The organism is Bacillus sp. AFS017336 (assembly GCF_002555445.1).
Classification (GTDB): domain Bacteria; phylum Bacillota; class Bacilli; order Bacillales; family Bacillaceae_G; genus Gottfriedia.
Genome location: NZ_NUCO01000021.1, coordinates 163,841 through 279,183, shown reverse-complemented (window position 1 = coordinate 279,183; position 115,343 = coordinate 163,841). Strand labels below are relative to the sequence as shown.

Annotated in this window: 122 protein-coding genes and 1 other annotated feature (1 of these 123 cut by a window edge); of the genes, 27 read left to right on the top strand and 95 right to left on the bottom strand. The window is 32.5% G+C overall.

Annotated features, from left to right (window positions below; all coding sequences use genetic code 11):
- The 5 genes from CN601_RS13185 to CN601_RS13165 form a co-directional block, all read right to left on the bottom strand.
- Positions 1 to 102: the beginning of a solute carrier family 23 protein gene (locus tag CN601_RS13185; RefSeq protein ID WP_142317350.1), read on the bottom strand. 1,203 nt of this gene lie to the left of the window's left edge; only the first 102 of its 1,305 coding nucleotides appear in the window; it begins with the start codon at positions 100 to 102; its stop codon lies beyond the left edge, outside the window.
- Positions 103 to 236: 134 nt separating this feature from the next.
- Positions 237 to 779 (bottom strand): bifunctional pyr operon transcriptional regulator/uracil phosphoribosyltransferase PyrR, encoded by a 543-nt coding sequence (gene pyrR, locus CN601_RS13180; RefSeq protein ID WP_098117599.1) that lies wholly within the window; start codon positions 777 to 779, stop codon positions 237 to 239.
- A 187-nt stretch (positions 780 to 966) separates the two neighbouring features.
- Positions 967 to 1,875, bottom strand: coding sequence for an RluA family pseudouridine synthase (locus CN601_RS13175; protein WP_098171284.1), 909 nt, complete (start codon positions 1,873 to 1,875; stop codon positions 967 to 969).
- A complete protein-coding gene (gene lspA / locus CN601_RS13170) occupies positions 1,872 to 2,330 on the bottom strand; it encodes a signal peptidase II (protein ID WP_098117603.1) in 459 nt (152 codons plus the stop codon). Before lspA ends, CN601_RS13175 begins: the two co-directional genes overlap by 4 nt.
- A gap of 71 nt (positions 2,331 to 2,401) precedes the next feature.
- Positions 2,402 to 2,725: a TraR/DksA family transcriptional regulator gene (locus CN601_RS13165; RefSeq protein ID WP_098117605.1), complete on the bottom strand. Its 324-nt coding sequence runs from the start codon at positions 2,723 to 2,725 to the stop codon at positions 2,402 to 2,404.
- Positions 2,726 to 3,012: 287 nt separating this feature from the next.
- On the opposite strand from CN601_RS13165, the gene CN601_RS13160 reads away from it, so the two are divergent.
- Positions 3,013 to 3,969 (top strand): phosphatidylinositol-specific phospholipase C/glycerophosphodiester phosphodiesterase family protein, encoded by a 957-nt coding sequence (locus CN601_RS13160; RefSeq protein ID WP_098171283.1) that lies wholly within the window; start codon positions 3,013 to 3,015, stop codon positions 3,967 to 3,969.
- 161 nt (positions 3,970 to 4,130) lie between these two features.
- Here CN601_RS13160 and CN601_RS13155 read toward each other — a convergent pair whose 3' ends face one another.
- From CN601_RS13155 to spoIIGA, 14 genes are all read right to left on the bottom strand, one after another.
- The gene (locus CN601_RS13155; protein WP_179865548.1) at positions 4,131 to 4,817 is read right to left on the bottom strand and encodes a CAP domain-containing protein; all 687 of its coding nucleotides are present in this window, start codon (positions 4,815 to 4,817) and stop codon (positions 4,131 to 4,133) included.
- A 164-nt stretch (positions 4,818 to 4,981) separates the two neighbouring features.
- Positions 4,982 to 5,662, bottom strand: a complete 681-nt coding sequence (locus tag CN601_RS13150) for a CAP domain-containing protein (protein WP_098171281.1) — start codon at positions 5,660 to 5,662, stop codon at positions 4,982 to 4,984.
- A 100-nt stretch (positions 5,663 to 5,762) separates the two neighbouring features.
- A complete protein-coding gene (locus CN601_RS13145) occupies positions 5,763 to 6,134 on the bottom strand; it encodes a hypothetical protein (protein ID WP_098117614.1) in 372 nt (123 codons plus the stop codon).
- Positions 6,135 to 6,302: 168 nt separating this feature from the next.
- Positions 6,303 to 9,059 carry an isoleucine--tRNA ligase gene (gene ileS, locus CN601_RS13140; RefSeq protein WP_098117616.1) on the bottom strand — a complete coding sequence of 919 codons (2,757 nt, stop codon included), beginning with the start codon at positions 9,057 to 9,059 and terminating at the stop codon, positions 6,303 to 6,305.
- 264 nt (positions 9,060 to 9,323) lie between these two features.
- Positions 9,324 to 9,547: a binding site (T-box leader), on the bottom strand.
- Positions 9,548 to 9,602: 55 nt separating this feature from the next.
- A complete protein-coding gene (locus tag CN601_RS13135) occupies positions 9,603 to 10,091 on the bottom strand; it encodes a DivIVA domain-containing protein (RefSeq protein ID WP_098117618.1) in 489 nt (162 codons plus the stop codon).
- A gap of 86 nt (positions 10,092 to 10,177) precedes the next feature.
- Positions 10,178 to 10,951, bottom strand: coding sequence for a YlmH family RNA-binding protein (locus tag CN601_RS13130; RefSeq protein WP_098171280.1), 774 nt, complete (start codon positions 10,949 to 10,951; stop codon positions 10,178 to 10,180).
- Between the two features lie 68 nt (positions 10,952 to 11,019).
- A complete protein-coding gene (locus CN601_RS13125; RefSeq protein WP_098117622.1) occupies positions 11,020 to 11,280 on the bottom strand; it encodes a YggT family protein in 261 nt (86 codons plus the stop codon).
- A 4-nt stretch (positions 11,281 to 11,284) separates the two neighbouring features.
- Positions 11,285 to 11,788, bottom strand: a complete 504-nt coding sequence (locus CN601_RS13120) for a cell division protein SepF (RefSeq protein WP_098171279.1) — start codon at positions 11,786 to 11,788, stop codon at positions 11,285 to 11,287.
- Between the two features lie 4 nt (positions 11,789 to 11,792).
- The gene (locus tag CN601_RS13115; protein ID WP_098171278.1) at positions 11,793 to 12,467 is read right to left on the bottom strand and encodes a YggS family pyridoxal phosphate-dependent enzyme; all 675 of its coding nucleotides are present in this window, start codon (positions 12,465 to 12,467) and stop codon (positions 11,793 to 11,795) included.
- 4 nt (positions 12,468 to 12,471) lie between these two features.
- On the bottom strand, positions 12,472 to 13,296 hold the full coding sequence (gene pgeF, locus CN601_RS13110; protein WP_098171277.1) for a peptidoglycan editing factor PgeF: 825 nt from the start codon (positions 13,294 to 13,296) through the stop codon (positions 12,472 to 12,474).
- Between the two features lie 119 nt (positions 13,297 to 13,415).
- On the bottom strand, positions 13,416 to 13,697 hold the full coding sequence (locus CN601_RS13105) for a YlmC/YmxH family sporulation protein (RefSeq protein ID WP_098117626.1): 282 nt from the start codon (positions 13,695 to 13,697) through the stop codon (positions 13,416 to 13,418).
- A 370-nt stretch (positions 13,698 to 14,067) separates the two neighbouring features.
- The gene (sigG, locus tag CN601_RS13100) at positions 14,068 to 14,847 is read right to left on the bottom strand and encodes an RNA polymerase sporulation sigma factor SigG (RefSeq protein ID WP_056471070.1); all 780 of its coding nucleotides are present in this window, start codon (positions 14,845 to 14,847) and stop codon (positions 14,068 to 14,070) included.
- 185 nt (positions 14,848 to 15,032) lie between these two features.
- Positions 15,033 to 15,752 carry an RNA polymerase sporulation sigma factor SigE gene (sigE, locus tag CN601_RS13095; RefSeq protein ID WP_056471072.1) on the bottom strand — a complete coding sequence of 240 codons (720 nt, stop codon included), beginning with the start codon at positions 15,750 to 15,752 and terminating at the stop codon, positions 15,033 to 15,035.
- A gap of 10 nt (positions 15,753 to 15,762) precedes the next feature.
- Entirely contained in the window at positions 15,763 to 16,668 is a 906-nt protein-coding gene (gene spoIIGA, locus CN601_RS13090) for a sigma-E processing peptidase SpoIIGA (RefSeq protein ID WP_257131712.1), read from the bottom strand.
- A 247-nt stretch (positions 16,669 to 16,915) separates the two neighbouring features.
- Between spoIIGA and CN601_RS13085 the strand changes: the two genes are divergently transcribed.
- Positions 16,916 to 17,557: a class I SAM-dependent methyltransferase gene (locus tag CN601_RS13085; RefSeq protein ID WP_098171347.1), complete on the top strand. Its 642-nt coding sequence runs from the start codon at positions 16,916 to 16,918 to the stop codon at positions 17,555 to 17,557.
- Between the two features lie 50 nt (positions 17,558 to 17,607).
- Here CN601_RS13085 and ftsZ read toward each other — a convergent pair whose 3' ends face one another.
- The 17 genes from ftsZ to CN601_RS13000 form a co-directional block, all read right to left on the bottom strand.
- Positions 17,608 to 18,747, bottom strand: coding sequence for a cell division protein FtsZ (gene ftsZ / locus CN601_RS13080; protein ID WP_098117628.1), 1,140 nt, complete (start codon positions 18,745 to 18,747; stop codon positions 17,608 to 17,610).
- 35 nt (positions 18,748 to 18,782) lie between these two features.
- Positions 18,783 to 20,063: a cell division protein FtsA gene (ftsA, locus tag CN601_RS13075; RefSeq protein ID WP_098117630.1), complete on the bottom strand. Its 1,281-nt coding sequence runs from the start codon at positions 20,061 to 20,063 to the stop codon at positions 18,783 to 18,785.
- 223 nt (positions 20,064 to 20,286) lie between these two features.
- Entirely contained in the window at positions 20,287 to 21,054 is a 768-nt protein-coding gene (locus CN601_RS13070; RefSeq protein ID WP_098117632.1) for a cell division protein FtsQ/DivIB, read from the bottom strand.
- A gap of 170 nt (positions 21,055 to 21,224) precedes the next feature.
- Positions 21,225 to 22,133 (bottom strand): UDP-N-acetylmuramate dehydrogenase, encoded by a 909-nt coding sequence (murB, locus tag CN601_RS13065; protein WP_098171276.1) that lies wholly within the window; start codon positions 22,131 to 22,133, stop codon positions 21,225 to 21,227.
- Between the two features lie 76 nt (positions 22,134 to 22,209).
- The gene (gene murG, locus CN601_RS13060) at positions 22,210 to 23,301 is read right to left on the bottom strand and encodes an undecaprenyldiphospho-muramoylpentapeptide beta-N-acetylglucosaminyltransferase (protein ID WP_098117634.1); all 1,092 of its coding nucleotides are present in this window, start codon (positions 23,299 to 23,301) and stop codon (positions 22,210 to 22,212) included.
- Between the two features lie 559 nt (positions 23,302 to 23,860).
- On the bottom strand, positions 23,861 to 24,934 hold the full coding sequence (spoVE, locus tag CN601_RS13055) for a stage V sporulation protein E (protein WP_098117775.1): 1,074 nt from the start codon (positions 24,932 to 24,934) through the stop codon (positions 23,861 to 23,863).
- A 65-nt stretch (positions 24,935 to 24,999) separates the two neighbouring features.
- Entirely contained in the window at positions 25,000 to 26,352 is a 1,353-nt protein-coding gene (gene murD / locus CN601_RS13050) for a UDP-N-acetylmuramoyl-L-alanine--D-glutamate ligase (protein WP_098117635.1), read from the bottom strand.
- Positions 26,353 to 27,327 (bottom strand): phospho-N-acetylmuramoyl-pentapeptide-transferase, encoded by a 975-nt coding sequence (gene mraY / locus CN601_RS13045; RefSeq protein WP_098117637.1) that lies wholly within the window; start codon positions 27,325 to 27,327, stop codon positions 26,353 to 26,355.
- A gap of 100 nt (positions 27,328 to 27,427) precedes the next feature.
- The gene (locus CN601_RS13040; RefSeq protein ID WP_098117639.1) at positions 27,428 to 28,894 is read right to left on the bottom strand and encodes a UDP-N-acetylmuramoyl-L-alanyl-D-glutamate--2,6-diaminopimelate ligase; all 1,467 of its coding nucleotides are present in this window, start codon (positions 28,892 to 28,894) and stop codon (positions 27,428 to 27,430) included.
- Positions 28,895 to 28,919: 25 nt separating this feature from the next.
- Entirely contained in the window at positions 28,920 to 30,872 is a 1,953-nt protein-coding gene (locus CN601_RS13035) for a stage V sporulation protein D (protein ID WP_098117640.1), read from the bottom strand.
- Between the two features lie 133 nt (positions 30,873 to 31,005).
- Positions 31,006 to 33,198: a penicillin-binding protein gene (locus tag CN601_RS13030; RefSeq protein WP_098171275.1), complete on the bottom strand. Its 2,193-nt coding sequence runs from the start codon at positions 33,196 to 33,198 to the stop codon at positions 31,006 to 31,008.
- Positions 33,199 to 33,209: 11 nt separating this feature from the next.
- Entirely contained in the window at positions 33,210 to 33,575 is a 366-nt protein-coding gene (gene ftsL / locus CN601_RS13025) for a cell division protein FtsL (protein WP_098117643.1), read from the bottom strand.
- A 12-nt stretch (positions 33,576 to 33,587) separates the two neighbouring features.
- On the bottom strand, positions 33,588 to 34,520 hold the full coding sequence (gene rsmH, locus CN601_RS13020) for a 16S rRNA (cytosine(1402)-N(4))-methyltransferase RsmH (protein WP_098117644.1): 933 nt from the start codon (positions 34,518 to 34,520) through the stop codon (positions 33,588 to 33,590).
- A 31-nt stretch (positions 34,521 to 34,551) separates the two neighbouring features.
- On the bottom strand, positions 34,552 to 34,983 hold the full coding sequence (gene mraZ / locus CN601_RS13015; RefSeq protein ID WP_098171274.1) for a division/cell wall cluster transcriptional repressor MraZ: 432 nt from the start codon (positions 34,981 to 34,983) through the stop codon (positions 34,552 to 34,554).
- Positions 34,984 to 35,202: 219 nt separating this feature from the next.
- Positions 35,203 to 36,831, bottom strand: a complete 1,629-nt coding sequence (gene bshC / locus CN601_RS13010) for a bacillithiol biosynthesis cysteine-adding enzyme BshC (protein ID WP_098171273.1) — start codon at positions 36,829 to 36,831, stop codon at positions 35,203 to 35,205.
- 27 nt (positions 36,832 to 36,858) lie between these two features.
- The gene (locus CN601_RS13005) at positions 36,859 to 37,251 is read right to left on the bottom strand and encodes a DUF3397 family protein (protein WP_098117649.1); all 393 of its coding nucleotides are present in this window, start codon (positions 37,249 to 37,251) and stop codon (positions 36,859 to 36,861) included.
- 6 nt (positions 37,252 to 37,257) lie between these two features.
- A complete protein-coding gene (locus tag CN601_RS13000) occupies positions 37,258 to 38,145 on the bottom strand; it encodes a 2-dehydropantoate 2-reductase (RefSeq protein ID WP_179865547.1) in 888 nt (295 codons plus the stop codon).
- A gap of 147 nt (positions 38,146 to 38,292) precedes the next feature.
- Between CN601_RS13000 and CN601_RS12995 the strand changes: the two genes are divergently transcribed.
- Entirely contained in the window at positions 38,293 to 38,706 is a 414-nt protein-coding gene (locus CN601_RS12995) for a GNAT family N-acetyltransferase (RefSeq protein WP_257131706.1), read from the top strand.
- Positions 38,707 to 38,780: 74 nt separating this feature from the next.
- Here CN601_RS12995 and CN601_RS12990 read toward each other — a convergent pair whose 3' ends face one another.
- The 4 genes from CN601_RS12990 to CN601_RS12975 all read right to left on the bottom strand — a co-directional run bounded on the left by CN601_RS12990 (position 38,781) and on the right by CN601_RS12975 (position 41,115).
- Positions 38,781 to 39,368 (bottom strand): RsfA family transcriptional regulator, encoded by a 588-nt coding sequence (locus CN601_RS12990; RefSeq protein WP_098117652.1) that lies wholly within the window; start codon positions 39,366 to 39,368, stop codon positions 38,781 to 38,783.
- Positions 39,369 to 39,444: 76 nt separating this feature from the next.
- The gene (locus CN601_RS12985; RefSeq protein WP_098117653.1) at positions 39,445 to 40,212 is read right to left on the bottom strand and encodes an enoyl-CoA hydratase/isomerase family protein; all 768 of its coding nucleotides are present in this window, start codon (positions 40,210 to 40,212) and stop codon (positions 39,445 to 39,447) included.
- A gap of 158 nt (positions 40,213 to 40,370) precedes the next feature.
- On the bottom strand, positions 40,371 to 40,544 hold the full coding sequence (gene rpmF, locus CN601_RS12980; RefSeq protein WP_025672195.1) for a 50S ribosomal protein L32: 174 nt from the start codon (positions 40,542 to 40,544) through the stop codon (positions 40,371 to 40,373).
- A gap of 55 nt (positions 40,545 to 40,599) precedes the next feature.
- A complete protein-coding gene (locus tag CN601_RS12975) occupies positions 40,600 to 41,115 on the bottom strand; it encodes a YceD family protein (protein ID WP_098117655.1) in 516 nt (171 codons plus the stop codon).
- A gap of 638 nt (positions 41,116 to 41,753) precedes the next feature.
- On the opposite strand from CN601_RS12975, the gene CN601_RS12970 reads away from it, so the two are divergent.
- Positions 41,754 to 43,022, top strand: a complete 1,269-nt coding sequence (locus CN601_RS12970) for a nucleotidyltransferase (protein WP_257131705.1) — start codon at positions 41,754 to 41,756, stop codon at positions 43,020 to 43,022.
- A gap of 40 nt (positions 43,023 to 43,062) precedes the next feature.
- Here CN601_RS12970 and CN601_RS12965 read toward each other — a convergent pair whose 3' ends face one another.
- Both CN601_RS12965 and CN601_RS12960 read right to left on the bottom strand, forming a co-directional pair.
- A complete protein-coding gene (locus CN601_RS12965; protein WP_098171270.1) occupies positions 43,063 to 44,088 on the bottom strand; it encodes a SepM family pheromone-processing serine protease in 1,026 nt (341 codons plus the stop codon).
- Entirely contained in the window at positions 44,063 to 44,869 is an 807-nt protein-coding gene (locus CN601_RS12960) for a patatin-like phospholipase family protein (protein WP_098171269.1), read from the bottom strand. Before CN601_RS12960 ends, CN601_RS12965 begins: the two co-directional genes overlap by 26 nt.
- A gap of 177 nt (positions 44,870 to 45,046) precedes the next feature.
- Here CN601_RS12960 and ylbJ point away from each other — a divergent pair, with 177 nt between their 5' ends.
- Positions 45,047 to 46,273 carry a sporulation integral membrane protein YlbJ gene (gene ylbJ, locus CN601_RS12955; protein ID WP_257131704.1) on the top strand — a complete coding sequence of 409 codons (1,227 nt, stop codon included), beginning with the start codon at positions 45,047 to 45,049 and terminating at the stop codon, positions 46,271 to 46,273.
- Positions 46,274 to 46,324: 51 nt separating this feature from the next.
- Here ylbJ and coaD read toward each other — a convergent pair whose 3' ends face one another.
- Positions 46,325 to 46,816 (bottom strand): pantetheine-phosphate adenylyltransferase, encoded by a 492-nt coding sequence (coaD, locus tag CN601_RS12950; protein WP_098117662.1) that lies wholly within the window; start codon positions 46,814 to 46,816, stop codon positions 46,325 to 46,327.
- Between the two features lie 16 nt (positions 46,817 to 46,832).
- The gene (rsmD, locus tag CN601_RS12945; protein ID WP_098171268.1) at positions 46,833 to 47,390 is read right to left on the bottom strand and encodes a 16S rRNA (guanine(966)-N(2))-methyltransferase RsmD; all 558 of its coding nucleotides are present in this window, start codon (positions 47,388 to 47,390) and stop codon (positions 46,833 to 46,835) included.
- Between the two features lie 367 nt (positions 47,391 to 47,757).
- Between rsmD and CN601_RS12940 the strand changes: the two genes are divergently transcribed.
- Complete coding sequence (locus CN601_RS12940) at positions 47,758 to 48,147, top strand: DUF7147 family protein (protein ID WP_098117665.1); 390 nt, start codon at positions 47,758 to 47,760, stop codon at positions 48,145 to 48,147.
- A 140-nt stretch (positions 48,148 to 48,287) separates the two neighbouring features.
- Here CN601_RS12940 and CN601_RS12935 read toward each other — a convergent pair whose 3' ends face one another.
- From CN601_RS12935 to CN601_RS12910, 6 genes are all read right to left on the bottom strand, one after another.
- Positions 48,288 to 48,560, bottom strand: coding sequence for a YlbG family protein (locus CN601_RS12935; protein WP_098117667.1), 273 nt, complete (start codon positions 48,558 to 48,560; stop codon positions 48,288 to 48,290).
- 460 nt (positions 48,561 to 49,020) lie between these two features.
- Positions 49,021 to 49,476 carry a YlbF/YmcA family competence regulator gene (locus CN601_RS12930; protein WP_098117668.1) on the bottom strand — a complete coding sequence of 152 codons (456 nt, stop codon included), beginning with the start codon at positions 49,474 to 49,476 and terminating at the stop codon, positions 49,021 to 49,023.
- Positions 49,477 to 49,537: 61 nt separating this feature from the next.
- Complete coding sequence (locus CN601_RS12925; RefSeq protein ID WP_098117670.1) at positions 49,538 to 50,110, bottom strand: histidine phosphatase family protein; 573 nt, start codon at positions 50,108 to 50,110, stop codon at positions 49,538 to 49,540.
- A 64-nt stretch (positions 50,111 to 50,174) separates the two neighbouring features.
- A complete protein-coding gene (locus CN601_RS12920) occupies positions 50,175 to 50,465 on the bottom strand; it encodes a YlbE-like family protein (RefSeq protein WP_098117671.1) in 291 nt (96 codons plus the stop codon).
- Between the two features lie 11 nt (positions 50,466 to 50,476).
- The gene (ylbD, locus tag CN601_RS12915) at positions 50,477 to 50,890 is read right to left on the bottom strand and encodes a YlbD family protein (RefSeq protein ID WP_179865546.1); all 414 of its coding nucleotides are present in this window, start codon (positions 50,888 to 50,890) and stop codon (positions 50,477 to 50,479) included.
- 116 nt (positions 50,891 to 51,006) lie between these two features.
- Positions 51,007 to 52,050 carry a CAP domain-containing protein gene (locus CN601_RS12910; RefSeq protein WP_098171267.1) on the bottom strand — a complete coding sequence of 348 codons (1,044 nt, stop codon included), beginning with the start codon at positions 52,048 to 52,050 and terminating at the stop codon, positions 51,007 to 51,009.
- A gap of 176 nt (positions 52,051 to 52,226) precedes the next feature.
- Here CN601_RS12910 and CN601_RS12905 point away from each other — a divergent pair, with 176 nt between their 5' ends.
- The gene (locus CN601_RS12905) at positions 52,227 to 52,598 is read left to right on the top strand and encodes a YugN family protein (RefSeq protein WP_098117676.1); all 372 of its coding nucleotides are present in this window, start codon (positions 52,227 to 52,229) and stop codon (positions 52,596 to 52,598) included.
- Between the two features lie 58 nt (positions 52,599 to 52,656).
- On the opposite strand, the gene CN601_RS12900 is transcribed toward CN601_RS12905, so the two are convergent.
- The 8 genes from CN601_RS12900 to cyoE all read right to left on the bottom strand — a co-directional run bounded on the left by CN601_RS12900 (position 52,657) and on the right by cyoE (position 60,856).
- Positions 52,657 to 53,121, bottom strand: coding sequence for a DUF420 domain-containing protein (locus CN601_RS12900; RefSeq protein ID WP_098171266.1), 465 nt, complete (start codon positions 53,119 to 53,121; stop codon positions 52,657 to 52,659).
- Positions 53,122 to 53,132: 11 nt separating this feature from the next.
- Positions 53,133 to 54,032 carry a cytochrome c oxidase assembly factor CtaG gene (gene ctaG, locus CN601_RS12895; protein ID WP_098117679.1) on the bottom strand — a complete coding sequence of 300 codons (900 nt, stop codon included), beginning with the start codon at positions 54,030 to 54,032 and terminating at the stop codon, positions 53,133 to 53,135.
- Positions 54,033 to 54,791: 759 nt separating this feature from the next.
- Entirely contained in the window at positions 54,792 to 55,685 is an 894-nt protein-coding gene (locus CN601_RS12890; protein ID WP_098171265.1) for a LysR family transcriptional regulator, read from the bottom strand.
- Between the two features lie 264 nt (positions 55,686 to 55,949).
- The gene (gene ctaF / locus CN601_RS12885; RefSeq protein WP_098117684.1) at positions 55,950 to 56,285 is read right to left on the bottom strand and encodes a cytochrome c oxidase subunit IVB; all 336 of its coding nucleotides are present in this window, start codon (positions 56,283 to 56,285) and stop codon (positions 55,950 to 55,952) included.
- Between the two features lie 4 nt (positions 56,286 to 56,289).
- Positions 56,290 to 56,910, bottom strand: coding sequence for a cytochrome c oxidase subunit III (gene ctaE / locus CN601_RS12880; protein WP_098117685.1), 621 nt, complete (start codon positions 56,908 to 56,910; stop codon positions 56,290 to 56,292).
- Entirely contained in the window at positions 56,910 to 58,766 is a 1,857-nt protein-coding gene (ctaD, locus tag CN601_RS12875) for a cytochrome c oxidase subunit I (RefSeq protein ID WP_098117687.1), read from the bottom strand. Before ctaD ends, ctaE begins: the two co-directional genes overlap by 1 nt.
- 32 nt (positions 58,767 to 58,798) lie before the next feature.
- Complete coding sequence (gene coxB, locus CN601_RS12870; protein WP_098117688.1) at positions 58,799 to 59,839, bottom strand: cytochrome c oxidase subunit II; 1,041 nt, start codon at positions 59,837 to 59,839, stop codon at positions 58,799 to 58,801.
- A 96-nt stretch (positions 59,840 to 59,935) separates the two neighbouring features.
- Positions 59,936 to 60,856 (bottom strand): heme o synthase, encoded by a 921-nt coding sequence (gene cyoE / locus CN601_RS12865; RefSeq protein WP_098117690.1) that lies wholly within the window; start codon positions 60,854 to 60,856, stop codon positions 59,936 to 59,938.
- Between the two features lie 398 nt (positions 60,857 to 61,254).
- Between cyoE and CN601_RS12860 the strand changes: the two genes are divergently transcribed.
- The gene (locus tag CN601_RS12860; RefSeq protein WP_098171264.1) at positions 61,255 to 62,190 is read left to right on the top strand and encodes a COX15/CtaA family protein; all 936 of its coding nucleotides are present in this window, start codon (positions 61,255 to 61,257) and stop codon (positions 62,188 to 62,190) included.
- Positions 62,191 to 62,314: 124 nt separating this feature from the next.
- Here CN601_RS12860 and pyc read toward each other — a convergent pair whose 3' ends face one another.
- The 4 genes from pyc to CN601_RS12840 all read right to left on the bottom strand — a co-directional run bounded on the left by pyc (position 62,315) and on the right by CN601_RS12840 (position 68,364).
- Positions 62,315 to 65,764 carry a pyruvate carboxylase gene (gene pyc / locus CN601_RS12855; protein ID WP_098171263.1) on the bottom strand — a complete coding sequence of 1,150 codons (3,450 nt, stop codon included), beginning with the start codon at positions 65,762 to 65,764 and terminating at the stop codon, positions 62,315 to 62,317.
- A gap of 80 nt (positions 65,765 to 65,844) precedes the next feature.
- Positions 65,845 to 66,987, bottom strand: a complete 1,143-nt coding sequence (locus CN601_RS12850) for an FtsW/RodA/SpoVE family cell cycle protein (RefSeq protein WP_098117693.1) — start codon at positions 66,985 to 66,987, stop codon at positions 65,845 to 65,847.
- 175 nt (positions 66,988 to 67,162) lie between these two features.
- Complete coding sequence (locus CN601_RS12845) at positions 67,163 to 67,453, bottom strand: Fpa/YlaN family protein (RefSeq protein WP_098117694.1); 291 nt, start codon at positions 67,451 to 67,453, stop codon at positions 67,163 to 67,165.
- A gap of 512 nt (positions 67,454 to 67,965) precedes the next feature.
- Positions 67,966 to 68,364 (bottom strand): hypothetical protein, encoded by a 399-nt coding sequence (locus CN601_RS12840; protein ID WP_142317347.1) that lies wholly within the window; start codon positions 68,362 to 68,364, stop codon positions 67,966 to 67,968.
- 349 nt (positions 68,365 to 68,713) lie between these two features.
- Here CN601_RS12840 and CN601_RS12835 point away from each other — a divergent pair, with 349 nt between their 5' ends.
- Complete coding sequence (locus CN601_RS12835; RefSeq protein WP_098117697.1) at positions 68,714 to 69,202, top strand: hypothetical protein; 489 nt, start codon at positions 68,714 to 68,716, stop codon at positions 69,200 to 69,202.
- Positions 69,203 to 69,262: 60 nt separating this feature from the next.
- Here the strand turns inward: CN601_RS12835 and CN601_RS12830 are convergent, their stop codons facing one another.
- Both CN601_RS12830 and CN601_RS12825 read right to left on the bottom strand, forming a co-directional pair.
- Entirely contained in the window at positions 69,263 to 70,591 is a 1,329-nt protein-coding gene (locus CN601_RS12830) for a PhoH family protein (RefSeq protein WP_098117699.1), read from the bottom strand.
- Positions 70,592 to 70,734: 143 nt separating this feature from the next.
- A complete protein-coding gene (locus tag CN601_RS12825) occupies positions 70,735 to 71,196 on the bottom strand; it encodes a PNPOx family protein (RefSeq protein ID WP_098117700.1) in 462 nt (153 codons plus the stop codon).
- 153 nt (positions 71,197 to 71,349) lie between these two features.
- Between CN601_RS12825 and CN601_RS12820 the strand changes: the two genes are divergently transcribed.
- Positions 71,350 to 71,550: a YlaI family protein gene (locus tag CN601_RS12820; protein ID WP_098117702.1), complete on the top strand. Its 201-nt coding sequence runs from the start codon at positions 71,350 to 71,352 to the stop codon at positions 71,548 to 71,550.
- 663 nt (positions 71,551 to 72,213) lie between these two features.
- Here CN601_RS12820 and CN601_RS12815 read toward each other — a convergent pair.
- The 3 genes from CN601_RS12815 to typA form a co-directional block, all read right to left on the bottom strand.
- Positions 72,214 to 72,486, bottom strand: a complete 273-nt coding sequence (locus CN601_RS12815) for a hypothetical protein (RefSeq protein ID WP_098171261.1) — start codon at positions 72,484 to 72,486, stop codon at positions 72,214 to 72,216.
- Positions 72,487 to 72,515: 29 nt separating this feature from the next.
- On the bottom strand, positions 72,516 to 72,833 hold the full coding sequence (locus CN601_RS12810; RefSeq protein ID WP_216854188.1) for a YlaH-like family protein: 318 nt from the start codon (positions 72,831 to 72,833) through the stop codon (positions 72,516 to 72,518).
- Positions 72,834 to 72,917: 84 nt separating this feature from the next.
- A complete protein-coding gene (gene typA, locus CN601_RS12805; RefSeq protein ID WP_179865545.1) occupies positions 72,918 to 74,762 on the bottom strand; it encodes a translational GTPase TypA in 1,845 nt (614 codons plus the stop codon).
- Between the two features lie 201 nt (positions 74,763 to 74,963).
- Here typA and CN601_RS12800 point away from each other — a divergent pair, with 201 nt between their 5' ends.
- On the top strand, positions 74,964 to 75,149 hold the full coding sequence (locus tag CN601_RS12800; RefSeq protein ID WP_098117706.1) for a DUF5325 family protein: 186 nt from the start codon (positions 74,964 to 74,966) through the stop codon (positions 75,147 to 75,149).
- Positions 75,150 to 75,168: 19 nt separating this feature from the next.
- Here CN601_RS12800 and CN601_RS12795 read toward each other — a convergent pair whose 3' ends face one another.
- Both CN601_RS12795 and CN601_RS12790 read right to left on the bottom strand, forming a co-directional pair.
- The gene (locus tag CN601_RS12795) at positions 75,169 to 75,969 is read right to left on the bottom strand and encodes an inositol monophosphatase family protein (RefSeq protein WP_098117708.1); all 801 of its coding nucleotides are present in this window, start codon (positions 75,967 to 75,969) and stop codon (positions 75,169 to 75,171) included.
- 214 nt (positions 75,970 to 76,183) lie between these two features.
- Positions 76,184 to 76,372, bottom strand: coding sequence for a hypothetical protein (locus tag CN601_RS12790; RefSeq protein WP_098117709.1), 189 nt, complete (start codon positions 76,370 to 76,372; stop codon positions 76,184 to 76,186).
- A 195-nt stretch (positions 76,373 to 76,567) separates the two neighbouring features.
- Between CN601_RS12790 and CN601_RS12785 the strand changes: the two genes are divergently transcribed.
- Positions 76,568 to 77,197: a YktB family protein gene (locus tag CN601_RS12785; RefSeq protein ID WP_098171260.1), complete on the top strand. Its 630-nt coding sequence runs from the start codon at positions 76,568 to 76,570 to the stop codon at positions 77,195 to 77,197.
- 187 nt (positions 77,198 to 77,384) lie between these two features.
- Here CN601_RS12785 and CN601_RS12780 read toward each other — a convergent pair whose 3' ends face one another.
- A complete protein-coding gene (locus CN601_RS12780; protein WP_098171259.1) occupies positions 77,385 to 77,663 on the bottom strand; it encodes a UPF0223 family protein in 279 nt (92 codons plus the stop codon).
- Positions 77,664 to 77,939: 276 nt separating this feature from the next.
- Between CN601_RS12780 and CN601_RS12775 the strand changes: the two genes are divergently transcribed.
- Both CN601_RS12775 and CN601_RS12770 read left to right on the top strand, forming a co-directional pair.
- Positions 77,940 to 79,391 carry an aminotransferase class I/II-fold pyridoxal phosphate-dependent enzyme gene (locus CN601_RS12775; RefSeq protein ID WP_098171258.1) on the top strand — a complete coding sequence of 484 codons (1,452 nt, stop codon included), beginning with the start codon at positions 77,940 to 77,942 and terminating at the stop codon, positions 79,389 to 79,391.
- A gap of 185 nt (positions 79,392 to 79,576) precedes the next feature.
- Entirely contained in the window at positions 79,577 to 80,401 is an 825-nt protein-coding gene (locus CN601_RS12770) for a protein-glutamine gamma-glutamyltransferase (RefSeq protein WP_257131711.1), read from the top strand.
- 440 nt (positions 80,402 to 80,841) lie between these two features.
- On the opposite strand, the gene CN601_RS12765 is transcribed toward CN601_RS12770, so the two are convergent.
- Together CN601_RS12765 and CN601_RS12760 are read right to left on the bottom strand one after the other, a co-directional pair.
- Positions 80,842 to 80,961, bottom strand: coding sequence for a GapA-binding peptide SR1P (locus tag CN601_RS12765; RefSeq protein ID WP_098117715.1), 120 nt, complete (start codon positions 80,959 to 80,961; stop codon positions 80,842 to 80,844).
- A gap of 166 nt (positions 80,962 to 81,127) precedes the next feature.
- Positions 81,128 to 81,421, bottom strand: coding sequence for a DUF3055 domain-containing protein (locus CN601_RS12760; protein ID WP_098117716.1), 294 nt, complete (start codon positions 81,419 to 81,421; stop codon positions 81,128 to 81,130).
- 160 nt (positions 81,422 to 81,581) lie between these two features.
- Between CN601_RS12760 and CN601_RS12755 the strand changes: the two genes are divergently transcribed.
- Complete coding sequence (locus CN601_RS12755; RefSeq protein ID WP_098117718.1) at positions 81,582 to 81,977, top strand: DUF1885 family protein; 396 nt, start codon at positions 81,582 to 81,584, stop codon at positions 81,975 to 81,977.
- A 1-nt stretch (position 81,978) separates the two neighbouring features.
- Here the strand turns inward: CN601_RS12755 and CN601_RS12750 are convergent, their stop codons facing one another.
- The 6 genes from CN601_RS12750 to CN601_RS12720 all read right to left on the bottom strand — a co-directional run bounded on the left by CN601_RS12750 (position 81,979) and on the right by CN601_RS12720 (position 89,210).
- Positions 81,979 to 82,218: a hypothetical protein gene (locus CN601_RS12750; RefSeq protein ID WP_257131703.1), complete on the bottom strand. Its 240-nt coding sequence runs from the start codon at positions 82,216 to 82,218 to the stop codon at positions 81,979 to 81,981.
- Between the two features lie 922 nt (positions 82,219 to 83,140).
- Positions 83,141 to 84,553 (bottom strand): dihydrolipoyl dehydrogenase, encoded by a 1,413-nt coding sequence (gene lpdA, locus CN601_RS12740; protein WP_098171255.1) that lies wholly within the window; start codon positions 84,551 to 84,553, stop codon positions 83,141 to 83,143.
- A 5-nt stretch (positions 84,554 to 84,558) separates the two neighbouring features.
- Complete coding sequence (locus CN601_RS12735) at positions 84,559 to 85,911, bottom strand: dihydrolipoamide acetyltransferase family protein (protein WP_098117779.1); 1,353 nt, start codon at positions 85,909 to 85,911, stop codon at positions 84,559 to 84,561.
- A gap of 126 nt (positions 85,912 to 86,037) precedes the next feature.
- Positions 86,038 to 87,015: an alpha-ketoacid dehydrogenase subunit beta gene (locus CN601_RS12730; protein WP_098117721.1), complete on the bottom strand. Its 978-nt coding sequence runs from the start codon at positions 87,013 to 87,015 to the stop codon at positions 86,038 to 86,040.
- A gap of 3 nt (positions 87,016 to 87,018) precedes the next feature.
- The gene (gene pdhA, locus CN601_RS12725) at positions 87,019 to 88,098 is read right to left on the bottom strand and encodes a pyruvate dehydrogenase (acetyl-transferring) E1 component subunit alpha (protein WP_257131710.1); all 1,080 of its coding nucleotides are present in this window, start codon (positions 88,096 to 88,098) and stop codon (positions 87,019 to 87,021) included.
- Positions 88,099 to 88,562: 464 nt separating this feature from the next.
- Positions 88,563 to 89,210, bottom strand: a complete 648-nt coding sequence (locus CN601_RS12720; protein ID WP_179865543.1) for a YkyA family protein — start codon at positions 89,208 to 89,210, stop codon at positions 88,563 to 88,565.
- Positions 89,211 to 89,373: 163 nt separating this feature from the next.
- Here CN601_RS12720 and CN601_RS12715 point away from each other — a divergent pair, with 163 nt between their 5' ends.
- On the top strand, positions 89,374 to 89,508 hold the full coding sequence (locus CN601_RS12715) for a YjcZ family sporulation protein (RefSeq protein ID WP_098117723.1): 135 nt from the start codon (positions 89,374 to 89,376) through the stop codon (positions 89,506 to 89,508).
- A gap of 190 nt (positions 89,509 to 89,698) precedes the next feature.
- Entirely contained in the window at positions 89,699 to 90,259 is a 561-nt protein-coding gene (gene def, locus CN601_RS12710; protein ID WP_098117725.1) for a peptide deformylase, read from the top strand.
- A gap of 147 nt (positions 90,260 to 90,406) precedes the next feature.
- Here the strand turns inward: def and CN601_RS12705 are convergent, their stop codons facing one another.
- The gene (locus tag CN601_RS12705) at positions 90,407 to 91,180 is read right to left on the bottom strand and encodes a Cof-type HAD-IIB family hydrolase (protein WP_098171254.1); all 774 of its coding nucleotides are present in this window, start codon (positions 91,178 to 91,180) and stop codon (positions 90,407 to 90,409) included.
- 19 nt (positions 91,181 to 91,199) lie between these two features.
- Entirely contained in the window at positions 91,200 to 92,108 is a 909-nt protein-coding gene (locus tag CN601_RS12700) for a DMT family transporter (protein ID WP_098117728.1), read from the bottom strand.
- Between the two features lie 351 nt (positions 92,109 to 92,459).
- On the opposite strand from CN601_RS12700, the gene CN601_RS12695 reads away from it, so the two are divergent.
- Together CN601_RS12695 and rnjA are read left to right on the top strand one after the other, a co-directional pair.
- Positions 92,460 to 92,672: a DNA-dependent RNA polymerase subunit epsilon gene (locus CN601_RS12695; RefSeq protein ID WP_098117729.1), complete on the top strand. Its 213-nt coding sequence runs from the start codon at positions 92,460 to 92,462 to the stop codon at positions 92,670 to 92,672.
- Between the two features lie 4 nt (positions 92,673 to 92,676).
- On the top strand, positions 92,677 to 94,344 hold the full coding sequence (gene rnjA / locus CN601_RS12690; RefSeq protein ID WP_098117731.1) for a ribonuclease J1: 1,668 nt from the start codon (positions 92,677 to 92,679) through the stop codon (positions 94,342 to 94,344).
- 185 nt (positions 94,345 to 94,529) lie between these two features.
- On the opposite strand, the gene CN601_RS27225 is transcribed toward rnjA, so the two are convergent.
- The 11 genes from CN601_RS27225 to CN601_RS12635 all read right to left on the bottom strand — a co-directional run bounded on the left by CN601_RS27225 (position 94,530) and on the right by CN601_RS12635 (position 102,733).
- Positions 94,530 to 95,012: a hypothetical protein gene (locus tag CN601_RS27225; RefSeq protein WP_218923241.1), complete on the bottom strand. Its 483-nt coding sequence runs from the start codon at positions 95,010 to 95,012 to the stop codon at positions 94,530 to 94,532.
- Between the two features lie 358 nt (positions 95,013 to 95,370).
- Positions 95,371 to 96,405, bottom strand: coding sequence for a cytochrome d ubiquinol oxidase subunit II (locus CN601_RS12680; protein ID WP_098117732.1), 1,035 nt, complete (start codon positions 96,403 to 96,405; stop codon positions 95,371 to 95,373).
- A 145-nt stretch (positions 96,406 to 96,550) separates the two neighbouring features.
- Positions 96,551 to 97,006, bottom strand: coding sequence for a TlpA family protein disulfide reductase (locus CN601_RS12675; protein WP_098171253.1), 456 nt, complete (start codon positions 97,004 to 97,006; stop codon positions 96,551 to 96,553).
- Positions 97,007 to 97,148: 142 nt separating this feature from the next.
- Positions 97,149 to 97,691, bottom strand: a complete 543-nt coding sequence (locus CN601_RS12670) for a peroxiredoxin (RefSeq protein WP_098117735.1) — start codon at positions 97,689 to 97,691, stop codon at positions 97,149 to 97,151.
- 116 nt (positions 97,692 to 97,807) lie between these two features.
- Positions 97,808 to 98,917 (bottom strand): N-acetyldiaminopimelate deacetylase, encoded by a 1,110-nt coding sequence (locus CN601_RS12665; protein WP_098171252.1) that lies wholly within the window; start codon positions 98,915 to 98,917, stop codon positions 97,808 to 97,810.
- A 53-nt stretch (positions 98,918 to 98,970) separates the two neighbouring features.
- On the bottom strand, positions 98,971 to 99,687 hold the full coding sequence (gene dapD / locus CN601_RS12660) for a 2,3,4,5-tetrahydropyridine-2,6-dicarboxylate N-acetyltransferase (RefSeq protein ID WP_098171251.1): 717 nt from the start codon (positions 99,685 to 99,687) through the stop codon (positions 98,971 to 98,973).
- Between the two features lie 75 nt (positions 99,688 to 99,762).
- Entirely contained in the window at positions 99,763 to 100,638 is an 876-nt protein-coding gene (locus tag CN601_RS12655; RefSeq protein ID WP_098117739.1) for a transcriptional regulator CcpC, read from the bottom strand.
- A gap of 196 nt (positions 100,639 to 100,834) precedes the next feature.
- Positions 100,835 to 101,281: a cyclic-di-AMP-binding protein CbpB gene (cbpB, locus tag CN601_RS12650; RefSeq protein ID WP_098117740.1), complete on the bottom strand. Its 447-nt coding sequence runs from the start codon at positions 101,279 to 101,281 to the stop codon at positions 100,835 to 100,837.
- 299 nt (positions 101,282 to 101,580) lie between these two features.
- Entirely contained in the window at positions 101,581 to 101,772 is a 192-nt protein-coding gene (abbA, locus tag CN601_RS12645) for an antirepressor AbbA (RefSeq protein WP_098117742.1), read from the bottom strand.
- Between the two features lie 54 nt (positions 101,773 to 101,826).
- On the bottom strand, positions 101,827 to 102,300 hold the full coding sequence (locus CN601_RS12640; protein WP_369700034.1) for a ribonuclease H-like YkuK family protein: 474 nt from the start codon (positions 102,298 to 102,300) through the stop codon (positions 101,827 to 101,829).
- A gap of 187 nt (positions 102,301 to 102,487) precedes the next feature.
- The gene (locus tag CN601_RS12635; protein WP_098117744.1) at positions 102,488 to 102,733 is read right to left on the bottom strand and encodes a YkuJ family protein; all 246 of its coding nucleotides are present in this window, start codon (positions 102,731 to 102,733) and stop codon (positions 102,488 to 102,490) included.
- 255 nt (positions 102,734 to 102,988) lie between these two features.
- On the opposite strand from CN601_RS12635, the gene CN601_RS12630 reads away from it, so the two are divergent.
- Together CN601_RS12630 and CN601_RS12625 are read left to right on the top strand one after the other, a co-directional pair.
- Positions 102,989 to 103,222: a glutaredoxin family protein gene (locus tag CN601_RS12630; protein WP_098117746.1), complete on the top strand. Its 234-nt coding sequence runs from the start codon at positions 102,989 to 102,991 to the stop codon at positions 103,220 to 103,222.
- A gap of 482 nt (positions 103,223 to 103,704) precedes the next feature.
- Positions 103,705 to 104,436, top strand: a complete 732-nt coding sequence (locus tag CN601_RS12625) for a class I SAM-dependent methyltransferase (protein ID WP_098171250.1) — start codon at positions 103,705 to 103,707, stop codon at positions 104,434 to 104,436.
- A 188-nt stretch (positions 104,437 to 104,624) separates the two neighbouring features.
- On the opposite strand, the gene CN601_RS12620 is transcribed toward CN601_RS12625, so the two are convergent.
- Together CN601_RS12620 and fadH are read right to left on the bottom strand one after the other, a co-directional pair.
- Positions 104,625 to 105,839: an EAL-associated domain-containing protein gene (locus CN601_RS12620; protein WP_179865542.1), complete on the bottom strand. Its 1,215-nt coding sequence runs from the start codon at positions 105,837 to 105,839 to the stop codon at positions 104,625 to 104,627.
- Between the two features lie 13 nt (positions 105,840 to 105,852).
- Positions 105,853 to 106,617 carry a 2,4-dienoyl-CoA reductase gene (fadH, locus tag CN601_RS12615; protein WP_142317343.1) on the bottom strand — a complete coding sequence of 255 codons (765 nt, stop codon included), beginning with the start codon at positions 106,615 to 106,617 and terminating at the stop codon, positions 105,853 to 105,855.
- A gap of 120 nt (positions 106,618 to 106,737) precedes the next feature.
- Between fadH and CN601_RS12610 the strand changes: the two genes are divergently transcribed.
- The 5 genes from CN601_RS12610 to CN601_RS12590 all read left to right on the top strand — a co-directional run bounded on the left by CN601_RS12610 (position 106,738) and on the right by CN601_RS12590 (position 110,791).
- Positions 106,738 to 107,571, top strand: coding sequence for a metallophosphoesterase (locus tag CN601_RS12610; protein ID WP_179865541.1), 834 nt, complete (start codon positions 106,738 to 106,740; stop codon positions 107,569 to 107,571).
- Between the two features lie 132 nt (positions 107,572 to 107,703).
- Entirely contained in the window at positions 107,704 to 108,135 is a 432-nt protein-coding gene (locus CN601_RS28005) for a hypothetical protein (protein ID WP_373604975.1), read from the top strand.
- A gap of 145 nt (positions 108,136 to 108,280) precedes the next feature.
- Positions 108,281 to 108,820, top strand: a complete 540-nt coding sequence (locus CN601_RS12600) for a YkyB family protein (RefSeq protein WP_098117752.1) — start codon at positions 108,281 to 108,283, stop codon at positions 108,818 to 108,820.
- Between the two features lie 178 nt (positions 108,821 to 108,998).
- Positions 108,999 to 109,265, top strand: a complete 267-nt coding sequence (locus CN601_RS12595; RefSeq protein WP_098117754.1) for a phage holin — start codon at positions 108,999 to 109,001, stop codon at positions 109,263 to 109,265.
- A 281-nt stretch (positions 109,266 to 109,546) separates the two neighbouring features.
- Entirely contained in the window at positions 109,547 to 110,791 is a 1,245-nt protein-coding gene (locus CN601_RS12590; RefSeq protein ID WP_098117755.1) for a DUF3967 domain-containing protein, read from the top strand.
- 180 nt (positions 110,792 to 110,971) lie between these two features.
- Here CN601_RS12590 and CN601_RS12585 read toward each other — a convergent pair whose 3' ends face one another.
- Positions 110,972 to 112,288 (bottom strand): ATP-binding protein, encoded by a 1,317-nt coding sequence (locus CN601_RS12585; RefSeq protein WP_098117756.1) that lies wholly within the window; start codon positions 112,286 to 112,288, stop codon positions 110,972 to 110,974.
- Positions 112,289 to 113,055: 767 nt separating this feature from the next.
- A complete protein-coding gene (corA, locus tag CN601_RS12575; RefSeq protein WP_098117759.1) occupies positions 113,056 to 114,000 on the bottom strand; it encodes a magnesium/cobalt transporter CorA in 945 nt (314 codons plus the stop codon).
- Between the two features lie 144 nt (positions 114,001 to 114,144).
- Here corA and CN601_RS12570 point away from each other — a divergent pair, with 144 nt between their 5' ends.
- Entirely contained in the window at positions 114,145 to 115,305 is a 1,161-nt protein-coding gene (locus tag CN601_RS12570; protein WP_098171247.1) for an aminotransferase A, read from the top strand.
- Positions 115,306 to 115,343 lie beyond the last annotated feature (38 nt).

The window sequence follows — 115,343 nt, the reverse complement described above, 5'->3', positions numbered from 1 at the left end:
CACTGTAGAACCAAACATTGCGAATAAATGTTGTAAACTCAGGAAAAACCATTGACCTAAATTCGGTTTTTCATTTATCTCAAGTACAGGTTTTTGTTTTATCATGTTGATTCCTCCATTTTTCCCAATAAAAAAACTCTTTGTGATTATACACAAAGAGTCCAATACGTTGCTTAGAAGGCAGCAACTAACTAGACCCTTTGTTAGCCTCTCTGGACCAAATTTAAAAGGGACTTTTATTTTTCAAATATACTTACTTTATCGTGGTCATCTGTTTCCTTTAAAGCTACGACTACTTTTTCATTACTCGATGTTGGAATATTTTTACCAACATAGTCAGCTCTTACTGGAAGTTCACGGTGTCCTCGATCTACTAATACTGCTAATTGAATTTGTGCCGGTCTACCTAAGTCCATAACAGCGTCCATTGCGGCACGAACTGTTCTACCAGTGTAAAGCACATCATCAACTAAAATTACTTTTTTGTTTGTTAGGTCAACAGGAACATTTGAACCCCTCACTAATGGTTCTTTGTTTTCTGTCTTTGTTGATAAATCGTCTCGATAAAGTGTAATATCTAAATCACCCATGATTACATCTTTACCTTCAATTTGTTTAATTCGATCTGCAATTCGTTTTGCTAAATAAACACCTCTTGTTTTAATTCCTACTAAAACAATGTTTTCAATGCCTTTGTTATTCTCTAGCATTTCATGTGCAATTCTTGTTAGACCACGTCTAATTGCAAGTTCGTCTAAGATGATTGCTTTTTCAGTCATTTACCTTACCTCCTACTTTTAATTTGTAGAAGCAAAAAACCCTCTTGCCCGATGGACAAGAGGGTAGCGTAAAAGGATACAATTATCCCTTTTCATTTTTTCCGCTTCCTTCTCAACCTCACGGGGTTGTGTTAAAGGTTCATTCAACTGTCCTCATTATGACCTATGCCGCAATGATTGTCAACAGTTATCTACGTAAATGTTCAATAATATTTTCTAGTACTTTTGGAATAGGTGATGAGAACTCTAAATACTCATTTGTTCTAGGATGTTTAAATCCTAACACAGCTGCATGTAGAGCTTGACCATCAATATCTAATGTTTTACGTGGACCATATTTAGGATCACCAGCTAATGGGAATCCAATGTATTTCATATGAACACGAATTTGATGCGTACGACCTGTTTCAAGCTGACATTCTACTAATGTAAACTCTTCAAAGTGCTCTAAAACTCTAAAATGAGTAACTGCTTCTTTACTATTTTCATCAGTAACTGTCATACTTTGACGATCACTCTTATCTCGTCCAATTGGTGCATCAATTGTGCCTTCCTCATGAGGAATAACGCCATGTACAATTGCAATATATTTACGTACAGTCGTTTTTTCACGTAATTGCTCTGCAAGCTTTTCGTGAGCTACATCATTTTTGGCAACCATTAATAATCCTGAAGTATCTTTATCAATTCGATGAACAATACCAGGTCTTAATATACCGTTAATACCAGACAAATCTTTACAATGATACATTAGCGCATTAACTAAAGTACCCGTTTCATGACCTAATGCAGGATGCACAACCATACCACGCGGTTTATTTACAACGATTACATCAGAATCTTCGTAATAAATTTCCAGTGGGATATCTTCAGCTATCACTTCTAATGGCTTCGGATCAGGTACTGAAACTGATATTTCATCGCCTTGTTTTACTTTATAATTACGTTTAATTTTATCACCGTTCACTAATACAAAATCTTCTTTTAACCATATTTGAACTTGCGATCTTGACCACTCATCATTTTGGGCCGCAATAAATGTATCGATTCTTTCTAAATGTTGATCCTCTTGAACTGTAAAAGCAAAAACTGTCATTTCTTAACTCCTCTTTTATCTTCCAATAAAGTAATAATAAATAATAATATAACTCCTACACAAAGAGCTGAATCTGCGATATTAAATACTGGGAAATCATAATTGAAAATATAAACATGAATAAAATCAACTACTTCTTTTCTAAAGAAACGATCAATGAAATTACCGATTGCTCCTCCTAATACCAATCCTAACGATAGACCTAGGAAACGATGTCCCTTTGCGTGCTTTTGAATAAAATAAATCACCGCTACTACAAAGACTAATGTGATTAAATAAAAGAATCCCATTTTACCTTGGAGCATTCCCCATGCCGCCCCACGATTGCGATGTGAAGTTATGTAAAAGAAATTTTTAATAATTTCAATATTTTCTCCATAATACATCTTCTTTAAAACCGCAAGTTTTGTTAGCTGATCAATTAAAATGACAATGAATGCAATAATATATGCCATATTTATCCCCTACCTTATTAGATATCTCATAAAATTTTAGCATAGGGGAAACTTTTATACAATGAATAGTATTAGTAATGATTTCTCACAAAACTAAAATCCTCCATGGTTCGACCTGTTGGAAGGATTTTTAACTTATCAATTGGAATAGATTGCCCAGTTACTTCACAATAACCATACAATCCATTATCAATTTTTTGTAAAGCAATCTCAATATCATATAAGTCATTTTGCATATCTTCAACTAGCATAAGATGCTTATTTGTCTCTTCATAAATAGAATGGTGATACTCAATCACCGAAGAGCTTATTGGTTCAGAAAATAAACGATGCAGCAATTCATTTTTAATTACTTCGAGCTCTTGTTTAATATAGAAAATTTCATTGCTCCTCATCTTCTTCACTCCCAATTATTAATGTAACAATACTTTTCCCTCAAATCGAAATCGATAATAGGTGAAACTTTTTCCTGTAAAGGAAATCGAAAAAGATATTTCCATTAATAAATGAAATGTTAGTAAGATTTTCTTTTTAATTAAAAGCTCAATCATAAGGGAGTATTGTTTCTTACTTCTTTAGAAACTTAATTAGAATGAAGGATGAATTTGACAAAGAATATTTTTCGATCTATGAACAAAGATAAAACTAATTGTGTTGATATTAATGTTTAGGAGAATTTAAATTGAAAGGTAAACGTAGACTATTCATTTTATTTACTTTCATATTTGTTATTTTCTGCATTAGCGAGGTATACCCATACCACAAAAGAGCTTATTCATATACGATAAAACAAAAAACTGAAACTGTTGAACAAAATAAAAATAAACATACAAATCCATATGATTGGGTAGAAGGTAACAAATTCATCGCTCATGGGTTAGGTGGTTTAGAAGGAACAAAACGAGTTACAAATAGTAAAGAAGCTTTAGAAAACAGTTACAAAAATGGTTATCGAATTGTAGAAGTAGATTTTGTTATTACAACAGACGGTCAATTAGTAGCAAGGCACGATTGGAAAGAATATATGTTTGCATTTTTAGGTCAACATGTCTCAACTAATAAACTTGGTAAACCATTGAATTTGAATGAATTTAAATCCCTAATGATTCATAAAAAATATCATCCACTTACGCTTGAAGAAATAGTAAGATTAATGAAAATCTACCCCGATCTTTATCTTGTAACTGATACAAAAAGTAATTCAAAAGATGAAGTCATAAAGGTTTTTTCTAATATCGTAAGTACAGTTAATCAAATCGAGCCTTCTGTTTTAGAACGTATCATTCCTCAATTATATACAATTGAAATGTATGACTTTATTAATAATATTTATCCATTTAAAAGTTATATTTTGACGCTTTATCAAGGTAATATTACAAATGATGAAGCAATTGAATTCGTTAAAGACAAAGGAATAAAGGTTGTCACAATGCCTGAGAATTTGGTAAATAAAGTATTTATTAGTCGTTTAAGACAAAATAATGTTAATGTTTATGTAAATACAATAAATGATAAATTTATTTATCATCACTATCAAATAATGGGAGTTCATGGGGTCTATTCTGATTATCTAATTCCGAATGAATACAGGACTGATTTTCTTTTTCCTCACGAATTCGAAACTAAAATAAATCCATAAGGCTAATAGATAGTCGAGAAGATAGAATATGAAACATCTAACAGATGGTTACTATTTTATTTGGTTAACTTTAACAAATCCCTACTATAAAAAGAAAACCCACACAGGAATTAAATCCTAGTGTGGGTTTTCTTTTCTAACTAACCCTTCCTACCAACAAATCAGTCTGTAAATTGTTGTGTCCAATAAGTTCCTACTTTACCTACTCCAAGTTGTTTAAAGTTAGCACTCATAATATTCGCTCTATGTCCTGGTGAGTTCATCCAATCAGTCATAACTTCTTTTGCTGTCGTTTGACCTTGTGCAATGTTTTCACCTTTATAGCCACCTTTAAAGTCTAAAGTGGAATGATACATACTGTGTGCATTACTCATCGTTTGAGACCAGTTTTGTGCTGTCCCGTTTAAATAGCTCGATAGTGTTAGTGGCTTTAATCCGCCTTTACCACGCTCGATATTTACTAAATCTAAAATTTGTTGTTCGATCGAGGCATTCGTACTTGGTGGTATGTTTGGTTTAGATGATGTTGTTGAGTTAAGAGGTGTAGTTGTTGTTGATTTTACTGGTGAAACATATTTTACATATTTTTTAAGGATGTATCTTGTTTTACCTTTGTAATTAACTTTTACATAAGTGCTATTGTAGCCTGAATAGTTTATTTTTTGATTTTTAGCAAGGTATCCAACTGTTTTTGAACTATTTGATGGTCTTTCTTTTACTGACAATTTTGTAGCTGTAACTGCTCCTGAAGTTGCACCTGCATTTGTCGCTCCTATTCCAATAACCATTGGTAATGCTACTGCGATTCCTAAAACTGTTTGAGTTACCTTTTTGAATGTATTTTTCAAATTGTTTTCCCCCAATTCGTTTTTTTGTGTGCGCTTACAAAACCAATAATACATCAATACATACATACACACAATAAATATTTTAAAAAGGAAGATTTTACTATCAATCTTCCTTTTTCTTTTCTAATTTCACAAAATTACTTGAATTTCACTTTTGTTATTCATCAGTCCGTAAATTGTTGTGTCCAATATGTTCCTATCTTACCTACTCCAAGTTGTTTAAAGTTAGCGCTCATAATATTCGCTCTATGTCCTGGTGAGTTCATCCAATCAGTCATAACTTCTTTTGCTGTCGTTTGCCCTTGTGCAATATTTTCCCCTTTATAGCCACCTTTAAAGTCTAAAGTGGAATGATACATACTGTGTGCATTACTCATCGTTTGTGACCAGTTTTGTGCTGTCCCGTTTAAATAGCTCGATAGTGTTAGTGGCTTTAATCCGCCTTTACCACGCTCGATATTTACTAAATCTAAAATTTGTTGTTCGATCGAGGCATTTGTACTTGGCGGTGTGCTCGGTTTAGATGACGTTGTTGAGTTAGGAGGTGTAGTTGATTTTACTGGTGGAACATATTTTACGTATTTTTTAAGAATATATCTTGTTTTCCCTTTATAATTAACTTTTACATAATTGCTATTGTAGCCTGAGTAGTTAATTTTTTGATTTTTAGCAAAGTATCCAACTGTTTTTGAACTATTCGATGGTCTTTCTTTTACTGACAATTTTGTAGCTGTAACTGCTCCTGAAGTTGCACCTGCATTTGTCGCTCCTATTCCAATAACCATTGGTAATGCTACCGCGATTCCTAAAACTGTTTGAGTTACCTTTTTGAATGTATTTTTCAAATTGTTTCCCCCAATTCGTTTTTTGTGTGCCGCTTACAAAACTAATAATACAACAACACATACATACATACAATGCAAAAAATAAAAAAGGAAGATTTTACTATCGATCATCCTTTTCTTCATCTAATTCTTTTTTAAATTCTTCTTTCAATATTTCTTTTACATCATCTCTTTTGACGATTTCTTTTATAAATTCTCTTATTCCTTGTTTATTAAATTCCTCAAGCATTTGATTTCGAATACCATCAATATCAACGGTCTTGTCAATTTCTTTTTTAAGGATCCCTTTAATATCCGGTTCCTTTATACCTAAAAGGAAATATGAACGTTTAATACTTTGTTGAATACTTGATCGACTTTTATGCTCTAGGTCTGCTATTTCTTGATAGCTATATCCTTTTTCTCTTAATTCAATTCTTTTTTTCATTAAATCAGTTAATTTATCCCAATTCGGATTATTTTTATAATTCATAATATATCCCTCATTTGATTTTTTCAACTAACTATACATACAATACACTAATACACCCACATTTACAAATTTGTAAAACATTATTTATGGTTGAGGTAATCGACAAATAGATAAAAAGAGCCGAAAAAATTCGACTCTTTCATTAAGTGCCTCAGGCAACTCTTCTTTTTACATATCTTTTACAACACTTGCACAACGTAAGCATAATGTAGGATGAGCTTCATCTTTTCCTACTTCTTCAGTTACAACCCAACAACGTTCACATGTTTCACCACTAGCAGGTGTTACTACAATACTTAATGTATCGAATTTTTGTGCTGATTCAGGTGCTTGTTCGTTTTGATCTGCAACTTCTACATGAGAAACGATTAATAATTGTTTGAAGTCTTCATGAATTGAATTTAATAGCTCAGCTACTTCTGCATTTGGATAAATTGTTACTGCAGCAGTTAACGATTTACCGATTACTTTTTCGTTACGAGCTACTTCTAGTGCTTTTAATACATCATCACGTAAATCCATGAATTTTTCCCACTTAGCTTCTAAGCTTTGAGTGTCTCCAAAATCTTTAACATTTGGCATTTCAGTTAAGAAAATACTATCAACTGTTGTACCTGCCATATGAGACCAAACTTCTTCTGCCGTATGAGGTAAAATTGGTGCCACTAAACGAGTTAGTGCTTGTAATGACTCATGTAACACTGTTTGAATTGCTAAACGATCTTTATTTGATTTTGGCTCAATATATAAAACATCTTTCGATAGATCAAAATAGAATGAACTTAAATCTGTCGTACAGAAGTTTTGAATTGTATGATAAACGTTAGCGAATTCGTATTTCTCATATGATTCACGAACAGTTTTAACTACATTGTTTAATTTAACTAACATATATTGATCTAATTCACGTAGTTCTTCATATTTTAAAGCATCTTGGTCTGCGTTAAATCCATCTAAGTTTCCTAATAAGAAACGGAAAGTATTACGGATTTTACGGTATACTTCAGCTACTTGCTTCATTAATGCATCTGAAACTCGTACATCTGATTGATAGTCTACAGAAGCTACCCATAGACGTAAAATATCTGAACCATATTGATTCATAATTTTTGATGGTAAAACGATGTTACCGATTGATTTACTCATTTTACGACCTTCACCGTCTAAAACGAAACCATGGCTTACTACAGCTTTGTAAGGTGCTTGACCTGTTACAGCAACACTAGTACTTAAAGATGAGTTAAACCAACCACGGTATTGGTCAGATCCCTCTAAGTAAATATCTGCTGGGAAAGATAATTCTTCACGAGTATTTAGGACAGCTTGATGTGACGAACCACTATCGAACCATACATCCATGATATCTTTTTCTTTAGTAAATTTACCATTCGGTGAACCAGGATGTGTAAAGCCTTCTGGCAATAATTCTTTCGCTTCTTTTTCAAACCAAATATTTGAGCCATTCTCTTTAAATATGTTCGAAACGTGTTCAATTGTTTCTTCAGTAATAATTGCTTCTCCATCTTCAGCATAAAATACTGGAATTGGTACTCCCCATACACGTTGACGTGAAATACACCAATCTCCACGATCACGAACCATGTTGAATAGACGAGTTTCCCCCCAATTTGGGAACCATTTAGTATCTTGAACAGCTTGCATTAATTGATCACGAATTGCTTCAATAGATGCGAACCATTGTGCTGTTGCACGGAAGATTATTGGTTTTTTCGTTCTCCAGTCATGAGGATACGAATGTGTAATAAATTGTAATTTTAATAAAGCACCTTTTTCTTCTAATGCATTTGTAATTTCTTTATTTGCTGCATCATAGAATAAACCTTCAAAGCCAGGAGCTTCTTTAGTTAGAACACCTTTTTCATCTACTGGACAAAGTACATCTAGACCATATTGCTGTCCAACACGGAAGTCATCTTCACCATGACCAGGAGCTGTATGAACACAACCCGTTCCAGCGTCAGTTGTTACATGATCCCCTAAAATTACGACTGAATTACGATCATATAAAGGATGTTTACATACGATGCCTTCTAGCTCAGAACCTTTGAATGACTTTTCAACTACCGCATCTTCCCATCCTAATTCTGTTGCTACAGATTCTCTTAATTCACTAGCAACGACAAATTTATCACCGTTTACAGCAACTACATCATAGCTTAATTCAGGGTGTAAACATACAGCTAAGTTAGCTGGAATTGTCCAAGGTGTTGTTGTCCAAATAATGAACTTCTCTCCACCATTTAAAACATCTTTACCATTTTCAACAGCAAATGCAACATAGATTGATGCAGAGCGTTTATCTTGGTATTCGATTTCTGCTTCTGCTAATGCTGACTCACTAGAAGGAGACCAATATACCGGTTTTAGACCTTTGTAGATTAATCCCTTAGTAGCCATTTTACCAAATACTTTAATTTGTTCAGCTTCATATTCTTTTTCAAGAGTAATATATGGGCGGTCCCAATCTCCTAAAATCCCTAAACGTTTGAATTGCTCTTTTTGGCGTTCTACTTGCTCGTAAGCATATTCCTCACAAAGTTTACGGAATTCTGCTACTGACATTTCTTTACGATTTACTTTTTTATTTGCTAAAGCTTGTTCAATTGGTAAACCATGAGTATCCCAACCTGGAACATAAGGAGAACGATATCCATTCATATTATAAAAACGAACAATGAAATCCTTTAGAACTTTATTAAGTGCATGTCCCATATGAAGATCACCATTTGCATAAGGCGGTCCGTCATGTAAAATAAATGAAGGCTTTCCTTCGTTATGCTTTTGTACAGTTGCATAAAGATCTTTCTTGTTCCATTCGTCTTGAATTTGAGGCTCACGTTGAGGTAAATTTCCTCTCATTGGAAATTCAGTTTTTGGCATAAGTAACGTATCTTTGTATTCCATTTGCTTTCCTCCATTATTAACTATTTCAAAGTTGTATCTAAAAGCTAGTTTATTAATATATTTCCTAATAGGTTTTACTAGCTTGTTTAGCATTTTAAATTCCACATTAACGCATTGTATCCATCTTACCCGCCTTTTATTAGTGGAATCATCTATTTATGAAAGCTTCAAATGTATTAATTTAAAGCTTTCGTTTCAATTTGATGGATTTTAAATATGTAAAATAAATCGTTGATGAATACAAAAAAACCTTTCGCATCCCAAAAAAGGGACGAGAAAGGTTTCCCGTGGTACCACCCTAATTGACAATAAAAAATTATTCTTTATTGTCCTCTTAGCATCCGTAACGTGAATGACACGTCTTTTCTTACTTAAGTTCAGAAAAGCACTCTAGGGTGATTTTCCTCCTAAATTCTAGATCAAGCTTACACTGTCCTTGACTCGCTAACTAGTTTTATAGAAGTACTCTTCCCTATCACCGATTTACAATTAATATCTAATAAATTATATGTAAAACTTTAGAAATCGTCAAGGCTTATGAGACTAGTTTGCAATTTCTTCTGTTTCTTTTTCATCTAAAATATGATCCCAATCTTCATGACCTAACATTTCTAATTGAGTTTCAATTGCCATTCTTAAACGTGTTCGGAAAACTTTCGATTGTTTTTTAAGTTCTTCAAACTCCATTGTGACTTTTCTAGATTTAATTAAAGCTTCATTGATAATACGATCGGCATTCTTTTCTGCTTCTTTAATAATCAATTTAGCTTCTTTCTGAGCACTACCTTTAACATCTTCAGCAGCTTCTTGGGCAATCAAAATCGACTTATTTAAAGTTTCTTCTATCGTAGAAAAATGCTTTAATCTTTCTTTCATATCAAGAATTTGTTCATCTAACTGTTTCTTCTCACGAATAACTAATTCATAATCTTTAATAACTTGATCTAAAAACTCATTCACTTCGTCTTCGTCATAACCACGAAAACTTTTGCCAAATTCTTTATTATGAATATCAAGTGGTGTTAAAGGCAATTAAGCCACCTCCATGTAAGTTCTTTATTAATAGGTTATAATAAATTTTCGACAGTTTCTACGTTTTTCCTTCTACAATTTCTGAGCTATTTTTTAACTCCGTAGTTTATCCGCCATTTTTCCTTTTTTGACAAGCCGTCAATTGATTGTAACATGCCTCTTCCAAAGCCTTTAACTGAAAACAAATCTCCTTCTTCACATATGAATGATGTAGAATCAATGATTCGCTGATTTACTTTTACATGCCCAGCTTTTATAAGCATTTGAGCTTTTTGCCTTGATATATTATAAAACTCACTTAATAAAACATCTAATCGTAATGACGATACAGTTCCATTACTAGTTTGCCAATTATCATCTGATTCAATCAGCTCTTTAAATGAAATTCCCATTAATTTAATCGGCGACTTTCCTACAGAATTAAAGTTATTTTCTACAAAACTTGCAATTTCTTCCGCAACTATTAATTGGATTTTATCATTTTTTATTAAAATATCACCAAATTTCCCTCTAGTTATCCCTAATGACATTAATGTACCTAGTACTTGTCGATGGGATAATGTATGAAATTTAGTTGCATAATTTAACTCAAATGCTTCTAAAGAATAATCTTCTTCTTCTGGCGTGTAGTAGCTTGGGTAAATAATTGCACGTTTTCGTTCACTATCTAAACGTCCACCAAAAAATGCGACATGACAATCTGCTTGGTTTCCAATAACTGATTGCAAAATCGCTTGTTCCCTTAAATCGAGAAAATCGGTTAACTTTATTGAATAGCGTTCGATTACTTGTTCTTTCCAACTTAGCACTTGGTCTACGAAAACATGTTCTTCTTTGCGATAGTGATCATAAATACTCATAAATGTGATCCTCTTTTTCATTAAACTGTCATTATTAATAAAAAAAGAGAACCTGTTAGATTCTCTTTTTAGAAGAATGCTTGAATTTGTCTTATTCCGTCAATGGCAAAATTAAGCGCTATAAATGCCACAATTGGAGAAAAATCAAACATTCCAATTGTAGGTATTATTCGACGGAATGGCTCTAAATAAGGTTCTGCTAACATTCCGATAAATCTTCCAAAACCAGTTTGTCTAATTTGAGGAAACCATGAAAGTAGAATATGAATTATGATAATAATTCTATATAGCCCAATTAACTGTATTACTATATTTAATACAAAGTCCATTTAATTACCACCTTTTAATGGAATTGTCTTCCTCAAATAACATATCTGTAATTGTTCCAGAGATATCAATATTATCAGGTGTACAAATAAATGTATTCGTTCCTATTTTTTTAATATCTCCGCTGATCGCATAAACTGTACCACTTAAGAAATCAACAAAGCGTTTAGCTTGATCGATTTGCATTTGTTGTAAATTTATTACAACAGCTTTTTTAGCTCTCAAATGATCTGCAACATCTTGTGCTTCTGCATACTCACGAGGTTGCGCTAATACAACTTTTGACGTCAATGAAGCTCCTCCTGGTAAACTTACTAATTTTTGCTTTGATGCATTTCGATCATGATTAAAGTCCTCACGCGCATGTTTAGACGTTTGTTGTTGGTTTTGCTGCTGTTGTTGGTTTTGCTGCTGCTGTTGTTGTTGCTGTTCTTCGTATTCATAATCATAATCATCTTCATATTCTTCTTCCATTGCAAAAAAGTTTCTTACTTTTCCAATAATACTCATCTCTTTATCTTCCCTTTCCTACTAAATCAGTACCAATTCTTATGAATGTAGCACCTTCTTCGATTGCTATTTCAAAATCATTAGACATACCCATTGATAATTCAGAACATGGAATATTAGTAATATGTAAATTTTGTACTTTTTCCTGTAATTGTTTTAATCCTTTGAAACTACTTCTTATGATACCTTCATCCTCCGTGAATGGTGCCATTGTCATTAGCCCTACAATTTGGATTTTATCAAATTCAGAGAGTTGCCTAGCAAAATCAATCACATCACCTGGCGCAATACCATGCTTTGATTCTTCTCCTGATACATTTACCTGTAAAAAGCATTTTAATGGTACAGTTGCTCTTTTTTGAATCTCTTCTGCTAAAGATAAACGATCTAAGGAATGTAAGTAATCGATAGTATGTATGATATCTTTTACTTTTCTTGTTTGAAGAGAACCTATAAAGTGCCAAACAACGTCACTTTGAATTTGATCCTGTTTATCTTGCAGACCTTCAAAACGGTTTTCTCCTAATTGATGAATCCCTGCAGCGATTGCTTCCTTAGCTACATCTGCACTCACTTGTTTCGTCACTGCAATTAGCGTGACTTCATCGTTTCGATTAGCTCTAGCCTTAGCTGCATTTATTTGTTCGCTAATGCGTTCATAATTTTGTTTGACTGTCATGATGTTATTTCCTCCAACCAATATAGCTCATCATTCTTCCAGTTTTCCCACCATCTCTACGATGTGAAAAAAAAGTGTCCGGGTTACAGCTTGTACAATAATTTGTCATACTAATATTCTCTTCACTAATGCCCGATTTGATGAGTAATTGTTTGTTTGCTTCTTTTAAATTCAATTTATATTTCCCGTTATGTAAAGTGGTTAAAATATTCCCTGGTATATTTTGTTCAAAAGCATCATTAACTTTATTCATTACAAAATCATCCACTTCATAACAACAATCACCTATTGATGGACCTATTGCAACATGGATATTTTTTAGTTGTATGTTTTCTTCAGTGATCCATTTTTCAATTAAACGACCGCCAATATTTTGCACTGTGCCTTTCCATCCTGCATGTGCTAAACCAATAAATTTACTTGTTGGATCTAGAAAATATAATGGTACACAATCTGCATAGCAAGAAGTCAATAGTATATCTTCTTCGTTAGTATAAAAACCATCAGTCGTTGGTATGCCGCTTTCGTAATCAGTAACGCCTTTACCACAATCGTTTTTTGTTACTTTTACAACGTTGTTCCCATGGACTTGTTCCGAACAAACCCATTTCGTCGTTGAAAGTTTAAGTTTTTGCGCAAGGATTTCTCTATTTTCAACTACTACATCCTTTACGTCATTTACATGTAACCCAAGATTAAAAGAAGAGAAACAACCTTGGCTAACTCCATCATTTTTTGTTGTAAACCCTGCAACTAAATGTTTATATGAGTCTTCCCAAGGTTGAATCTTAAAAGTACCTTCAGTTGATTGAATAAAACTCTCTCTCATATTATTAAGACCTCACAAAACTATTTTAGTAAATATATATGTAAACCACTTAATGGTTTCCTATATTTTACCATAGATTTCACAATTTTGATTGTTTTTGAGAAAACACGCTTATTTTTTTATGTGAATTTTACCGGACTTTCTAGATTTTCTTCTAAATCTACAGTTGAACGGTATTTTACTAGAATGACATCTTCGCCAATCTTTACAATATCTTTCCAATAAATGATCATTTCTTCTTCTTTACTAAAAAAATTCAAACCTTTTCCCGGCTTTGTTAAAACAATCGAAGTAATTTTTCCATTCACCTGATCGATATCTAAATCAACAATATTACCTAGTTTCTTTCCATCAGCAACATTCACTACATCCTTAACTTGAAAATCTGAAATTCTGGCCATTTTACTTCACCATCCTTTTTATAAATATATGAGGTAAAGGCCAAACATCATGATAAATTTAAAATAAAAATGTGTTAGACAATGTTGTTTTTAGGCTCATTCATTGTCTAACACATTAATATCTTAAAATCAGTCTTCCAGCTTAACTAATTATTTAGTTATTGGATTATTGAGATTTTATTATTAATTGGAATAGTATTTCATTAAGTATTCTTGCTAATTTTTTCTAAGAAAAAGATGTATTTACGATGTCTAGCTACGGCTCCTAGCCCCTCGAGGTCATAAGTCAAAGCCCGATGAAAGTAAAAGGCAACTTTCCTCGGTCTTTGACTTATGCTTGTCGGGGCTGAACAGTCGCCTCCGCTTTTCGTTATCCTTGAATATTTTTATTCATTTGTTTTATCGCTGATTTTTCGAGTCTTGAAACTTGTGCTTGTGAGATTCCTATTTCTTCTGCGACTTCCATTTGTGTTTTTCCTTGGAAAAATCTTTTACTAATAATCATTTTTTCGCGATCGTTTAATCGCTTCATTCCTTCACGTAGTGCTAGTTCTTCAACCCATTGCTCGTCCTTATTTTTATCATCACTTAGCTGATCCATTACAAAAATAGGATCTCCGCCATCATTATATATAGGTTCAAATAACGAAACTGGATCTTGAATTGCATCTAGTGCGAATACGATTTCTTCATGTGTTACGCCTAATACTTCTGCAATTTGAACAGGAGTTGGTTCTTTTGAATTCTCTGCTAATAAACGTTCTCTTACTTGTAATGCTTTATAAGCAATGTCTCTTAATGACCTAGACACTCTTATTGGGTTATTATCCCTTAAATATCTTCTAATTTCACCAATAATCATCGGTACAGCATACGTCGAAAATTTTACATTTTGGCTTAAATCAAAATTATCAATAGACTTCATAAGGCCAATACAACCTACTTGAAATAAGTCATCCACAAATTCTCCGCGATTATTAAAACGCTGAATTACACTGAGTACCAGTCGTAAGTTTCCATTTACGATCGTTTCTCTTGCGCTTCTGTCACCGCTTTGCATTGCATGAAATAACTTACGCATCTCATCATTCTTTAAAACTGGAAGCTTTGATGTATCTACACCGCAAATTTCTACTTTGTTTCGTGTCATGATGTTCCCTCCTACTTGGAGTTGCTGTACTATAGGTAAGTATCTCCTTCGGTGGAAAATTTATGCACGAAAAAAAATATACAAAAATAATAAATTTTTGTTTAAAATGATTATTATTAATCGTCACGATCATCGCTAAAAAACCGATTAGAATGAGTATAGACTCATTCTAATCGGTTTTTACTTTAAACCATTTTATTAAACTCTTTTCGAAGTCTTTTAATGATTCGTTTTTCTAATCTGGAAATATAAGACTGCGATATCCCAAGCATATCAGCTACATCTTTTTGTGTTTTTTCTTCGGTTCCATCCAGTCCAAATCGTAATTCCATTATTTGTTTTTCGCGATCATTTAATTGATCTAATGCCTTTGTTAATAATGACTTATCAACATTCGCTTCTAAATCCTTCGTAATTATATCGTCTTCAGTCCCTAATACGTCTGAAAGTAATAATTCATTTCCATCCCAATCGATGTTTAATGGTTCATCAAACGATACTTCAGAACGATTTTTATTGTTTCGGCGTAAATGCATCAATATTTCGTTTTCGATACATCTTGAAGCATATGTTGCTAATTTAATTTTCTTTTCTGGATTAAAAGTATTTACGGCTTTTATAAGTCCAATTGTACCAATACTAATGAGGTCTTCGATATTAATGCCAGTATTTTCAAATTTTCTTGCGATATAAACAACTAATCTTAAATTTCTTTCAATTAATAGTGATCTTGCGCCTAAATCTCCATTTGGAAGTTTCTGCAATAGTTTTTCTTCTTCTTCTCTTGTCAATGGAGGTGGTAATGCTTCGCTTCCTCCAATATAGTAAACTTCATCTGCTTTCAAACCAAGTTTCACTAAGAGCTTATAAAGACCCAATTTAAGTTTTAAGAAAAATCGATTCATTTTCTACCTCCTATGCAATTTCATTAATTGTTCCTTGCATCATTTTTGGATGAAGGATACATTCATATAAATTGTCTGATGACAAAGTAACATGACTCAATCCAACTAAAACCGATCTTGTTGAATACCATTTCCCATTAATTTTCAATTTTACAACTGTAGGTTTAATAGCGATGAGGAATTGATTACTTTGACCGATACTTTTGTAAGGTATATAGGTTCCTTGAAAGAAACTTAAAACGTCTAGTGCTTCAGTATTATGTAATGAACTTGCAGAATCTCTTACTAATTTCACTAACTCTGTTGGTAGGCCATAATCATTTGTTGAACAATCTAAAATGATGACTGGTTTCCTTGATAGTGGTTCATGAAGTGAATTCCCACTATCCATTAATCCTCTTATTTTAATCGAAGTATTGCGCCATACAATTTCCATTTCATACATTTCATTCAATTTCCATTTTGTAAACGAAATTTGATTAATTGATTTCCTTGCGTAAAGTATTACGATTGGTAACATACCAATTACAAAATACCAACTTACTGGATCACCGTAAAAAGATGTTTTCGTTAAATTGGAAGAATTAGTTGCAAATAAATAATGCAGGCCTAGCAATACACCACCTAATACGAATGTAGAAAAATAGAAGATACTCAATAACTGTAAAAATGTAATAATTCGTTGACGCCCGAATGCAGAAAATACGATGAAAAATGATAATAATATTTTCATAAAGGGTGAACCTACTACATATGCATATTGAGTAAACGTCATTAAAACAACGATGGACCCGAGTAATGCCCCTAACAGTGAACGAAAAATAGATACATTTCTTTTTAGAATTAAGCCTGTCAACTGAATAATCAAGAAGTCCATTAACAAGTTTAATAACCAAACAAGATCACCATATATCACCAATTTTGTTCGCCATCCTCTATAGAATATTCATTATATGTAAGTATAGGATGAGCACGGTAAGAAGTCTGTCAAAAAAAGGAATATTCATTGAAGAGTTTTTCGACAATAAAACTACGAAATCTTGATTAGAACGGCAAGGTGAAATATGATATTCTTTGCCTACTTATCCCCTATACACGTTCTTTCTCATAAGCCTGCCTGATAAAGGAGTGAGGATTTGGTTAAATGGATATTTAATTCTCCAATGTTCGAGTTTAATCAAACTAATCCCGCAATTAGAGAACACTCAGCTTGGAAAGGCCATGCTAAATTTGCTTACGATCTAGTCCAATTTGTAAATCCTAAAAAAATTGTAGAATTAGGGACTCATTACGGTTTTTCTTTTTTCTGTTTTTGTCAAAGTGTGAAAAACAATAATATATCAAGTGAATGTTTTGCGATTGATACTTGGCAAGGTGATTTGCATAGTGGTTTATATAATGATGAAGTCTATAATACAGTGTATGAAGTCGTTCAAAATTATTATCAAAAAGAAGCTAAAATGCTACGTTCTTCTTTTGATACTGCAATAAAAAATTTTGAAGACGAAACAATTGATATTCTCCATATCGATGGATTTCATACTTATGAGGCTGTATCACATGATTACACAACTTGGCTTCCAAAGTTAGCGAAGGAAGGAATTGTACTAATACATGATACAGAAGTTAGATTACAAGATTTTGGTGTTTATAAATTTTGGGAAGAGATAAGACAACAGCATCCCTCTTTTGAGTTTACACACTCTCATGGTCTCGGTGTATTATTCCCTAAAGGGTGTAGCGAGAAGTTTAAAAGTGTCTTTAGTGATGTAAATACTTTACAGTTACACTATTCGAAAGAATAAAAAAAACCAAGATAAGAGATTGATCTTATCTTGGTTTTTTATTGCTTTTATTAGCGTCTTTTACGGTTACGTAAGAACGCTGGAATATCTAAGTCATCAAGACTAGTTATATTTTTAGTCGTTTCAACAACTGGAACTTCTTCGCGAATTGGTTCACGTTTAATAGTAGGTTGAGAAGTTTGAGTTGGTGTTGAAATTGTTGGTCTTGCCATTGGTTTTGGAGTAGGCGTTGTAATTACACCTTCAAAGCCAGTCGCAATTACCGTAACGATAATTTCATCTTTTAAGCTTTCATTGATTACAGAACCGAAAATCATATTTACTTCTGCATCACATGCAGTTGATACGATATCTGCAGCTTCTTGTACTTCATATAAACTTAAGTTCGAACCACCAGTAATATTCATCAATACACCTTGTGCTCCATTAATCGAAGTTTCAAGTAATGGACTTGAAATAGCTTTTTTAGCTGCTTCAGCTGCACGGTTTTCACCACCAGCAACACCGATTCCCATTAATGCAGAACCTTTATTTGACATAATTGTCTTAACATCTGCAAAGTCAAGATTGATTAATCCCGGAACAGCGATTAAGTCAGAAATACCTTGAACCCCTTGACGAAGTACATTATCCGCTTCGCGGAATGCTTCTAGCATTGGCGTGTTGCGGTCAACGATTTCTAATAATCGGTCATTAGGAATAACGATTAACGTATCAACGCTTTCTTTCATTGCAGCGATTCCTGTAGCTGCTTGAGTTGAACGCTTTCTACCTTCAAATGTAAATGGACGAGTAACTACACCTACAGTTAATGCACCTAATTCTTTTGCTACTTGTGCAATTACTGGAGCTGCACCTGTTCCTGTACCACCGCCCATTCCAGCAGTGACGAATACCATGTCTGCTCCTTTAAGAGCTTCTTGTAATTGTTCTCTACTTTCTTCTGCGGCTTTCTTACCAACCTCTGGATTAGCACCAGCACCTAAACCACGAGTAAGCTTGCCACCAATTTGCATTTTAACTTCAGCTTTTGATAGATTAAGAGCTTGCGCATCAGTATTAACTGCAATAAAGTCTACACCTTGTACTCCATGTTCAATCATTCGGTTTACAGCGTTATTTCCGCCTCCACCTACACCAATTACTTTTATTTTTGCTAAAGCATCTACATTTGTATCAAAATCTAACATGATTGATCCCCCTACTTTTCAAATTCATCACAAATTTAATCCCATAAATATTTAAAAATGCTTTTAACTTTACTCATGACGCGCTCTTCATCCTGCTGTTTTGGTTTTGTATTTGAATTTGAAACAGCCACAGGTTTTCGTTCATTTGATTCAAATGCAATATTAGAGCTAAGTTTTTTGCCACGCATTTTTGATTTATAAAAAGCATACTTAATTAATCCAACACCAGTAATGTATTGTGGTTCTCTAACACCGATATAGTCTGGTGTAGCTACCCTTACATTATTTTTAAATACTTTTTGAGCTAGATCGATTACACCTGTCATTGTAACAGTTCCTCCAGTTAGTACAAAACCACCTGGTAAATTGTTACCTCTCATTCTTACAAGTTCATTTTGAACCATTATGAAGATTTCTTCTAATCTAGCTTCAATTATGTCAGAAATTTCTTGCTGACTGAATTGTTGATGCTGCTCACTGCCCATGATTGGTACACTAAGTACTTCTTCGGATAATGCAGTATCATAAAAAGCATGTCCGAATTTAACTTTAATTTTTTCAGCATCTTCTGTGGATGTCTTAAGACCGATTGATATATCTTTTGTAATATGTTCTCCTCCAACTGGTAAAACCGAAGTCGCTATCAAAACGCCTTCTCTAAAAAGAGAAATTGAAGTTGAACCTCCACCAATATCAACTAGTGCCACACCTAAATTTTTCTCATCCTGCTTTAATGCGATCGTACTTGCAGCCATAGGTTGTAGACATATATCAGTTACTTCTAACCCCGCTCTTTCGACACAACGAAGTATATTATGTACAAGTGTTCTCGAACCGGTAATTAATGTACCCTCCATCTCAAGTCGTACACCAATCATTCCTCTTGGGTCTTTTACCTCAGAAAGGCCATCTACAATGTATTCATGTGGAACAACATCGATAATTTCTCTTTCAGGTGGTATTGAGATTACTTGAGCCTGATCCATTACCCTTAAAACATCTTCATTGTCAATTTCTTTATTTTCCTTCGAAACTGCGACTACGCCGTTAGTACTAATTAACTGCACTTGATTAGCACTAACCCCTACAATTACTTTGTCAATATGAATGCCAACCATTCTTTCTGCTTGATCAATTGCTTTTTTGATTGATTTGACTGTTTCATCTATATCAACTATTGATCCACGTTTTAATCCAGAAGATTTAACATTCCCCACTCCAATAATATTAAGAGTGTCGTTAACTAGTTCTCCTATGATTACTTTTATTGTTGAAGTTCCAACGTCAAGACTCACATAGATCTCATTGCTGTTCATGATGGCACCTCCTTTTTCTCTCTATCTATTATAATCGAACATCAATTCATTCTTTAATATCATATATGACATCTATTCAACATTTACAGGGTTTTTCCTCTTTTTTAATTTTGATTTTTCATAATCTTTTTAATTTTTTTCATCATTCTTTATTAACTACTAGTCTACACTAACATAAAAAGATAAAAAAGACTTGAACGTACATTTTACTAATTATAAAAGGCTAATTTGAGCCATTTTCACTATCTGCACTATAAGGTGAAAAGTACGCTCCAACTTCTAAGTGTATTACCCCTTTTTGATCTTTAGGTATTGACTTTAAAATTAGTGGGTAGTTTGACATCTTATTAGAGAATTTTCTTATGGTAGTTTTGACTTCATACCCTTCATTCGTAAAGAGTGTAATTAATAATGGGTCATCACTACTTGGCGTATAATCTATTTCAGAAATTGAATGAAATATGCTCGATGGCATTTTTTTCAATTCTGCAGCCATTTCCTGTAGTTCATCACCTTGTTTCCAACCAATTAATTCGGGAACGATCGTATTTCCTAGTGAATTTTTTGCTTCAATAAGTACGCCACTTTCTAATAACAAATGTTTTTTCCCGTTGAATATAGCCTGTCCTACAGGTTGAAATTCTTTTACGTCGATTTCAACTTTGTTTGGGAATCGCTTATGCACGACAACTGTTCGAATTGTATTTTGGCTTTCAAGTCTTTCTTCAACCAGCCTAGATCTAATTGTCAAAAAGTTATCATTAATGCTTAAATCGGCTAATTTTTCAATTTCTTTATCAGAATAGAGATGATTACCATTAATGACTAAATTAATTTTTGAACCAATTGATGTTTGGAAATACAATACACATAAAAGCAAAGAAAAAAACAAAAGAATTGTCACAAGTAATCGCATATTAACTTTTTTACGTTTTTTATTACGCAAAACAGGCACACGGTCTTCTAAACTAATAATCTTATTTTCCTGCATAATTATGCCTCCATTATCAATGTTCAACTAAAAATTCCTTTTTCATTACGTTTGCTTAAGAAGTAATTCAAGAATAATAAAAAATAGAACAGCAAATGAATGCCATTCTATCTTGGGCATCATATGCTATTGTAAATTATAGCATATAATTTGGTTAGTTTAGAAGAAACTTACAATTTTTTCCCAACTATTTCTACTTCTGTTTCAAGTTGGACATTAAATTTTTCTAATATAGTTTTCTTGATGAATGCTATTAAGTCAAGAACGTCTTTTGAAGTAGCATTTCCAGCATTAACGATAAAGTTGCCATGCATTTCTGAAACTTTAGCTCCACCAATTTGATAACCTTTTAACTCTGCACGTTCAATTAAATTTCCAGCATACTGAGGTAGTGGGTTACGGAAAATACTACCAGCACATGGATAATTCCAAGGTTGTGTTTCTCTGCGATAATCTTTATTTTTTTGCATTAATGCAGTTGAAGCTTCCTTCGAACCTTCTTGTAGTTGAAGTTCTGCTTCGATAACGAAACCTTTACGTTTATGTTGTAAAACTGAAGTTCGGTAAGAAAAATCTAGTTCTTCATTCGTTAACCATTCAAATTTTCCATCAGGAAATAAAATATGAGCTCTAGCTGTAATTTTCGAGAAATCCGATTGGTGTGCGCCAGCATTCATATAGACTCCGCCACCAACGCTACCTGGAATACCACTTGCAAATTCTAATCCAGATAAACCTTTTCTACTTAATTGAGTAGCTAAACGAATAACGGAATACCCAGCACCAACAATTACTTTTGTTCCAGCTACTTCGATATGGTCTAAGCAATCACTTACTTTAATAACGACACCTTCAATACCTTGATCTGAGACAAGTAAATTTGATCCTCTTCCGATCACAGTCACATTAATTCCATGTTCATTTGCAAGGTTGATAATCTCTTTAATTTCATTCACAGTTTTTGGAATGACCAAATACTCCGCTGGTCCTCCAATTTTCATCGTCGTATGATTTGCTAAAGGCTCATTTATTAGAAGACTCGAGTCATTTAATACTTCCTTTAATTTTGATTCAAACATTCGATTTATTTCCCCCTTTAGCTTATAGTTTCCTCTGATACATTTTTATTTTATTTCGAACTTGTTCGTGCAAGTTCTACTTACTTATTTCCTCTAATACGTTAACAAGTTTTTTTGCAGCATCCGGTACACCAATTTGTAAAGATGCATTTTTCATCTCTTCAAGTTTAATAGGATTTAGTAATACTTTTTCAATTTCATTTACTAAATATTCACTATTAAAGTTTTTTTCCAATATAACAATTGCCGCACCGTTTTTCTCAAGTGACCTAGCATTTACTTCTTGATGATTATTCGTTACATACGGACTTGGTATTAATATACTCGGTTTTCCTAATGCGGTTAACTCTGCTAAAGTAGTAGCTCCTGCTCTTGAGACAACTAAGTCTACTTCTCTCAAAACTTCCGGCATATTATGTAAAAATGGTTTAACGACCACATTACTTGGATTTCCGACTTTATTTACTTCCTCAATAACAGAATCATAGTGTACTTCTCCAGTAACATAAATCATTTGATAATCTTTTTCACCTAATTGATTTACACTTTTTAGGAATGCTTGATGAATCGGTCTTGCTCCTCTAGAACCACCAACAATTAGAACTGTACGTTTACCTGATTCTAATCCTAACGATTCCAGTACTGTAGGGTTCGAGTTTCCAAGTACTTCAGAAGCTCTTGGGTTACCTGTGAATACTACTTTTTCTTTATCAAAGTATTCAGCAACCTCTTCAAAACAGATCGCAACTTTGGTTACATAACGATTTAAGAACTTATTTGTTAACCCCGGTATACTATTTTGTTCATGGATTACTGTTGGAATACCGAGTTTTGCTGCAGCATAAACAACAGGTCCACAAACGTATCCTCCCGTACCAACAACCACATCCGGTTTAAATTCACGAATTATTTTTTTACTATCTGATACACCTTTTAAGAATCGATAGATTGTTTTAAAGTTCTCTAGTGATAAACTTCTTTTGAATCCTGTAATTACAATAGATTTAAAAGGTATGTTTGCTTTAGAGACAATTCCTTTTTCTAATCCATTTTCTGTACCAACATATAAACATTCTACATTGGAATCTTGTTTTTTTAACTCTTTAATTAGCGCAAGTGCTGGATAAATATGACCACCAGTACCCCCACCACTAACTAAAATTTTCATAAAGATCCTCCTAAATTACAAAACATAAAATTACTTAAAACAGTTTAAGTAGTTATTATACCAATATTATCACTATCATTCTAATTGTTTTTTCTTTAAAAATAAAGAAACTCACGATTCAATGGCAGAAATCAAATGTTATAGTGATGAATTAATAAAGGATCCGCAAGAAAATGAGGATTAGTTGAGGTTTTTTTTACTTTTGATTGAATATCGTTTACTTTATTCCAAATTTTACTGCGTATTGAATGGATTATTGTTTGGTTTGAATATAGAATCACCTTAAAAAGGACTATAGCAACCTATTTTAGTATTATATCAACGAGGATTTGTGATATATCAACGAGAATTTGTGATTTATCAACGAGAATTTGTGATTTATCAACGGAGTTCACAGCTTTATCAATATAGTTCACTTAGTGTTCGGGTTTCTCAATAGTCTGTTAATCACTTACACTTGGAGTTCCTTTGCAATTCGCTCTGCCAAATAAAAAGAAGTTGTCTCATAAGTGCTTTGACTTATGGGACAACCCCTTTTTCCAATTTTTAGTCGGTCTTATTAAGAGCGAGCATGTCTACTAATATTCAATAATACTCCAACTGCTAATAACATTAAGGTTAATGACGAACCACCATAGCTTAAAAATGGTAATGTAATCCCTGTAACAGGCATTAAACCAATTACAACACCTATGTTAATCATTACCTGTATCGCAATCATTGAGACAATTCCTACCGCTAAAAAAGTACCGAATAAATCAGGTGCACTTAAGGCAATTCTAATCCCTCTCCAAAGTAATAAAGAGAATAATAAAATGACAAATGATCCACCAATAAATCCTAACTCTTCTGATAGAATTGCGAAAATAAAGTCAGTTTGTGGCTCTGGTAAGTACATAAATTTCTGTCTACTTTGTCCTAATCCTAAACCGAATAATCCACCTGGCCCAATTGCATAAAGCGATTGGATAATTTGAAATCCCGTACCTAATGGATCTGACCATGGATCTAAAAATGAAGTAATCCTTTTAATTCGATAAGGAGCAGAGGCAATCAAGGCAACAAAACCTGCAACCCCGACAATACCTAAACTCATAAAATGAGATATTCTTGCTCCGGCTACAAATATTATAATTACACATGTTCCTACCATTACAGTGCCTGTTCCTAAATCTGGTTGTAGCATAATTAAACCAAATGCAAGGAATACTAGTCCTAATGTCGGTACTAGTCCTTTTTTAAAGGAAGTAATATTCTTCTGATTATCAGCTAAATATTTTGATAGAAATACCATCATACCAAGCTTCATAAACTCAGAAGGCTGAATAGAGAATGCACCAATACCGATCCAACTTCGTGCACCACCTCGTACTAAACCAATTCCTGGAACTAGTACAAGTACCAACAAGATAAAACAAGCGATTAATATTTTTTTTGCATGTGTTCTGAAAAGCCAGTAGTCAATATTTGAAACTACAAACATCCCCATTACTCCAACCCCAGCAAATAGTAATTGCCGCTTAGCAAAAAAGAACGAATCATGAAACTTATAAGATGCCCATATTGCACTAGCACTGTAAACCATAATCATACCTACTGTTAATAATGATAGCGTAACTAGAACAAGAATCATGTCAGGACTATTTTTTTTCTTTGTTGGCACTTTAAATACACCTCAACTTTTGAATTAAACAAGCCTTACATTAATTTATGCACTGCTTGTATAAATTTATTACCACGTTCTTCAAAAGTCTTAAATTGATCCCAGCTTGCACAAGCAGGTGACAGTAAAATAATATCTCCAACTTCTGAATGAGCGAATGCTTCATTTACAGCATCTTCAACATTATCAACCGATTTTACTACTTTCATTCCTGCTTTTTCTGCGGATTCAATTAATTTCTTAGCTGTTTGACCATAAGTGACCATTTTTTTTACATTTTTAAAATAAGGAATTAAATCATCAAAGCTATTTCCACGATCTAATCCACCAGCAATTAATATGACTGGTTTTTCAAAAGAAGAAATTGCTTTTTGTGTTGCTAAAATATTTGTAGCTTTTGAATCATTATAAAATTTTCGCTTATCTATTTCAGTTACATACTGAAGTCGGTGTTCCACACCAGTAAAAGTTGTTAAAACCTTTTCAATCGCTTCATTTTCAACATCTAGAAGCTTTGAAATTGCGACTGCAGCTAATATATTTTCTAAATTGTGTTTACCAGGTAAGACAATTTTTCCAAGTTCAATAACTTTTTTCTCTTTAAAATAAATAAAGCCATTTTGAACATATGCGCCATCTTGGACGATTTTTGTTGAAGAGAATGGAATTATTTTCGCTCTAATTTGAGAAGCCATACCCATTACATGTTCATCATCAAAATTAACGACTGCAAAATCGTTCTCAGTTTGATTTTTAAATATGTTAGCTTTTGCTTTAATATACTCATCTTTTGTACCATGATAGTCCAAATGAGCTTCAAATATATTTGTAATTAATGATATTTTCGGACGGAAAACTTCGATCCCCATTAACTGAAATGAGGAAAGCTCGGTAACAATGATATTATCTTCATTTGCTTTTTCTGCAACTTCACACGCAACTGTCCCTATATTTCCTGCTACTAATGGTTTCTTATTTCCTTCTTGTAGCATATTTAATGCCAAAGTTGTAGTTGTTGTCTTCCCATTAGATCCTGTAATTCCAATGAATGGTGCTTCACTTATTAAATAAGCAAGCTCTATTTCTGTATAAACCGGAATATTACGCTTTAATGCTTCAATTAATAATGGATTTGTATAAGGAATTCCTGGATTTTTAACGATACAAACTGGTTGATCATCTAGTAATGATGCAGGATGTTCTCCGCAAACTACGTTAAATCCTTCACTTTTTAATTTTTGAGCAATTTCATTTTGTTCAAATGGAGTACGGTCATTTACTGTGACCGTTGCTCCTAACTTTTTTAATAAATGACTTGCAGCATAGCCGCTTTTGGCCATACCTAAAACTAATACTTTTTTATCTTGAAAATTCTTCACGTTTTTCAATTACATCCACACCTCGATATAGATTCCTAATAATGCAAAAAGCAATCCAACAAACCAAAATGTTACAACTACACGCCACTCAGTCCATCCAGATAATTCATAATGATGGTGCAAAGGACTCATTTTAAATACTCTTTTACCAGTTGCTTTAAAAGATGCAACTTGGATCATTACTGAAAGTGTTTCAATAACAAAAATACCTCCAATAACAACAAGTAAAATTTCTAAATGAGTAACGATCGCGATTGCAGCTAATGCTCCACCTAATGCTAATGAACCTGTATCACCCATAAAAACCTTCGCTGGGTGTGCATTAAATACTAAGAAACCTAATACAGCTCCTACAACTGCAATTGAAAATATTGCAACATCAAGCTGGTGTTGGTTGTAAGCAAGAACTGCATATGCACCAAACGCGATTGCAGCTGTACCTGATACAAGGCCATCTAATCCATCTGTTAAATTTACTGCGTTTGAAGTACCAACCAACATAAAGATGATTAATAAAACATAAATAAAGCCTAAATCAAATGAATAATTCGTCCCTGGGATCGAAATAGATGTAGAGACTCCCATTGCACGGATTGCGAAAAATACAATGATAGAGACAATTACTTGGCAAATGAATTTTTGTTTAGAAGTTAATCCTAGATTTCTTTTTTTAACAACTTTGATATAGTCATCTAAAAATCCAATTACTCCAAAACAGATTGTGACAAATAATAATACATATGTACGTGTTGATAAAACATCAAAATACATAGAAATTAAAAGTGCAGATAAACTTAAAGCAATTAATATGATAATCCCACCCATTGTTGGGGTTCCGGATTTCTTTTTATGAGATTGTGGACCTTCGTCACGGATACTCTGTCCAAATTTAAGTTTTCTTAAGTACGGTATAAAAATAGGCGATAAAATGACTGCAATGATAAATGCTGTAATCATAGCAACTAAAATTGACGGTTCTAGCATTATGCGCCCTCCTTTCTAAAGCTGTGTTTGTTTACTTAATAGTTTAATTCTTTTATACGGAATTATGAAAGCAATTTTTCACATTACAAAGAAGAGGATACTATCCTCTTCTTTGTAAAATTGCTTCTTTAGCTTCTTCAACATCATCAAAATGTGAAACATTCGTTCCAATTATTTGATATGTCTCATGACCTTTACCTGCAATAACTATAATATCATGTTTTTGCGCATTTTGAATCGCAAATGTTATAGCTTTTTTACGATCTTCTATTACCGTTATATTATTATGCTCTAATCCACGTTTCATGTCTTCTAAAATTAAATTTGGATCTTCAGTTCTTGGATTATCTGATGTAAAGATTGCTTTTGTTGAAAGATCTGCTGCAATTTTACCCATTAGAGGGCGCTTTGTTCGATCACGATCTCCACCGCAACCTACAACAGTATAAATATCATTTTTTGCAAATTGTTTTACGGTATTTAATACATTTTCTAAACTATCAGGTGTATGAGCGTAATCTACAATAACTGTAAAATCTTGGCCTGCGTTAACTGCTTGAAAACGTCCAGGTACACCATCAATTGTTGAGACTGCGTCTAAAATCGTGCCCATTTCTATATTTAATGCGATACCAGCACCAATTGCTGCTAACACATTATATACATTAAAAGTACCAATTAACTTCATTTCAACAACATATTGTTTATTTAAAAAGTGTAGAGTGAATCTAGTTCCAGCATTCGTTAATTCAATTTCATCTGCAAATAGATCCGCTTCCTCACTTAAGCCATAAGTTATTAGATTTGCTTGCGTAAACTTCATATATTCATCCGAAGCAGGATCATCATTATTTAGAATTGCAAATTTAGTTTTTTGTGCTACAAAGCTATTACCTAATTGAGAGAATAATAAGCCTTTAGCCTTTTTATATTCTTCCATCGTTCCATGATAATCTAAGTGATCTTGTGATAGATTTGTAAAAACAGCGATATCATATTCACAACCATGGACACGACCTAAATGCAATGCATGTGATGAAACTTCCATTACTGCAGTATCAACATCAGCCTCTACCATTTTGGCAAACATAGATTGTAGAGTTAAACTATCAGGAGTTGTGTTTTTTGTTTCAAAAACTTCTTCTCCAATTTTCATGCCAATTGTGCCGATCACACCCGTTTTTTTCTTATTGTTTTTTACAATTTCTTCGATAATATATGAAGTCGTTGTTTTACCATTCGTACCAGTAATACCAACTAAATTTAATTTATTTGTTGGATTTCCATAAAATGCATTCCCAATTACAGCCATTGAGCGATTAGTGTCTTTTACATATGCAACCGGGACACTTGATTCGATTGTTTTTTGTGCAAGTATTGCTACTGCTCCCTTTTCAATCGCTTGATTAACATATTGATGTCCATCAACTGTATATCCTTCAATACAGATGAATAAATAACCCGGCTTAACATTTCTTGAATCCATTTCAACTCCAGTGATCTCCGGATTTTCCGATGGAAGATTCACTAAAGGATTTAATCTTGATAGTAAAGTGTGAAGTTTCATAGTAATTCCTTTCGTATTAACTAAATCAATTCTTATCTTTAGATTTAGATTTAGTTTCTTCTTTCGTTCCTAAATAAATTCTAATTTTAGAGCCTTCTTTCAGTTTTACACCTGCTTTTGGTGCTTGGTCAATGACATAATTTCCAGTGCCACTATATTCAAGTGTAAAAGTATCTAGCAAAGGTTGCAAATCTTTTTTCTCTAATCCTTTTAAATTTGGTACTTCATATGTTGGTGTATCGCCGTATACGAATTTCTTTTCAATTTGATTTTTTCTAGGTGGAACACCTAGTACTTGCATACTATCACGAATGATATTCCCTACTATAGGAGCCGCTACAACTCCACCAAATTGAACTGTACCTTTTGGATTATCAACTGCGATATAAACGACAATTTGTGGATCGTCTGCTGGTGCAAAACCTACGAATGACACAATAAAGCTACTATCGTCATATCGTCCATTTTTTACTTTTTGTGCTGTTCCTGTTTTACCACCTACACGGTATCCTTCAACAAAAGCACCTTTACCAGTACCTTGTGCGACAACACTTTCTAGTGCCAATCTAACCTTTTTAGACGTATCAGGAGTAATCACTCGCCTTTTTGCTACTGGTGTTTTCCGGCTCACGACTTCATTTGTAACGGGATCTACAAATTCTTTCGCGATATATGGTTGATATAAAATACCTCCATTTATTGCCGCTGAAACTGCCGCAACTTGCTGAATTGGTGTAACTGATACACCTTGACCGAAAGCAGTAGTAGCTGCTTCTACTGGACCAACCCTATCCATACTAAATAAAATCCCTGAAGCTTCACCTTGTAAATCAATTCCTGTTTTTTGGCCGAAACCAAAATTACGGATATATTTAAATAATCGATCTTCTCCTAGTCGATTACCTAATTCCACAAAGCCTGGGTTACATGAGTTTTGTACAACTTCTAAGAAAGTTTGTGAGCCATGTCCACCTCTTTTATGACAACGCAAACGTGCTCCAGCAACCTCAGCAGCCCCATCATCATAAAAATGATCTTTATTCAAATCAACTAAACCTTCATTTAATGCAGCTGCAAGTGTAATAATCTTAAATGTTGATCCTGGCTCATAGTTTGACCAGACCGGTAAATTTCGATTATATACTTCGGGAGAAACTGTTTTAAAATCTGTAGGATTAAAGCTTGGACGACTACTCATTGCAAGAATTTCACCAGTATTAGGATTCATTGCAATTCCAATCATTGAATCTGGATTATATTGAGCTGTTGCATTGTTCATTTCACGTTCAAGAATTGTTTGAATACGTGAATCTACTGTTAATTTTAGATTTAAACCGTTAATTGGTGGAGTATAGTCATCTGCAATATTTGGCATTCTTTGACCTTTAGCATCAGAATAAAATTGAACACTACCTTCTTCACCACTTAATTGCTTGTCATAATAAAGCTCTAAACCGTTTAGTCCTTGATTATCAATTCCAGCAAACCCTAAAACGTGAGAAAGATAATCTCCAAATGGATAATATCTTTTAGAATCCTCTGCTATGTAGACGCCTGCTATGTTTAGGTCTCGAATTTGTTTAGCTTTCTCATTTGTAATTTTAATGCCTTCAGTACGAATGTGTTCCATTCTCGATCTTTTCGTTAAAATTTTATAAAGTTTTACTTCGGAGATTTTTAAGATTGGGGCTAGTTTTTCAGTTGCTTCCTTTGGATCTTTAATTTGCCTAGGGACGACTAACACAGACGGAGCACTTTTATTCGTAGCAAGAGCAACGCCATTACGATCTAATATTTCTCCACGCTTTGGTTCGAATGGGATATCTCGACTCCACGAATTTTTTGCTCGTTCAGTTAAAAGATCCCCCATACCAAATTGTACATAACCAAGCCTAGTAGCAATAATAGAAAAGATTAATAAACCACCAATAAATACAAAAAATAATCGTTTTCGAACTGTTACATTAGATACTCGCATCGAAACGAACACTCCTCTACATTATGTTCGTTTCAATATATGCTTGTACCAATTACAATAGACCTTCTAGCTTGTTATTGTCCTAGAATGGCCTATTGTGTTTTTTATTTAATTAATTGTCATTTCAGCATTTTTACTCTTGTACATCAACTTTTACATCTTCTTCATTACTCGATGATTCATTTGGTTTACTTAATTCAATACTTAAAAAGTCATTTTTACGTAGCTCCGAATCTTGCTTAATACTTTGACTCGTTACAAATCCAGACCCATTTGAAGTAATTTTCAGTTTAAATAATTTACCTAAACGATCAACATCAGTTTTTGACCATCCTATGATTGAAGGCATCGTATTCGTACCGTCAGTCTTAAGATAAATATTCGTACCTCTTACAACTTGTGTTTTCGACTTAATAGATTGACCAGTAACTTCCAGTCCATTACCTAATAACACAGGTTTTAATCCAGTAGAAGTCGCCAATGATTTCGCTTCATCCAAAGTTAAACCTTTCATATTAGGGATTTCTACACTTTCTTTATCTACTAATTTATCAACATTCGCATTTTCAATTGGTTCAACCTTCATATATTCAAGTGCGCCCTTAGTAACTGTTCTAAATATTTCAGATACTCCATCAGAACCTAACTCAGTTGCTTCTAATTTTGGACGAAGCATCGCTACATAAACGACTAATTTCGGATCGTCCGCTGGCGCCATACCGATAAATGAAAATAGGTTTTCACCACGACCTTTTAAATACTTACCATGATCATCTACAACTTGGGCAGTTCCCGTTTTACCTGCTACTGTGTAACCATCAATTGCATAGTTATGACCAGTACCATGTGGCGCAGTTATAACTGTTTCTAATAGCGCTCTTTCTCTTTTAGCCGTTTCTTCAGTAATTGGATGACCAACAACTTGAGATTTATAATCTGCTACTACTTTTTTCGTATCAGGGTTAACAATCTTATCGACTATATATGGCTTCATCATTTTCCCATTATTGGCAATCGCACTAGCAGCTTGAATAATTTGAACTGCTGTAACTGTAGATCCTTGACCAAATGCCGTCGTCGTTTTTTCAAGAGGATAATTATAAACTAGTTTCCCACTTGATTCACCTGGCAAATTAATATCCGTTTTTTTAGTAAAACCAAAGTTTTTATAATATTGTAAGTAACGATCGGCACCTATTTTTTCATTTAAAAGGATTGAAATACCTACGTTTGAAGACCTTTGAATCCCCTCATCAAATGTAATAGAACCCCACCCATTTCGATTTACGTCATGGACAGTTCCTCCTCCTGGTACTTTATATCGTCCAGATTGGAAGTATTCCCCTCCATTATAAACTCCTTCATTCATTGCAGCACCTAATGTGAATATTTTCATAGTTGAGCCTGCTTCAAATGCATAGGAAATCGGATCATTTGTATAGTTTGTAATGTCGTGAATATTAGGATTGAAGCTAGGACGATTACTCATCGCAACTATTTTTCCTGTTTTCGGGTCAGAAACGATTGCCATAATCTTTTCTGGATCATATTTTTTTTCTACGCTAGTCATTGCATCTTCTAGTAAACTTTGAATCTTTGTATCTATTGTTAAATAAATATTATCCCCATTATGTGGAGGAGTAACCTTTTCATTAACATAAGGCAAGATATTACCTTTTCGATCTCGTAAAAAGCTTCTTTTACCATCTGTTTCAGTTAACTCTGTATTCAATGATTTTTCTAATCCCATTTCTCCGATTAGATCGCCATTGTCATTACTATTTGTGTAACCTAAAGTATGAGATGCAAAGATCCCATTTGGGTAATAACGTTGTTGTGATGGAGTAAAAACAATACCAGGTAGATTTAATTTCTCAATTTGTTCTTTTTTACTTTGAGAAATGTTTCTTCCACCTGGTCCTAATTCAACTTGATATTTTGGTTTACCTAATTTTGCTAGAAGTTCAGATTCATCAATATCTAAAATTGATGATAATTCTCTTGCTGTTTTTTCTTTATCCACAACATGCCTTTTTACTCTTGAATTTTTTGAAGCACTTGGATCTAGAACTGCAGACACAGTGTAGGATGTCACTTCTTCTGCAAGAGGAACTCCATTTGAATCATAAATAGTTCCTCTTTTTGCAGGGATTTTTTGAGATGTATTATAATTCTCATCTGCATATACTTTTAAATTTTTACCCTCAACTGTATCTGATAATTGTATATAACCAAGTCTAGCTACAAGTAATGTAAAAAGGATTAAAGTACCAATAAAAAACCAACGAATACCATAGTTAGTGTACTTATTCTTTTTCTTACTCATATCACAATCTCCTACTTACTAGTATCTGTAAACTTTACATTGTTACTATCAATATTTAAGCCTAATTCTTTAGCTTTTTGCCAAATTCGGTCATATGTGCTTAATTCATCAATTTTCATTTTCAGCTCTGAGTTATGCTGTTTTTCCTTTGCAACTTCATTTTTTACATTTTGAATTTTTAAATTGGTATCGTAAATGGTTGCTTGAGTTCCAATAATTTTTGTACCCATAATGAAGCATACAATTAGAAATGAAAAGTAAAGTAGTTTTTCAAAAGGTGTAATTTTCGATACTTTCTTTTGTTTTTTCTTGTTAGAAGGTCCTTGTTGTAAATCAGTAACTTGTTTTTGTTGTAGCTTTTTTGCCAAATTACTCATTCTTTCCCCTCCTTATAATTTTTCTGCAACCCTTAACTTTGCAGATCTAGCTCGTTTATTAAAATCGAGTTCTTCTTCAGTTGGTAAAAGAGGCTTTCGTGTAACTAGTTTAAACTTCGGCTTAAACTCATCCGGAATAATTGGTAATCCAGGTGGTAAAGGCGGAAGTGAACTAGCTTCTTTAAAAATTGTTTTACAAATTCGATCCTCTAATGAATGGAATGTGATTACACTAATTCTTCCTTTTGGTTTTATAAGTGTAATTGCATCTTTTAGCGCTTCTTCAAAAACACCAAGCTCATCATTTACGGCAATACGTATTGCTTGAAAAATTCTTTTTGCAGGATGACCACCAGTTCTTCTAGCTGGTGCCGGAATAGCATCTTTAATGATATCAACTAACTCAAAAGTTGTTTCAATCGGTTTCTTTGCTCTTAACTCTTCAATTCTTCTAGCAACTTGTTTTGAGAATTTTTCCTCTCCATAGCGAAAAAAGATTTTCACTAACTGCTCGTAAGTCCACTCATTAACAACTTCATATGCAGATAGTGATTGCTCTTGATTCATACGCATATCAAGTGGAGCATCTTGATGAAAACTAAAACCACGTTCTGCTACATCTAATTGAGGTGAAGAAACACCTAAGTCAAATAAGATTCCATCAACTTCATTAATGCCTAATTGGTGAAGCTCTTCTTTAATATGTTTAAAATTACTTTTTACGATTGTTAATTGATTTTCATATTGTTTTAGTCTCTCTTTAGCGTGTTTAATTGCCGTTTCGTCTTGATCAAAAGCGATTAATCTACCTTTTGACGAAAGTTGGGATAGTAAATATTCACTATGACCTCCACCGCCAAGTGTACAATCTACATAAATTCCATCTTCGTTTATTTCCAAAGAATCAACAGTTTCCTTTAATAAAACCGTAATATGCTCAAACATGATGACTCACTACTTTCAATTTGTTAATTTTTTACAAGTCAAATCCGATTAAGTTTTCTGCCAACTCACCAAATGACTCTTCTGATTCTTTCATATATGTATCCCAAGTTGATAAATCCCAAATCTCAATCCGATTCGTAACTCCAACTACTACACATTCTTTTTCTAATTTTGCATAGCTTCGTAAATTAGGTGTTATATTAATTCTCCCCATCTTATCCATCTCACATTCCATTGCCCCTGAGAAGAAAAAACGGGTGAATGCTCTTGCATCTTTCTTGGTTAGTGGTAGTGTGCGCAGTTTATCTTCAATTACACTCCATTCGTCCAATGAATAGCCAAATAAGCATTGATCTAAACCCCTTGTAACAATGAAGGTTTCACCAAGCTTGTCTCGAAATTTAGAGGGTATAATCAGACGTCCTTTTACATCGATATTATGTTGATATTCACCGATAAACATCCTACTCCCCCACTTTCTAACACAAACTTACCACATTCCCCCACTTCTTACCACCTTTTCTAAAAAATTCTTTATAAAAACAAAAAATCCTGCTATCCATCTAGCAGGATTTCACTTTTTGTTATAAAAACTTCAGTCTTTTTCGATGCGTTGTTGTTTTTATATAAGCTATTTTAGAGTAAGTAGAATAGCGAATGGACCATCGACATATTTCCGTCCTTAAATTTTTACGATTTGATGTTCATAATCCCATGATACCTCTAAACTACAAAGCTCATGAACGAAATCAAAACCATATTTATTTAGATAGTAGAAAATATTAAGTACTCGCTCCTGAGGTTTTCCGTTTGGAGAAATTGAACAAATAATTCGATTCCATTTTTCAAGCTGCTCTTCATGTTGTTTTTCTATTGATTCATCTATTTTTCGTTCTAATAATAAAATTTGCTCTTCTATTTTTACATAGTTCTTTTTAGAGAAATCCTTTAAGTTAGGTGTAACTTCAGTCGTTACATCTTGAAGTGGTTTGTGCAGTACCTCTAATGACTTTTTAACTTGACTAAATACTGCTTTATAGTCTAGTTTCACTTGACCTTTTATCCACTCCGACTTCATATCCTCGATCGAAGTTTGCAAAACGTCTTTTATGTTTAATGTAAAATCTTCCATTGCGGATACTATATTTCTTTCAAAAATCGTAAACATATGTCTTAAAAACACAGGAGGCATTTGCAAGTTAAATACGTTAAATATATCCTTTAATTCTGCCCAATAAGCAATTTCACCGGGTCCACCTACAAACGCTAAAGTAGGGAATAAATATTCCTGCATCACTGGTCGAGTAACAACATTATTACTTAAAAGCTCTGGTTGTTCTTGAGCAATTTTAATCAACTCAGCTTTGGAAAATTGGTAATTCTTATTTTTCGTTTGGAAAACCTCTTCACTTTCAGACAACTCTAGTAGTTGTCTACCTTCATTACTGTGGTAAAAAAGATGAATACTCTGTTCAGAAATTTGAAGAGCTTCTTTATAACCAGCTTTATTAAGTTTACTCTTTGTATCTTTAAAAACACTTCGTACGATATCTTGCTTTTGAATCATTTTTTCAAATAAAGAGGATTCTAGCTTCCTAACATTAGGGTCATCTGCATCAATTAAGACAAGACCATCGTATTTGAACAGTTTAAAAATAATTTTCGCAAAAAAATCTACATATGTAGTAGATTTATCAATGATCAAATGAAGTTCCTCTAGTAATTCCTTTGAATAATTTGTTTCTTCAAAAGTCTTAACTATTTTTTCAACCCATTTTCTCATTTCCAATTTATCGATTTCAGTTCTAGAAGCAGCATGAGCGTATGTTGTTTTTTGATAAAATGTTTGTTTTTTAACGATATTGTTCTCAATTGTGTGAACATGATTTATTTCATCGATATCGTGATCTTCTCCAGCAATCCAAAATACTGGGATAACAGTAATGTTATGCTCTCTTTCATACTTCTTAGCCAGCTGAATAATCGAAATAATTTTATGTATCGAATACAACGGTCCAGTTAATAAACCAGCTTGCTGGCCTCCGATCACAACAAATGTTTCTTTATTTAGTAATTTTTTTACATTTTCGATTGATTCATTACTTGCTTCATGTTTGTTGTGGAACTCCTCAAGCGCTTTTACTAATCCTGTGCGATTATAAGAACGTTCCATCACATTTTTTATTCTATATTCCATTTCTTCCTTCACTAATGGATTTTGACCAAAGAAAGAAGAAATTGTTTCTTTTCCATTTACAAAATCATTCAGCAAGTTATTTTGCCCGGCTAAATGGACTTTACTAATTTGCATTACGAACTTCCTCTCTCGCTCTTCAAGTTAAGCATTGTACTCAGATATTTTCAATGCTAAACCAGCCATCATAGTTATAAAATGAAGAATAATAAACATAATGCAAGACATTCTCCAAAAACCTTTAACTAGCTTAGAAAATTGTATATCCCTTTTAGCTTTCCATTGAAGAATAATACTAATAAATAAGATAACCAATAATAAATTAATTAATATCCAACCAGTTGCAGTCGGAAAAAACATACTTAATATAAAGTAAAATGAACTAATATATAGAATTGTAGATAAATCTAACGTAAAAAGCAAAAGTTTACGCTTGTTATTTTTAAAAAATATCTTCAAAAACATATAAATAAAGATTGTAGAAAAAAATGGAAATTCAATTAACAGTGAAATGAAGAAAATGAAAAATTTTTCCAAAAAGAATTACCCCTTTTTCTTTTCAAGTCCTTTTATACTATTGTACACAAGTTCAATTGTAGGTACATTTATTTTTTTCTGAATTGCCATTTTTTTAACAAACCCTAGCATACTCTCGATCTCCGTTTGTCTACCATGAAATAAATCTCGATTCATTGATGAATAGTTTTGTGCAGTTTTTTCACAGATCTCTACTACCTTTTCCCATTCTTTTTGGAGACTTAATTCTAAAACAGTTGCAACCTCGTTAAATAATAATTTACAAATTGGTAAAAAATACTCATTGTTGATTAATTCACCATTTCTAACATTAAAGATTGACGTTAAAGGGTTAATAACGCAATTAATTAAGCATTTTTGTTTAAGTATATACTCCCAATCATCTTGACTTTTGATTGGAAAATCATTTGTATGTAAACTTGATATTGCCCTTAATGCTTCTAGATTACCTTTTAAACGACCAAGTCGAATAATCCCTTTACCAGTATGCGTTATTTCATTTCCAGAAGTTTTTAATGCACCATGTTCAACAATACCTATGAAACAATTTGATATTTCTAAATTGTTAACAATATCAATATGTGACATGCCATTCTGTAAAAACAATATATTTTCACCTTCATATTGGGTTAACGTGTTTACTATTTGATCTAAGTGATATTGTTTTACACAAACGATTAATAGATCAAACACACTGATTTTAGACATTATTTTTTTGGCGTTTATACACATTTGCTTCTTTTTTTCATCTACTGATAATATAATACCTAATTCATTAATTAGATTAGCCTGCTCTTGTGTTCTTGTAAACAATGTAACATTGTGTTTATTTTCATGTAAGTATGATGCGGTTAATAGTCCGACAGCACCACCACCAATTATTCCAATTTCCATTATATTCTCCATTCATAAATTCTTTTTCCTTCATGATTCTTTTGATTATAAATTTACACTGAATCTATCTTTTTTTAAATTTAATTGTACGATATAATTATATTTAAAATATTTAAAATTTACATTCTTTTTAAGGGGGAGCTTTTTTTGAACATCAAGATCGAACGTTTACAAATAAATTTTAAAACACTTGAACAATTTCAGCAATTTTCTGGTTATGGTCTACAAGAACTATCAATGTTAGAAGACCTTGAATCAAATTTAATTGACAACGAATTCCAATCTCCTTTTTATGGAATTTATTTAGGTAAAGCACTAATTGCCAGAATGAGCTTATATACACATAATGAAAATAATGAAGAAATTATTGAGATCAATAAAATGGAAGTTCTTCCATATTATCAAAAGAACGGTTACGGAAAAGCATTAGTAGAATTCGCTAAATCCTTTAATAAAACGATCAAAACGATTCCAAGAGCAAATTCAAATGAGTTTTGGAAAAAGCTAAACTTCATAGAATCTGATTCTCAATTTGTTATTTGGAAGCCTGAAACCAACTAAATACAAAAGATATTACAATTAATACTTACTTAATGAAAAAACTCAACATCCCCGATTTGGAGATGTTGAGTTTTTTATTTTACTTTTGTGTCATTTTTAGAACTCACACTTACTAATTTTCTTTTTTGATCTAAGAAATCAAATAAATGTTCATATTCATTTTGAAGTTCACTTAATTTTTCAGTTAATTGTTGTTTTTCGATTTTCAACTGCTCATTTTCTTGTTTATATTTCAATAGTTTTTTCTCTAAAGATTGAAGATCTTTTATTTTACTACCTGCATCAACTTTTAATCTTAAATACTCAAGGAATTTATAAACTGATTCAAACGTTATTTCTGATTGAACTCTTTCTGTTGTTGGTTCTACTACTTCTACATCATTAGTCTGATTAGTTATTTCTTCTACTACGAGTTCTGTTTCAGATTCAGATACAGGTTGTTTTTTACTACTATTTTTTGCATTTTCAATCTCTTCTTTATAAAACTTTCTAACAAAAGAATTCCATCGATAACCACAAGCAGCAGCTGTCCTTGATAAACTCTTTGCAACAATCTTAAATGCCATTAATTGAGTTGACCCTTCATTTATCGATTTTAAAACTACTTCAGCTAAGTAGTTATCCTCATCTTTTGTCCATGCATCCTGGCGATTTGCAACCATTTGCAATCCCCTCCAATTTCTTATGCATTAAGCAGATTTTACTAATTCATATGCACAAAAAAATGAAGGTAGAAGATTACTTTTCCAATTTTTTTGTAAATTGTTCAATATTTTTTATATGTTCATCTGAAAACCATAGTGGCATTGCGGAAATAACTTCTTCTTCCATTCGCTTCTTAAGATTTTGTTCAGTCCATTTACGAATAAGTATTTTCTTATTTTGATGATGAATTTGTGCTGGAATACCTTTAGATAAATTGATAAAGCTTTCATTATGTAAACTAGTTAAATCTTTTGATAGTTCATGTATAAAACCTATTTTCTTAGCTTGATATGCGGTGTATATATTTGAGGATGATAATAGCGTAATCCAATCTTGATGGTTCATTTTTTCTTGAAGTATAGTCCCTCCACCCCAAGATGTTGGGATCCCCATTCTACCTTGTATAAAACCTATTTTTGCATTGTCATTTGCGTATCTAAAGTCGAATGCACTTGCAAGTTCGCAACCGCCACCTAATGCATACCCATTAATAAAACAGATTGTAATTTGAGGTAACATTGCAATTTGATAAATTACCTCACACATTTTTAAATTAAAGGACTCTAATCCTTTTATATTATTTTTAAATTTCAAAATTGTATTTAAATCTCCACCGGTACAAAAATATTTCATACCTTCACCAGTTAATATAACTAGTTTACTTTGAGATTTCATTCGGATCTCTTGGATAATTTCAGAAAGTTTTTCAACAGTATCTTCATCAATGCAATTCCCGTAATTTGGCCTATTTAAAAAGATATAATCTATTTCATCACGTTGATATGTAATTACTTCAGACATTGCAATCTCACTTCCTATTCCTAATTTTCTGATAGTTTATATTATACTATACAGCAATTAAAAAAGGGCAGGTTTTCAGGAAAGGGGGATTATGGTAAATGAAATTTTTTGACAAAAGGAAAAGCACATAGTTTCCTATGTGCTCTTGAAAGACTAGCTTATTTGCTAAGTACTTGTTTTCCTTTGTAGTGACCGCATGATTTACATACGCGGTGTGCTAATGTTAATTCGCTACAGTTTGGGCATTCAACCATTCCAGGTACCGCTAATTTGAAATGCGTACGACGCTTTCTTTTTACAGTTTTGGACGTTCTTCTTGCAGGTACTGCCATTGATCCCACCTCCTTAAAGTGAGTGTTTGTTATGAAGCCGGTTATCCGGTACTTCTCAATTATCTTGTTTGTCAAAAAATTTTGCTAATCCAGCAAGTCGAGGGTCAATTTTTTGCTCTACTTCGACATGTTCCCTAACTTCCCAATCTGTTCCTGATGTTGGAGCTGTTTCTTTCCCTTCAATATCCTCAGCAAAAACTTGCATTGGAATTTCAGCTAAGATACATTCCTCAATCACTGGGGTTAAGTCTAACACATCACCCTCTAGGATGTGAAAATTCTCATCTTCACTTTTCCATTCAGTTGTTGTAAAAAATGTTTCTGTTGTGGTAATCGACAAAGGATATTTTACATCAACTAATGTTCTTACACAAGGTAAAATTAAATATCCAGTTATTGTTAAATGAAACGTATATCGGTTCGTTCCAAAATCAACTCGTCCAGTAACTTCAATTGGAGAAACTTCTCGAATCTCAGGATTACGTTCCTTTATTTGATTAATATCAATTGTCTCATCTAAATCTAAACCTTTATGTCTTAATTTCTGCAACTGGTGCACTGACCATTTCATAAACAACCACCTCAAGGCAACAATGAAAATTATATATTCCTTAAAACCATTTGTCAATATTTTTTCTTTACACATCGAAATGTGGAGCAAGCTTGCCCAGCTCTGAAAGGAATATCTCCATTCAGCTGAAGAAGTGGTGTACTTTCCACTTCAAAGATTAATGGAATATTACCGAAGAGCTAGCTTGCGGAACTAGACATCATAAAAAACTTTTGTTACTAATTTTCTCGATAAGCATAAGCCTATTTTTGTAGTTTAATCTTTAACGAAAATTGGCTTATGATCTATGGGAAGCTAGTCATCGTACATACTTCTTTTTACGACAAAAGTGCTAACTTTTTATCCAACAAAACATTTTAGTTATGGTTCCACTTCCTGATTTCTAGAGCAGGCGCAATACATCATAATAATTTTAAGTAACTGATTGCCCCGACATGCATTTAGAGGGTTTCCCTTCTAAGATTGCAATAAATCATCTACTGAAACATTATTAATTGTCCGCCCATTCCCTAAAAATCGTGTATCTTGCTCTTAATATGTAACCTATCTAATATATTATTTTCTACAACAAAATTCAATACAATTCACACTAGGTTGCGATTTATTTCTCGAAACTGGTATTCTTAGTGTATAAATTCGTGAAATTAGTAAATATTGGAGGTGCATTTTTAGTGCGTTCAGTTGGTGTAGTAGTTGAATATAACCCTTTACATAATGGTCATGTTTTTCACTTAACTAGTTCAAAAAATACAACAAATGCAGATGTTGTCATTGCTGTTATGAGTGGGCAATTTTTACAAAGAGGCGAACCCGCTGTCGTCCCAAAGCATGTGCGTACTAAGTTAGCTTTACAAGCCGGGGCAGATCTTGTTATTGAGCTACCGTATAGCTATTCAACTCAACATGCTAGTATTTTTGCAAAAGGAGCTATTTCAATTCTTGATTCGCTAAAATGCGATTACGTTTGTTTTGGTAGTGAAGAAGGAAAAATTGAAACTTTTTATGAGTTAATTAAGCAAAAAAAACAACTCACTTCTTCTATTAATTCAAGTATTCGTACTTATCTTGATCAAGGTTTAAGTTATCCTGCAGCATATAGTACTGCATTACAAACAAATCTAGAAACAGCTAACTTAGATGTCTCACTGCCAAATAATATTCTAGGTATACATTATTTGGAGGCAATAGAACATTTTAAAAGTAAAATGGAAGGTAGTACAATTCAACGTATTGCTGCCAATTATCATGACGAGGAAACGAATCATCAAAGTATCGCTAGTGCCACGGCAATTCGAAAAATACTAAAAGGAAACAACCAGACAATTTCTGATTTTGTCCCAAGTTTTACGAAAGATTCCATTGAAGACTATATAAATGAGTTTGGGAAAATACATACCTGGAATGAATATTTTCCATATTTAAAATACAAATTAACTACAGCAAAAAAAGAAGAACTTGAAGAAATTTACGAAGCTGTTGAAGGATTAGAAAGAAGAGTTTTAAATTCAGTTTTAAACTGTCTTGATTTTGAAGAGTTAATGACAGCAATTAAAACAAAAAGATATACTTGGACTAGAATCCAGCGATTGTTAACACATCTATTAACAAACACTTCCAAAAACGAAATGTCCGCAATATTAGAGAAAGATCGTGTACCATATATCCGCTTACTTGGGATGAGCTCTATTGGTAAAACTTATTTAAATAGCAAAAAGAAGCTAATTGATGTGCCAATTTATACGACCATTAATCAACAAAATCAAAAAGAATTAAGTACTGATTTAAAGGCAACTTATGCTTACTCATCAATTCTTTCTATAAGCAATCAGCAAAAATTAATAAAAACAGAATACTCTATGTATCCGATTATATACGATGAATCTACAAATCAATTTAGTAGATCATAGAACATATGAAAAAATGAGACAGGAATTAAGAGATCCTGCCTCATTTTTTTGTTTTTAGCTTTTCTAAATAAGTTATAGCATCGCTGTAAGTATTGACCGGTACAATTTTCATTTTTAACTTATGTTTTTTTGCACTTTTAACAGCTTCATTATAATTCGAATTCTTTTTACCATTTTCATTTGGTGCAAAAAATATTTCTGCTCCAGCATTAGATGCAGCTATTATTTTTTGAGAGATCCCACCAATTGGACCGACGACCCCATCTATATCAAGTGTCCCTGTACCAGCTATTTCATGTCCTTTGGCAAGATGCTCATCTTTTAATTGATCATAAATTTCTAACGCAAACATTAGTCCCGCTGATGGCCCCCCTATTTCTTCAGAATTTATTTTAACTTTTGGATTTGTAGTTAGCTCTAAATTTTCGGCAATCGAGACACCAATTCCAGCACGATTTGGTTCGTCCTTAAATGTTTTTGTTTTTATATTAAAATTTTCGATTTTACCTTCACGGTTTACTTCCAAATTAAAATTAGTACCAGGCTTACTTGCTTGAACCGTATTTGTAAAATCAGTTAATGTACGGATTTCTTTTCCATTTATTTTTGTAATGACATCTCCTAGCTTTAAAACATGAAATGCAGGCATATCATGTATTACTGAAACAACCACAATCCCATTTTCCGTAACTTTATAAGTTTTATGAGCCTGTTTATATGCATTTAATATTGCAGCTTGTTTTGATTCTTCCATATATCGTAATTGACGAAATTGATAATCTTCATCACTTTCACCTTTTACTTTAATTTCATCGATTTTGTACAGATGATAATTATCATTCACCTTTGTAGCTATATAGGAGTATATATTTGCCTTTCCCATTGCTACGGTAGTTAGCATGAATTCACCTTTATCTTTCTTAGCACCATCAACCTTAACATAAGGTCTAAGAGGCTCAGCTAAGCCAGGTTTTGTCACATAATAATGTAAAGGAATGAAATACAAAAGAATTAGCGTAATACCAACAACTAATAGTACATTAAGAATTCTTATCCTTTTTTTCACTATTTTTCTCCTTCCATTGCTCAATCTTTTCAATAATTTCTGGAATTAATGCTTCTGTAGCTTCTTCTCCGATTTTCATTACATTTTCGAGATCTGTAAAGTTTCTAGAATTAATATGATCTAATTTAGGCCTAATCATGATATTCGATGCGATTTCTCTATTTCTGACGAGCTCATGTTGCATTATTTCAATACTCTGCATGATGACATCATAAATTGTTGAAACTTCACCACTAACCTTAATTGGTGACGCATCTACTCCAATAATAAAATCCGCTCCCATCTCTTTTACAACCGAAACAGGGATACGGTCAATTACTCCACCATCAACCAAAAGTTTACCATTCCAGGTTTCGGGTACAAAAATTCCAGGTATCGAAATACTTCCGCGGACCGCAGTAGCAATATCGCCTTGTTGAAATACGATTTTTTCTCCTGTTAATAAGTCTGTTGCGACAACTGATACTGGTAAATCTAATTCTTCAAGCTTTCTACCAAAAGAAAGCACCTTGATTAGTTCTTTTACCCTGTTTCCAGAAATTAACCCCATCTTCGGAACAACATAGTCAATATAATATTTTGATTGAAATACTCTCGCAATTTTATACAGTCGCTCAACATTCGTACCAGCCCCGTATAATACAGCAACTAAAGCACCTATACTGCTCCCTGCAATCAAATCTATAGGAATATTATGCTTTTTTAAAACCGAAATTACACCAACATGCGCAAACCCCCTAGCTCCACCTGAACCTAATGCTAAACCAATTTTCGGTTCCAAGTTGTTTCCCCTCCAATTAAACTCTTTGGTCTAAAATTGAATTCCATCAACGTATATTAAATTGTACAAGTTTTTTTTATACATATATTACTATCTTATTTATTTTTTATTGGTCCTACTACAATTAGACAAAAATCTAAATGTTTTTTGAGTCTATCTTTCTTTGGAGGTTTATATGTGAAAAAAAGTTATTTCATTACTTTTCTAATTTTTTTAATACTCATATTTCTAACAGCCACGATTATTTTGCATCCAGATGTTGCGTTTAAAGGTTCGGTTAGAGGATTAAATATGTGGTGGGGAATTGTGTTTCCATCTTTACTTCCATTTTTCATATTAAGTGAACTGCTAATTTGCTTTGGAATTGTTCAATTTATAGGTGTATTTTTAGAACCTATTATGCGGCCTCTATTCAGAGTTCCTGGGGTTGGAGCTTTCGTTTGGGCGATGGGGATGGCTTCTGGTTTTCCTTCTGGTGCAAAACTTTCTGCTAAACTATATAAAGATGGGGAAATAACAAAATTAGAGGCCGAGCGACTTAATTCATTTACAAATTCTTCTAATCCATTATTTATTTTTGTAGCAATATCTGTCGGTTTTTTTCATAATGCAAAAATCGGAATCGTACTTGCCGTAAGCCATTATTTATCTAACGCGATTGTTGGCCTCATCATGAGGTTTTACGGTAGCAAACAACCTAACTACTCCCGCGCAGAAAGAATCCATTCTAACCGCTTTAAATACGCTTTTAAAGTAATGCATGAGAAACGGTTAAGCGAAAAACGACCGATTGGAAAAATACTTGGCGATGCAATTGCTTCTTCCGTGCAGACATTATTAATGATTGGTGGATTTATCATTGTTTTTTCTGTTTTAAATATGCTTTTATTAAAAATTGGATTTATTACGAATGTAGGAAAAATAGTCGCGTATTGTTTTTCAAATTTAAGCGTTAATCATAATTTATCTACACCTTTTTTATCTGGATTATTTGAAATTACTTTAGGATCTAAATTAGTAAGTGAACTAAACAATAGTACTTTATTACAACAAGTAGCTTTAACAAGCTTCATTTTAGGATTTGGTGGATTTTCAATACAAGCACAAGTAGCAAGTATCATTTCCGAAGTAAAGATGAGTATGAAACCTTATTTAATCGGTCGATTACTGCAATCAGGTATCGCACCAATATTAGCAATTATTTTTTGGAAGCCACTTTATCTTAATCAGCTAACTGCTCATGTTACGAATAATACTTTACCTGTAATTAAAATTTTTACGGAGAAACATCTTAACATTGAATCAATGATTTCAATAGGGTCAATGATTACACTAATCTCGCTCTACATTTATGTCATCATGTTAATTTATAAAACACTTAACAAAAGATATGATCTTAAATAAAAATTGCAATTATTTAATCAACTATAGAAAAAAAAGAAACCTCAGTTTAAATTAAACTTGAGGTTTCAAAAATTTATCTGTTAATGCATTGTTCACACATTCAGGAACTAAATCTTTTACATTACCACCATATTTAGCGACTTCCTTCACAATTGAAGAACTTAAAAATGAATATTGATTATTTGTCATGACAAAAAAAGTATCAATTTCATCTACTAGTTTTTTGTTCATCGCTGTAATTTGCATCTCATACTCAAAGTCTGATACTGCTCTAAGACCTCTTAAGATCGCAGAAGCATTTATTTTTTTCGCGTAATCCATTAATAATCCACTAAAAGAATCAACACGCACATTTGGTATTGATTTAGTTGCTTCTGCAATTAATTCTGTTCTTTCTTCTAAAGTAAATAAAGAATTTTTAGCAGAGTTATTTAATACAACAACGATGACCTCATCAAATACTCTAGCTCCACGCTTAATAATATCTAAATGTCCTAAAGTAATCGGATCAAAACTCCCAGGACAAACTGCAACACGTTTCATCTTTTACCCCCTAAAATTACTCCATACAAGTATGATACACTGATACGCCACAAATTCCATATTTTTCTGCTTTTGTTCGTTCAAATTTCCCTATTTTTTCTGGTAATTCGATATCAGTGGCATGTTCTACTAAAATAGTCCCATCTAAGGAAAGTAGATTTTTATCGTCAAAAGTTTCAATTAATGAAACAATTTGTTGCTTTTTATAAGGTGGATCTAAAATAATTAAATCGAATTGAATTTCTCTTTTAATAATGGCTTTAACAGCTCTCTCAGCATCATTTCTATATACTTCCGCACGATCTGACAGATTACAAGTTGCTAAATTTTCTTTAATCGTTTTAATAGCTTTCATTTCGCGGTCAACGATAATTGCTTTTTCCATCCCTCTACTTAGAGCTTCGATCGATAGCCCACCACTTCCACCAAATAAATCTAGTGCTATACCACCTTCAAAATATGGACCAATAATATTAAACATTGCTTCTTTTACTTTATCGGTTGTCGGTCTAGTACTCATTCCTGGAACTGCTTTTAAACTTAAACCTTTATTTTTACCTGACACTACTCTCATATATTTACACCTACTATTTATTTCTTTTACGAAAATATCCTATCACAATTTTCCAGAAACAAAAACATTTCTTTCCATATTCTCCTACTAATGTATAAAATCATTCACTTTGGTAATAACTAACTTTAACAACATCTCAGTTGATGTTGTTGCCAACCGCGGAGAAGACTTACGTTTCCCCATAAGTTCTTCCTCCGGTTTCTCCTCTCCCTTTGCCTTCTTTTTTAGTGATTACACTTTAATAAGAGGGGCCCTGCATTTGCGGGGTTTTTTTTTATGCCTGAATCCTGTAGAATAAATGTTGCATTTGTCATCATCACTATTTTAGACACACATAATCGTATTTATGTTTTAAGGGGGAGCACTCATGATTCAACGCATGATTGAAATTGGAGAAGGATACTCAGATCTATATGAACTTTTTGAAATTGCTACATCACAAAAAGATCGAGTTAAACATCTTCTTAAATTAACATCAGAAAACAATGGCACAAAATGCTGCTCATTTGCAGTTATATTAAACCCTACTTCTATTGGGGAATTTCAACCAATATATTATTGTAGAGAGGGTATTACACTAAAAGAAGAAAAAATAACGAAGCGAGAAGAGCTTTGTGAAGAATTAGCTACAACCTTAAACAAAGAGATTATTACATTACACATTAGACACTCTAGCTCATTTCATGAAAATGATTTATTCCATCAATACATTATCGGTATACTCCGATTAAACCACTTAATACCACCGATGAAGTAAAAGGCTTAAGCCAACTAAAAGAAGGCATGCAAGAATAGGATTTAAGGCCCTTATCCCTGCCTAAAAAAAACGATTGAACGGTTTTTTAATTTAAGTTTGGGATTACCCTTCCTAAATTAATCAATACCATTCAATCGTTTTTAATCTACTTGATAATCATATTCCTTTGCTTCATCTGGTTTTGAGTTCTCGTACTCAGTCTTAATAAAAGGTTTATATGATAATTCAATTCGTTTTACAAAATGAAATTTTTTCAATCTCTCTACAGTTCGATCTATATCATCCATATTGCAATATAGGACTACGTATTTCAAACGTTTAGAGACAAAGTGAATATTTCCAAATTTACGTAACATTTTTGCTTGTTTTAATGATTGTAAATAAATAATAATACCTTGTCTTTGCACGAACATAGCTTTCTCCTTTAAAAATCCGTTAAAAATAGAATATCATATCCCAAATTTCTTTTGCAACGAAACTTTCATAAATAGTTTTTAGAAAGGATTGAAAATTATGTTAGATGATGTTTGGGAGCAATTTTTTAGCTGTATTTCAAATTATAAACAAATTACCCACTATTCAAACAAACTAATTTGTGGCACAAATTTTTTATATATCCAATCCGACAATTTACTTACTGATGAATCCATAAAAAAACACCTTATTTCTTGCTCGAAAAAAATCACTGAACAGTTCAAACTAATTTATCGAGTCGAGTTTGTCAGAAAAGACAATAACAATTATGTTTTTAGTCATCGATTTTACGTTCCAAATAAAAAAATGTTTTGTTGTGGAAATAATTGTGCCAATTGCACTAGGTTTCGTAAATAAAAAAAGACTCACTATTTTAAATAATGAGCCTTTTAAATGTTATTACTTCGTTTTACATCCACACTTTCCACCTGTACCACAGCCACCTGTACTACATCCTCCACCTGTGTTTACAAAGAATGGATTTCCCGCAGGTACTTTTACTGATGGTGATACAGACTGAGCAATTAAATAACTTGTCTCATCTAAAAGTAACTGAACTGCATCTTCCGCTTGCTTAAAAGCAGCGATAGTATCATTTAATTGTAGCTCTCTTTTCACTTCACTCATTTTTTTACGAATTTCTTTATAATCTGGATGATATTTTCCAAATCGTTGGACATCCTCGTATAAATCTTTCATTTTCGTAAAACGGCTAATGATCTCTTGAGCAGTTAGATCATTATTTAAAGCAATATATGAAGCCCGATATTGATCTGCAACATCTGAGTGTACGATCATTGAAGCAAGTTCTTCTGAGACTGAAATAAGTTGCAAGGTTTCCATTGTTGCATACATTTCCTTACACCTCCAAGAGTAAACTATATCACATTTAAATCCTTAAATAAAAGAACTTGACCTAAGCTTTTATATGATCAGAAATATTAAATTCATTTATCTTCCATTTTCCATCTTTGAATTCTATAAAATTCGCACATGCATTTTTTAAAGTTGTCCTAAAAGTAACTTTTTCAGGATCAATTGCATGTAAAATTGCTTTGATAGTATGTGAATGGGCAACAATTACAACACGCTTTCCTTCATTGGTTTGAGCAATTTCTTTTAATGCGTTAAATGCTCGTTCAATTAATTCCTCGTTTGTTTCCATTCCTTCTACATTATTATTATAAATGTTTTCGTGATAATCGGAAACAGGTTTTCCACTTGCTTCACCAAATTCTCTTTCCAAAAATCGCTCATCTTCAATTATTTCATCTATTTTAGCAAACTCCGCAATTGCCGCTGCAGTCTGCTTCGCTCTAACTAACGGACTTGTTATAACTGTGTCCCACTTTTGATTACCTAAGTATAGTGCGCTATCCTTAGCCTGCTGCTTACCAATCGTATTTAAAGGAATATCTTCTCTTCCTTGAATAATATTGTTAAAATTCCAATCAGTTTGTCCATGTCTTACTAAACAAATTTCTGTCATAACTACTACTCCTTTCGAAACTTGCTTTCTCCATTGTAGCAAAAAGCTATGACAGATTGAACTATTAATCCTTTTTATCTTCCTTCGGTTCATTATCCGAAGTTTCGCTACTTACATCTTGCTGTTCTTTAAATACTTGGAACATGTCAATCATAAATGATGCCATTTGAACTTGATTTGACAATTTATCAACTCGTTGTGGAATTGTTTTACCAAAGAATTCAAGTGATGCCAGTCTAAATTCATTTGTTAGCTCAGGATTTCTAGCAAGTTTACGATACCATTTAGGCTGTTGTCTAATATATTTAATATAATCTTCTTCACTCTGAAGAAATTCTAAAATATCTTTTCTCATTAGAGATCTCCTCAATCCTGTCTAAAATTAAATTGTTGTGACGCTGGCTTTTCTTCTCTTTGACTCGTTGAAGTAGCTGGAGATTTAAATTGCGAAATTAGTTGTTGTATATTAGTTAATGTTGAATTTACATTTGATAGATGGTCTTGTATTTGATCTGGATCTAAATTTTTTACAAATGAAATGACCTTTCCAACATACCCTTCTTCTGATTCTTCTTTTTTGGCAGTTTTCTTTTCGGACTTTTTGTTACCATCATTCCTAAAATCATCCCACATCTCATGAGTTTCACCTTTATAGTACCAGTCCTCAAAATATTGCTGCCATGTTTTATTTCCAGTTTTTACTTCTTCTCGAAGTTTCGGATGCTCCATAACGAATTGCCTAAATTGTTCGATCGATGGACGACTATTTTCATTTCCCATTCGTATCACTCCAATTAAAAGCATTTACTACAAAATTATGTCTAATGAATAATTTTGTGCTTGTATGGAAATAAAAAAATCAAGCACCAACTTTCGCTTTTGCTTGATTTTAGTCATTATTTTATAAAATTTTGAGTGTAATATTTATCAAAGGCACCAACACCAAGTGTAGAATATTCTTTCTTATACATATTCTCTCGATGGCCTTTACTATTGATCCATCCATAAACAGATGCAATACCATCTACATAATTAGCTGAAATATTTTCACCAGCTAATCTATATGGAACATTTGCATCGTTTAAGCGATCAGATAAACTGCCATATAAATTTGAGTAGTGATCAAAATATTTATTTTGAACCATATCTTTACTATGACCTAGAGCTACTTTAGCAGCCTCACTATTCCATTTTAAAGTACTTAAATTCATTCTTTTTCGATAGACGTTCGTCAAATTAAATATCTGTTTTTCCTCTTCACGATCTACAATTGCTTCTTGGAGTGTATTTAATTTTTTGGCGTTTATTAAATTTCCACTATAAATTAGCTCGTACGGTTTTTGTTTAACTAAAGTTTCAGGTGATAAATAACGAATACCTAATAAACTGCCAGTAAAACGGTCAAAATAAAGTTGAGCAAAACAATTACTTAATGATACTAGAGGTCGTTCATGTAAATCTGACGGTGTTAATTTAAAAGTATATTGATTATTTAAAATCGAAAATGAAACTTTATCGTGGACTGTGACATTGTCCATTGTTTCTTCATAGTGGCTTCCCATTACGAATGGTGAGATATCAACATCATTACCGGCAACAAAAATTGTTACTACTTTACCGTTGAGTACACCAAATTGAGTATACTTTAAAGCATTTGAATCATAAACTAACCAATCATAGTCATATTGAGAGGGAACTTTTCTTGACGGTTTTCCAAAATTTTTTATGATTTCTTGTTCGCTTTTACCAATATACTGAGATACAGAATATTTTACATTTTTAGTACTTGCGTTTTCAATCATTGGCATATTCACATCTTCTACTCTTTGATAATGTTTTAACGAGGATACATTGGTAATCCACTCTTTAATAAGTGGGCTGAACATAAAAACCGTTATAAAACTTATTGTAAAAAAGAAAAGTTTTATAAGTTTTTCCATTAATATCTTCCCTTCCCAATTGTTAACTCTAACTTTATATATCCATTGTAGCCAAATTATTCAAAAAAATATATAAATTAGTTAAAATACATTTATCAGCTTTTCATTGCTAATTATTGTCATTGATAATATTATATTAGTAGGGATTTTTTCTAAGTAATTTAGGGGGTAATAACATGAAATTTGAGAATACAAATTTAGAAAATCATGTAGTAAATGTAAATTTATTAACTGAAATCATGGAAGAACTAGGCTTTGTCCTTGCAGGTCAATGGGATTACCAAAGAGTAACTTACGATTATAAATTTGAACAACGTAACGAAATATACTACCTACGTGTTCAAGGGTACGCTGTTGAAGGACATGTTGAGTCAAGTAAAGGTAAAATCCAATTACTTACTCCACTTTTAGGTAAATACTATTATCCGCACGGTGTAGAATACGGTGAAGGTGAGAACTTCCCAGAAAGTATCGTTGAAAAAAGTGAAAGCTTACTTAAAAAAGCAGAAGAGCAAATTTCTCTTGTAAGTAAGTTCATTATTCTATAATTATTAAAAAGAGTGAGTAAAAAGAAGTACAACTTCCATTACTCACTCTTTTATTTTTTTAAAATCCTAAAACAGCTTTAATAACTGAAGTAGTATCTCCGCCTTTGTAGAATACGTACAGTAAGCAATAAACGATCACACCTGTAATTGCTGTAAAAAACCAAATAATACTTGTAATTGGACCAATTTTTTTATGAAGCTTCAATTTGTTTTTATACCCTGAAATAATTGATACTAGTCCAAATACACCGCCTGTTGTAGCTAAGAATATATGGAAAACTAAAAATATGGTGTAATACAGTTTTAAGCTTTTTGGTCCCCCAAAAGAAGTATTCCCAATAAAGATTGTTCTTGATGCGTATATAATGAAGAATGCAAGTGCAAATACTCCACCGAAGAACATGACTTTCTTATGTGCCTCTACTTTTCTTTTGGCAATAAGATACCAGCCAATTGCAACAAATATAGCACTAATGACAATAAAGCTTGTACTTATTGTCGGTAAAATTGGTAACGAATTCAAAATTTCCACCCCTACGATTTTTTAAGCAATAATGGATTACTACTGATTGGATCAATTTTATTTCCATTTTGTTCTCTTCTAGCCCACTTGAAAAAATTATAACCTATAACACAGCCATAAACTATTTCCTGGATAATTTTCATAATAACTCCACCAACCTGCTGATCTTCTCTAGCAGACATAAAGTTAAATACTTCTGGACCAGAAATATTTAACGATTTTAGTAAATCAGGTGATACGCACAATTCCATCGCCTTACTCCACACTGCCGGATCATTATAAGTTGCGTAAAATGGATGACCTGCAAATATGATAAGTGCACATGCTGGAGTTAATAAAATACCATTTCCGAACATATAACCGATCTTTTGAATATCGGATAAAGTTTGTCTATCTGGTAAGTTATTAATAACAGGAAACCACATAAATACTGCCATGAAAAATAATATATTTGTAAATAAGAAATGATAAACTGTATTCGTTTTTACAGTATCAAATACAAGTGGGTAATGATAAATAGAAAATACTACATTAAAAATAATTAAAGCAATTAATGGTTTCGTAGCAATCGTAAAGAAAATGTTAACGATCTTTGGTTTAAGTATGTTTCTCCATAACCAATTTGGAATACCAATAATTAAAAAGATCGGTGCAACTAAATATAAAACAGCCATTTCAGTCATATGTGCACTAAAAATAATATGACCTATTAAATCAATTGGACTACCTTGGGCAATATAAACTAACAAAATTCCAAGAATAAAATACACTTTTTGCTTAGTTTCAGTTATGTGCTCTTTATCTTTGTATTTATTAATTATGTAAAAATACCCCAAAGTGACTAAAACTAAAAACACAAATAAATACGGACTCCAAAGTGCTTTAAACCCGAACATCCCTAAGTTAATCATGAATGCACACCCTTTATTTATTCTATTCACACTTACTATTTTTACCTAATGCTTAAATTAATATTGGACTATGTAAAATTATTGTAGATTTTGGGGCTTTTAACAAAAACCTTTACAAGGCAAAAAAAATTTATGCATTATGACTATCATATAATATTTGATGTAATTATCCAAACTATTATACTACTAAATTATAACAGTAATAACGTTTTATTCAAATTAAAATACTATGTGAAAACGTTATGCTTATTTAAATGATTTTTATTGTATCTTGCTAACCATGTTATATTACATATCTTGAACAAACTTGGTTAGATGCAATTTAGTCTTCATTAAATTAAATACATTATGGCTAGTTTGACTTGAAAAATATTAATTAAAACAATAGACACGAATCTGTTCGTATCTCTTAAGTGATGAAATATATAACAGTCAATAGTTAAATCTTTGTTTCTATTATCTTTTTCAGATTTTAAAATATTCAAGAAGATAAATGTTAGAAGGCTACGTTCAATTTATTAGTTTATTAGATAGAGTGGTAACAGACGGAGTAATAAAATATTATAACGAAAGGGTGCCCGGCTCCTATGGGTAATGCGGGAAGCCTAAGACCCCGCAGGCGCGCTAAAGGAGGCCCAAGGTCTCACCCCATGGATAACGAGCAGTAGCGGAAATCAACATCATATAGCTTCCTTTAAATTGATAAATATTGTTGATTAATTGCCAAGCTCTTTTTTCAACAACTTGAGCCACGTATCATTACGTGGCTATTTCTTTAACGATTTCGATAAATATTTTGCTTATGTCAGTAAGTTTTTTATTTTTAGGATAGATGACCCACAAATCTTTAAAAACGAATTCATTGTTTTCTTTGTAAGGTATTGATTTTATAATCCCACTGATAATGTCCGGATGAAATTTAGCTCCTGACTCATTTGAATAGACAAATACATTATGTTCTTTAACAGCCTCTGTAAGAATACTCATGCTGTTTGTAGTAAACTTGATTTTATTTTTATTCATTTTAATTAACTTAGAATAATAATAATTAGAATAGATGGAATAGCATGCTGTTTCCATGTTTAATACATCAGCATGTGTTACGAATTCAAAATGATAGAGTGGGGAGTTTTTACTAACAATAACATGAACTTGATCAGTCCGAATTAAATCATAGTTAATATTTTTTTCACTCTCTAATATTTCTAAATCTTGAGGGAAAAAGCAAAAGTCATACTCAGTGTGTTTAATCGTTTCCATTATTAATGCTGGATCTTTTTCCTCGATATCAATTGTTACGTTAGGGTGCTCAACATTAATTCTGTTCAATGCACGTTGAAGTACTGTTGAAAAAGTAGGAGTAGCTACTATTTTCAAATGTACCTTTTTGTTGTTTTTATAATCAAATAACTCTTCATTTAACTTACTAATTAATTGTAAGACTTCACTAGCTCTATTAATTAAAATGTTTCCTTCTTCAGTAGGAAATGTTCCTTTTCTTGATCGGTTAAAAATAGTTATTCCCAATTCGTTCTCTAATTGAGAGATTGATTGACTAAGTCCCGAACTTGTTATATGTAATTTTTCTGCAGCTTTAAGTATAGATTTCTCACTTGCAACTTTCACTATATATTCCATTTGCTCAAAATTCATAATTTCTCCTCGGATACTAGTTTACACATTTATTTTTTCACTCAATTGAAACTGTATACATTCTCAACAGGAAAAAGTGGTGTATTTTAAATGGACACATTCATTATGCAACTAAAGTTGGAGTAGGTCAATCAACTATAAAAACGATTAAACTATGAAGCCAAGAAGTCCTTTATTTAAACTTCAATATAGCATTAAAAAAATCTTCTTTAAAAATCTAAAAATAAAAAAAGGAAGTGAATAAAATTCACTTCCTTTTTTTCATCATAACCAGATAAGTGTTAAGAATGTCAATAGTGTAATAACAGCAACAGTAAGTCCTGAATATAGGAAGAAAGCTTGTGTGCTGTGACCTTTATTTTTCATGTGCATGAAATAGTAAAGTTGGAACACTAATTGAACAACAGCAAGTAATAAAATAAATGGTACTGTAAAATATGGATCCATTTTATCACGGTAAAGTACTGCTGCAAATGATGCTAGAGTTAATATAATCATTAAAGCGAATGAAATTAATTGTTGCTTCATTTCTTCTGCATGTTTACGACGATGATACTTTAATTCAACTTGATTTCGTTCTTGATGAGAGCTTGCACCCATATTCTTATCCCACCATTCCCATTAAGTATACTACTGTAAAGATGAAAATCCACACTACGTCGATAAAGTGCCAGTATAAACTAGCTACATAGAACTTTGGAGCGTTGTGTAAATTTAAACCTCTTCCGCCATTTCGAAGCATTAAAGTAGTGATCCATAGTAAACCAACAAATACGTGGGCACCATGCGTTCCTACTAAAGTATAGAATGAAGAACCAAATGCACTACTCTTAATTGTAAAATGATATTCGTGCATATAGTGTCTAAATTCGTAAATTTCTAATAATAAAAATCCTAGACCTAATAAAACAGTAATTCCTAACCATAACATCATTTTTTTGTGTTCAAAGTTTTTCATGTGGTACATTGCGTAAACACTTGTAAGTGATGATGTTAAAAGTAACATAGTTGCAATGAATACTAATTTAGGTTCGAACATTTCTGAAGCACTAGCTCCACCAGCAGTAGAGTTTCTTAATGCTAAGAAAGTACCAAATAATGATGCGAATAATACAGTTTCTCCACCAAGAAATAGCCAGAATGCTAAGAATTTATTTTTACCTTCTTCTGTAGCTTTTTCAGGGTTATGAGGAAACGTTTCAGCTGTAAACTTTTGCATTTCCATTATGCCTCAACCCCCTCATCTGCTATATCTTCTTTATGGATATGGAATCCATGATCATCAATCCAAGAACGTAAGAACATTGAACCGAAAGTGATGAATAAACCAAGAGCTAATACTCCAACTGCTGTATGGTTCTTTAATTCATCATTATACATTGCACCAAATGCTGCAATAAATAAGCCTATAGACATAACGAACGGTAGAATAGATGAGTTTGGCATATGAATATCACCTAGTGGTTCAGCAGGTGTCATTTTGCCATTCCCTTCCATTTTCTCTACCCATAGAGCGTCTAATCCACGTACATATGGAATTTGAGCAAAATTATATTCTGGTGGCGGAGAAGAGATTGTCCATTCAAGGGTACGACCTACACCCCAAGCATCTGCATCTGCCTTCTCACCTTTAATTGCTGTATAAACTACATTGATTAACATTACAATTGTCGCAAGACCCATGAACATAGCTCCGATTGAGCTGATCATGTTTCCAGTATCTAAACCTTGTCCTGGTAAGTATGTAAAGTAACGACGAGGCATACCCATTAAACCTAAGAAATGTTGGATAAAGAATGTTAAATGGAAACCGATAAAGAATAATGCGAATGTTAGTTTACCTAATTTTTCATTTAAAATTTTACCAAACATTTTTGGCCACCAGTAGTGTGCACCAGCAAATAAACCAAATACTACCCCACCTACGATTACGTAGTGGAAGTGAGCTACTACGAAATAACTATCATGGAACTGATAGTCAGCAGGAGCTGCTGCGTTCATAATACCTGTTACCCCACCTAGTACGAATGATGGAATAAATGCCACTGACCAAAGCATTGGTGTTGTAAAACGAATTTGTCCGCCCCACATTGTTAATAACCAGTTAAAGATTTTAACACCTGTAGGAACTGCAATTGCCATTGTTGCAACAGCGAATATTGCATTTGCTACTGCGCCAAGACCATCAGTAAACATATGGTGAGCCCAAACCATGAATCCTAAGAAACCGATTAATACTGTAGCGAATACCATTGAAGAATATCCGAATAATCGTTTCTTTGAGAAAGCCGGAATGATATCAGAGAAGATACCAAATGCCGGTAAAATAAGAATATATACTTCCGGATGTCCGAAGATCCAGAATAAATGTTCAAAGATCATTGAGTTACCACCTAATGAAGCATCAAAGAATGCTGTTCCAAATAGGCGATCAAACATTAATAATGCTAACCCGATTGTTAATGCCGGGAACGCGAATAAAATAAGTGCTGATGTTACAAATACAGTCCAAGTAAATAGGGGCATACGCATGTATGTTAACCCTGGAGCACGCATGTTAATAATCGTTGCTAAGAAGTTAATACCACCTGCTAATGTACCAATACCTGAAATTTGTAGACCTAATAAGTAGAAGTCTACACCATGAGATTTACTTTGTAGAGCGAGTGTCGCATAAGATGTCCAACCTGCGTCAGGTGCTCCACCTAAGAACCAACTTAAGTTTAAGAATACTCCACCTACGAAGAATAACCAGAAACCTAAAGAATTTAAAAACGGGAATGCTACGTCACGAGCACCTATTTGTAAAGGTACTACCGCATTAAAGAAAGCAAAAATCATCGGCATCGCCGCTAAGAAAATCATTGTTGTACCATGCATTGTTAATACTTGATTATAAGCATCACCTACTAAAAAGGTGTTGTCTGGCTTAATTAATTGTATACGAATAAATAACGCTTCCATTCCACCAACTAAGAAAAAGAATCCGCCTGCGATTAAATACAGGATAGCAATTTTCTTATGGTCGACTGTCGTTAAGTAGTCCCACAATAGTGGTTTCTTTTTCGCTACAGAACTCACAGTATTACCCCCTTTGCTTCATATCCATTAAATTATTTTGCAATTTTCAAGCTAGTTAAGTATGCAGTTAACTTATCAATCTGATCTGAAGTTAAATCACCATATTTACCTGCCATAAGGTTACCTGGTTTCATTGATTCTGGATCAGTTAACCATTTTTTGATGTTTGCTTCGTTATTTTTAGCAATACCAGCAACCATATCACGATCACCGAAGTTCGCTAAGTTTGGAGCAAGTCGTGCAGCTGGTGGTCTAGTATCATTTGCATCTGCAGCATGACAACCAATACAGCTTTGTTTGAAGATTTTTTCACCTTCTTGAGCATCTGCTGTTACAGCTTGACCTTTTTGATTTTTCATATCAGCCAACCATTTATCGTAAGCAGCTTGACTTACAACTTTAACTTTAAATTGCATTAATGAATGTGAAGGACCACAAAACTCTGCACAGAATCCATTATATGTACCTTCTTTATCAGCTGAAAGCCACATTTTGTTTACACCTTCAACGTTTGTATCAAGTTTACCTGCTAATGATGGTACCCAGAATGAGTGTTTGATATCTTGACCTTTAAGGTTTAAGATAACTTTTTTCCCAACCGGAATATACATGTCTTGAGAAGTTACAAATTTTTGATTAGGATATTCAAATTCCCACCAGAAAAGATGAGCGTTTACATTTATAACAATTGCATCCTTTTTCTTCTCATCTTTTGTAATTTGCTTCTCATCTGAAAGCTTAAACGTCTGTGATACTGTTGGTACTGCTAATACGATAAGTAAAATAACAGGAATAATAGTCCAAAGAAGTTCTAAAATATGATTTCCTTCTACTTGCTTTGGAATAATATTTTCTTCTCCTTTACGGTGACGATATTTCACGATCACGTAAAGGAAAAGTACTGTTACAACAGCAACAACGAATACCATGATAATCGTACTTAGCTTCATTAGATCGTATTGCATTTTTGCTACTTCACCTTGAGGATTCAGTGTAGATTGATTTGCATGTCCACATGCACTCAAAATAACTGCTATCAAGGAAATTAGCGAGACTAATCGCCAATGTTTCATAAGTATACTTCCCCCTCTTTCAATTTAAAGTGTTTCACTCTTATTTTAAAAATAAGATTAAACAAACAATAAAAAAATCCCCCGTAATACCCCTAATTAAAACGAAATTGTAAACACAATCATTGACATAAATAGAAGAGTTAAATAGTTAATCGAGTATATAAACATTAATTTCGAGAACTTTTGATCGTCCTTTTGTTTATAACAATATAATCCTAAAATAACCCATCCAATATTCAATATTGTTGCAAAAATAATAAATGGTAAACCTAGAGCTTGCATGTAAAATGGCAGTGGTAATAAACATAATACCCAGATCATCACTTGACGTTTCGTCATTTCAAATCCGTAAACCACTGGTAGCATTGGAATTCCCGCTCTTTTGTATTCTTCAGAACGTCTCATCGCAAGTGCTAAAAAATGCGGTGGTTGCCATATAAACATGATTAAAAACAGCATCCAAGCAATTGGATGCAAGTTCGCATCGATTGCTGCCCATCCAATTAATGGGGGTGCTGCACCAGATATACTACCTACTACTGTGTTTAACGTGTAATTACGTTTCGTCCAAAGAGTGTATAGTACGATATATGTAAATGCACCAATAAATGCATATACAACAGCCATTAAAGTTGTGAAAGCCATACATGTGAAGCCAAGAATTAATAAAATAATACCAATAGATATAGTAACACTTGGTTTGATGTTACCAGTTACAGTTGGTCTATTTTTAGTTCGCTCCATATACGGGTCAATATCGCGATCAATATAGTTATTGATTACACATGATCCTGCAATAATCAACGACGATCCAATTACTGTTAAAATCGCCTTTGGTAAAGAATCCAATATATCTAATCCATTAATCTGGATTGCTAACCAAATACCTGTAAACGTTGTAAGTATATTAGAGTTTACGATCCCTATTTTCATTAAAGAAAGTAGATCTTTCTTTAGTGAACTAGAAGGATGATTAGTTTCTCCGTTGTTAGAAACATTATTAGCTAATTGTTCCAAGTCAATCCTCCTCTTTTTTTCAAAACTTCATTTTTCATACCCATTTTTTTATGGTTAAAATGAAATATTAATTTAAATATACTTCTATTAAACTAAATTGAATGAAATTTTTGTGATAAATATGTGACAAAATTGTGTACGTTTCAAAAAAATTTTAACGTATACAGCATATCTTTTCAATACTAAATACTATTTAATTATAAAATTAATTATTTCTATATTTTAGAAATGAATACATTCAAAGCGAAGAAAAAACAAATATTATGTCTAAATATGAAGGTTACCTTTGAATTTTATGTCGGAATCTTATATGATATAGAAGTATTATTTGCAGAATAATTTTTTTAATAAATAAATTTTAAAATTATTATTATTTTATAAAAGTGGGTGTGTATACTTTGCTACGTGTTTTAAAAGGGGTATCATTAATAACCTCATTCATACTTTTAATTGTTTTATTGGGTGGGGCACTCGTAACAAAGACTAATTCTGGACTTGGCTGTGGTAGATCATGGCCGCTATGTAAAGGCCAAATTATTCCTGATCATTTAACGATTCAAACTGTAATTGAGTTATCTCATCGAGCTGCATCAGGCCTTGCCGGAATATTTGTTCTATTATTGGCAGTGCTTGCTTGGATTACGATTCCTCATAAAAGAGAAACAAAGTTTTTAGCAATTATATCTTGTATTTTTTTAGTAGCTCAAGCATTAATCGGAGCTGCTGCTGTCGTTTGGGGACAAATCCCTGCAGTTAAAGCAATTCATTTTGGTATATCTCTAATTTGCTTCGCAGCTGTAGTTATGTTGACTTTATTAATTTTCGAACAAGACCGTAATTACCAAAGAAATACTTTTTATGTCGGTAAAAAAATGAAATTTCATACTTATGGATTGTGGATTTATTCATACTTAGTAGTTTATACAGGGGCTCTTGTTCGACATGAAAATGCTAGTTTAGCATGTCCTAGCTGGCCGCTTTGCAGTAAAGTAAACAATGGTATTCCAACTCAACTCCACGAATGGATTCAAATGGGACATCGTTTTGCAGCCTTTCTTCTATTCGTATGGATTGTGATCGCATTTGTACATGCATTTAAGTACTATCGAAACGAACGTGGTATTTATCTTGGATGGGTTGTTTCTCTTATCCTAGTTACGCTTCAAGTGATTTGCGGAGCTATGATTATCTATACAAATCTAAACATTTATGTAGCTTTAACACATGTTATTTTAATTTCCTGCTTATTTGCGATTTTCAGTTTCCAAAGTTTAGTTTGTACTAGAAGTAAAAGTTCAGATGCAAATTTACTTCAAAATAAAAACATCTCATAAAAAAGGTATTTCTTCTACAGTTACGTAGAAGAAATACCTTTTTTCATTCATTTCAAAAATTAACAAAGCAAAGAGTACTTGGGTGTAAAGTTCCTGCCCAAGTACTCTTAAACTCGTTCGTTAATTATCTTTGTTCTAACTCAATTAATAGATCACCTGTAGAAATACCTTCTCCAGAAGCGATTAAAATGTCTCTTATAACGCCTGTAAATGGTGATTGTACAGTTGTTTCCATTTTCATTGCCTCAGTTATTGCTAATGTTTGACCTTTTTCAACAACATCGCCTTTTTTAACAAGTACATTTAAAACTGTACCTGGCATTGTTGCATTTATATGGTTCGGATTACTAGCATCCCCTTTTCTTTTTTGAACGACAGTTGATTTAATTGAATAATCTTTAATTACGATTTCACGTGGCTGACCATTTAATTCAAAATAGATCACTCTTGTTCCATCAGGCTGTGCTTGTCCAATTGAAACTAATTTAACGATCAGCGTTTTACCACGCTCAATATCAACTTTAATCTCTTCATCTAGTTTCATGCCATGGAAGAAAGTTGGTGTATCTAGTACTGATAAATCACCATAACTTTCTACATTTTTTTGATAATCCATAAACACTTTCGGATATAAGCAATAAGCCAATATATCAAAGTTTGTAACTTGACGATTTAGTGAACGGAATAAATATTCTTCAACATCTTTAAAATCAATCGGCTTTAATGACTCCCCAGCTCGTTCTGTTAACGGTTGTCTACCTTTTAAGATAATACGTTGTAAACTCTTTGGAAATCCACCATGAGGTTGTCCTAATTGACCTTCAAAAAATTCAATTACAGAATCTGGGAAATCAATGTTTTCACCTTTTTCGTAAACTGAATCCTCATCTAAATTATTTTGAACCATAAACAACGCCATATCTCCAACTACTTTAGAAGAAGGTGTAACTTTAACTACATCTCCAAATAGTTGATTTACTCTACCATACAGATCTTTAACGTCTTCAAATCGATCTCCTAAGCCAACACCTTTAGCTTGTTGCTTTAAGTTAGAATATTGACCACCTGGCATTTCGTGTTGGTATACCTCTGTATGAGGGGAGACCATTCCACTTTCAAAGCTAGTGTAATATTTACGTACGCCTTCCCAATACGTTGATAATTGTTCTAAACCATTAATATTTAAATTCGTCTCATGATTTGAACCTTGAAGAGCATAGTATAAACTATTTGCACTTGGCTGAGATGTTAATCCAGACATGCTTCCAATTGCAACGTCTACTACGTCAACGCCAGCTTCAATTGCTTTAACGTAAGTATATAAACCATTTCCACTCGTATCGTGTGTATGTAAGTGGATTGGTAAATCTACTGTATCTTTCAATTCACTAATTAGATTGTAAGCTGCCTGAGGCTTTAATAAACCAGCCATATCTTTAATAGCAAGTATATGCGCACCAGCTGCTTCTAAATCCTTTGCAAGCTCTTTATAATAAGCTAGATTATACTTTGTTCTTGTTGGGTCTAATATATCACCTGTGTAACAAATTGATGCTTCAGCAAGCTTTCCGCTATTGCGTACTGCATCGATCGCAACTTCCATACCTTTAACCCAGTTTAAACTATCAAATATTCTAAATACGTCAATTCCAGCTTGAGCTGATGCTTCAATAAATTTTCTAACAAGATTATCTGGATAATTTTTATATCCAACTGCATTCGATCCACGGAATAACATTTGGAATAAAACATTCGGTACTTGATTTCTTAAATTTAATAGTCTTTCCCATGGGTCTTCGTTTAAAAATCTGTAAGCAACATCAAAAGTTGCGCCTCCCCACATTTCCAGAGAGAATAAGTTAGGTAATAATTTAGACGTTTGTTCTGCTATTGTAGTTAAGTCCTTTGAACGAATTCTCGTTGCAAGAAGCGATTGATGAGCATCCCTAAATGTAGTGTCAGTAAATAACACATTTGATTGATTTTTTAACCATTTTGAAAATTCATCTGGGCCTAATTTGTCTAATAATTGTTTCGTTCCAGCTTCAGGTACTTTAATATGCTCTACATTTGGTAAGATAATCTCATCAAAAGTAGGTTTTTCATTAACAGATATTCCAGGAAATCCATTAACAGTCACGTTACCAATATAATTTAATAATTTTGTTCCACGGTCTCTTCGTTTTGCAAATACGAATAATTCAGGAGATGAATCGACAAATGAAGTATTATATTCACCAGACAAGAAATCTGGATGTGTCGTTACATTCTCTAAAAATGGAATATTTGTTTTAATACCACGAATACGGAACTCTTTTAAGTTTCGATTTAACTTTGCAATTGCACCATCAAATGTTAAAGCATGTGTAGTTACTTTTACTAATAACGAATCATAATATGGTGTAATAACAGCACCTTGGAAGCTGTTACCAGTATCTAAGCGTACTCCAAATCCTCCACCTGAACGATATGCCATAATCTTACCTGTATCTGGCATAAAATTGTTTAGTGGATCTTCTGTCGTAACACGTGCTTGAATGGCAAATCCAATTCTTGGAATATCTTCCTGTAATGGAATGCCAATTTTATCACTATGTATACCATTTCCTTGTGCTATTAAGATCTGAGTTTGAACAATATCAACACCTGTAATCATTTCAGTAATTGTATGTTCAACTTGAACACGAGGATTTACTTCAATAAAATAAAACTCATTACCCGAAACTAAAAATTCTACAGTTCCAGCATTTACATAATCTACTTCTTTCATCAGTTGAACTGCTGCATCACAAATTCTAGTTCTAAGCTCTTCAGTAATAGAAGTACAAGGTGCAACTTCAACTAATTTTTGATGTCTTCTTTGAATAGAACAATCGCGTTCAAATAAATGAATGATATTCCCCTGATTGTCCCCAATTATTTGAACTTCAATATGTTTAGGGTTTTCAATAAATTTTTCAACATAAACTTCATCATTACCAAAAGCAGCTTTTGCTTCAGATTTTGCACGTTCATATGCATCCTTTACACCAGCATTTGTACGTACAATCCTCATACCACGACCGCCACCACCTAAAGCAGCCTTAATGATAATTGGGAATCCAAAAGTCTCACCAAATCCCTTAACATCATCCAATGACTCAACAGGACCGTTACTACCTGGAATAATTGGTAAATTTGCTTTAAGTGCTTGCTGCTTTGCTTTAATTTTATCGCCAAAAATATCTAAATGTCTTGAGTGTGGTCCAATAAAAGTAATTCCTTCTTCTTCACATCTCTCGGCAAATTTAATATTTTCAGATAAAAACCCATAACCTGGATGGATTGCATCAACATTGTTTTTCTTTGCTATTTCAATAATACCTTCAATATCTAGATAAGCATCAATTGGCTTTTTACCTTTACCAACAATATATGCTTCGTCAGCTTTATAACGGTGATATGACCCTTCATCTTCTTTAGAATAAATACCAACTGTTCTAATACCTAACTCAGTACATGCTCGAAATACTCGAATTGCTATTTCTCCTCTGTTAGCTACTAGAACTTTTTTAATCTGTTTCGTGTAAGTCATTTTTAAGCCTCCTGTATTATATGAAAGATAATTATCAATAAATTAAGAATAAACTTTTTAAAAATGCATGATTAAAGAATTTATAAAGTTTCTTTGTTAATCTTATTACGTATTGAAATATTCATTAAAATACCAACCATAGAGAGCATAACGATTAATGAGGTTCCCCCGTAACTTACAAATGGTAAAGGAACACCAGTAAGTGGAATTAACGATGTAACTCCTCCAATATTTACAAATGATTGAATCACGATGCTCGCACTAATTCCTGTAGCTAATAATGAATCAAATGAATCATTTGATTTATGAGCAATTAGCAACCCTCGCCAAACAATCATAAATATACATAAAATAACAACAATAACGCCTATTAAACCTGTTTCCTCGCCGATAATCGCTAAAATGAAATCAGTGTGTGGTTCAGGTAAATAGCCTAATTTTTGGATACTTTTTCCTAATCCAACTCCTGTAAATCCACCATTTGCAAATGCAATTAACGAATTTACGATTTGAAATCCAATCCCTTGAGCATAATCAAAAGGATTTCGGAATGCTAAAAATCGGTTAACTTGTACATCAGTTAATCCAATACCTAAACTAATACATATACTAATTAATGGATAGAGTAATCCAATCCCGCCTACAAATAAGAGAATTAGTCTTTTAACAATAAAACCGCTACAAAACGATACGACTGCACAAGTTCCTATAATTAATAAAGCTGTACCCGTGTCAGGCTGTAATCGTAATAAAATAATATACAATGCTACAATTACCCATGGAGCAAATAGCATCTTCCAGTTTTTTGTTATTCTCTTTTGTCTTTTTGAGTACCAACCGGCTAATAGAATAATAGAGCCTAATTTTATTAACTCAGCTGGTTGTATACCAAAAACCCAGCTTTTAGCGTTATTTCTAACTTCACCAAATAGTAAAACAGCCACAAGAAGCGCAATACTTATTACTACATTTAAAATCATCACAATACGCTTTCTAAAGAAAGTTGCAGGTACAAACATTAAGAATAAACATACAACCATCCCTACTTCAAAAGCTATTAATTGCTTTTTAAAGAAATAATCATCTGGCCAATGTTTACTTTGATACTTAATAGATGGTAACGGTGAACTTGCACTGTACACCATGATTAAACCAAATAAACATAAAATTATTAATGGCACAAAAATCATATAATCAATATTTTTCAAATATTTTTTTAACATTATTTAATCATCCCTGCTTTGATTAATTATACTTTATGTATTCAACTATTTTCCTAAATTCCCTTTATAAATAAAAACATTGTAACATAGATTAATAGATTTAATACTTATAACAATTAAAAAAATTCACAAAAAAAAGCCCAAACATTAATTGTTTGAACTTTTGTTACAAATATTATTTATTCCTTTGATCTGTAAACGCTTCATGCAAAGCAGATAGTCGTCGCTCAAGTTCAGAAAGAAGTTCTTTACCTTGTTCTACCTCAATTAAACCTAATCGAGAAGCAAAGTCAATTTCCCTTGATAAACCAAACATTTGAGTATCTAAAACCTCTTCATATAGAGGGCATTGTGGCATTGTTAAATGATCAAGTTGCACATTTATTAATTTTAAAATCTTTTCAGCATCTTTTTTTAATAATTCAAATGCTTTATCTTTGTAATCTGTTACAGCATCAGACCTCAATTTTCTCCCTCCGCTTCCGTACAAGCTATCTATTTAATATTATAGTTCTTTTAAGGAAAAATCAACTTAAATCATAAGTTTTACAAATATGTAATTTAGATAATTTTATTATTGCAACAGTTTAATTATTAAAGTTTTCTTAGATAATAAAACGCTGAATTTATAATTAGCTAGTTTTCTGAAAAGATGTATGTTGATTTCCGCTCCGGTTGTTCGCTTTTTATGGGGCTAGAACAGGGTCATAAGGCATTCCTGCGAAGTCTTTAGTTTTCCCGTAATCCTCATAGAAGTCGAGTAACTTACGCTCCACTCAACCTTCTTATTAATCTCTATTTTATCTTTTATTCAAATTATTATCTCTACTAAACAAATATGTTGATCTTTATGACTAAATTAAGGTTAATTAACTAAGTATCTTAGCGACAATATTATACTGCCCTTTACCTCAATAGAAAAATCGACTATAAGCCGACTATGTTGCACAACTAATACATGCATTTAATGAAAAAGATTTAATTGTAATTAAGTATTAATGTGTCAACATCTTGGCATACAACTTTAATAGTAACACCATCTATTAGTTGAATATTTACTTGTAACCATTCACCTTGAAAATCACGTTCATTTCCAATAGTATTAGGTTGATCTCCATAATTACTTTTTATTTTGGATAATGATTTTTCTATTAAATCTCCTTCTGTATCAATATTAATGTCTTCAATAACAGCCTCGTCCCAATGACCAATATAATCAAATCCGATATGATTCTTACAAATTATATTAACCACTGTTTTATTTGTACTTGAACTTTCTATTACTATTGTTACGTTACTGTAATCTATTTTTATTTCTTCAAATTCCCAGTCATGCCAATCACTCTCGTTTATTTTATTAATGTTGGAATTCATCATGATCCCCCTTATCTACAATCTAAGTAAGTATATCTCCTAACAAAAACGTAAATCTTTTTTACATATTGGGAATTAATTTGTCTCATGATGTTCATCAAAGCTTGAAGAACAAATAATTTTTAATTCCATCGAATCCTTTAATGATCATCTATGTTGTTAATACATTGAAACATTTGATGAATATGGAATTCCCTTAAAATAGGTAACTTGGATTTTATGCTCCTGAATATTTAATTAGTTAAATGAATTTAAACGAATTTCAGTCCTATTTCCGTTCATTTGATTGTCTTTTTTCATTGAATAGTCGTACACTATAAAGAGACTTAGTACATAGAAGGGGTTTTATAGTATGAGTGAAGTTTTTCAATTAACTGGTAACGTGGAATTTCCGTTGACGATTGATCCAAGTGTTTGGATTTTTGATGAGAGAAAAGTTAAATTAGAGAGTTTGTTAGCTGGTGAATTAAAAAAGGTTGATGAGCTTGAACAATATACTAAAAGTGTTTCAAAGCATTGGGATCGTGAAATTGTTGAAGGTGCGAAGGTGGATAATAGTCCTTTATTTGCTACTCAGAAAAAAGAATGGCTTAAGGAATCGTATGCGATGCCATTTTCGTATTTTATCGATAATAGTAAACCTAAAAGTCGCGATTCAGAAGTTACAGTTGAAACAGATCGTGGAGTAATCAAATTACCTTTTGAAGTGCTATATGAAAGTTATTTAGCCTTTTCATACAATGGTAAACGAATTTCTGAAAATGGGCCAGTTCACTTGTATTTTGTTGATGGTTCAAATAAGGATAACCCGATTACTTCAATAGTGAAAATTATATTGTAGCAAAAATAACATCTTACCAAATATAACTGGTAAGATGTTTTAGTTTTTATTCTTGTGGTTCTACAAAAGATCAGCTGCAAGCTGTGCGATTGAAGAACGTTCACCTTTAATTAATTTTACATGGCCACTTATTTTTTGATCCTTAAATTTTTCAACTACATATGTTAATCCATTATTGTATTCATCTAGATAAGGATGATCAATTTGTTCAGGGTCTCCCATTAATACGATTTTACTCTTATCACCAACACGAGTTAAAATCGTTTTTACTTCGTGTCTTGTTAGATTTTGTGCTTCATCAATTATAATAAATTGCTCTGGGATACTTCTCCCTCTTATATAAGTTAAAGCTTCTACTTCAATTGAGCCCATTCCAGCTAAGATAGCATCTAGTTCACCAGGTTTTTTAGTATTAAACAAATATTCTAGATTATCATATATTGGTTGCATCCAAGGCCTTAGTTTTTCGTCCTTTTCACCTGGTAAATAACCAAGATCTTTACCTACTGGAACGATCGGCCTAGCTACTAATAATTTTTTATAACTTTGTAGGTCTTCACTTTGCATTAATCCTGCCGCTAAAGCTAATAATGTTTTTCCAGTACCGGCTTTACCGATTAATGTTACAAGTGGGATATCGTCGCGTAATAGTAATTCTAACGCCATTGATTGTTGAGCATTTCTAGGTCTTATACCCCAAATATGTTCGTTTGAAAAAACGAATTTCTTAATTTTTGTTCCCGTTTTATCAACAACGCCAAGTGCTGAACTTTTACCGCCTAGAGCATCCTTTAATACGATAAATTGATTAGGATAAAATGGATGATTTGCAATATCCGAAACCGGAAGCTCAGTCTTCTCGTAAAACTTATTTAATAAATCTGTATTTATGTAATACTCCAAATACCCGGTATAAATATGGTCGACTTCAACCACTCTGTCGCTTAAATAATCTTCTGCAAATAAATTAAGGGCATCCGCTTTAACACGAACTAATGTATCTTTACTTACTAAGATGACAGTTTTTCCATTTTCTTTTGCCTCTTCTTCAAGAGATAAATTTTTCGCTACTGCTAAAATGCGATTATCATTCGTTTTTTCAACAAATATCTCTTGTAATTGCTGAAACGAACGATGATTTAATTCAATTCTAAACGAACCACCATTTTCAAGAGGAATACTTTCATGTAATTTCCCTAGTTCTCGAAAGCTATCAATTAATTTGGATACATACCTAGCATTACGACCTACTTCATCCATATATCTCTTCTTTGAATCAACTTCCTCTAATACAACAGCTGGTACAACTACTTCGTTATCTTCAAATGAAAAGATTGCTAGTGGATCTTGCAATAGTACATTGGTGTCGAGAACATATATTTTACTCAATCCTTAACCTCCTGACTCAAATAACTCAGAATAGAATCATTAAATTTATTTCTAAATTGATTGTTCTTACCTTTTGTTAATTGTCGAAGAATGGACGAACCGTTTATATATTATATGAAACTCTCTCTACTTTAGAATAGTTTTTAATGTTCAAAGGATCTTAGTCCGTTTAAAACAGCTACATCTAACTTTTTTGCCGCCCTTTCATCGTATGTTTTTGCATATTCAGGTTCGGCTGTTATTTTAGAGCCATAAAACAATATATTTTTCACTTCATTTATATCTACTTCTATACAAGCTAATTTCAACGGTATCCCAGGCATTTGCTTCGTTAGAATTTTTGCGTTACCAGAAATATTGTAAACTGCCTCATTTGAAAATAAGCTGAATGACACTCCATTAACTGCTTCAATATTCGATAAAATTGCGGATCTTTGATCTACAGCAAAACGAATTGTTTTTTCATCTAAAGCAGTAAACCAAGAAATTGCATTCATAATTGGAACTTTCTTTTCGGTGTTAAATGTACTTAAAAAAACAATCTTTTCTTTATTGCAGTCTTCAAACAAACCCGGTGACAATGTTTTCTCAATACTGTTTGCCATCACTATTTCATCTCCTTTAAATAAAGAGTATACTAATATAATTCAAAGTTTTTTTAAAACTTCCTGCTAAAACCACTGTTTTCTAAAAATATATTCTAAAACCTGTTATAATTATGTTAACTTAAGTTACATATATAAGGAGAGAAATTTCACATGAGAGTTAAATGCATGATTTGTGATAAAAGCGAATCAATTAGCGACGAGTCCCCTATTGCTAAAAAACTAAGAAATCGTCCGATCCATACATATACATGCTCCGAGTGCCACGATCGAATTAAAATTAAAACTGAACAAAGAATTGCAACAGGAAAGTTCCGTTTCTTAAAACCTGTAAAGGATAATGACGAGTGGTAATCAGAATATGAAAAAAGAAACCTATTAGGTTTCTTTTTTTTGTGAGTTGCTGTATTTGTGCATAAATGAGTGAGTTTTGTTCATAAACTGTGAGCTGCTGCTATTTTGGTTGGCAAACCAAAAATAGTTTTAACAAAAAAACCTAGATTAATTTCTATATATTTCAAAGTGTTGAGATTTGATGGTAATATTTCTTTTAATGTTGTTATTGATTTGTTTTAATAGATAATTTGTTTGGGCATACCAGCAAACTTTAGAAAAGACCTCTTTTTCAGAATCTCATTATTGAGATACTAATTGTTTGTAGAAGATTCATCTATTAATTTATAAGGAGACGATTTACCGATGGTAGCAAAATAACCGAGTATTTAATTTCTATTTTTCTCAAAATAAATGAGATTAATAAGGTGCTTTATTGCATGCTTTTTTATTTTGAAGTAGTTGATTGGAACGGAAGGAGGCTCGACTCCTATGGGATAAGCGGGAAGGCTGAGACCCCACAGGCGCAGCCGAGGAGGCTCAAGAATCTCGCCCCATGGAAAGCGAGAATCCTGTAGTGGAAATCAACCACATACCGCTTCCTTTATATAAAAAAAATAATTGATTAAATTGACAAGTTCTTTTTCCCACTATGTAAAAAAACCTAGATTAATATCTAGGCTTTTAATACTTTTCCGGATTTACTTTTACTTGATCTAAAAAACAATCAATCATTTCAATTGGAAAACGAGTTGTACGTTCTTTTTCTGCTTGAGTAAATGTAATTAAATAAAAATCTTCCATTTTATCAATTTTTACGTTTGATACTTGGTGATCCTCTTTTAAAATCGAATCAAACATCTCATACGTCTCTTTAGCAGCTTCATCAGATGGTCTGCCTTCATAAATTACTTTAATCGTTAACCAATTATATAAAGCGTCCTGAACAGATTTCATCTTATACCAACTTTCTATAACTTGTTACGTTATGTAGTAGCTTTACTCTTTTTTGATTGATGTAGACGAATCTTATAAACACCTAATACAAAAACACTTGCTAGTAGTGCCTCTACAATTGGTATTCTAAGAGCTAGGAAAGTTAGCAAGCTACATCCAAGCATTAGTAGAATATAAATGACCAGCATTTTAAGGATACTTAATTTTTTGGCAAATCCTAAATGATATACTACAATACAAAGCACTACGATTAGAGCATATAGTATCCACATTGAAAGTCTTACATCATGGGTTGTATTTATTAGTTGTGTGATGACAAATTCGAATCCCTTTGGAGCTTTTTCCAAATCCATATCCCCCTATTAAATGACAAAATAAAACCGACTAAATAATAGTCGGTTTTATTATATCATAATTATTTTAAAATTTAATTATTCTTGTTCAGCGAATTTTTTCTTTTTCGCTGCACGCTCACGCTCGTTTTTATCAAGAAGCTTTTTACGTAAACGAATTGATGTTGGTGTAACTTCACAGTACTCATCATCATTTAAGTATTCTAAAGATTCTTCAAGCGTCATAATACGTGGTTTTTTCATTGTTGTTGTTTGGTCTTTGTTAGCTGAACGGATGTTAGTTGCATGTTTAACTTTAACAACGTTTACTGATAAATCATTTTCACGGTTGTGCTCACCAACAATCATACCGTCGTATACATCTACACCTGGCTCAAGGAAAATTACACCACGGTCTTCAAGACCCATAATTCCGTAAGTTGAAGATTTACCAGTTTCCATTGAAACTAATACACCTTGACGACGTCCACCAACTTGACCTTGAATAGCTGGTTGGTAGCTATCGAATGAATGGTTAATGATTCCATAACCACGAGTTAATGTTAAGAACTCAGTAGTGTAACCAATTAATCCACGAGCTGGTACCATAAATGTTAAACGAACTTGACCGCTACCATTATTAACCATGTCTCTCATTTCACCTTTACGGGCACCCATTGATTCCATGATTGAACCAGTATATTCTTCAGGAACGTCAATTTGTACATGCTCAACTGGCTCACATCTTACACCATCAATTACACGAATGATAACTTCTGGTTTTGAAACTTGAAGCTCATAACCTTCACGTCGCATATTTTCAATTAAGATTGATAAGTGAAGCTCTCCACGACCACTTACGATCCATACATCAGGAGAATCTGTGTTTTCTACACGTAAACTTACGTCAGTTTGAAGTTCTTGTAATAATCTTTCTTCAATTTTACGAGAAGTTACAAATTTACCTTCACGACCAGCAAAAGGTGAATTATTAACTAAGAAAGTCATTTGAAGCGTTGGCTCATCAATACGTAAGATTGGAAGTGCTTCTTGTTGTTCAGCAGGACATACTGTTTCACCAACGTTGATATCTTCCATACCAGATACAGCTACTAGGTCACCAGCTTTTGCTTCTTGGATTTCAATACGCTTTAATCCAATAAATCCAAACATTTTCGTAATACGGAATTGTTTAACTGATCCATCAAGCTTCATTAATGCAACTGATTGACCAACTTGCATAGTCCCACGGAAAATACGACCGATTCCGATACGACCTACATAGTCATTGTAGTCTAATAATGTTACTTGGAATTGTAATCCCTCTTCACTATTATCAATTGGAGCTGGGATGTGCTCAATAATTGTATCAAACAAAGCATTCATATTTGATTCTTGTTTAGCAGGATCAGACTCTAAACTTGATGTTCCGTTGATTGCTGATGCGAATACAACTGGGAATTCTAATTGATCTTCGTCTGCACCTAATTCAATAAATAAATCGATTACTTCATCTACTACTTCATCAGGACGAGCGAAGTCACGGTCAATTTTGTTTACAACTACGATTGGTGTTAAATGTTGTTCTAAAGCTTTTTTCAGTACGAAACGAGTTTGAGGCATACATCCTTCATATGCATCAACTACTAAAAGAACACCATCTACCATTTTCATGATACGTTCTACTTCTCCACCAAAATCGGCGTGTCCAGGTGTATCCATGATGTTAATACGTTTACCTTCGTATTGAATTGCTGTGTTTTTAGCTAAAATTGTAATTCCACGTTCACGTTCTATATCATTTGAGTCCATTGCACGCTCATTAACGTTTTCGTTTGAACGGAATGTACCTGATTGTTTTAATAATTCATCAACTAACGTTGTTTTACCATGGTCAACGTGAGCAATAATTGCGATATTGCGTAAATCTTCTCTTTTTTTCAAAATATATTCACTCCTAAAATGTATACACATCTGTTTTCATTATTAACTAAAACATTATAGCACATGCATGGCGAAATTTATCAATAAAATGTTTAATCAAAAATATAAATTATTAATAAAAATTTATTAAATATTTATTTTTTTCAAATTTACATCCGATTCGACAGAGAGTAAAATAAGATATGAACAGGAGGATTCATCATGTCTAACACTAAGTTTCGGCTTTTCTGCGTAGCACTTTTATCCGTAATCTTCTTAATTCTAGTTGGTATTATGCTAGCAGAACTAAGTATTATAGGCGCTGTCATTTCACTAATTATTTCAATTTCATTAGTTGGTTATGGTTTTTCATTACGTGCTAAATTAAAAAGAGAAGGTAAGTTTTAATATCTTACCTTCTCTTTCTTTATTGTAAAAATTCGATGTAGTCGCTCATTAATTCTTTTTGAATTGAAGGATTACTTATTAGTACTGAGCTTTTTTTCAATATCGAAAGTTTTTCATTTTTTAGCGTTGTACATATTCCACCAAGCTCTTCAACTATAATCTTACCCGCAGCAAAATCCCATGGAGATAATCTTGGTGTAATATATGCATCGATTCGCCCCATTGCAACATAGACCATTTCGATCGCAGCAGTTCCATAAGATCTACTTCCTCTAACTCTACGAACAAGCTCTCCTAATTTTTCATGGTTTAAATAACGATTTTTTGTTAACCAAATCGCATTTACAGCTACTATAGCCTCTTCGATTACAATATTTTTCAAAGGAGTTATTTCTACATCGTTTAAAAATGCACCTTCTCCTTTTTTAGCGAAGTATAGTTCGTTATGTATTACATCCAATATAAATCCCATTTTACCGATTCCGTTTTCATAAATACCTAATGAAATTGCAAAATTACGTTTTTGATGGACAAAATTCATCGTTCCATCAATCGGATCAAGAATCCATACAATTCCATCTACTTGATCCAATTCATCGCCTTTGCCTTCTTCACCGAGCAAGTAATGATTCGGAAACTTCTTTTTTATTTTTTCATAAAAGAATTTTTCAATTTCTTCATCTTTATTTGTTACTAAATCATTTTCATTCGATTTCGTATTGATTGTAATCGAGTCATATAGAGAGCTTTTAATATTTTCAGCTGCCTCTTGAAGCAAGTTTCTTGCGAATTGTTCAATTTCTTTCCAGTCTTCATTCATCTTTAACACTCCAAACTCTCGTGCTGAACTATTTATATTATGGTCCTGTATATCAGTTTACCAATTTTATCCTAAAAAAACCTAATGAAATGATTTTTATTTAATTGAGGAACTTTTTTAGAGGGTGGGCATACGATAAATCATTGGGCGGGCGCTTAGAAGAATGTGCACACAGAAAAACGAACCTATTTAAAGGTTCGGTAAATAAAATTCGCTAAGCTTCTAGACGAATTAATTCTAATCTTAATAATTCTAATTTCTTCTTTGATTCAATCATTGCATCACTGTCATTCACTGTCATAGCATCAAATAAAGTAGCTAATTCGTAATCTAATTCTAATCTAAGTACAGGTATTCTCTTTTCAGCATCAGTTCTTTTTAACGCATTAATCACTTGTCTCATCGTTATCCCTCCATAGAATATAAGTTGCAAAACAAATTGTAAAAGTTAATTAACAAAATTTTCTGATTTTTATCTTGCTACTAATATATGTTATTTAAGCTTATAATGTAACTAAATTATACAGAAACATATTACCCATTTGTTTTGGACAAACATGGTATACTAATCAGAGAAATAAAGCTAGGGGGTTCCAATATGGTTCAAACTTTTTTTAAAGAAAGTGATTTTGAAATATTTACAACTGACTCAACATTAGAAAATAGAATGAGTGCTATACAAAATGAAATTCAACCAAAGTTTAAAGAAATTGAAGAAGAAATATTACCATTTTTAAATGTACAATCTGATCAAACTTTTTTTGGTCATATCGCTAAGCATGCTCGTCGAACTGTGAATCCTCCAAAAGATACTTGGATTGCGTTTGCTACAAATAATCGTGGATACAAAATGCTTCCTCATTTCCAATTTGGACTGTGGGGTACACATCTTTTTGTCTATTTTGGCATTATTTACGAAAGTCCAAATAAGCAATCGATTGCAATTAATTTTGAAAAAAATAAAAATAAACTTTACAAAATAATTCCAAAAGATTTTGTTGTTTCATACGATCACATGAAGCCTGATGTAATTCAAAAAAGTAAAATGAAAAAAGATGATTTCAGTGCGGTTATAAAAAGATTTCATGATGTAAAAAAAGCTGAATTTCTTTGTGGAATAACGATTCCTAAAGATGAAGCGATTACACTTACAAAGGATGAACTAATCCAACGTATTATAGAAACATATAATACTTTAATTCCATTATACAATATAAGTGTAAAATGAATTAATATAAGTGTTGTTTAATTATACATATGTCAAAATCAAAAGTCTATGCCCATTCTTTACACATTTTTCGACAGGACGAATTATGAAATTAATTTCAAAAGTCTAGGGATGTACATTTAAAGCCCATTTAAGGTAGCTAATAAACCTTTAATGGGCTTTTATTTTTGTTTTAATATATTATGTTTTATCTAGATTGCATTTTAATCTTATCGCCAGGTGCACCCTTTTTAGCTTTTTGTATTACTTGATATGCAGAATAGCCCGATAGCTCCTCTAATTCGTTACATAATTTTTTTTCTTCAGCAATGCTAGGTACGATTGACTTAAACTGTTTATACGCAGTCATTAGTTCTTCACGTTCTACTCCCTTTTCATATGCTTTTTCTACTGATGTGTAGAACGCTATTACTTCGATTGTCTCATTTGTTGACCAATCATATGAAATTGGGTATTGGTAATCCATTCAATTCACTCCTACTTTTATGTAATTAATTCCATTTTAACACATTTTTCAAATTTCATTCTTTATTTAAAAATTGATATAATTTCATCTCAATGAATAAAATTTCATAAATTTGTAATATTTTTCTATACAGAAAATTCATAGAATGATATAATCTTTTTGTTTTTCAAATGAAGGTAAGACAGTTTTTAACTTAATGAGAGTAAACAGTTGAATTGTTTACAAACATATCACTTCCGAAAAACACTATTATTCATTAAATGGGGTGTATGTTAAATGAAACAAAATGAAACACCGTTATTTTCTTCTTTATTAGAACATGCAAAGAAGAACCCTATTCAATTCCATATTCCTGGACATAAAAAAGGAAATGGAATGGATCCTACTTTTAGAGAGTTTATTGGTGACAATGCATTATCAATCGATTTAATCAACATTGCTCCTTTAGATGATTTGCATCATCCAAAAGGTAAAATAAAACAAGCACAAGATCTTGCAGCTAAAGCTTTCGATGCAGACCACACTTTCTTTTCGGTACAAGGCACAAGCGGTGCTATTATGACAATGGTAATGAGTGTTTGTGGACCTGGCGATAAAATAATCGTACCAAGAAATGTTCATAAATCTGTTTTATCCGCAATCATTTTCTCAGGAGCGACACCAATATTTGTTCATCCTGAAATTGATAGTGAATTAGGTATTTCTCACGGTATTACAACAAATGCAGTTAAAGAGGCTATATTAAATAATCCAGATGCTAAAGCAGTTCTAGTCATTAACCCTACATACTTTGGATTTGTAGCTGACTTAAAAAGCATTGTTGACTTAGCACATTCACATGGCCTTGCCGTTTTAGTTGATGAAGCTCACGGTGTACATATTCATTTCCATAATGAATTACCGATGTCTGCGATGCAAGCAGGGGCTGACATGGCCGCTACGAGCGTACATAAGCTTGGAGGGTCAATGACTCAAAGTTCCATTTTAAATGTAAGAGAAGGCCTTGTAAATGTTCACAGAGTACAATCTGTTTTAAGTATGCTGACAACTACGTCCACATCCTATTTATTACTTGCTTCATTAGATGTTGCAAGAAAAAGATTAGCGACTGTTGGTGAAGAATTACTTACAAACACTATTAGACTAGCAAATAATGCACGAAATAAAATTAATTCAATAAATGGTCTATATTGTCCTGGTTATGACTTAGTTGGTAATGAAGCAACATTCAATTTTGATCCTACCAAGTTATTAATAAGTGTAAAAAAATTAGGTATTACTGGTCATGATGTTGAAGTTTGGTTAAGAGAGCGTTTTAATATTGAAGTAGAAATGTCTGATTTGTATAGTGTTCTTTGCATTTTAACTCCTGGAGACAGCGAAGAAGATATTCAGCAGTTAATGCACGCACTTGAAATATTAGTAACTGAATTTGAAATTTCAGAGCGTAATACAAATTTAAATGTTGAGATTCCTACTATTCCAAATTTAGCAGTCTCACCAAGAGATGCATTCTATTCAGAAACAGAGTCTGTTCCATTAGAGGATTCTGTAGGAAGAATTATCGCTGAGTTTGTAATGGTTTATCCACCTGGAATTCCAATCTTCTTACCTGGTGAAGAGATTACACTTGAAAATCTCGTTTATATTAAAAAGAATATTGAAGCAGGACTACCTGTTCAAGGTCCAGAAGATGAAGAATTATTAACATTAAAGGTATTAAAATAAATAAACTCACAAAAAGAAACTAAGGATTTTTAGAATATGTCTTCACACTAAAACTAGGAAATGAAACCTAGTTTTTTTGTATTATAAATCACATCTAACTCATATAGGCATATGATAGGTAAGGTAATTATACTGATGCGTATTAAAAATTGTTTTTATGTTAGGATGTGGACTTATTGATAGTCGTGAATAATAAAATTGTTCATGCTTCATTAAAAAATAGCGAAGATTCAAATAATAAGCTTTATCAAGAAATATTGTCTAATTTAACATCTAGTAAAAAGTCACATATTTATAAATCAGAGAAAGAATTATCATTTGATGTAACACTTCGAACTTATGTCCTTCAGGCGTCTAAAGAACTCTTAACAAGTGGTATGCAATTTAGAGTTTTTAGAAGAGCTTATTGTAATCCAATGTTTTGGATTCGTACACCAATGGGAGGATTCAGACTTAGGCCAGGCATAAGAGCTTCAATGGGAATTTATGATATATTTCGAAACGGACAATTTTATGCAACTGAATGTGCTACTGCAATCATAATGGTCTTTTATAAGGCCCTATTAGATTTATACGGCTATGAAATTTTTGATCAAATTTTCGATAACGGTTTTTACTTATACACTTGGAATTATGACCCTAAATTAGCCATATTAACGGCTGAAGTTGATCGCCCAGCACCAGGCGATGTAGTTTATATAAAAAATCCAGAAGTCGATCCAATGACTCCAGAATGGCAAGGGGAAAACACAGTATGTATGGGAAGTGATTATTATTATGGTCACGGAATCGGCATACGGGGGCTTCGAGAGATCATTTACCATTTAAATATGCATAGATATCCTTTTGCAATGGTTTCTGCTTATTTAACAAATTTGAATACAAGAATTGACTCTAATGAAATGGCTCAATATTTAAAAGACAATTCAAAATTGATACCAGTTAAAACGCGAGAAGTTTCATCTGATGTAGTAACAGCAAGAATTGGAGATCAAACTCAAATTGCATAATTAAAAAAAATGGCGACTCTTAAGTCAAAGGACTTTTGAGTAGCCTTTTTTATTTACGTTTATAAAAGTACGACACGGGCGAACACTTTGTGAACTTTATTGATAAAGTTGTGAACTTCGTTGATAAAAGCGTATTTCTCGTTGATAAAATCATGTTTCTCGTTGATAAAAGCATAATTCTCGTTGATATCTTGATAAATTCCGTTGATAAAAGCCTAATCACGATGAAATAGTGATTAATTTCAAAGGTAAAGCCGTAAGTCTCATTGAAATATCATAAAACTTTACTGAATTTTAAAAGATTAATAGTAATTGCCTATTATTAAGAAGATAAATACATAAAAACCCACAAGAAAAAAATACCTCCTTGTGGGTTTTGCTTCATTATATAAATGCCTTTTTAGTTCGACTCTTAGACATTAATTTTATATTATTATTTATCAACCTTCATTTTCTGCTGATTGACACTCTTCGCAATCTTTTACATAAAGTGTTGTTACTTTTTCATCCTCAAAATGACCTACTGTTTTATCACAACATTTGCACACGAACGTTCCCATGATGTAACCCCTTTCATAATGTTGTATTAATCAACTGATTTCATTATAAAGTGTTATACTTATTTACGCAACAGGTAAATAAGTATAACTTTATTTTTCTAATACCACATTATTCAAAAGGTTTGGGAACGTGTAAATGTTTTAATTAGTATAACACATTTATTTTTTATTCATAACTCTCCTCTATACTTGGTGACGGAAGCCAGTCGGCTAAATAATCTGCAAGCTGCATTGCTTCTTCTTCTGTTTTTAGTTTACACAAAAATTTTAATTGATTAGGAAACGATACATCTTGGCGATCTAATACGATACATTGCCTTGATTGCATACAAATGACGAGTGGCTTCCCAAAGAACATGTTCGTATATACAATGCCAATATCGTATCTTACATCATGAGCGACAAACCCTACAAATCTTACTCTTGCATTTTCATGATCATCATATAGTTTTTCAAACATAGTATCACCCACTCCTCTTCTTAAGTGTTGTAAATTAATACATATGAAGAAAAATTTAAATTAATACCGAATACTTGTCTAAAAATTTGAAATAATGTTATGATAAAAATGATTAAAAGTGATGTTTTTCTCAAAAAACGTCTTAGGGGGAAATATAAAAATGGTTCAACAAGCTACTATTCAATTAGTGGATAAATCAAAATACGAAGAAGCAAACTTAGAATTATTAAATACTTTAATAAATGATTACATACAATCTTCTACTAAAATCGGTCAACAAGTTGACTGGAATTATGAAAGGGCTTCATTTCCTTATTCTATTTCCAATAAAAAATTAGATGACCAAGATGCTCTTTATTTACAAAGTGAAGATTCACGCTATAAACATTTTGTTGTTTCAATTCAAGACAATAAAAACATAGTGATTACACTATTACCAAACTCAACTTATGGAGATAAAGGTAAAGCAAATGAACTTTGCAGATATTTAGCTCAAAAAATTGAAGCAAAGCTTGAACTATTTAACAAACGAATCATGTATTTTTATAAAAGATAATTTAAAATAATTTAACGATTGCTTGACAAAAGAAAAAGATCGAAGCGTAAAAGCAAGTAATAACAATACTTGCTTTTCTTGTATTCCCAACATATTTTGCAATTAAATACAGCTGGTAGAAAAAGACTATAAACAAAATGACTTTCGAATAAACTTGATCTCTTTTAGACAATAACAATACAAATGAAAAACCTACCCAAAAAAATTGATGGATCATTAATACGATTAATTGTTTCCTCATCTATACTCCCACCATTCAATCATCAATTACTAGAAGTGTTTTCTAAAAGTTATGCTAGACATGCCTTAATCATGCAAAAAAACCTCCTATCTAATAAAGAGGATCCAGGCAATTGAATGATGATAATTTTCACTTAAGGATATTCAATTTTCATGGTGCGAAACCTTGACCTATAGCGGGCCATTTGTCTCTTTAACCCCCCCTCAATTCCAATTCCAATAGGTGTCGAGCACTGTCCACTCCAATCAGACTCTTCTACAAAAAGAGATTTATTACTATTTTTGGCTAAGTGAAACACATCATTAAATTTCATCAATAGGTTTGCCAATCGTGATTCATCCTCCTCCTATCTCAAACTACCATTTAAAACTATCAAAATAACTCTCAAGTTTTATATTTGTATATTTGTATGCTTTCAAAATGGACTAGCATGAATAAGATATAGCATTACTAAGTAATATTGCTCAGAATTTCCCGCCACCTCTTAGCTGTCCTAGTGGTTTTAGCTGTAGAAGAATCACACTTGGAGGTATTATTGGAATAGAAACGGGTGTAAATCCAGCTGCAAAAGAAATCTTTGTTGGGTTTATTATCGCTGGTGTATCATTAGAAGGAGTTGTTTTAAGTCTTTCAAATCCTAGAGCAGTTTTAGGTGGAGAGATTTATATTGCAAAGGCCGAACTAGTTTTAGAATTCGCAATTGAAAATCTACCTGTACTTTATCTCAGTGGAGAAGCATGTATCGGACCAGATATTCTTGGCTTACGTACATGTACGGGACTATCTCGCACAAGAATTGGGTTTTAACTAAAACTCTTTACTAGTTAATTTTTTACAAACTCTCGTTAAAAAACATATTTCTAACAAAAAAAGAAGACCTCCAATTAATGAAGGTCTTCTTTTTATATTATTTTTAGAAGCATTACTTAAGAACGTGGATTGGATGACCCATCGCTAATTCAGCAGCTTCCATTGAGATTTCACCTAATGTTGGGTGAGCATGAATTGTTTGAGCAATATCCTCAACGCTCATGCAAGCTTCAATTGCAAGGCCTAGTTCAGAAATGATATCTGAAGCATTTACACCTGCAACTTGAGCACCAACTAGTACTCCATCTTCTTTACGAGAAACTAATTGTACGAATCCGTCAGTTGAATTAAGTGATAATGCGCGACCATTTCCACCGAATGGGAATTTTGCAACATTTACAGCTAATCCTTCTTCGTCCGCTTGTTTTTTAGTATAACCAACAGTTGCTAGTTCTGGATCAGTGAATACTACTGCTGGGATTGCTAAGTATTCAATTTGACTAGGCATACCGCTAATTGCTTCAGCAGCTACTTTACCTTCATAAGAAGCTTTGTGAGCTAATGGAGGTCCAGCAATTACATCACCAATTGCAAATATGTTTTTAACTGTTGTACGAGCTTGTTGATCAGTTGTAATTACACCACGTTCGTTAATTTCAACACCGATATTTTCTAAGCCCATCTCACGAGAGTTAGGGAAACGTCCAACTGTTACTAATACGTAATCAGCTTCGATTTCTTTCATTTCGCCGTTAGCTTCGAATTTAACAGTTACGCCATCAGCTGTTTCTTCAACGCCTTTACCGAATGCTTTTGTTACGATATCAACATTGCCTTTTTTCTTTAATCCACGTTTAACAATTGAGCTCATTGATTTTTCGAAACCATTTAAGATTTCATCACCAGCTTCAAGAATTGTTACGTGAGTACCAAAGTTAGCATATGCTGTACCTAATTCCATACCGATATAGCCGCCACCGATCACAACTAATTTCTTTGGAATTTCAGTTAAGTTTAATGCACCTGTTGAATCAATTACACGTTTGCTCCATTTGAAACCAGGGATTTCGATTGGAGTTGATCCTGTTGCAATAATTGCATTGTTGAAAGAATATGTTTGAGCAGAATCTTCAGTGATTACACGAATTGAATTCGTATCATTAAAGTATGCTTCACCAGTAATAACTTCAACTTTATTACCTTTTAATAAACCAGCTACACCGCCAGTTAATTTATTAACAACACTGCTTTTCCAAGCTTGAACTTTTGTAAAATCAACTTTTACATTTTCAGCTGTAATACCGATATCTTCAGAATGCTTAGCAGTCTCATAACGGTGACCAGCTGTAATTAATGCTTTTGAAGGAATACAACCTACGTTTAAACATACTCCTCCAAGATTACCTCTTTCAACTACCGCTACTTTTTGTCCAAGTTGTGCTGCGCGAATTGCTGCAACATAACCACCAGGACCGGCACCGATAACGACCGTATCTAGTTCAATTGCAAAATCTCCTACTACCATTTATCTTACGCCTCCATTAATAATAATTCTGGATCATTTAATAATCGTTTAATGTGGTTTAAAGCGTTTTGAGCTGTTGCACCATCGATAATACGGTGGTCAAAGCTTAATGATAACGCTAATACTGGAGCTGCTACGATTTCTCCATTAATAACTACTGGTTTCTCAGCGATACGACCAATACCTAAAATAGCAACTTCAGGGTGGTTAATAACTGGAGTAAACCATTGTCCACCAGCTGAACCAATATTTGTGATTGTGCAAGTTGCGCCTTTCATTTCTGCAGGAGCTAATTTACCATCACGTGCTTTTGTAGCTAACTCGTTAATTTCAGCAGAAATTGAGAAGATAGCTTTACGATCAGCATCTTTAACAACAGGTACTAATAAACCTTTATCAGTGTCTGCAGCGATACCGATGTTATAGTAATGTTTGTGTACGATTTCGCTAGTAGCATCATCGATTGATGTATTTAATGCTGGGAATTTACGTAATGCAGAAGTTAAAGCTTTAACAACATAAGGTAAGAATGTTAATTTGATACCTTGTGCAGCTGCAACATCTTTATATTTTTTACGGCTAGCAACTAGTTTTGCTACATCTACTTCATCCATTAATGTAACGTGTGGAGCAGTGTGTTTAGAGTTAACCATTGCTTTAGCGATTGCTTTACGAATTCCACTCATTTTTTCACGAGTTTCAGGGTATGCACCTTCTGGAATTGGCATAGCTTTTGGAGCTTCTTGAGTAGCTGGAGTTTCAGTTACAACTTCAACAGCAACCTCAGTTTGTGCAGCAGCAGCTGGTGCTACTCCACCTAATAAGAATGCATCTACGTCATTTTTAGTTACACGGCCATTTTTACCTGAACCTGGAACAATGCGTAAATCAACATTTTTCTCACGAGCATATTTACGTACAGATGGCATTGCAATTACATGAGCTTTTGGCTCAATTGCAGCAACTGGTGAAAGTGGTGCAGCATCTGTTTTTGGTTCAGCTTGCTCATAAGATTCTTGTACTTTTGCTTGAACTGCTTCAGCAGCTTCTGGTACTGGAGTAGTTGCTGGAGCTTCTTCAGCATGTTGACCTTTAAAGCTAATGTTTTCATAACCAGGAGCATCTAAACGTACTAATACGTCACCTACAACTGCAACTGTTCCTTCTGAAACTAATACTTCTAATACTTTACCTTTAACAGGTGATGGAATTTCTACTACTGATTTATCGTTTTGTACTTCACAAATGATATCATCTTCATTTACTTCGTCGCCTGCTTTAATAAACCATTTTACAATTTCACCTTCGTGAATACCTTCACCGATATCTGGTAATCTAAATTCAAATAGACTTGCCACTGAGTTTGACACAGATTTCTACCTCCGAACAAAATTAAATTAATTTTTAAATTTTATCTATCTATAATGTAAGAAAGGTATTGATGAATTCATCAAATACCTTTCTCTATTTTTGTTAAATAATCATTAGAAGTTTAAAACTTTTTGAATACCTTCAACTACATCTTTATGGTTTGGTAACCAAACAGTTTCTGCTTCTGAGAATGGGTATACAGTGTCAGCTGCAGTAATACGTACAACTGGTGCTTCTAATGAAAGGATACAACGATCATTAATTTCAGCAACAATATTTGCAGCAATACCAGCTTGTTTTTGTGCTTCTTGTACAACAACTGCACGGCCAGTTTTCTCAACAGACGCAACGATTGCAGCAGTATCTAATGGGTGAATAGTACGTAAGTCAACAACTTCTACTGATACACCTTCTTTTTCTAATTCTTCTGCAGCTTTTAATGCAGTGTGAACCATTGCACCGTAAGCAAATACAGAAACGTCTTTACCTTCACGTTTAACATCAGCTTTACCTAATTCGATTGTGTACTCACCTTCAGGTACATCTTCACGGAATGAACGATATAATTTCATGTGCTCTAAATAGATAACTGGATCATTATCACGAATAGATGAAATTAAAAGACCTTTCGCATCTTTAGGTGTTGAAGGAATAACCACTTTTAAACCTGGAGTTTGAGCCATTAATCCTTCTAAACTATCCGCGTGCATTTCTGGAGTATGAACCCCACCACCAAATGGTGAACGGAAAGTAATTGGAGAAGTAAAACGACCACTTGTACGGTAACGCATACGAGCAGCTTGGCCTGCGATTGAGTCCATAATTTCGAATAAGAATCCGAAGAATTGAATTTCTGCTACTGGACGGAAGCCTTCAATACCAAGACCGATTGCTAGTCCACCAATTCCTGATTCAGCAAGTGGTGTATCGAATACACGCTCTTCGCCGAAATCTGCTTGTAAACCTTCAGTTGCACGGAATACACCACCGTTTACTCCAACGTCCTCACCGAATACGATTACAGTAGGATCGTTTTTCATTTCAACGCGTAATGCATCTGTGATAGCTTGAATCATTGTCATTTGCGCCATGACTTACTTCGACTCCTTCTCTTTGAAAATTGCATATTGCTCTTCAATATTACTTGTTTTAGTTTCGAACATATTTTCCATTAAATCAGTAACTTTTTGTTTTGGTTCTTGGTCAGCAAGTTTAATGCCATCTTTAATCGCTTCTTTTGCTTCTTCGATAATTGCATTCTCTTCTTCTTCAGTCCATAGACCTTTTTTCTCTAAGAACTTACGGAAACGAACGATTGGATCTTTTGCTTCCCACTCATTTTCAGTATCTTTTGTACGGTAACGAGTTGGATCATCACCAGCCATTGTATGTGGACCATAACGGAATGTTAAAGTTTCGATTAACGTTGGACCTTCACCATTTACTGCACGTTTACGAGCTTCAGAAGTAGCTGCATAAACTGCTAAAGGATCCATACCATCAACTTGAATACCTGCAATACCTACTGCGATTGCTTTTTGAGCAATTGTTCTAGCTTTTGATTGCTTAGAAACTGGAGTTGAGATTGCGTATCTGTTATTTTGTACAATGAAAATTGCAGGAGCGTTATAAGCACCAGCAAAGTTTAATCCTTCGTAGAAATCACCTTGAGAAGAACCACCGTCACCTGTATATGTAATAGCAACAGAGTTTTTACCTTTTAATTTCATACCAAGCGCAACACCAGCAGCTTGAATAATTTGAGCACCAATAATAATTTGAGGGAAAATTACGTTAACATCTTGAGGAATTTGACTTCCAACGAAATGTCCACGTGACCATAAAAATGCTTTATATAATGGTAAACCGTGCCAAATCATTTGAGGCACATCACGGTAACCAGGTAGGATAAAGTCTTCTTTTTCAAGAGCAAATTGACTTGCTAATTGAGAAGCTTCTTGTCCAGCAGTAGGAGCGTAGAAACCTAAACGACCTTGTCTGTTTAATGAAATAGAACGTTGATCAAGGACACGAGTCCATACCATACGCTTCATTAATTCTTTTAATTTTTCATCAGATAATTCTGGCATCGCTGCTTCGTTAACGATTTCGCCCTCTTCGTTTAAAATTTGAAGAGTTCCAACTGAATCACCAAATTGAAGCATATGATTCATTAATTCAGAAACAGTTTGTGTATTCTTCATTTCTTTTGTTTCCTTTCCATCTACTTTCTTAGTAGTAGTTGCCACTTAACCCACACCCTTCTTTAATTATCGAGGATTTATTTACTATATCCATCATGTGTATTTTCTTAGGAATAATTACAAGTAATGAAAACTTATAATTAAAAACTGTACTTATACGATTTGTGTATTACACTAGTACAACATTGAACACTAGTACAGTTTATAACACGTTCACAAACACGTCAAATATTTTGTTGTATTATTTTATTCATGATTTTTCGGAAAACTTTTCTCATTTTTCTTACCCTGTACTACCTTTGAAACAGCAATCTGTTATACAATAACAGAAACTCTTTAAAATTATACTTAAATAGCTAATAACTTAAATTTTTTATCGTAAATTCCAAACTGTACTACAACGATTTTTATTGAATATATCTAGGTAATTCCATTTATTTACCATATTTTTCATATATGTCTTTTTGTAGATCATTTAATTTTTGAGTATAAAGATTTAATTGATCATTATATTTAATGACATCTTTATAGTTCTTATTTGTATTCTTTGTCTTACTCTTAACATTTTTTAAATCAACTTTTTTCTGAGATAATAACTGATAAATTGAAAGATCTGTTTCAATCGCTTCTTTATATTTCGAATTCAATTTATCGTATAAATTTGTTCTGTCTCTCCAGGTTTTAATGAAGTTATTTACTTCATTGCGAAACTTTTCATCTTTAGTTTCAATGTTTATTGTTTGAAGTTCTTCAATTTTTATGTCTATATCGTGAATTAATTTTGACTCCTCTTTTACTCCTTCTTTCCGCTCATTTAATAAATTAATCGCAAGTTTAGCCGACTCTTGTCTTTTATTTACTTCATTAATTTTATATAAATAAATTTTTTCATAATACTCCAGCTCTTTAATTTCTAATTTTTGGATTTTCTCACCAGCTTTTTGAAACTTTTGCTCCATTTTCGCAATTTCACTTAATTTATTTATAACTAATTTTCTTTGATTTGCTTGAGAAGTACAGCCCATACAAAAGATTAATAAAAGACTTACTATAAGAAATAAAGAATAGATTTTTTTATACATAATTCCACCCAATTTTTTGTCATGATTAGTTTCATATTGCATCTTTTCATACTTTTTATACGTCCTCAAAAATAATATGGTCACATACCCACACACTTTATGTACTTTTTCATAATTTGTAGTATCCGCTATATGCGGAAACAGTTTAAAGGGAGGTTATTATATGTACGGTTACGGATACGGAAAAGGTGGATACCCTGGTTATGGCGGCGGATGCGGATGCGGTTACGGTGGTTTCGCATTAATCGTTGTTCTATTCATTTTATTAATTATCGTTGGTGCAGCTTTCGTTTTATAATTCACACTAACACAGCCTCTATTATTAAATGTATAACCACAAACTTTAGGAGCGATTTTATATCGCTCCTTTTTCAATTTCAATCTTCGCCCCTTTACTGACAATTTAAAAAAGATTTGTTAGACTAAACTAATAATACTAGTCAATAGTACATATTTATTTTTTGAAAAAATGAAGGAGTGAAGTTCATTTGATTACAATGACAAATATAATTCGAGAGGGCGACCCTAGATTAAGGGAAGTATCGAGCGAAGTAATTTTACCACCATCGGTTGATGATATAAATTTAGCTAATTCATTATTAGAGTATGTTATTAATAGCCAAAACCCAGAAATTGCTACAGAATACGGATTACGTTCAGGTATTGGTTTAGCAGCACCACAAATAGGCATTTTAAAAAGAGCGATTGGTGTTCATGTAACTGACCAACAAGGCAATTTATTTAGTTATGCTTTATTAAATCCAAAAATTATTAGCCACTCTGTAGAACAAGTTTACTTATCCGGTGGTGAAGGTTGTCTATCAGTTGATCGTGATGTTCCTGGATATGTTCCTCGTTATGCAAGAATCACTGTTAGTGGTTTTGACACTAGACTTGGTGAAGTGAAAATCCGTTTAAAAGGATTACCAGCAATTTGCTTCCAGCATGAAATTGACCATTTAAATGGTGTAATGTTCTATGATCATATAAATAAAACGAATCCATTCTCTCCTCCAGAAGGTGCAGCACCCTTAGAGAGAAATTCATAAAAAAAACAGGGGTCGTCCTAAAAGTCAGCTAACTGACAATTAGGTGGCCCCTATTTATGTATAAAAAATATTGTTAAAGCCTATTAAAGACATTCTTGCGGGTTTTTCAATAAAAAAAGAGGATGTCATTAAGACATCCCATTTTTATTAAAGCAATCCTGCCCATTTTAAACCGTTTAAAATACCGTCTTCATCAACATTCGTTGTTATATGATTTGCTAGCTTTTTAAGAGGTTCTACTGCGTTCCCCATAGCAATACCAGTGCCGACCTTTTCAATCATTTCTAGGTCGTTTAATCCATCACCAAATGCGAATACATTTTGCATATCAAACCCTAGATGATTTACCATTTGTAAAATTCCATTTGCTTTTGATCCACCGACTGGTAAGACATCTGATGAGTAATCATGCCAACGAATGAAATTAAACTGATTAAAACCATCTGTTAATAAAGATTCTTTATGCTCTTCGCAAAATAATAACACTTGATAAATTTCACGATTTTGATAAAAATCATGTTGTATTTCAGGATGAACCATTTTAATTGTAGCCATCGCCTCTTTAATATGGAGATTTGTATCTGTCGATGCTCTCATCGTTTCATTGTTTAAATAAATAAGCGGAATATCAAGCTCTTTTGCTTTTTGAGTAAACAGATGAAGTTGTTCTTCATTTAATGCATGGCTGTGAATTCTTTCACCTTCAAATTCAGCATATTGTCCATTTAAACTAACAAAAGTATTTATGTTTAATTCTTCACGAATTTCTTTAAACATAAATGGCGCACGACCAGTTGCGATCCCAACATGAATATCTTTATTTTGTAGTTCTGAAATAGCTTTCTTTGTACTTTCTGGAATTTCTTTATCATGATTTAATATCGTTCCATCTATATCGAAAAAAACAATTGGTTTAGTCATATTTTACTCTCCTCACTCACTAAGATGCTGCATTTGCTTTTGAGTTACTAATTTTTGACTTCTTCTTACTATTTGTAATAAATACTCCTAGAAGTACGATTAATAATCCGATAACCATTTTATATGTTAAAGGTTCGTCTAAAAAGAAAAATCCCCAAACTGAAGCAAAAACAGGAACTATATAAGTAACCATAGTTGCAAATTCTGCACTACCTTCTTTAACCATATAATAAAATAGTAAATATGCCAACCCCGAACATAAAACACCAAGTCCAAATACACCACTAAAAACTTCTAAATTTACAAAAGGCTTAAGTGTCCCTTTTCCTACAATACACATATAAATAAAACTGAAAACACCAGATATAGCAAGTGTTAAAAACGAAATAGTTAAAACATCAATTTTTTGTAAATACTTTTTCGTTAAATGTGAACCAAGCCCATAACAAAATGTAACAAATAACATTAATACTGAATAAATTATATTATTGGAGAAAATTGTTGATGGGTTAATATTCATCATAATCATAAGTCCGATAATCCCAATAAAAAGCCCGATTCCTTGCATCCTTTGAATTCTTTGAGAAAAGAAAAAATAACCGATTAGAAGTGTAGCTATTGGAGTAAACGCATTTAAAATTGCAGCTTCATTACTTTGTAGATGTGTTTCACTAAAAGAAAGAAATAACCACGGAATTGCGTGATTAAATAATGAGATGATAATAATTAAACTCATTTTCGGTAAATTTTTAAAATCAATTTTCACCTTTTTTATTAGCATAATGATTAATAAAGTAACCGCACCAAAGAAACAACGATAAAACACTATTGCTTCAGGGCCGATGTCATTTAAAAGGAGTTTAATAAATAAAAACGATGTACTCCAAATAATACTTAATAAAAACAAGGCTGTGTATAATTTTTTCACATATTTCTCCCCTATCCCTTAAAAGATTCCCTCTATTTTAACGTCTTTTCTGAATATATTGTATGAAAATGCCTTTTCGATCAATACTACACATAAATATACCATGTCCGTGTTGTTTATAAGCAAGTTTAATTTCGTGTATAGGAGGTAAAACTAATGTTACGTAAACTTAGAAAAAAATTAAAAAAACGGCTAAAACTATTATTAAAAAAGAAAAAATACATCTCAATAATTTCTAATATATTTTTAAATTAAACCGTATTTTAGGTAATCTTCAATAAAAAGAATGAAAATATATAAAAAATCACTTATAATATTGAGAAGATAGTGAATTGACAAGGAGAGATTTAAATGATTTTTAAAGTATACTATCAGGAATTACCTTTAGAGGTACCTGTAAGAGAAAAAACTAAAACAGTTTATGTAGAAGCTGAAAGTGAAAGAGAAGTTCGTGCGAAATTATTACCTTTCAATTATAATATTGAGCTTGTTCAAGCTTTAACTGGTGCTCATCTTGAATTCGAAAAACAAAGTGAAAGCTTTAAAGTTCTGGAGCTAGCGTAAACATATGAAATTTCTTAAAAATGATCAAGCTGCCGTATTCGCACTAGGTGGCTTAGGGGAAATTGGAAAAAATACATACGCAGTACAATATCAAGATGAAATTATATTAATCGATGCCGGAATCAAGTTCCCTGAAGATGAACTATTAGGAATAGACTACGTAATACCTGATTATTCTTATTTAGTTCGAAATGAGGAAAAAATAAAAGGTTTATTTATCACTCACGGACATGAAGACCACATTGGTGGTATTCCATATTTATTAAGAGAATTAAATATTCCAATCTATGGTGGTAAACTTGCTCTTGGTTTAATTAAAAACAAACTTGAAGAACATGGTCTTCTAAGAAAAGCTAAATTAATTGAAATTAAAGAAGACGATATCATCAAATTTAGAAAAACAAGCGTAACATTCTACCGTACTACACATAGTATTCCAGACTGTTACGGAATCGTTGTAAAAACTCCTCAAGGACAAGTTGTTCATACAGGAGACTTTAAATTCGACTTTACACCAGTTGGAGAAACAGCTAATTTAACAAAAATGGCTGAAATTGGTAAAGAGGGCGTTTTATGCTTACTTTCAGATAGTACAAATAGTGAAGTATCACATTTTACAATGTCTGAGAGAAAAGTTGGCGATACGATTAATGAAATTTTCCGTAAAGTAGACGGTCGAATTATATTTGCAACATTTGCTTCAAATATTCATCGTCTTCAGCAAGTAGTTGAGTCTGCTATTGCAACTGGACGTAAAATTGCTGTTTTCGGAAGAAGTATGGAAGCAAATATCGAGATTGGACATGACTTAGGTTATATTAAATGTCCTAAAGATACATTTATTGAAGCTTCTCAAATTAACCGTATACCTGCAAATCAACTTGTTATTTTATGTACAGGTAGTCAAGGTGAACCAATGGCCGCATTATCACGTATTGCTAATGGTACACACCGTCAGATCCAAATTATCCCTGGAGATACAGTAGTATTCTCTTCTTCACCAATTCCAGGTAATACAATGAGTGTAAATCGTACGATCAACTTATTGTATCGTGCTGGCGCAGAAGTAATTCACGGATCATTAAATGACATTCACACTAGTGGTCATGGTGGTCAAGAAGAGCAAAAATTAATGCTTAGACTAATGAAGCCAAAGTATTTTATGCCAATTCACGGTGAATATAGAATGCAACGTATGCACGCTAAACTTGCAATGGATTGTGGAGTTCCGGAAGAAAACTGCTTTATCATGGATAATGGTGAAGTATTAGCTCTTCGTTCGGATGAAGCGATGGTTGCAGGAAAAGTACCTTCTGGCAATGTTTATATTGATGGAAGCGGTATCGGTGATATTGGTAATATCGTATTAAGAGATCGTAGAATTTTATCTGAAGAAGGTCTTGTAATCGTTGTCGTAAGCATCGATATGAAGGAATTTAAAATCTCTGCTGGTCCAGACATTATTTCACGCGGATTTGTTTACATGAGAGAAAGCGGCGATTTAATAAATGAGGCACAAGCAATGATTTCTACTCATTTAAACAAAATCATGGAACGTAAAACGTCTCAATGGTCTGAAATTAAAAATGAGATTACAGATACTTTATCTCCTTTCTTATACGAAAAAACAAAACGTAAACCAATGATCCTTCCAATTATCATGGAAGTTTAATGACATAATTTAAAGGAGTTGTCTTTAAAGTTAAAATACTTTTAAGACAACTCCTTTTTTCGATTATTTTTCAAGAAGTTCCTCTTATTTCACGCCCATACTTATCATTAAATCCTTATGTATATTCTGTTAAATTTAATTTAGACAACGTTCGCATGCGTTAGTTGTAGCGTGATTCTAGTACATCAATATCCAGAATCATCAACTCTCCATTTACCCTTTTTACTATCTCTAATCAGAGTCCAACTAAAATCAGACTGAGTTGAATTTGGCTCCCAACTTCCATCTCCCCCAGTAGAATCGACTTTAAATGTAGAAAGTAAAACAAGTACATTTTTTTCGTTTACACCATTATCCATACCCCCACCATATTGCATATAATCTTTGGAAATTGAATGCGATTCTGTTTCTGAATACCATATATCTGTCATTGTGCATCCTTCATAATCCTTGAATTCTTTCTTTACAGTTTCAACTGCTGCATTTAGTTCATCTTTAGAGTACTGCTTAGATTGTCCTATTTTTACTTTTACTTTGTCAGCATCCATATACGTATACGCACTAGAATTTGAATTAGTATTAGCATCTGTTTGGCGCTGATAGATTAGAATGAATACTCCAACAACTAATAATAAAAAAAGAGGTAAAAAGATTTTCTTGTTTTTCATAAATTTTACTCCTGTTATTTTGTTTTTTAGTAGACGTTTCTTCCAGTAACTTCCACAATTAACATTATACAGGTACATTCCATTACTCTAAACAAGGCTAATTACTCATTCTTTCTTAGAAATTAAATTTATCCTTATGCTACTAAACTGTCATTTACTTAATTAAGAAAATAACGAACGAAGCAACTTACAAATTGTTGAGATTTTAATTTTGCAAAATAGACTAATGCCATTTTTTCGAATTAAACTACTATACAGCAAAATAGAGGATAATCAATTGATTATCCTCTATTTCTTATTGGTCTAATGATGTATATGTTAGCTATGATACACCTTTAAATTAATTTAATAATCCATATCAATCCAGAAAATCATTTTTATCATTATTTTTCAAGAAAACTTTTATAAAAAAAGGTTTATTAAGAACTAAAAATATAAAATACACTGTAAATACGACGAAGAATATGACAAATAGGATAATCAATACAATCGCCAAAGTACTCTTAGCAAAACTTGTTTCGATTCTTAAATAAGGATATAAAATAAATGGTAAATGGCTGATCCCATATCCAAAAAATGCGAAGAAATATTGTAACAATACAAGTATGAACGCTAATCCATATCTCTTTCCTTTTATAACAAAATAAATAGCTAGACAAAAGCAAATGAACGAGATAAGGAAAAACTCCCACACATTATGCATTCGATCAAAATGAACTTTATTATGTAACTTCATTGAAGCAAAAACAATAATACTCGATATGATTGTCGGAGCCGACCAAACTAGTACATACTTTCTTAATTTTACTTCTGACTCAGAATCATTTATTAGTTTTGCAGAGTAGATTAAAAACATTGCACTTATAAATAAAACTGAACATACTGCTAAAAGCATAACGGATAAAGAATAGGAATTCGTTATCAATTTAAATGGATAAAATCGTATATCCGTACCATTTTCGATAATAAATCCACCCTCAGATATTGTTAATACAGTAGATAAAGTAACAGGGATTAGCAAACTTGTAGCACCATATAAAATTAGAAATAACTTACTTCTATTTCCTCCATATTGCTGAAAGGTATAAAACGATCCCCTAACCGCTAAAAAAATCATTGCTACACTACCAGGAACTAATAAAGGGACTCCGTAATAATATGCAACCCTTGGGAATATGCCAACTACACCAACAAAGAAGAAAATGAAGAATAATGTAGCTAACTCCCATATAGATGAAAGATGTCGATTTATTAAGCCAATTAATTTTGGTTCCTCTTTCGTTGAAATAGCATAAAACGCGTAAAAACCTGCACCAAAATCAATTGAAGCAATAATCATGTAGGCATATAGAAACAACCATAATATAAAGATTGCGACCGTTTGAATTTCCAAACTTATTTCCTCCTACAGAAATTTCATAATCTAAAGCTTAGTTTTCTTCATTATACCGATAAAATACTGTTTCTACTAGTTTCTATATGAAGATTATGGAAAATTAAAAAGAGACTTTATTTAAAGTCTCTTTAGTGGTTTGAAATTATTCTACTTTCGCAGCTTCGTCTAGTACTCGATTAACACGTTTTTCTAACATTGGCATTCCGCCTTCTCCAGCTTGGAAATGACGTAATACACCAGTTTTATCAAATACATAATATGAAGGTACATATTTATTTTCAAATGCATCTGTAATTGTATGCTGATTATCAACTAAAATTGTTTGGGTAATTCCGTGTTCCGCTGCAACTTCTTTAATTTTTTCAATATCTAAATCATCTTCAGATCTTGGCATATGAACACTAACTACGTTTAAACGATCTTTATACTCATCTCTAAATGCATTAATATTTGGCATTGCTACTTTACATAAATGGCAACTAACAGACCAAAAATGAATTAATGTTGGTTTGTCACCGATTAAGTTTTCTTTTTGGATTTCTCCATTTAATACTGTTGTTGCGCCGTTTAATTCTGGCATTGGCGAGCGAAGTCTCATTTATTAGTCCTCCTATTTCGTTTCTTTAGCCCTACTTTTTTAACTAAAAGGGCTTGTTCAATTTTTAAAAGTGTTCCGTATTGTGTTTAAAAAGGCCTAACTTTATGTTAGACCTTTTGTCATTGCTTAATTTTATTAAAAATTATAAAGTTGCTTGACCTGGTTTCCAGTTAGCTGGGCAAAGTCCACCAGTTTGTAAAGCTTGAAGTACACGTAAAACTTCATCAACTTCACGACCGATATTGTTGTGGTGTACTACTTGGTACATTAATTCACCTTCTGGGCTGATGATGAATAATCCACGTAATGCAATACCTTCTTCTTCAATTAATACGCCATAATCACGAGAAATAGCGTGGTTTGTATCTGCACCTAATGCATATTTTAATTGGCCTAAACCATTGTCTTTACGGTCAGTGTTGATCCATGCTAAGTGAGTGTGAATTGTATCTGTAGAAACACCTACAACTTCTGCATCAAGATCTTCAAACTCATCATAACGATCAGAGATTGCTACGATTTCAGTTGGACATACGAAAGTGAAGTCCATTGGATAGAAGTATAATACTGTCCATTTATCATTTTTCATGTTTTCTTCTAAGCTTACTTTACCAAATTCTTTATTTGGTAAAACTGCTTCCATTTCAAAGCGTGGTGCTTGTTTTCCTACTAAACGTTCTGCCATCGTTATTACCTCCAATATTTATGTAACTATTTATCATACAAGTGATATTATAGTAAACTACTTATTTAAAGTCAATATTAATTTATAATAATTATTAACTGAAAATCATTTTCACACTACTTTTTCATAAAATCCGTAATAAATTGAATCATTATTGGTATAACATTTTCATCAGGATTTAATTTTTGGTTATGTAATCCAAATTCAGAATTTACACCAATCCAAAACATCAGACCAGGTATTTCCTTTGTCATATAACCAAAATCTTCACCTGTCATAGCAACATTACATTCAACTGCATTAATACCGTCATATTGTCTCGCAAAATTGAAAAATTCATTCGTTAACGATTCATCATTTATTACGCCATAGTAATTACTTCCAAAATCTACATCTATTTTACACTGAAAGCTCTCTTGAAATCCATTCACAAGGCTTTGAATTCTATTTTTTAATTTTATCATTGCTTCTACATTTAGAGCTCTCATAGTACCTTCTAGTCGAACGTGATCTGCAATAACATTTTGAACTGTTCCACCAGTAATTTTTCCAATTGTAATTACCGCACTGTCTAACGGATTCACATTTCGAGAAACGATTGATTGTACTTGAGTGATAAAATGACTAGACGCAACAATCATGTCATTCGTTAAATGTGGGAATGCAGCATGTCCACTTAAGCCATGAAAATCAATAAATAGCTCAGAAGTATGCGCAAATAACATACCAGGTTTTGTCGCGATTGTTCCAACTGGATATTCAGGCGCAATATGTAAAGCATATATCTCATCAGGTTTAAATGATGTAAACTCTTCACTTTTTAGTAAAGGCTCAGCTCCACCTGGACCTTCCTCTGCTGGTTGAAAAATAAACACAACATCATCATTTATAGGTTCATTAACTAGATTAGTCAGTACGCCAAGTGCAATGCTCATATGTACATCATGACCACAAGCGTGCATATTGCCTTCATGTGTTGAAGAAAACTCTAGGCCTGTATTTTCTTTCATTGGTAATCCATCAATATCTGTACGGTAACCAATCGTTTTAGAAGGCTTTATTCCTTTTACTCTAACAAAAATACCAGTTCTCCATGTTTCAATTACAAGTCTTTCTTGATTTAAACTAGATAAGTACTCTAGTAAATATGCTTGTGTTTTAAATTCTTGAAAACCAAGTTCAGGAATTAAGTGTAGATCTCTTCTAATTTGAATAAAAGAATCCATTGCGGCTCCTCTCTAAAAAAAAGCGTAGAATATATTCTACGCTTTATTTGTTATTATTGATTTAATTGACGTAAAGCCTGAATAATTTCAGTCTTTGAAATTGTTTTATCATCGATATCTTTAATTTTTCTAGCTGGAACACCAGCAACTACTGTATAAGGAGCAACATCTTCAGTAACGATTGCGCCTGCAGCTACTACTGCACCTTCACCTACTTTAATACCTTCTAAAACTACTGCATTAGCACCAATTAAAACATTGTCTTCAAGAATAACTGGGTTTGCTGATGGTGGCTCAATTACACCAGCTAAAACAGCACCTGCGCCAACGTGACAGTTTTTACCAGTAGTAGCACGTCCACCAAGTACTGCATTCATATCGATCATAGTGCCTTCTCCAATTACAGCACCGATATTAATTACAGCACCCATCATAATTACAGCGTTATCGCCAATTGTAACTTGATCACGGATAAATGCACCTGGCTCAATACGAGCTTTAATACCTTTAGAATCTAAAAGTGGAATAGCTGAATTACGACGATCTGATTCTACTACGTAATCTTCTATGTATTCTTTTTGCTCTTCAAGGATTACTTTAACATCGTCCCACTCACCAAATAAAACTCCAGAATTTTGAGAAATAAATGATTGAACTGACTCAGTGATTGTAAGCTTGTCTAGCTCACCTTTTACATATACCTTAACAGGTGTTTTTTTAGTACTATTTGCGATAAATGCGATAATTTCATTTGCGTCCATTAATTTCATAATGTATTGCCCCCTTTATTATATCAATAAGAATACTCTATCAAATCTAGTAACTAACAAGCAACATTTTGTCGATTAATCTTTTGTTTTTTTTCTAATTGATTCGATAAATCCAGCTACTTGTTTTAATTTCATGGCATCTCGATTATAAAGTAAGTATGTATCTCGATTTAACCCAGCATCTTCTTTTGTCATTATAGGTGTTTTTATAACACTTTCGTCATTTACATCATGCAACACGGAAGAAGGTAAAATTGCAAAACCTAGACCATTTAATACAAATTGCTTACACGTTTCTATTTGATCAACAACTATTTCGTGTTTAGGTAATGAATTAAAATGCTCATACCACCATGATTGGATCAATTGATAGTAATTTGAATTACTTTTAAACTGGATAAATGGTCTTTGTATATTCTTATAATCCAAAAGATTATGTTTCTTTGTATCGACTAATAATAGTTCATCAGAAAAAAGCAATTCCTTTTCTCCGAACCAATTTTGATTCCCTCTTACAATTGCCAGGTGTACCTCATTTTCATATAAACGATTTGTAATTTCACTACTCCATCCAGTAAAAAGAGAAACCTGAACTTCAGGATAACTTGAAACATATTTTTTTAATACTGGCGGTAACCAGTACTGAGCAACGACAGACGAAACCGCAATTTTTAAAGTACCAGAAATATCTGATTTTAAAATTTGCAATTGCTCTAACATCGTTTGGTATGTTTCTTCCATTTTCCTTGCATAGTTTAAAATAATTTCCCCAGAAGCTGTAATAATCAATCCCTTTTGAGACCGAATAAACAATTCACTGCCAATCTGCTTCTCTAAATTTTGTAGCCTTTGACTAAGAGCCGGTTGAGAAACAAATAGTCTCTCAGACGCTTTCCTCATATTTTTCTCTTCAGATAAAGTAATTATTAAACGAATATCATCAATCTGCATTTAATCCCCCCTTAAGTAGTGCAGGAAAATCATTAAGAGCTCAATTTTTGGCTTTCTATGATCTTTAAGATAAATCCATATGCTTCATATTTAATTCTTTTAAAATCTTTTTCTAGCCCCTTAACTATTCTACCTTACTACTGTACTACATGAATAAAAAAAGTAAGCCAATATTCAAATGACCTACTTTTATCAATTAATGTTTATTGTATCTTCTTACATTTTTATTCAATTGTTTTAAAATCGCTCTTCTAGTTAGTATACCTTCAAACGTATTATTCTCATCTACTACACATACAAAAGGATGATCAACTACAGTTTCAAGCCCTTTAGCTAGCGTATCTGTTGTTTTTAATAGAGGAATTTCTGTACACATTACCTCTTGAACTTTCATATTACTTAAACGATCAAATTCAATTCTTTCTAGCCCAAGTATTCCATCTAATATCATTGAAGTGCTAATTAAGCCAAGTAATTGAAACTTTGGATTTAGAACAGGAATTGATGAATATCCTGATTTTGTAAGTACTAATAAAGCATGCTCCAAACTGTTACCACTTTGTACGTGAGCTACCTTTTCACTCGAAATAATTACTTCTTCTACTTTATGTTCAAAAAATTGTGAACCATCAATACTAATCAAAAACATCGTCCCCCAGGTAGTAAAGTATTAGTATTTAAAAAATGGTTAAAACTAGTAAGTCCATCTAAATAACCATCAGTTAAATAGGCTAGTTACTTCACTAATCATTTGTATAAATTAAAACTTATACATTATTCTATTCTTTAGGACTATGTCCCCTTCCCTATATTATCAGATTTGTAACCCCTTTCCAATTTAACTTTTCCTAATAAATTGCTTTATTATTTTAATTTATTCATGAAAACAAAAAAACGTTTAGATAAATAATTTATTATCTAAACGTTCATCTATAATTGATATCATAAACCCAAATCCCTTAATTTTTGATATAAATGTATTAGTCTCTCGTATTGATCTTCTCCTGCATCCATTAATCCGTTTTCTATATCAGTAATTTGCGATGAAATTAGTTCAATTGCATAATTTTGTTTCATCACTGTATCGACTAATAAAGATAATTCATCATTCGTAAAGTTTTGTTCACTTAGCATCCATCAATCCCTCCTAGTCCTCATTTTAATCAATGTTTATTTAGTTTAAACTACTTATTTTGTAAATTTATTTGCATAACTAAATGCCGTATAAGAATCTGGTTTAATCTTAGGAATGATCCCCATTGCACTTACTTTAGATGTCATTTCTTGTATAAACTCTTTCGTCAGTCCCACAGTACCAATATCTAAATGAATTTCAAAACTAAAATTATTTGAATTAGCATTCTCATGCAGAGGACTAAAAATTTTTTCCAAATGAAAAGGTGATAATAAAAATGCTATTTCCTGACTATACATTGTTTCTAGAAATATTTTCTCTTTTAAATTACGGATTTTCTTGTGATGCCAACAAGTATGTAAACATCCCCAAGCTCCATTTCCTACTCTATGCAAATGAAGCGCTGTAATAAACTTAGTCCCATTACTATGAACCTGAGAATCAGTTCCGATAGAAAGTCGATATTGTTTATTAGGATCACTTTTTACAAAGTGATATAAACGATCAACTACCTGATCGAAACTCATTTTTCGTTCACTAACATTGTAAAATCGATACTGATCTTTATTCACATATATGACCTCCCTTTTCATAAACGTTACATAATAATGTATTCATTACGAAAAGGGATTAGCACGACCTTACTATTTTGTAACTAAATCTTCAAAAAAAAAAAGAAAAAACAAGCTTAAGCCTGCTTTTTCTTTTCTTTTCTTAATCTAGTGAAGAAATAATTTCGTATATTTCAATTGCAACCATATCGATATTATCGAATGGAAACGTTTGTGGTTTTTCACCTTGTTGAAATACTTCTAATTCAAAAGTTTCATTTTTCTCAGAATACTTTACGCTACATTTTCTTTCGCCATTAACCTCAAAATATCTTTGAGCAACCTCACCATTCGTAGCTTGTTGTTTTAAACTTTCTAAGCGTTCTAAAATTCCTAGTAATAAAGACATATTAGAACTCCTTTCTACCATGTGTCATTCCCTAAATATAGGTTATACTTTCTTACAATTTCTATCCATAAAACTTCTGATAGATTTAAGCTATGTAAGTGTCCATTAATAAGAATACTTGTATTCCAAGATAAATACAAGTGAAATAGTCGTTTCAGCTGAAAAAACAAATTTCTTTAACATCGCAATTTTTCTATGTCATAATAGTTTTATACAAATTGCTTTTAGAAATTAATATAGAAAGGATGTAAATTTATGAAAATTGAATTATTCACGCAAGATGGCTGTCCACCATGTGAATTTTTGAAAAATTATTTAAAAGAAATGAAAGTTACTTATACCGAATATAACGTTTCAAAAGATGAGTTTGCGAAAAAAAGAATGATGTTTGAGTTAGATTCCTTTTCAACACCGACTTTAATTATAAATGAAGAGATCATTAGAGGCGTTCAAATGGATCAAATTGAGGCTGCGCTTCAAAAAAGTTAATCTTTTTAACATTAAAACACCTAAATGAAAGTTCAATCATTTAGGTGTTTTTTTATTCCTATTAACTTCAACTATTTTTTATAATGTTTTCAAGGGCTTGTCCAAAAATTTAGTTCATCCAACTCCTATAAAATGAAAGACAAAAAACATGACGGACGATACAAAAAGAACTTTCGAAATAAGTCCCCTCAAAATTTAATCCTCCCTCAACTAAACTTTTACTTATCGTATCATTGTTTTAATTATTTATACTATACGAATCGTTCTTATCTTTTTTACATTAGCTGACATCGAAATAGCACTATTTCATTGAATATGTGCCTTTTTAAGTGAAATAGTCGATTTTTGATAATAAACTTCCCCTAATATTTTAAAATCTGAATATAGGTATAAACTCTCTTTTTCCATATCAAATTTAATGTTAAAGTTAGTTAATTTGTGTCAACTTTTATAAACATTTCGGACAATAAAGGAGCGGTAAAATGGAGTATCGTGGTTCAACGGTTTACAATCAGGATGATTTTTTTTCAGAATATATGAAACGCAGAAATCGAATAGATAGTCCTAACAATGCGATAGAAGGTCCGATTATCCATGAATTAATTAGAAATGTTGATCAAAAAAACATATTAGATTTAGGTTGTGGTGACGCAAGCTTTGGAAAAGAGCTTTTGTTACTTGGCGCAAACAGCTATTTAGGTATTGAGGGATCAGAGCAAATGATTAAAGTAGCCGAAACTAATTTAAAAGACACCGTAGGCTCAATTTACTACTCTTCAATTGAGGATTATAACTTCCCAACAGATTCATTTGAACTTATTACATCACGATTTGTATTACACTATATTTCAAATATAGAGCTAATATTACAAAAAGTATTTAACTCTTTAAGGGAGAATGGCCAATTTGTATTTAGTGTTCAACACCCATTAACTACAGCCTCCAATGAAAGTAAACAGTCTGGTGATCTAAGAGAAAGTTGGATAGTGGACGATTATTTTCTAACAGGTGAGAGAAAAGAACCCTGGATCAATAAAATAGTGGTCAAATATCATCGTACAATCGAACAATATTTTACTATTTTAAGGAAAACCGGATTTCGAATTGATCAGCTACAAGAAGGGACACCTAAACGAATCCATTTTAAAAGTGAAGAAGAATTTTTACGAAGACAAAGAATTCCAGTTGTACTTGTTTTTTCTTGTTTTAAATAGAGTGATCTAGTGAGGATGTCAGAGTAGATGAAATAAAAATCTGAAGTGAAAATAAAGCTTTGAATCCCCAGCATATTTTGATGCTAGACAGCCTTAGATCATCAAATAGAGGCCACCTAAAGGTCAGTTACGCAGACTTTTAGGACGGCCCCTTTTTTACATACCTAATTTCAAATTAAACATTTTCGTTAAAAAAGCAATTCATTATGTTTAAATAAAAAATCATAACTTAGATCAATATATAAATAGTTCCCGCTATTCATCGGATAAGAAAATGTCCGAATCTTCTCACCGGTTTCAATATCTCTATACATATCGGATAAAAGTCCTTGATCATTTGATTGCATTTTTAATACGGTTTCTAAAAAATATGGCCTCCAGCTCCAGTTCCTACCTTTATACTTTTGCTGAAGTTCCCACCTTTCACCATTAACTTTAAACATGTTAGCAGACTGCTGAAAACCATCCTCATCACATATATACATTCTAAAACATATTGTATTTAATTCATTTGAAATATTTACTAAAAATGAATTTAAATCATCTTCTAATTTATACTTATTAATCGTTGATTCGACTTTTCGCTGAATTAAGTTTGTCATATCTCTAAGTGCAATTAATTTGTTCTTTTCGCCTCGAATATATTTTAAGATGTCATTCTTCAGTGGTTCACATTCATGATTTAACTGACTAATTGAAGGCTGCGGTATAGACAAGTATGCACCTTGATAGAATCTCCCACCATTTTTCCATGCATTTCTTAATTGGATCGAATCAATGATCCCATCATAGTACATCGATGCCCCTACTTTTCCAGCTACATAAATTACGGAATTTAATAAATCTTGAAACGATGAGGTATGAAGTTGTTGAACCATTTTAAAATCGATTTTAATGATGTCGGGAGATAAAAATCGAAGTTTTTCTAAATTAATTAATTTTTCATTTACGCTATTAATCGCAAATTTAATACCGTATGTTTGATAATATGTAATTAAATTCTTTAATTCCTTCTCAAAACCATAAAAAAGTTGGTGTTGAAGAATAATAACAATTTTATTAAGGTGTATCCCTTTTTCTTCATAGGATTGTAAAATTGTTAAAAGACTTTCAGGATCATCTGAAAGTAGTGCTGAAGGATGACGATTGATAAAAATTCCACCATCAAATTTTGATTGTAAAACTCCATCGAGGGCTTGAATTAATATATGATTATCAACCTCTAGTAAGTAGTCGTCTGGCACCAAGTCATTTGCAAAGAAGAATTCAAGGCTGTGTAAATTTTCAAGTTTCAGTCTACCAACAACCTCTACTCCTACACAATTTTGTGTATCGGCTCCATAAATTGGTTGGAAGTATGGTATGACTTTATCTAAGTTACTTATTACGTCTAAAGGATCCATTTTGAACCTCCTTCTAGAAAGGGTATTGATGTATTGACTGTCCTCCATCCATTGTAAAACATGAACCATTAATATAACTAGCCTCATTTGAAAATAAATATGCACAAAGTCCTGCTATCTCCTCAGGAGTACCTAATCGACCTAATGGTACACTCTGCATTGTTCTGTTTGCTAGTTCATCTGAAAGCCATAGTTTATCCGCTCCCTCTGTACGCTCAATAGGGCCGGGAGCTATTGCATTCACTCGTATCCCGTACTTTCTTCCCCACTCTACAGCTAATGTTCTAGTCATTGCAAGTACACCAGCTTTAGCTGATGCAGAATGAATCACTCCTGGACCTGCATCCCAGGCGTACGTAGCGATCATATTCGTGATTGCTCCTTTAATATTATGTTTGATCATATACCGTCCAACTTCCGAGCTACAATAAAAAGTACCATTCAGTACGGTATTAATGACAGAATTCCATCCGTTTACAGACAAATCCTCTGCAGCACAAATAAAATTACCTGCTGCATTATTTACTAAAAAATCAATTGTACCAAATGTTTGATCAACTTCCATTACCATATTTTTTATGAGCTCTGGATCACAAACATCTAAGACGATGGGCAATATTTGACCATCATATCGTTCAATTTCTTCTTTTGCACTATTTAATTTTTCAATATCTTTTCCAGCAATAACTACTTTTGCACCTTCTTTTGCAAAGCGAGTAGCCATTGCTTTCCCCATACCGCTAGATCCACCAGTAACGATTATAACTTTATCCTTCACTCGTATCACTCCCTTTGTATTTAATAGTTTAACAACATTTATCTATTTTGAGAATATTTTCAACAATTAAACTATTTAATATAGTATGTACTTATTTCATTTATAAAGGTCGGGAAACAGTTGAAAATAAAACTCACATCATTTTTTTTGCTATGTATTTGTTTAATCTATTACTCAATCTTCGTTGAACCATCATCAATTCGAACAAAGCATTTAATATTTTCCAACGATCGCCAAAATTCCAGTACTACTATTAAACTAATACAAATCTCAGATACTCATTTTAAAAATAAAAAAGATATAGAACAATTTAAAAAAGTCGTAAACAATATTAACCAAATGAAGCCTGATTTTATTCTTTTTACAGGTGATTTGGTTAGTGATATTCGAAAGTTTGCATATAAAAAAGAAGTAATCCAACTCTTAAAAGAACTAAATCCCAAAAGAGGAAAACTTGCCATTTATGGAAACCATGATCATGGAGGTTATTTTACTGAACAATACGAAAAGCTTTTAGTTGATAGTAATTTTTTATTATTAAAAAACGAAGAAAAAACATACTATATTCAGAAAACAAAAGTTTCATTTATCGGTCTTGATGATTATATGCTAGGAAATAAACAATATAATAAAATATTAGAACAGATTCAAAAAAATTCCTATACGATCGTTCTTGCGCATGAACCTGATATCGCTGATTTAACAAAAAACTATCCAATCAACCTTCAACTCTCTGGACATAGTCATGGAGGACAGATTTATTTTCCGTTTTACAAATCCTTCATAATGCCTCCATATGCAAAAAAATACAATCGTGGTGTTTACAACTTATCGAAGAAATATAATAGTCATTTAGTTGTTTCAAATGGAATTGGTACAACCAAATTGCCGATTCGCTTATTTACACCACCGGAAATCATTTCAATTGAAATTAAGGGTCAACTTAAGCATTAACCTTTTATTCATGAATATTTAGCCAATTAAATCTCACTCATACTAGGTTGGTTACCTAATTTTATGGGTACTTGCTCAATTATTTTAAGACTCCATACACTATTATTGAAGACAAGAGAGGAGGTTAAATACATGAATTATCACTATCACCCTAATTTGAATCATTATTACAGAGATGATCATTCTCCATCCTATTATTATGATCATAACGAACAACGTTTTCTCCCGTTTTTTCCGATTTTACCAATAATAGGAGGACTAGCAGGATTAGCAGGCGGATTCGCTTTAGGTGCACTGGCCTTTAGACCGCCATATTGCCCACCTTATGGACCATTTCCTCCATACGGTGGTGGCGCATACCCTGGATATCCTCCATATGGTGGTGGCGGCGCTTTCCCTGGTTATCCTCCATATGGTGGCGGCGCTTTCCCTGGTTATCCTCCATATGGCGGCGGGGCGTTCCCTGGTAATCCACAACCATACCCACCAGTAAATCCAGGTGCCTATTTACCTGGAAATGCAGGTTTAAATAATCCTGGTAATCTAGGTCCATATCCATACTAAAAACATCAAAAGGCTAGTCGCTTTAATGAATATTATTTCGATTAGCTTTTTATTTAAATTACCACTTCTCTAGATTTGATTTGAAAAAATTAAAACTAAAGATATAATATACTCATATCTATTATTTTGGAGGTAACATAGAAACATGAAACCGAAAGATCCTGGCCTGAATAAACTAAATTTTACAAATGAAGAAATTTTTCAGGCAATATTTGTTGTGAATAAACATGCTAAAACTGCACTTGAACCAAGTGAGTTATATTCACTAAAAAGACAAGCTATTATAAAACTTATTGATAAAGGAATTGCTAAAAAAGTCGGATTACATTTTTCCAATAACCCTAGGGCAAGTAAACAACAATCTGACGTATTAATTGCTTGTGGAGATTTTTTCTTTCATATACCTCCTTTAAAAGAAGACTTTAAACTGCTGCCACATTTAGGAATTTTAGAAAATACTCATCGAAATCCAAAAGTATCCATGTCTTTAAGCTATGCAAAAAAGATACTTCATCATTTCTTAGGTATTGATAACGTTAAATCCGAAAGTAAAATAAAACACGGATCTAATCACCGAAAAAATACCCCAGGACAATTTCTAAAAACTTCTTCATTTCTAAACAATTCTACATTTACTTTTCCGAGTGAACCAATTCGTAAAAATAAAGGTAAACAACAAAGATAGTTAAGAGCTAAGGGAAATATCTTCTTGAGATTTTAAAATCTTAAGAAAATATTTCCCTTTCTTTATACCTACTCTTGTGCACTTCTAATCTCGTGATATTCTCTTTTACTCCTTTCCCCCTATACTTTTGCACCATATTTTACGGACAAGCATACTCTATTAATAGGGGGTGATTAATATGTTCGGTAATAATAACTTACAAGATATTATTCGTTATGTTGCTGGCTTCTTATTTGCGCTTCAATTATTAGTGAATTCTTTTGGGTTTAAATTCCTAAATAATGATCAAATTGATGCGGTAATTAATATCATTTCATTCCTGTTTATTTTATACTTCGGTGCTAAGCATAATTATTTAGGTAAAAAAGGACAAGCTCAAAAAGCATTACTTCAAGAAGCAGGATTAGAAAAAACAAATAAAAATAATACAAATTCGGACCAATAGATTACTATTATTCTACTTTTTGAACGATTTGATTACATTTTTAAATTTTTAGTATGAGAGTGATTAAACATTGTTTCACTCTCTTTCTTTCACCCCAATTTATGCTATTTTTTTAGTAAGATTTACTATTTTTCACTGTTTTTCCTCATATATTGATTTTAATCGGTATAATCATATGCACTTTGTTATACATTGTAGAATTATTTTAACTAAAACAAGTAGGAAAAGTTTAACTCTGTATTGAATGTTCTAAAAACACACATTTTTCAGGAGGATAAAAAATGTCAGTAATTTTTACAAGTAAAGACATTTCAAAGAAATTAAAGATCGGTAAGTCTCGCGTTAGAGAAATTAGTAAGGAATTAGAAAAAAATGCATACCAGTTTACAAAAAATCAAGATACTAGGATTTATAATCAAAGTGATTTTGAATTATTTCAACTGATTGTGAAAGATTACCAAAAAGATGAAAATCTATCACAAGCCGTACAATCCGCTTTAAATAACCTATTAAATCAAAGTCTTGCTGAAACGATTGCAGAAGTTGCAATAACTAGTGAAAATGAAATAACTTTAAATAATGATGAGCAAATTACATCAAATGCCCCGCAAACTCCTCTAGAAGATAACATACATAATGATTTTGACATAAAAAATAAAAATGAAATAATTGAAGAAGAAAATGAAAATTTAGATGAAGTAGTTGTAATTCAAAATGAAACCGAATTAATTAGTCATTTACAAGAAGAAACTTTATTAGTAGAAAATGGTGCAGAACGTGAATTAATTGAAGAAGTAATTATAGAAGAAACTGTAGTCGAACAGGAACTAATGGAAACGCCATTAGAAGTGCAACCTACTTTAATTGAAAAAAAACCGATTGAAGCGAACGTATCCAGGGAAGTAACATTTGAAGGAATACCCGACAAACAATCAATAGAAGAAATAGATCAAATGAACGAAGCTCCTACATTATCGCAACTGGATGAAGTAGTCAAAGAATATCACTTTGAGGAAATGACTGTTGAACAAATACTTGAAGAAAATAATAAACTTCCTGATGAAGATATTCCTACAAATTTAAACGAATCAAAAATAGTAATTGATCAAATTGTATCAAAAGAAAAAGTTACGACCTTTGTTCCGACAAATACTAATCAAATTATGTTTGAAGAATTCATGTCACAAATTACGAATCTAGCATTTCAGAATGAACAAATCCTAACTCAAAATCAAACTCTAATAAAACAGAACTTGGAAAAAGATCAAAAATTAGAACAAATATTAATTTCAGTTGAAGAAAAAAGTGAAGAGCTCCACGAGCTTGCTGCTGTTATTGAAGAAAAAGACGAAAAATTGGAACAAATATTTGAAGAAATTCAATCGAAAGAATCCGGTCGAGACGCTCAATTAATGAGAATGATTAGAGAGTTGCAGGAAACGAAGAAAATGGTTGCTGCTTCAAAAGAAAGAGATTGGAAAAATGCAATAAAATCACTCTTTTTTAAACCAAAATCAGTAAAATAATTTGTTTTATATTAGCACTTATAGATTATGATATCTTTAAAAGAGAAGGGAATCTTCCCTTCTCTTTATTTGTTTAAACATAAAAATTAAATTTTTCAACCTGATCCATACGAATGAACAACCAGCTGACTTTAGAAAACGAGAGTTCGAAGTTAGTACGAGAGGATCATTACCCTCTCTTTATTCTTTTAATTGAATCTCTTCACTTTGTTCTTGATGATACGCTGGTAACATTATATGAACTTCTGTACCATTGCCTTCTTCACTTAAATATTCAATCGTACCCTTATGCGCCTCAATAATACTAAAAGTAACCATTAATCCTAATCCTGTTCCCTTTTCTTTCAACGAATAAAAAGGTTGTCCTAAACGATCAAGCTGAGCTTTCGACATACCAATTCCATTATCTTTTACAATGATTCGTATGTACTCTTTATCTTTTACCTTCTCCATATTTGCTTCAATCTTAATATAACCTTTAGTGTCTTTAATTGCTTCTACACCATTTTTTAAGACATTAATGATTGCTTGTTTAAGTTTAGCTCGATCTCCAACAGTATACATATCTTCATTAACATTTACTTGTAAGAATGCGCCTTGCAATGAGGCATAAGTTGACATTAAAGTAGTAACCTCATTCAATTGTTCGGTCATATTAATGATTTTTTTCTCTTCAATTTGAGGTCTAGCTAGATTTAAGTAGTCCGAAATAATATTCTCCGCCCGGTCCAGTTCGGCTAATACAAGTTTCATATATTCTCTATTCGTTCCACTTTCTTGATTTTCAATCAATTGAATGAAACCCCTTACAACAGTAAGTGGGTTTCTAACTTCATGCGCAACACTGGCCGCAAGTTCACTTACCATGTTTAATTTTTCCGACTTTTGCATTTGAACTCTAATTTCAGCATTTTCAAATAAAAATTCTCTTAAATAAACATGGAATAACATCGTAATCGTTAAAACAGTAAAAAAGATGCATGCTGAAAAAATCGTTTTATCTGTTTGGTACTCTTTTATCCCATTGACTGTTGCTTCATAATAAAGTAAACAGATCATACTAAATGAAAATAAGATTGGCATTAAGATACTAAGAGCAAATTTCTTACGTTTAGAAAAACTTACCCATTGTGGTGATACGATAAATGGTAAAATACATGAAATCAACTCAAAAGGAAAAGATTTTAATGATGATAATCCATATAGTAAATAGACAAAAACTGCTTTCGTAAAAATAATCATTGTTCCGATCCATCTTCCACCGTACAAAATAGATGAATAGATTAATAAAATACTAAAAGTAATAGCCATGCTCTTACTGATATGAATTGGGTAAAGCAAGCAAATAAAAATATTAAAAAAAGTTAGCAATCCAACTAGTATTCTATTTTGCTTTGGACTTGTATTATGGTATCTACTTAGCCAAAACATTTCATATAAAAAGACCGGAATGATTATGATTGCAAATTGAATTAATAAATCTTTTAATTGCAGCATTAAAGTGTCCCCCACCCCTTCTTTCAACAAATTATAACATAGTTATTAAAAGTTCTAATTATTAATACAAAAAATTCGAAAAAAACATTTTGACATAGTACGTCACATTATTACAAAGAATTCTAAAATATAAGAAAAGTCGTCAAGTTGAAGTCATTCAGGGCAAAACTTTAATCACTAAAAATTCCAGATGGATCAATTAGTCGAGTAGTAGAATTCTAGTTTGATCGCGATACTCTTTACTCTAAAATTCTCACGTCCTAGCCGAGTTACAATTCAATTTAAAAAGGCCCTATTATAGGCCTCTGCTTTATTCTAAGTTTTTATTTCTGAACCTTATTAATTTATATCCTGTAATTAATGAGAGGACATAACCAAAAATAGTTAATATAGTTACTAATACATGGGGGTATGTACCAAACCTTATTATCATAATTAACGAAAGAATGATCAGTAAAATTATTGAAACAAACCATTTTAGCTTTTCGTTTGAATGGTAAGATAAACCCGACTTCGTAATAAGTTTTGCAAATTTTGGCAATGATGCATAAATGCCAATCAAAAATAGGCTTAGAAATGGGTATAACACAGTGTAATAAATATTGTTAAAAGTCGTATTTTGAAACTTGAATACAAAGTCTAGTAATAAAAATAATCCTAAGAGATAAAGCAGTGAAAAACTTAAATAGCTCAGTGTTTTCATTAGAATACTCCTACTCTGTTTTATTTGATTATTTTAACTAAAGTTATATGTATGTTAAAACGACTTAAAACCAACCTTTCCTTTTAAAAAATATGTACATTAAAATCGTTACAAATCCCATTAAAATTAGAATAAATAAATAGCCATATTTCCAAGCTAACTCTGGCATATAGTGAAAGTTCATCCCGTATAAACCTACGATAAACGTTAATGGTAAAAAGAAAGACGAAATAATTGTTAATGTTTTCATTATATTATTCATTTTTTCTGAGCTTAATGAAAAATAACTTTCTCTTATATCAGAAGCTAAGTCTCTATTTGTTTCGATCATATCTGAGAGCTTCATTAAATGATCATGAATATCTTCAAAATAAATTCGATGCTCAGATATATCTTTAAATCGATTTGAGTTTAAGATTCGATATAATAGATCTCGAGTTGGTAAGATTGTTTTCCTTAATTTCGATAAATCTGATTTTATATCATATAATCTCTCTACTACATTGCTTACTTCTTTTCGTAGCGGATCAATTTCTAAATCAGATAGTTCGTCCTCTAAACGATAGATTAGTGGAAAATAACTATCTACAAGCTCATCAATGAGTCGATGAGTTAAATGAAGTGGGCTCTTGGATGCCCGACGATCAGTCAGTATATTATCTAAAACAAGTTGTACTGAGGGACTATGCTGAATGTGGAATGTGACCACATAATGATCACTTACAAATATATCTAGCTCCGTTTCCTCTAAGTCTAGTTTGTTTAATTCATGCAAAATTAAAAAATGATATCCGTCATAATAATCTAGCTTAGGTCTTTGTACATATTCTAAACAATCCTCAATGGCAAGTTGATGAAAATTAAATTCAGTTGATAAAAGTGAAATCTCTTCTTGAGTTGGCTCATTAATATCAACCCAGTACCATAGATATTTATTTGATTTTGCCTCAGCAATCGATATATTTCGATCGATTACTTTATTTTTAGTTACTCCTATTACTTGTAACATTTTATACACCTTCTCTAGGTAATCAAATTATTTCACTACTAAATACTTTTTATATTATATGGTAAAATGAAAGAAATTTCATTTATTAAACAGAATAAGATGTTTACTTTTTTATATAAAAAATAATAAGTAGAGGGATTTAGTATGAAAAGATTTATTAATCAAAATGTAAAAGAAATTCAAATCTCAGGTATTAGAAAATTTGCCCAAAAAATTGAAAAATATGAGAATGTAATAGCATTAACATTAGGTCAACCGGATTTCCCAACGCCAGAACCAATTAAAGCTTCAGCAATAGACGCCATTAATCAAAATCAAACAGTCTATACTCCTAATGCCGGAATACCAGCACTTAGAAATGCAGCATCTAATTTTTTAAAGACAAAATACTCTCTATCGTATGACCCAGCAAACGAGGTTATCGTTACAGTAGGTGCTAGTCAAGCAATTGATGTTACTTTTAGGACAATTCTTAATGATGAATGTGAAGTTATTCTTCCTGCACCAATCTATCCTGGGTATGCACCAATCATAACAACATGTGGGGCAAAACCCGTTTTTGTCGATACATCTAACAATGGCTTTAAAATTACGCCTGAATTATTGGATGAATATATAACAGAAAAAACACGTTGTATTGTTTTACCATACCCGAATAACCCAACAGGTGTAACTTTAACAAAAGAGGAACTTGAGAATTTAGCTAATTATTTATCTGAAAAAGATTTATTCATATTGTCAGATGAAATTTATAGTGAACTTACATATGACAGCACTCATATTTCAATTGCAAGTTTCCCTGGTATGAGAGATAAGACAATTGTCATTAATGGCCTTAGTAAGTCACATTCGATGACTGGTTGGAGAATTGGTTTTATTTTTGCACCTGTTTATTTAGCCCAGGAAATCTTAAAAGTGCATCAGTATAACGTATCATGTGCAACATCAATTTCTCAATATGCTGCAATTACAGCATTAACTGACTGCATTGATTCGCCAATTGAAATGGCAAAAGAATATAAAATAAGACGTGATTATATGGTTGATCGATTAGAAAAGATGGGTCTTTTTTGTATTAAGCCAGAAGGTGCATTTTATTTATTCCCATCAATTAAAGAGTTCAATATGCCATCCATGGAATTCGCATTAAATCTAGTAGAAAAACATAATCTAGCAGTTATCCCCGGGGAAGCTTTTTCTGAATATGGTGATTCATTCATTCGCCTTTCATACGCGTATTCAATGAAAGAATTAGAAGCTGCGTGTGATCGATTAGAAGCGTTTGTAACAAGTCTTAGAAATTAAAAGTATATTTATAATTAAAAAAAGACGTGAAATCATTT

Excerpts from the sequence above, each read along its gene's own strand:
- pyrR (WP_098117599.1), bottom strand. The coding sequence starts at position 779 with ATGACTGAAAAAGCAATCATCTTAGACGAACTTGCAATTAGACGTGGT.
- CN601_RS13175 (WP_098171284.1), bottom strand. The coding sequence starts at position 1,875 with ATGACAGTTTTTGCTTTTACAGTTCAAGAGGATCAACATTTAGAAAGA.
- lspA (WP_098117603.1), bottom strand. The coding sequence starts at position 2,330 with ATGGCATATATTATTGCATTCATTGTCATTTTAATTGATCAGCTAACA.
- CN601_RS13165 (WP_098117605.1), bottom strand. The coding sequence starts at position 2,725 with ATGAGGAGCAATGAAATTTTCTATATTAAACAAGAGCTCGAAGTAATT.
- CN601_RS13145 (WP_098117614.1), bottom strand. The coding sequence starts at position 6,134 with ATGAATTATAAAAATAATCCGAATTGGGATAAATTAACTGATTTAATG.
- ileS (WP_098117616.1), bottom strand. The coding sequence starts at position 9,059 with ATGGAATACAAAGATACGTTACTTATGCCAAAAACTGAATTTCCAATG.
- CN601_RS13130 (WP_098171280.1), bottom strand. The coding sequence starts at position 10,951 with ATGAGTATTTATGATCACTATCGCAAAGAAGAACATGTTTTCGTAGAC.
- CN601_RS13125 (WP_098117622.1), bottom strand. The coding sequence starts at position 11,280 with ATGGACTTTGTATTAAATATAGTAATACAGTTAATTGGGCTATATAGA.
- CN601_RS13120 (WP_098171279.1), bottom strand. The coding sequence starts at position 11,788 with ATGAGTATTATTGGAAAAGTAAGAAACTTTTTTGCAATGGAAGAAGAA.
- CN601_RS13115 (WP_098171278.1), bottom strand. The coding sequence starts at position 12,467 with ATGACAGTCAAACAAAATTATGAACGCATTAGCGAACAAATAAATGCA.
- pgeF (WP_098171277.1), bottom strand. The coding sequence starts at position 13,296 with ATGAGAGAGAGTTTTATTCAATCAACTGAAGGTACTTTTAAGATTCAA.
- CN601_RS13105 (WP_098117626.1), bottom strand. The coding sequence starts at position 13,697 with ATGGCCAGAATTTCAGATTTTCAAGTTAAGGATGTAGTGAATGTTGCT.
- sigG (WP_056471070.1), bottom strand. The coding sequence starts at position 14,847 with ATGACACGAAACAAAGTAGAAATTTGCGGTGTAGATACATCAAAGCTT.
- sigE (WP_056471072.1), bottom strand. The coding sequence starts at position 15,752 with ATGAATCGATTTTTCTTAAAACTTAAATTGGGTCTTTATAAGCTCTTA.
- CN601_RS13085 (WP_098171347.1), top strand. The coding sequence starts at position 16,916 with ATGTTCGAGTTTAATCAAACTAATCCCGCAATTAGAGAACACTCAGCT.
- ftsZ (WP_098117628.1), bottom strand. The coding sequence starts at position 18,747 with ATGTTAGATTTTGATACAAATGTAGATGCTTTAGCAAAAATAAAAGTA.
- ftsA (WP_098117630.1), bottom strand. The coding sequence starts at position 20,063 with ATGAACAGCAATGAGATCTATGTGAGTCTTGACGTTGGAACTTCAACA.
- CN601_RS13070 (WP_098117632.1), bottom strand. The coding sequence starts at position 21,054 with ATGCAGGAAAATAAGATTATTAGTTTAGAAGACCGTGTGCCTGTTTTG.
- murB (WP_098171276.1), bottom strand. The coding sequence starts at position 22,133 with ATGTTTGAATCAAAATTAAAGGAAGTATTAAATGACTCGAGTCTTCTA.
- murG (WP_098117634.1), bottom strand. The coding sequence starts at position 23,301 with ATGAAAATTTTAGTTAGTGGTGGGGGTACTGGTGGTCATATTTATCCA.
- spoVE (WP_098117775.1), bottom strand. The coding sequence starts at position 24,934 with ATGATTCTTGTTCTAGTTACGCTATCATTATTAACAGTAGGTATGATT.
- mraY (WP_098117637.1), bottom strand. The coding sequence starts at position 27,327 with ATGCTAGAACCGTCAATTTTAGTTGCTATGATTACAGCATTTATCATT.
- CN601_RS13040 (WP_098117639.1), bottom strand. The coding sequence starts at position 28,894 with ATGAAACTTCACACTTTACTATCAAGATTAAATCCTTTAGTGAATCTT.
- CN601_RS13035 (WP_098117640.1), bottom strand. The coding sequence starts at position 30,872 with ATGCGAGTATCTAATGTAACAGTTCGAAAACGATTATTTTTTGTATTT.
- CN601_RS13030 (WP_098171275.1), bottom strand. The coding sequence starts at position 33,198 with ATGAGTAAGAAAAAGAATAAGTACACTAACTATGGTATTCGTTGGTTT.
- ftsL (WP_098117643.1), bottom strand. The coding sequence starts at position 33,575 with ATGAGTAATTTGGCAAAAAAGCTACAACAAAAACAAGTTACTGATTTA.
- rsmH (WP_098117644.1), bottom strand. The coding sequence starts at position 34,520 with ATGTTTGAGCATATTACGGTTTTATTAAAGGAAACTGTTGATTCTTTG.
- mraZ (WP_098171274.1), bottom strand. The coding sequence starts at position 34,983 with ATGTTTATCGGTGAATATCAACATAATATCGATGTAAAAGGACGTCTG.
- bshC (WP_098171273.1), bottom strand. The coding sequence starts at position 36,831 with ATGCAAATTAGTAAAGTCCATTTAGCCGGGCAAAATAACTTGCTGAAT.
- CN601_RS13000 (WP_179865547.1), bottom strand. The coding sequence starts at position 38,145 with ATGGAAATTGGAATAATTGGTGGTGGTGCTGTCGGACTATTAACCGCA.
- CN601_RS12990 (WP_098117652.1), bottom strand. The coding sequence starts at position 39,368 with ATGGTTGCAAATCGCCAGGATGCATGGACAAAAGATGAGGATAACTAC.
- CN601_RS12985 (WP_098117653.1), bottom strand. The coding sequence starts at position 40,212 with ATGTCTGAAGTAATTACATATCAACGTGATGAAATAGATTATATCTTT.
- rpmF (WP_025672195.1), bottom strand. The coding sequence starts at position 40,544 with ATGGCAGTACCTGCAAGAAGAACGTCCAAAACTGTAAAAAGAAAGCGT.
- CN601_RS12975 (WP_098117655.1), bottom strand. The coding sequence starts at position 41,115 with ATGAAATGGTCAGTGCACCAGTTGCAGAAATTAAGACATAAAGGTTTA.
- coaD (WP_098117662.1), bottom strand. The coding sequence starts at position 46,816 with ATGAAACGTGTTGCAGTTTGTCCTGGGAGTTTTGATCCGATTACTTTA.
- rsmD (WP_098171268.1), bottom strand. The coding sequence starts at position 47,390 with ATGAGAGTAGTGTCAGGTAAAAATAAAGGTTTAAGTTTAAAAGCAGTT.
- CN601_RS12940 (WP_098117665.1), top strand. The coding sequence starts at position 47,758 with ATGATTCAACGCATGATTGAAATTGGAGAAGGATACTCAGATCTATAT.
- CN601_RS12935 (WP_098117667.1), bottom strand. The coding sequence starts at position 48,560 with ATGTTCGTGCAAAGACAAGGTATTATTATTTATTTACAATCATTAAAA.
- CN601_RS12930 (WP_098117668.1), bottom strand. The coding sequence starts at position 49,476 with ATGTATGCAACAATGGAAACCTTGCAACTTATTTCAGTCTCAGAAGAA.
- CN601_RS12925 (WP_098117670.1), bottom strand. The coding sequence starts at position 50,110 with ATGACAGAAATTTGTTTAGTAAGACATGGACAAACTGATTGGAATTTT.
- CN601_RS12920 (WP_098117671.1), bottom strand. The coding sequence starts at position 50,465 with ATGAGAAAAGATATTTTAGAATTTCTTCAGAGTGAAGAAGATTATATT.
- ylbD (WP_179865546.1), bottom strand. The coding sequence starts at position 50,890 with ATGGGAAATGAAAATAGTCGTCCATCGATCGAACAATTTAGGCAATTC.
- CN601_RS12910 (WP_098171267.1), bottom strand. The coding sequence starts at position 52,050 with ATGGAAAAACTTATAAAACTTTTCTTTTTTACAATAAGTTTTATAACG.
- CN601_RS12905 (WP_098117676.1), top strand. The coding sequence starts at position 52,227 with ATGAAATTTGAGAATACAAATTTAGAAAATCATGTAGTAAATGTAAAT.
- ctaG (WP_098117679.1), bottom strand. The coding sequence starts at position 54,032 with ATGATTAACTTAGGGATGTTCGGGTTTAAAGCACTTTGGAGTCCGTAT.
- CN601_RS12890 (WP_098171265.1), bottom strand. The coding sequence starts at position 55,685 with ATGAATTTTGAGCAAATGGAATATATAGTGAAAGTTGCAAGTGAGAAA.
- ctaF (WP_098117684.1), bottom strand. The coding sequence starts at position 56,285 with ATGGGTGCAAGCTCTCATCAAGAACGAAATCAAGTTGAATTAAAGTAT.
- ctaE (WP_098117685.1), bottom strand. The coding sequence starts at position 56,910 with ATGGAAATGCAAAAGTTTACAGCTGAAACGTTTCCTCATAACCCTGAA.
- coxB (WP_098117688.1), bottom strand. The coding sequence starts at position 59,839 with ATGAAACATTGGCGATTAGTCTCGCTAATTTCCTTGATAGCAGTTATT.
- pyc (WP_098171263.1), bottom strand. The coding sequence starts at position 65,764 with ATGACTTACACGAAACAGATTAAAAAAGTTCTAGTAGCTAACAGAGGA.
- CN601_RS12850 (WP_098117693.1), bottom strand. The coding sequence starts at position 66,987 with ATGTTAAAAAAATATTTGAAAAATATTGATTATATGATTTTTGTGCCA.
- CN601_RS12840 (WP_142317347.1), bottom strand. The coding sequence starts at position 68,364 with ATGATGAATTCCAACATTAATAAAATAAACGAGAGTGATTGGCATGAC.
- CN601_RS12835 (WP_098117697.1), top strand. The coding sequence starts at position 68,714 with ATGAGTGAAGTTTTTCAATTAACTGGTAACGTGGAATTTCCGTTGACG.
- CN601_RS12825 (WP_098117700.1), bottom strand. The coding sequence starts at position 71,196 with ATGGCAAACAGTATTGAGAAAACATTGTCACCGGGTTTGTTTGAAGAC.
- CN601_RS12820 (WP_098117702.1), top strand. The coding sequence starts at position 71,350 with ATGAGAGTTAAATGCATGATTTGTGATAAAAGCGAATCAATTAGCGAC.
- CN601_RS12815 (WP_098171261.1), bottom strand. The coding sequence starts at position 72,486 with ATGAAATCTGTTCAGGACGCTTTATATAATTGGTTAACGATTAAAGTA.
- CN601_RS12800 (WP_098117706.1), top strand. The coding sequence starts at position 74,964 with ATGTCTAACACTAAGTTTCGGCTTTTCTGCGTAGCACTTTTATCCGTA.
- CN601_RS12795 (WP_098117708.1), bottom strand. The coding sequence starts at position 75,969 with ATGAATGAAGACTGGAAAGAAATTGAACAATTCGCAAGAAACTTGCTT.
- CN601_RS12790 (WP_098117709.1), bottom strand. The coding sequence starts at position 76,372 with ATGAGACAAGTGATTAATGCGTTAAAAAGAACTGATGCTGAAAAGAGA.
- CN601_RS12785 (WP_098171260.1), top strand. The coding sequence starts at position 76,568 with ATGGTTCAAACTTTTTTTAAAGAAAGTGATTTTGAAATATTTACAACT.
- CN601_RS12780 (WP_098171259.1), bottom strand. The coding sequence starts at position 77,663 with ATGGATTACCAATACCCAATTTCATATGATTGGTCAACAAATGAGACA.
- CN601_RS12775 (WP_098171258.1), top strand. The coding sequence starts at position 77,940 with ATGAAACAAAATGAAACACCGTTATTTTCTTCTTTATTAGAACATGCA.
- CN601_RS12765 (WP_098117715.1), bottom strand. The coding sequence starts at position 80,961 with ATGGGAACGTTCGTGTGCAAATGTTGTGATAAAACAGTAGGTCATTTT.
- CN601_RS12760 (WP_098117716.1), bottom strand. The coding sequence starts at position 81,421 with ATGTTTGAAAAACTATATGATGATCATGAAAATGCAAGAGTAAGATTT.
- CN601_RS12755 (WP_098117718.1), top strand. The coding sequence starts at position 81,582 with ATGGTTCAACAAGCTACTATTCAATTAGTGGATAAATCAAAATACGAA.
- CN601_RS12750 (WP_257131703.1), bottom strand. The coding sequence starts at position 82,218 with ATGAGGAAACAATTAATCGTATTAATGATCCATCAATTTTTTTGGGTA.
- lpdA (WP_098171255.1), bottom strand. The coding sequence starts at position 84,553 with ATGGTAGTAGGAGATTTTGCAATTGAACTAGATACGGTCGTTATCGGT.
- CN601_RS12730 (WP_098117721.1), bottom strand. The coding sequence starts at position 87,015 with ATGGCGCAAATGACAATGATTCAAGCTATCACAGATGCATTACGCGTT.
- pdhA (WP_257131710.1), bottom strand. The coding sequence starts at position 88,098 with ATGAATCATATGCTTCAATTTGGTGATTCAGTTGGAACTCTTCAAATT.
- CN601_RS12720 (WP_179865543.1), bottom strand. The coding sequence starts at position 89,210 with ATGTATAAAAAAATCTATTCTTTATTTCTTATAGTAAGTCTTTTATTA.
- CN601_RS12715 (WP_098117723.1), top strand. The coding sequence starts at position 89,374 with ATGTACGGTTACGGATACGGAAAAGGTGGATACCCTGGTTATGGCGGC.
- CN601_RS12705 (WP_098171254.1), bottom strand. The coding sequence starts at position 91,180 with ATGACTAAACCAATTGTTTTTTTCGATATAGATGGAACGATATTAAAT.
- CN601_RS12695 (WP_098117729.1), top strand. The coding sequence starts at position 92,460 with ATGATTTTTAAAGTATACTATCAGGAATTACCTTTAGAGGTACCTGTA.
- rnjA (WP_098117731.1), top strand. The coding sequence starts at position 92,677 with ATGAAATTTCTTAAAAATGATCAAGCTGCCGTATTCGCACTAGGTGGC.
- CN601_RS27225 (WP_218923241.1), bottom strand. The coding sequence starts at position 95,012 with ATGAAAAACAAGAAAATCTTTTTACCTCTTTTTTTATTATTAGTTGTT.
- CN601_RS12675 (WP_098171253.1), bottom strand. The coding sequence starts at position 97,006 with ATGAGACTTCGCTCGCCAATGCCAGAATTAAACGGCGCAACAACAGTA.
- CN601_RS12670 (WP_098117735.1), bottom strand. The coding sequence starts at position 97,691 with ATGGCAGAACGTTTAGTAGGAAAACAAGCACCACGCTTTGAAATGGAA.
- CN601_RS12665 (WP_098171252.1), bottom strand. The coding sequence starts at position 98,917 with ATGGATTCTTTTATTCAAATTAGAAGAGATCTACACTTAATTCCTGAA.
- dapD (WP_098171251.1), bottom strand. The coding sequence starts at position 99,687 with ATGAAATTAATGGACGCAAATGAAATTATCGCATTTATCGCAAATAGT.
- CN601_RS12655 (WP_098117739.1), bottom strand. The coding sequence starts at position 100,638 with ATGCAGATTGATGATATTCGTTTAATAATTACTTTATCTGAAGAGAAA.
- abbA (WP_098117742.1), bottom strand. The coding sequence starts at position 101,772 with ATGCTAAGTGAACAAAACTTTACGAATGATGAATTATCTTTATTAGTC.
- CN601_RS12640 (WP_369700034.1), bottom strand. The coding sequence starts at position 102,300 with ATGAGTTTCGATCAGGTAGTTGATCGTTTATATCACTTTGTAAAAAGT.
- CN601_RS12635 (WP_098117744.1), bottom strand. The coding sequence starts at position 102,733 with ATGTCTTTATTACTAGGAATTTTAGAACGCTTAGAAAGTTTAAAACAA.
- CN601_RS12630 (WP_098117746.1), top strand. The coding sequence starts at position 102,989 with ATGAAAATTGAATTATTCACGCAAGATGGCTGTCCACCATGTGAATTT.
- CN601_RS12625 (WP_098171250.1), top strand. The coding sequence starts at position 103,705 with ATGGAGTATCGTGGTTCAACGGTTTACAATCAGGATGATTTTTTTTCA.
- CN601_RS12620 (WP_179865542.1), bottom strand. The coding sequence starts at position 105,839 with ATGGATCCTTTAGACGTAATAAGTAACTTAGATAAAGTCATACCATAC.
- CN601_RS28005 (WP_373604975.1), top strand. The coding sequence starts at position 107,704 with ATGAATTATCACTATCACCCTAATTTGAATCATTATTACAGAGATGAT.
- CN601_RS12600 (WP_098117752.1), top strand. The coding sequence starts at position 108,281 with ATGAAACCGAAAGATCCTGGCCTGAATAAACTAAATTTTACAAATGAA.
- CN601_RS12595 (WP_098117754.1), top strand. The coding sequence starts at position 108,999 with ATGTTCGGTAATAATAACTTACAAGATATTATTCGTTATGTTGCTGGC.
- CN601_RS12590 (WP_098117755.1), top strand. The coding sequence starts at position 109,547 with ATGTCAGTAATTTTTACAAGTAAAGACATTTCAAAGAAATTAAAGATC.
- CN601_RS12585 (WP_098117756.1), bottom strand. The coding sequence starts at position 112,288 with ATGCTGCAATTAAAAGATTTATTAATTCAATTTGCAATCATAATCATT.
- corA (WP_098117759.1), bottom strand. The coding sequence starts at position 114,000 with ATGTTACAAGTAATAGGAGTAACTAAAAATAAAGTAATCGATCGAAAT.
- CN601_RS12570 (WP_098171247.1), top strand. The coding sequence starts at position 114,145 with ATGAAAAGATTTATTAATCAAAATGTAAAAGAAATTCAAATCTCAGGT.